This window comes from Arthrobacter dokdonellae (assembly GCF_003268655.1).
Taxonomy (GTDB): Bacteria; Actinomycetota; Actinomycetes; order Actinomycetales; family Micrococcaceae; genus Specibacter; species Specibacter dokdonellae.
The window spans coordinates 57,672-170,287 of sequence record NZ_CP029642.1 but is presented as its reverse complement, the minus strand read 5'-3'; the positions used below and the strand labels follow the sequence as shown (position 1 = coordinate 170,287).

Annotated in this window: 110 protein-coding genes and 2 pseudogenes (1 of these 112 only partly in view); 71 read left to right on the top strand and 41 right to left on the bottom strand. The window is 67.4% G+C overall.

The genetic code is table 11. The features are described from left to right. The 5 genes from DMB86_RS00820 to DMB86_RS00800 form a co-directional block, all read right to left on the bottom strand. Positions 1-927, bottom strand: partial view of a family 20 glycosylhydrolase gene (locus tag DMB86_RS00820; RefSeq protein ID WP_171814323.1) — the 5' portion only. Its footprint begins 915 nt before the window's first position; 927 of the gene's 1,842 nt are visible here — the first part of the coding sequence; it begins with the start codon at positions 925-927; its stop codon lies beyond the left edge, outside the window. A 59-nt stretch (positions 928-986) separates the two neighbouring features. Further along, a complete protein-coding gene (locus DMB86_RS00815; protein ID WP_113716137.1) occupies positions 987-1,856 on the bottom strand; it encodes a carbohydrate ABC transporter permease in 870 nt (289 codons plus the stop codon). Then, positions 1,853-2,833 (bottom strand): carbohydrate ABC transporter permease, encoded by a 981-nt coding sequence (locus DMB86_RS00810; RefSeq protein ID WP_113716136.1) that lies wholly within the window; start codon positions 2,831-2,833, stop codon positions 1,853-1,855. The genes DMB86_RS00815 and DMB86_RS00810 overlap by 4 nt, the downstream gene beginning before the upstream one ends. A gap of 69 nt (positions 2,834-2,902) precedes the next feature. After that, entirely contained in the window at positions 2,903-4,189 is a 1,287-nt protein-coding gene (locus tag DMB86_RS00805) for an extracellular solute-binding protein (protein ID WP_113716135.1), read from the bottom strand. 56 nt (positions 4,190-4,245) lie between these two features. Further along, the gene (locus DMB86_RS00800; RefSeq protein WP_227878524.1) at positions 4,246-5,613 is read right to left on the bottom strand and encodes an ROK family transcriptional regulator; all 1,368 of its coding nucleotides are present in this window, start codon (positions 5,611-5,613) and stop codon (positions 4,246-4,248) included. Positions 5,614-5,663: 50 nt separating this feature from the next. Between DMB86_RS00800 and DMB86_RS00795 the strand changes: the two genes are divergently transcribed. Beyond that, positions 5,664-9,215, top strand: a complete 3,552-nt coding sequence (locus DMB86_RS00795) for a discoidin domain-containing protein (protein WP_129545435.1) — start codon at positions 5,664-5,666, stop codon at positions 9,213-9,215. A gap of 42 nt (positions 9,216-9,257) precedes the next feature. Continuing rightward, positions 9,258-9,446: a transposase gene (locus DMB86_RS21575; protein WP_113716132.1), complete on the top strand. Its 189-nt coding sequence runs from the start codon at positions 9,258-9,260 to the stop codon at positions 9,444-9,446. 3 nt (positions 9,447-9,449) lie between these two features. On the opposite strand, the gene DMB86_RS21305 is transcribed toward DMB86_RS21575, so the two are convergent. Next, positions 9,450-9,662 carry a hypothetical protein gene (locus tag DMB86_RS21305; RefSeq protein WP_236783349.1) on the bottom strand — a complete coding sequence of 71 codons (213 nt, stop codon included), beginning with the start codon at positions 9,660-9,662 and terminating at the stop codon, positions 9,450-9,452. Between DMB86_RS21305 and DMB86_RS21570 the strand changes: the two genes are divergently transcribed. Continuing rightward, positions 9,573-9,839 carry a hypothetical protein gene (locus tag DMB86_RS21570; protein WP_418202335.1) on the top strand — a complete coding sequence of 89 codons (267 nt, stop codon included), beginning with the start codon at positions 9,573-9,575 and terminating at the stop codon, positions 9,837-9,839. The two genes, DMB86_RS21305 and DMB86_RS21570, sit on opposite strands and share 90 nt — an antisense overlap. Here DMB86_RS21570 and DMB86_RS20460 read toward each other — a convergent pair. Next, the gene (locus DMB86_RS20460) at positions 9,782-10,093 is read right to left on the bottom strand and encodes a hypothetical protein (protein ID WP_171814309.1); all 312 of its coding nucleotides are present in this window, start codon (positions 10,091-10,093) and stop codon (positions 9,782-9,784) included. The genes DMB86_RS21570 and DMB86_RS20460 overlap by 58 nt on opposite strands. A 989-nt stretch (positions 10,094-11,082) precedes the next feature. On the opposite strand from DMB86_RS20460, the gene proC reads away from it, so the two are divergent. Next, a complete protein-coding gene (gene proC / locus DMB86_RS00780; protein WP_113716130.1) occupies positions 11,083-11,919 on the top strand; it encodes a pyrroline-5-carboxylate reductase in 837 nt (278 codons plus the stop codon). A 121-nt stretch (positions 11,920-12,040) separates the two neighbouring features. Here proC and DMB86_RS00775 read toward each other — a convergent pair whose 3' ends face one another. The 5 genes from DMB86_RS00775 to DMB86_RS00755 are packed head-to-tail and all read right to left on the bottom strand — an operon-like array spanning position 12,041 to position 15,914. After that, on the bottom strand, positions 12,041-12,661 hold the full coding sequence (locus DMB86_RS00775) for a methylated-DNA--[protein]-cysteine S-methyltransferase (RefSeq protein WP_113716129.1): 621 nt from the start codon (positions 12,659-12,661) through the stop codon (positions 12,041-12,043). Continuing rightward, the gene (locus DMB86_RS00770; protein WP_113716128.1) at positions 12,658-13,269 is read right to left on the bottom strand and encodes an RNA polymerase sigma factor; all 612 of its coding nucleotides are present in this window, start codon (positions 13,267-13,269) and stop codon (positions 12,658-12,660) included. Before DMB86_RS00770 ends, DMB86_RS00775 begins: the two co-directional genes overlap by 4 nt. Positions 13,270-13,283: 14 nt before the next feature. Next, positions 13,284-13,793, bottom strand: a complete 510-nt coding sequence (locus tag DMB86_RS00765; RefSeq protein WP_113716127.1) for a methylated-DNA--[protein]-cysteine S-methyltransferase — start codon at positions 13,791-13,793, stop codon at positions 13,284-13,286. Positions 13,794-13,843: 50 nt separating this feature from the next. After that, positions 13,844-14,530: a potassium channel family protein gene (locus DMB86_RS00760; RefSeq protein ID WP_113716126.1), complete on the bottom strand. Its 687-nt coding sequence runs from the start codon at positions 14,528-14,530 to the stop codon at positions 13,844-13,846. After that, the gene (locus DMB86_RS00755; RefSeq protein ID WP_227878792.1) at positions 14,523-15,914 is read right to left on the bottom strand and encodes a TrkH family potassium uptake protein; all 1,392 of its coding nucleotides are present in this window, start codon (positions 15,912-15,914) and stop codon (positions 14,523-14,525) included. The genes DMB86_RS00760 and DMB86_RS00755 overlap by 8 nt, the downstream gene beginning before the upstream one ends. 174 nt (positions 15,915-16,088) lie before the next feature. Between DMB86_RS00755 and DMB86_RS00750 the strand changes: the two genes are divergently transcribed. From DMB86_RS00750 to DMB86_RS00715, 8 genes and pseudogenes are all read left to right on the top strand, one after another. Next, positions 16,089-17,237, top strand: coding sequence for an acetoin utilization protein AcuC (locus DMB86_RS00750; RefSeq protein WP_113719236.1), 1,149 nt, complete (start codon positions 16,089-16,091; stop codon positions 17,235-17,237). Positions 17,238-17,301: 64 nt separating this feature from the next. Then, the gene (locus tag DMB86_RS00745) at positions 17,302-17,925 is read left to right on the top strand and encodes an ArsR/SmtB family transcription factor (protein WP_113716125.1); all 624 of its coding nucleotides are present in this window, start codon (positions 17,302-17,304) and stop codon (positions 17,923-17,925) included. 163 nt (positions 17,926-18,088) lie between these two features. Then, the gene (gdhA, locus tag DMB86_RS00740) at positions 18,089-19,429 is read left to right on the top strand and encodes an NADP-specific glutamate dehydrogenase (protein WP_113716124.1); all 1,341 of its coding nucleotides are present in this window, start codon (positions 18,089-18,091) and stop codon (positions 19,427-19,429) included. A 211-nt stretch (positions 19,430-19,640) separates the two neighbouring features. Next, positions 19,641-20,060, top strand: a pseudogene (locus DMB86_RS00735) (hypothetical protein); the annotation flags it as partial. A 133-nt stretch (positions 20,061-20,193) separates the two neighbouring features. Beyond that, complete coding sequence (locus DMB86_RS00730; RefSeq protein ID WP_113716123.1) at positions 20,194-21,453, top strand: NAD(P)/FAD-dependent oxidoreductase; 1,260 nt, start codon at positions 20,194-20,196, stop codon at positions 21,451-21,453. A gap of 342 nt (positions 21,454-21,795) precedes the next feature. Further along, positions 21,796-22,914 (top strand): 3-deoxy-7-phosphoheptulonate synthase, encoded by a 1,119-nt coding sequence (locus tag DMB86_RS00725; protein WP_113716122.1) that lies wholly within the window; start codon positions 21,796-21,798, stop codon positions 22,912-22,914. Between the two features lie 143 nt (positions 22,915-23,057). After that, positions 23,058-23,294 (top strand): helix-turn-helix domain-containing protein, encoded by a 237-nt coding sequence (locus DMB86_RS00720; protein ID WP_113716121.1) that lies wholly within the window; start codon positions 23,058-23,060, stop codon positions 23,292-23,294. Between the two features lie 111 nt (positions 23,295-23,405). Further along, positions 23,406-23,504 carry a 30S ribosomal protein bS22 gene (locus tag DMB86_RS00715; protein WP_003792170.1) on the top strand — a complete coding sequence of 33 codons (99 nt, stop codon included), beginning with the start codon at positions 23,406-23,408 and terminating at the stop codon, positions 23,502-23,504. Between the two features lie 94 nt (positions 23,505-23,598). Here the strand turns inward: DMB86_RS00715 and DMB86_RS00710 are convergent, their stop codons facing one another. Next, a complete protein-coding gene (locus tag DMB86_RS00710) occupies positions 23,599-24,411 on the bottom strand; it encodes an HAD family hydrolase (RefSeq protein WP_113716120.1) in 813 nt (270 codons plus the stop codon). A 96-nt stretch (positions 24,412-24,507) separates the two neighbouring features. On the opposite strand from DMB86_RS00710, the gene DMB86_RS00705 reads away from it, so the two are divergent. Next, a complete protein-coding gene (locus DMB86_RS00705; protein WP_113716119.1) occupies positions 24,508-24,798 on the top strand; it encodes a glutaredoxin family protein in 291 nt (96 codons plus the stop codon). Positions 24,799-24,929: 131 nt separating this feature from the next. Then, on the top strand, positions 24,930-25,628 hold the full coding sequence (locus DMB86_RS00700; RefSeq protein ID WP_227878523.1) for a redox-sensing transcriptional repressor Rex: 699 nt from the start codon (positions 24,930-24,932) through the stop codon (positions 25,626-25,628). Between the two features lie 84 nt (positions 25,629-25,712). On the opposite strand, the gene DMB86_RS20455 is transcribed toward DMB86_RS00700, so the two are convergent. Together DMB86_RS20455 and DMB86_RS00690 are read right to left on the bottom strand one after the other, a co-directional pair. Beyond that, positions 25,713-26,456: a hypothetical protein gene (locus DMB86_RS20455; protein ID WP_171814322.1), complete on the bottom strand. Its 744-nt coding sequence runs from the start codon at positions 26,454-26,456 to the stop codon at positions 25,713-25,715. 221 nt (positions 26,457-26,677) lie between these two features. After that, the gene (locus DMB86_RS00690) at positions 26,678-27,235 is read right to left on the bottom strand and encodes a YceI family protein (RefSeq protein WP_113716117.1); all 558 of its coding nucleotides are present in this window, start codon (positions 27,233-27,235) and stop codon (positions 26,678-26,680) included. A gap of 210 nt (positions 27,236-27,445) precedes the next feature. Between DMB86_RS00690 and DMB86_RS00685 the strand changes: the two genes are divergently transcribed. From DMB86_RS00685 to ccsB, 5 genes are all read left to right on the top strand, one after another. Further along, positions 27,446-28,108 (top strand): histidine phosphatase family protein, encoded by a 663-nt coding sequence (locus tag DMB86_RS00685; protein WP_113716116.1) that lies wholly within the window; start codon positions 27,446-27,448, stop codon positions 28,106-28,108. 114 nt (positions 28,109-28,222) lie between these two features. After that, entirely contained in the window at positions 28,223-28,828 is a 606-nt protein-coding gene (locus DMB86_RS00680) for a TlpA family protein disulfide reductase (RefSeq protein WP_227878522.1), read from the top strand. Positions 28,829-28,875: 47 nt separating this feature from the next. Next, complete coding sequence (locus DMB86_RS00675; protein WP_113719233.1) at positions 28,876-29,592, top strand: cytochrome c biogenesis CcdA family protein; 717 nt, start codon at positions 28,876-28,878, stop codon at positions 29,590-29,592. Then, the gene (gene resB, locus DMB86_RS00670) at positions 29,592-31,295 is read left to right on the top strand and encodes a cytochrome c biogenesis protein ResB (RefSeq protein ID WP_113716114.1); all 1,704 of its coding nucleotides are present in this window, start codon (positions 29,592-29,594) and stop codon (positions 31,293-31,295) included. Before DMB86_RS00675 ends, resB begins: the two co-directional genes overlap by 1 nt. Beyond that, a complete protein-coding gene (ccsB, locus tag DMB86_RS00665; protein ID WP_113716113.1) occupies positions 31,295-32,395 on the top strand; it encodes a c-type cytochrome biogenesis protein CcsB in 1,101 nt (366 codons plus the stop codon). The genes resB and ccsB overlap by 1 nt, the downstream gene beginning before the upstream one ends. Before the next feature lie 157 nt (positions 32,396-32,552). Here the strand turns inward: ccsB and DMB86_RS20705 are convergent, their stop codons facing one another. Further along, positions 32,553-33,545 (bottom strand): PDDEXK family nuclease, encoded by a 993-nt coding sequence (locus tag DMB86_RS20705; protein ID WP_193926261.1) that lies wholly within the window; start codon positions 33,543-33,545, stop codon positions 32,553-32,555. A 190-nt stretch (positions 33,546-33,735) separates the two neighbouring features. Continuing rightward, positions 33,736-34,143 carry a PLDc N-terminal domain-containing protein gene (locus tag DMB86_RS00655; protein WP_113716112.1) on the bottom strand — a complete coding sequence of 136 codons (408 nt, stop codon included), beginning with the start codon at positions 34,141-34,143 and terminating at the stop codon, positions 33,736-33,738. 72 nt (positions 34,144-34,215) lie between these two features. Between DMB86_RS00655 and DMB86_RS00650 the strand changes: the two genes are divergently transcribed. Continuing rightward, a complete protein-coding gene (locus DMB86_RS00650) occupies positions 34,216-34,545 on the top strand; it encodes a DUF4229 domain-containing protein (protein ID WP_113716111.1) in 330 nt (109 codons plus the stop codon). An 82-nt stretch (positions 34,546-34,627) separates the two neighbouring features. Further along, the gene (locus DMB86_RS00645; RefSeq protein ID WP_171814321.1) at positions 34,628-35,293 is read left to right on the top strand and encodes a TIGR03085 family metal-binding protein; all 666 of its coding nucleotides are present in this window, start codon (positions 34,628-34,630) and stop codon (positions 35,291-35,293) included. A gap of 54 nt (positions 35,294-35,347) precedes the next feature. Here DMB86_RS00645 and DMB86_RS00640 read toward each other — a convergent pair whose 3' ends face one another. The 4 genes from DMB86_RS00640 to DMB86_RS00625 all read right to left on the bottom strand — a co-directional run bounded on the left by DMB86_RS00640 (position 35,348) and on the right by DMB86_RS00625 (position 39,010). Further along, the gene (locus tag DMB86_RS00640; protein WP_113716109.1) at positions 35,348-36,226 is read right to left on the bottom strand and encodes a 1,4-dihydroxy-2-naphthoate polyprenyltransferase; all 879 of its coding nucleotides are present in this window, start codon (positions 36,224-36,226) and stop codon (positions 35,348-35,350) included. A gap of 59 nt (positions 36,227-36,285) precedes the next feature. After that, the gene (locus DMB86_RS00635) at positions 36,286-37,443 is read right to left on the bottom strand and encodes an AMP-binding protein (RefSeq protein WP_113716108.1); all 1,158 of its coding nucleotides are present in this window, start codon (positions 37,441-37,443) and stop codon (positions 36,286-36,288) included. 6 nt (positions 37,444-37,449) lie between these two features. Beyond that, positions 37,450-38,403, bottom strand: coding sequence for a 1,4-dihydroxy-2-naphthoyl-CoA synthase (locus tag DMB86_RS00630; RefSeq protein WP_113716107.1), 954 nt, complete (start codon positions 38,401-38,403; stop codon positions 37,450-37,452). 172 nt (positions 38,404-38,575) lie between these two features. Then, the gene (locus DMB86_RS00625) at positions 38,576-39,010 is read right to left on the bottom strand and encodes a VOC family protein (RefSeq protein ID WP_113716106.1); all 435 of its coding nucleotides are present in this window, start codon (positions 39,008-39,010) and stop codon (positions 38,576-38,578) included. Positions 39,011-39,155: 145 nt separating this feature from the next. Between DMB86_RS00625 and DMB86_RS00620 the strand changes: the two genes are divergently transcribed. The 4 genes from DMB86_RS00620 (at position 39,156) to DMB86_RS00605 (ending at position 43,600) form a co-directional block, all read left to right on the top strand. Then, the gene (locus tag DMB86_RS00620) at positions 39,156-39,758 is read left to right on the top strand and encodes a GNAT family N-acetyltransferase (RefSeq protein WP_113716105.1); all 603 of its coding nucleotides are present in this window, start codon (positions 39,156-39,158) and stop codon (positions 39,756-39,758) included. Beyond that, positions 39,759-40,451 carry a tyrosine-protein phosphatase gene (locus DMB86_RS00615; protein WP_113716104.1) on the top strand — a complete coding sequence of 231 codons (693 nt, stop codon included), beginning with the start codon at positions 39,759-39,761 and terminating at the stop codon, positions 40,449-40,451. It abuts the gene before it with no gap. Between the two features lie 181 nt (positions 40,452-40,632). Beyond that, positions 40,633-42,960 (top strand): accessory Sec system translocase SecA2, encoded by a 2,328-nt coding sequence (secA2, locus tag DMB86_RS00610; RefSeq protein ID WP_227878521.1) that lies wholly within the window; start codon positions 40,633-40,635, stop codon positions 42,958-42,960. 82 nt (positions 42,961-43,042) lie between these two features. Then, complete coding sequence (locus tag DMB86_RS00605; protein ID WP_113716103.1) at positions 43,043-43,600, top strand: dihydrofolate reductase family protein; 558 nt, start codon at positions 43,043-43,045, stop codon at positions 43,598-43,600. Here DMB86_RS00605 and DMB86_RS00600 read toward each other — a convergent pair. Next, positions 43,585-44,355 carry a M50 family metallopeptidase gene (locus DMB86_RS00600; RefSeq protein WP_113716102.1) on the bottom strand — a complete coding sequence of 257 codons (771 nt, stop codon included), beginning with the start codon at positions 44,353-44,355 and terminating at the stop codon, positions 43,585-43,587. The genes DMB86_RS00605 and DMB86_RS00600 overlap by 16 nt on opposite strands. A gap of 178 nt (positions 44,356-44,533) precedes the next feature. Here DMB86_RS00600 and DMB86_RS00595 point away from each other — a divergent pair, with 178 nt between their 5' ends. The 5 genes from DMB86_RS00595 to DMB86_RS00575 all read left to right on the top strand — a co-directional run bounded on the left by DMB86_RS00595 (position 44,534) and on the right by DMB86_RS00575 (position 49,513). Then, entirely contained in the window at positions 44,534-45,505 is a 972-nt protein-coding gene (locus tag DMB86_RS00595; RefSeq protein WP_113716101.1) for an ABC transporter ATP-binding protein, read from the top strand. Continuing rightward, positions 45,502-46,302, top strand: a complete 801-nt coding sequence (locus DMB86_RS00590) for an ABC transporter permease (RefSeq protein ID WP_113716100.1) — start codon at positions 45,502-45,504, stop codon at positions 46,300-46,302. Before DMB86_RS00595 ends, DMB86_RS00590 begins: the two co-directional genes overlap by 4 nt. A gap of 19 nt (positions 46,303-46,321) precedes the next feature. Then, entirely contained in the window at positions 46,322-47,488 is a 1,167-nt protein-coding gene (locus tag DMB86_RS00585; protein WP_113716099.1) for a sensor histidine kinase, read from the top strand. Then, complete coding sequence (locus DMB86_RS00580) at positions 47,485-48,153, top strand: response regulator transcription factor (RefSeq protein ID WP_113716098.1); 669 nt, start codon at positions 47,485-47,487, stop codon at positions 48,151-48,153. The genes DMB86_RS00585 and DMB86_RS00580 overlap by 4 nt, the downstream gene beginning before the upstream one ends. A 97-nt stretch (positions 48,154-48,250) precedes the next feature. After that, the gene (locus tag DMB86_RS00575; RefSeq protein WP_113716097.1) at positions 48,251-49,513 is read left to right on the top strand and encodes an NAD-dependent epimerase/dehydratase family protein; all 1,263 of its coding nucleotides are present in this window, start codon (positions 48,251-48,253) and stop codon (positions 49,511-49,513) included. Positions 49,514-49,517: 4 nt separating this feature from the next. Here DMB86_RS00575 and DMB86_RS00570 read toward each other — a convergent pair whose 3' ends face one another. Both DMB86_RS00570 and DMB86_RS00565 read right to left on the bottom strand, forming a co-directional pair. Beyond that, positions 49,518-50,429: a serine protein kinase RIO gene (locus tag DMB86_RS00570; protein WP_113716096.1), complete on the bottom strand. Its 912-nt coding sequence runs from the start codon at positions 50,427-50,429 to the stop codon at positions 49,518-49,520. Positions 50,430-50,613: 184 nt separating this feature from the next. Next, positions 50,614-51,327 (bottom strand): hypothetical protein, encoded by a 714-nt coding sequence (locus DMB86_RS00565; RefSeq protein WP_113716095.1) that lies wholly within the window; start codon positions 51,325-51,327, stop codon positions 50,614-50,616. Between the two features lie 112 nt (positions 51,328-51,439). Between DMB86_RS00565 and pta the strand changes: the two genes are divergently transcribed. The 5 genes from pta to DMB86_RS20450 all read left to right on the top strand — a co-directional run bounded on the left by pta (position 51,440) and on the right by DMB86_RS20450 (position 56,225). Then, the gene (gene pta, locus DMB86_RS00560) at positions 51,440-53,557 is read left to right on the top strand and encodes a phosphate acetyltransferase (protein WP_113716094.1); all 2,118 of its coding nucleotides are present in this window, start codon (positions 51,440-51,442) and stop codon (positions 53,555-53,557) included. Next, positions 53,557-54,690 carry an acetate/propionate family kinase gene (locus DMB86_RS00555; protein ID WP_113716093.1) on the top strand — a complete coding sequence of 378 codons (1,134 nt, stop codon included), beginning with the start codon at positions 53,557-53,559 and terminating at the stop codon, positions 54,688-54,690. Before pta ends, DMB86_RS00555 begins: the two co-directional genes overlap by 1 nt. 48 nt (positions 54,691-54,738) lie before the next feature. Beyond that, on the top strand, positions 54,739-55,008 hold the full coding sequence (locus DMB86_RS00550; RefSeq protein ID WP_193926260.1) for an ABC transporter permease family protein: 270 nt from the start codon (positions 54,739-54,741) through the stop codon (positions 55,006-55,008). An 80-nt stretch (positions 55,009-55,088) separates the two neighbouring features. Further along, positions 55,089-55,652: a GNAT family N-acetyltransferase gene (locus DMB86_RS00545; RefSeq protein ID WP_113716092.1), complete on the top strand. Its 564-nt coding sequence runs from the start codon at positions 55,089-55,091 to the stop codon at positions 55,650-55,652. Positions 55,653-56,048: 396 nt separating this feature from the next. Next, positions 56,049-56,225, top strand: a complete 177-nt coding sequence (locus tag DMB86_RS20450; RefSeq protein ID WP_171814320.1) for a hypothetical protein — start codon at positions 56,049-56,051, stop codon at positions 56,223-56,225. A 69-nt stretch (positions 56,226-56,294) separates the two neighbouring features. Here DMB86_RS20450 and DMB86_RS00540 read toward each other — a convergent pair whose 3' ends face one another. Further along, on the bottom strand, positions 56,295-58,502 hold the full coding sequence (locus DMB86_RS00540) for a S9 family peptidase (protein WP_113716091.1): 2,208 nt from the start codon (positions 58,500-58,502) through the stop codon (positions 56,295-56,297). Between the two features lie 229 nt (positions 58,503-58,731). Between DMB86_RS00540 and DMB86_RS00535 the strand changes: the two genes are divergently transcribed. Genes DMB86_RS00535 through paaZ form a run of 4 tightly spaced genes read left to right on the top strand, consistent with a single transcriptional unit; the run spans position 58,732 to position 63,865 of the window. Further along, on the top strand, positions 58,732-59,967 hold the full coding sequence (locus DMB86_RS00535) for a thiolase family protein (protein WP_113716090.1): 1,236 nt from the start codon (positions 58,732-58,734) through the stop codon (positions 59,965-59,967). After that, complete coding sequence (locus DMB86_RS00530; RefSeq protein WP_418202291.1) at positions 59,967-60,791, top strand: enoyl-CoA hydratase/isomerase family protein; 825 nt, start codon at positions 59,967-59,969, stop codon at positions 60,789-60,791. The genes DMB86_RS00535 and DMB86_RS00530 overlap by 1 nt, the downstream gene beginning before the upstream one ends. Then, positions 60,788-61,678, top strand: a complete 891-nt coding sequence (locus tag DMB86_RS00525) for a 3-hydroxyacyl-CoA dehydrogenase family protein (RefSeq protein ID WP_113716089.1) — start codon at positions 60,788-60,790, stop codon at positions 61,676-61,678. The genes DMB86_RS00530 and DMB86_RS00525 overlap by 4 nt, the downstream gene beginning before the upstream one ends. A gap of 54 nt (positions 61,679-61,732) precedes the next feature. Continuing rightward, positions 61,733-63,865, top strand: coding sequence for a phenylacetic acid degradation bifunctional protein PaaZ (paaZ, locus tag DMB86_RS00520; RefSeq protein WP_113719230.1), 2,133 nt, complete (start codon positions 61,733-61,735; stop codon positions 63,863-63,865). Positions 63,866-64,006: 141 nt separating this feature from the next. Here the strand turns inward: paaZ and DMB86_RS00515 are convergent, their stop codons facing one another. The 4 genes from DMB86_RS00515 to paaI are packed head-to-tail and all read right to left on the bottom strand — an operon-like array spanning position 64,007 to position 67,254. Beyond that, on the bottom strand, positions 64,007-64,771 hold the full coding sequence (locus DMB86_RS00515; RefSeq protein ID WP_113716088.1) for a DUF427 domain-containing protein: 765 nt from the start codon (positions 64,769-64,771) through the stop codon (positions 64,007-64,009). Between the two features lie 45 nt (positions 64,772-64,816). Beyond that, entirely contained in the window at positions 64,817-65,437 is a 621-nt protein-coding gene (locus DMB86_RS00510) for a TetR/AcrR family transcriptional regulator (RefSeq protein ID WP_113716087.1), read from the bottom strand. A 48-nt stretch (positions 65,438-65,485) separates the two neighbouring features. Next, on the bottom strand, positions 65,486-66,802 hold the full coding sequence (paaK, locus tag DMB86_RS00505) for a phenylacetate--CoA ligase PaaK (RefSeq protein WP_113716086.1): 1,317 nt from the start codon (positions 66,800-66,802) through the stop codon (positions 65,486-65,488). A gap of 14 nt (positions 66,803-66,816) precedes the next feature. Then, positions 66,817-67,254: a hydroxyphenylacetyl-CoA thioesterase PaaI gene (gene paaI / locus DMB86_RS00500; RefSeq protein WP_113716085.1), complete on the bottom strand. Its 438-nt coding sequence runs from the start codon at positions 67,252-67,254 to the stop codon at positions 66,817-66,819. A 214-nt stretch (positions 67,255-67,468) separates the two neighbouring features. On the opposite strand from paaI, the gene paaA reads away from it, so the two are divergent. The 6 genes from paaA to DMB86_RS00470 all read left to right on the top strand — a co-directional run bounded on the left by paaA (position 67,469) and on the right by DMB86_RS00470 (position 72,251). Then, the gene (paaA, locus tag DMB86_RS00495; protein WP_227878790.1) at positions 67,469-68,437 is read left to right on the top strand and encodes a 1,2-phenylacetyl-CoA epoxidase subunit PaaA; all 969 of its coding nucleotides are present in this window, start codon (positions 67,469-67,471) and stop codon (positions 68,435-68,437) included. Positions 68,438-68,439: 2 nt separating this feature from the next. Further along, positions 68,440-68,808, top strand: coding sequence for a 1,2-phenylacetyl-CoA epoxidase subunit PaaB (paaB, locus tag DMB86_RS00490; RefSeq protein WP_113716083.1), 369 nt, complete (start codon positions 68,440-68,442; stop codon positions 68,806-68,808). Beyond that, positions 68,805-69,662 (top strand): 1,2-phenylacetyl-CoA epoxidase subunit PaaC, encoded by an 858-nt coding sequence (paaC, locus tag DMB86_RS00485; protein WP_113716082.1) that lies wholly within the window; start codon positions 68,805-68,807, stop codon positions 69,660-69,662. Before paaB ends, paaC begins: the two co-directional genes overlap by 4 nt. A 5-nt stretch (positions 69,663-69,667) precedes the next feature. Then, entirely contained in the window at positions 69,668-70,186 is a 519-nt protein-coding gene (paaD, locus tag DMB86_RS00480) for a 1,2-phenylacetyl-CoA epoxidase subunit PaaD (protein ID WP_113719229.1), read from the top strand. Further along, positions 70,186-71,385 carry a 1,2-phenylacetyl-CoA epoxidase subunit PaaE gene (gene paaE / locus DMB86_RS00475; protein ID WP_113716081.1) on the top strand — a complete coding sequence of 400 codons (1,200 nt, stop codon included), beginning with the start codon at positions 70,186-70,188 and terminating at the stop codon, positions 71,383-71,385. Before paaD ends, paaE begins: the two co-directional genes overlap by 1 nt. An 83-nt stretch (positions 71,386-71,468) precedes the next feature. After that, a complete protein-coding gene (locus tag DMB86_RS00470; protein WP_113716080.1) occupies positions 71,469-72,251 on the top strand; it encodes an enoyl-CoA hydratase/isomerase family protein in 783 nt (260 codons plus the stop codon). A gap of 62 nt (positions 72,252-72,313) precedes the next feature. On the opposite strand, the gene DMB86_RS00465 is transcribed toward DMB86_RS00470, so the two are convergent. From DMB86_RS00465 to DMB86_RS00455, 3 genes are all read right to left on the bottom strand, one after another. Continuing rightward, positions 72,314-73,087, bottom strand: a complete 774-nt coding sequence (locus DMB86_RS00465; protein ID WP_113716079.1) for an isocitrate lyase/PEP mutase family protein — start codon at positions 73,085-73,087, stop codon at positions 72,314-72,316. Positions 73,088-73,135: 48 nt separating this feature from the next. Beyond that, the gene (locus tag DMB86_RS00460; protein WP_113716078.1) at positions 73,136-74,812 is read right to left on the bottom strand and encodes an APC family permease; all 1,677 of its coding nucleotides are present in this window, start codon (positions 74,810-74,812) and stop codon (positions 73,136-73,138) included. A 110-nt stretch (positions 74,813-74,922) separates the two neighbouring features. Next, positions 74,923-75,375, bottom strand: a complete 453-nt coding sequence (locus DMB86_RS00455; RefSeq protein WP_113716077.1) for an Lrp/AsnC family transcriptional regulator — start codon at positions 75,373-75,375, stop codon at positions 74,923-74,925. A 236-nt stretch (positions 75,376-75,611) separates the two neighbouring features. Here DMB86_RS00455 and DMB86_RS00450 point away from each other — a divergent pair, with 236 nt between their 5' ends. The 7 genes from DMB86_RS00450 to DMB86_RS00420 all read left to right on the top strand — a co-directional run bounded on the left by DMB86_RS00450 (position 75,612) and on the right by DMB86_RS00420 (position 82,934). Continuing rightward, positions 75,612-76,763, top strand: coding sequence for a thiamine pyrophosphate-dependent dehydrogenase E1 component subunit alpha (locus DMB86_RS00450; protein WP_113716076.1), 1,152 nt, complete (start codon positions 75,612-75,614; stop codon positions 76,761-76,763). A 5-nt stretch (positions 76,764-76,768) separates the two neighbouring features. Next, a complete protein-coding gene (locus DMB86_RS00445; protein ID WP_113719228.1) occupies positions 76,769-77,845 on the top strand; it encodes an alpha-ketoacid dehydrogenase subunit beta in 1,077 nt (358 codons plus the stop codon). Next, entirely contained in the window at positions 77,842-79,224 is a 1,383-nt protein-coding gene (locus tag DMB86_RS00440; RefSeq protein WP_113716075.1) for a dihydrolipoamide acetyltransferase family protein, read from the top strand. The genes DMB86_RS00445 and DMB86_RS00440 overlap by 4 nt, the downstream gene beginning before the upstream one ends. 60 nt (positions 79,225-79,284) lie before the next feature. Beyond that, positions 79,285-79,989: an MBL fold metallo-hydrolase gene (locus tag DMB86_RS00435; RefSeq protein WP_113716074.1), complete on the top strand. Its 705-nt coding sequence runs from the start codon at positions 79,285-79,287 to the stop codon at positions 79,987-79,989. A gap of 35 nt (positions 79,990-80,024) precedes the next feature. Further along, positions 80,025-81,221, top strand: coding sequence for an MFS transporter (locus tag DMB86_RS00430; protein ID WP_113716073.1), 1,197 nt, complete (start codon positions 80,025-80,027; stop codon positions 81,219-81,221). A gap of 90 nt (positions 81,222-81,311) precedes the next feature. After that, positions 81,312-81,746, top strand: coding sequence for a nucleoside deaminase (locus DMB86_RS00425; protein WP_113716072.1), 435 nt, complete (start codon positions 81,312-81,314; stop codon positions 81,744-81,746). A 63-nt stretch (positions 81,747-81,809) separates the two neighbouring features. Next, positions 81,810-82,934, top strand: coding sequence for a serine hydrolase domain-containing protein (locus DMB86_RS00420; RefSeq protein WP_113716071.1), 1,125 nt, complete (start codon positions 81,810-81,812; stop codon positions 82,932-82,934). Between the two features lie 41 nt (positions 82,935-82,975). Here the strand turns inward: DMB86_RS00420 and DMB86_RS00415 are convergent, their stop codons facing one another. Then, complete coding sequence (locus DMB86_RS00415) at positions 82,976-83,878, bottom strand: phosphatase PAP2 family protein (RefSeq protein ID WP_113716070.1); 903 nt, start codon at positions 83,876-83,878, stop codon at positions 82,976-82,978. 80 nt (positions 83,879-83,958) lie between these two features. Between DMB86_RS00415 and DMB86_RS00410 the strand changes: the two genes are divergently transcribed. Both DMB86_RS00410 and menD read left to right on the top strand, forming a co-directional pair. Next, complete coding sequence (locus DMB86_RS00410) at positions 83,959-84,930, top strand: o-succinylbenzoate synthase (protein WP_171814571.1); 972 nt, start codon at positions 83,959-83,961, stop codon at positions 84,928-84,930. A 163-nt stretch (positions 84,931-85,093) separates the two neighbouring features. Further along, complete coding sequence (gene menD, locus DMB86_RS00405) at positions 85,094-86,908, top strand: 2-succinyl-5-enolpyruvyl-6-hydroxy-3-cyclohexene-1-carboxylic-acid synthase (protein ID WP_113716068.1); 1,815 nt, start codon at positions 85,094-85,096, stop codon at positions 86,906-86,908. Between the two features lie 71 nt (positions 86,909-86,979). Here the strand turns inward: menD and DMB86_RS00400 are convergent, their stop codons facing one another. From DMB86_RS00400 to DMB86_RS00385, 4 genes are all read right to left on the bottom strand, one after another. After that, entirely contained in the window at positions 86,980-87,783 is an 804-nt protein-coding gene (locus DMB86_RS00400; protein WP_113716067.1) for an amino acid ABC transporter ATP-binding protein, read from the bottom strand. Then, positions 87,780-88,754, bottom strand: coding sequence for an amino acid ABC transporter permease (locus DMB86_RS00395; RefSeq protein ID WP_227878519.1), 975 nt, complete (start codon positions 88,752-88,754; stop codon positions 87,780-87,782). Before DMB86_RS00395 ends, DMB86_RS00400 begins: the two co-directional genes overlap by 4 nt. Positions 88,755-88,757: 3 nt before the next feature. Further along, positions 88,758-89,693: an ABC transporter substrate-binding protein gene (locus DMB86_RS00390; RefSeq protein WP_113716066.1), complete on the bottom strand. Its 936-nt coding sequence runs from the start codon at positions 89,691-89,693 to the stop codon at positions 88,758-88,760. Positions 89,694-89,849: 156 nt separating this feature from the next. Then, the gene (locus DMB86_RS00385) at positions 89,850-91,181 is read right to left on the bottom strand and encodes an isochorismate synthase (RefSeq protein ID WP_113716065.1); all 1,332 of its coding nucleotides are present in this window, start codon (positions 91,179-91,181) and stop codon (positions 89,850-89,852) included. A 55-nt stretch (positions 91,182-91,236) separates the two neighbouring features. Here DMB86_RS00385 and DMB86_RS00380 point away from each other — a divergent pair, with 55 nt between their 5' ends. Genes DMB86_RS00380 through DMB86_RS00370 form a run of 3 tightly spaced genes read left to right on the top strand, consistent with a single transcriptional unit; the run spans position 91,237 to position 94,374 of the window. Then, entirely contained in the window at positions 91,237-91,932 is a 696-nt protein-coding gene (locus DMB86_RS00380; RefSeq protein WP_113716064.1) for a demethylmenaquinone methyltransferase, read from the top strand. 7 nt (positions 91,933-91,939) lie between these two features. Continuing rightward, the gene (locus DMB86_RS00375) at positions 91,940-93,274 is read left to right on the top strand and encodes a geranylgeranyl reductase family protein (protein ID WP_113716063.1); all 1,335 of its coding nucleotides are present in this window, start codon (positions 91,940-91,942) and stop codon (positions 93,272-93,274) included. Beyond that, complete coding sequence (locus tag DMB86_RS00370) at positions 93,271-94,374, top strand: polyprenyl synthetase family protein (protein ID WP_113716062.1); 1,104 nt, start codon at positions 93,271-93,273, stop codon at positions 94,372-94,374. The genes DMB86_RS00375 and DMB86_RS00370 overlap by 4 nt, the downstream gene beginning before the upstream one ends. 96 nt (positions 94,375-94,470) lie before the next feature. Here DMB86_RS00370 and DMB86_RS00365 read toward each other — a convergent pair whose 3' ends face one another. Both DMB86_RS00365 and DMB86_RS00360 read right to left on the bottom strand, forming a co-directional pair. Beyond that, positions 94,471-94,896, bottom strand: a complete 426-nt coding sequence (locus tag DMB86_RS00365; protein WP_113716061.1) for a hypothetical protein — start codon at positions 94,894-94,896, stop codon at positions 94,471-94,473. 39 nt (positions 94,897-94,935) lie between these two features. Continuing rightward, a complete protein-coding gene (locus DMB86_RS00360) occupies positions 94,936-95,580 on the bottom strand; it encodes a trimeric intracellular cation channel family protein (protein ID WP_113716060.1) in 645 nt (214 codons plus the stop codon). Positions 95,581-95,796: 216 nt separating this feature from the next. Here DMB86_RS00360 and DMB86_RS00355 point away from each other — a divergent pair, with 216 nt between their 5' ends. The 13 genes from DMB86_RS00355 to DMB86_RS00295 all read left to right on the top strand — a co-directional run bounded on the left by DMB86_RS00355 (position 95,797) and on the right by DMB86_RS00295 (position 108,268). After that, positions 95,797-96,681 (top strand): ABC transporter ATP-binding protein, encoded by an 885-nt coding sequence (locus tag DMB86_RS00355; protein WP_113719225.1) that lies wholly within the window; start codon positions 95,797-95,799, stop codon positions 96,679-96,681. A gap of 1 nt (position 96,682) precedes the next feature. Further along, a complete protein-coding gene (locus DMB86_RS00350; RefSeq protein WP_113716059.1) occupies positions 96,683-97,903 on the top strand; it encodes an ABC transporter permease in 1,221 nt (406 codons plus the stop codon). Positions 97,904-97,906: 3 nt separating this feature from the next. Then, entirely contained in the window at positions 97,907-99,316 is a 1,410-nt protein-coding gene (locus tag DMB86_RS00345) for an MFS transporter (RefSeq protein ID WP_227878518.1), read from the top strand. Positions 99,317-99,350: 34 nt separating this feature from the next. After that, on the top strand, positions 99,351-100,070 hold the full coding sequence (locus DMB86_RS00340) for a sirohydrochlorin chelatase (protein WP_227878517.1): 720 nt from the start codon (positions 99,351-99,353) through the stop codon (positions 100,068-100,070). 193 nt (positions 100,071-100,263) lie between these two features. Further along, positions 100,264-102,027, top strand: coding sequence for a nitrite/sulfite reductase (locus tag DMB86_RS00335; RefSeq protein ID WP_113716058.1), 1,764 nt, complete (start codon positions 100,264-100,266; stop codon positions 102,025-102,027). Then, positions 102,024-102,767, top strand: a complete 744-nt coding sequence (locus tag DMB86_RS00330; RefSeq protein WP_113716057.1) for a phosphoadenylyl-sulfate reductase — start codon at positions 102,024-102,026, stop codon at positions 102,765-102,767. Before DMB86_RS00335 ends, DMB86_RS00330 begins: the two co-directional genes overlap by 4 nt. Further along, a complete protein-coding gene (cysD, locus tag DMB86_RS00325; RefSeq protein ID WP_113716056.1) occupies positions 102,764-103,711 on the top strand; it encodes a sulfate adenylyltransferase subunit CysD in 948 nt (315 codons plus the stop codon). The genes DMB86_RS00330 and cysD overlap by 4 nt, the downstream gene beginning before the upstream one ends. Beyond that, complete coding sequence (locus DMB86_RS00320) at positions 103,711-105,099, top strand: sulfate adenylyltransferase subunit 1 (RefSeq protein WP_113716055.1); 1,389 nt, start codon at positions 103,711-103,713, stop codon at positions 105,097-105,099. The genes cysD and DMB86_RS00320 overlap by 1 nt, the downstream gene beginning before the upstream one ends. 393 nt (positions 105,100-105,492) lie before the next feature. Beyond that, complete coding sequence (locus DMB86_RS21565) at positions 105,493-105,963, top strand: urea transporter (RefSeq protein WP_171814319.1); 471 nt, start codon at positions 105,493-105,495, stop codon at positions 105,961-105,963. Positions 105,964-105,991: 28 nt separating this feature from the next. Beyond that, entirely contained in the window at positions 105,992-106,321 is a 330-nt protein-coding gene (locus tag DMB86_RS00310; protein ID WP_113716053.1) for a PadR family transcriptional regulator, read from the top strand. Positions 106,322-106,323: 2 nt separating this feature from the next. Beyond that, the gene (locus tag DMB86_RS00305) at positions 106,324-106,689 is read left to right on the top strand and encodes a DUF1048 domain-containing protein (protein ID WP_113716052.1); all 366 of its coding nucleotides are present in this window, start codon (positions 106,324-106,326) and stop codon (positions 106,687-106,689) included. Positions 106,690-106,712: 23 nt separating this feature from the next. Beyond that, entirely contained in the window at positions 106,713-107,510 is a 798-nt protein-coding gene (locus tag DMB86_RS00300) for an ABC transporter ATP-binding protein (RefSeq protein WP_113716051.1), read from the top strand. After that, positions 107,507-108,268, top strand: coding sequence for an ABC transporter permease (locus DMB86_RS00295; RefSeq protein ID WP_113716050.1), 762 nt, complete (start codon positions 107,507-107,509; stop codon positions 108,266-108,268). Before DMB86_RS00300 ends, DMB86_RS00295 begins: the two co-directional genes overlap by 4 nt. A gap of 186 nt (positions 108,269-108,454) precedes the next feature. On the opposite strand, the gene DMB86_RS00290 is transcribed toward DMB86_RS00295, so the two are convergent. Continuing rightward, positions 108,455-110,944, bottom strand: coding sequence for a DUF222 domain-containing protein (locus DMB86_RS00290; RefSeq protein ID WP_113716049.1), 2,490 nt, complete (start codon positions 110,942-110,944; stop codon positions 108,455-108,457). Between the two features lie 227 nt (positions 110,945-111,171). On the opposite strand from DMB86_RS00290, the gene DMB86_RS00285 reads away from it, so the two are divergent. Beyond that, entirely contained in the window at positions 111,172-112,185 is a 1,014-nt protein-coding gene (locus tag DMB86_RS00285; protein ID WP_113716048.1) for a GTP pyrophosphokinase, read from the top strand. Between the two features lie 84 nt (positions 112,186-112,269). On the opposite strand, the pseudogene DMB86_RS00280 reads toward DMB86_RS00285, so the two are convergent. Beyond that, positions 112,270-112,512: pseudogene (locus DMB86_RS00280) on the bottom strand (VOC family protein); the annotation flags it as partial. Positions 112,513-112,616 lie beyond the last annotated feature (104 nt).

Genomic DNA, 112,616 nt, shown 5'->3' with positions numbered 1-112,616 from the left:
CGAGTTGTACATCCACACGACCGGGATGGCTCCGGGGGGAAGCTTCTCAATCGCTTCGGGGTAATGCCCGACGATATCTGCCCAGTATTCCACCTGGTACCCCTGGGCAATCCAGGGGTCCATGACGGCGGAGACATAATCCGCGTATACGCTCCCGAGGCCCTCTGCGGCGGCGCGCTCCTTGCTGACCCCCATGCCCAGTTCCCAGGGCTCATCGGCGCCGATGTTGAGGCGTTTGTGTCGAAAGAGGGGAACCAGCTCGTCGAGGAGGGCGGAGGTGAACTCGACGTTGTCGTCTGTCGGGGCGAGTGTCGTCGGCGGAAGGACCTCGCTGAGCAGGTTCATCCCGTTCGGGCTCTCCGCACGCTGTGCATACTTTGCGTGGGAGAGCCACCGCTCCATGTGGCCGAGGCAGTTCTGGTTGGCCACTAACGCGATCCCCGCACTCGCACACACGCCGTCCAGCCAACGAACGTCCGCTTCGGTCAGCGGCGAGGAGGCATCCCAAACTTGGGGGTGCTCCCGGTAGGCGAAGGTGTGTTCCGTATAAAGCTCAAGCTGGTTGTAACGTGCGGTGGAAAGCGCGGCCACGAGGCGGCGAAGGGCTGCCCGCGTCGGAACACGGTCGCGGCTGACGTCGAGCATGTAGCCGCGTACCGGAAAATCCGGCCAGTCTTCTATTTCGAAAGCCTCCTCACACAGCATCGCCCCGCTTCGCAGCTGTTCGAGCGTCGAGAGGCCGTAACGCAGGCCCGCCTCGTCGGCATGGGTGAGGTCGATCCTGCCGTCCTTGGCGGAGAGGATGTAGCTTTGCGCCCGCATGCTTTGATCGCACTGGGTGAAGACCTGGGCCAGCAAACCGGCCGGTTCGCCTCCGGTGCCCTTGATGAGTCGGGGCGCCGGAAAGATCCCACGGGTGGACATCATAGTTTTCTCTCTCTCGGACTGGTTTGATGGCAGTGTCGCCGGTGTGGGTGTCACGGTGCTCATCCCTTGACCGCCCCGGCGACCATGCCCTTGGTCATCTGGTTTTGAACGCAGAGGAAAATGATGATCACGGGAATGGCCACCACGGTGGAGCCAGCCATGACACCGCCCCAGTCCGTACCTCTGTTCGCCGTCTGGAATGTTTGCAGCCAGAGCGGAAGGGTTGTCTTGTCGCTGTTGGTGAGCATCACCAAGGCGAGGGTGAACTCGTTCCATGCGGCGAGGAATCCGAACACTCCGGTTGCCACCAGGCCCGGGCCGAGCAGCGGGAGTGTGACGCGGAAGAATGCACCCAATCGCGTGCACCCCGAGACCATGGCGGATTCTTCCAATTCAACTGGGACCCCGTCGACGAAGCCCTTGAGCATCCAGGTGATGAACGGCAGGACCGTTCCGGCGTACAGGATGGCCAGCCCTGCCGCGGAGTTCAACAGATGCCATGCGTCCAGCATTTTGTATTGGGAGATAAAAATGGCCTCGGTCGGGATCATCTGGATGACCAGGACGAAAACGATGATCCATCGCCTGGCGCGGAACCTGAACCTGCTCAGCGTCACGGCCGCCAGGCACGCCGAGACGATTGCGAGCGCGACTGCCGCGCAAGTGACGATCAAGCTCATCCTCAGGGACGACCAGAATTGTGCCGTGCCCAGAACGCTCTGGTAGGCGGAGAAATCGGGGGTGAAAGGAAAGAACGTGGGGGTGTTGTTGAGTAGTTGGTTGGCTGGCAGCATTGAGCTGTTGATCATCCAGTAGACAGGGAACACCCACGCCAGTCCGGCAACGATGGCAGCGATATTCCATAATGGCCGAGCCGGTCTGCCCGCCACCTTGCGCGAGCCTGGCCGCTTCCTCGTCAGTAGGCTCATACTATGTCTCCTTGCTTCAGAAGCGTGCGCATGTACTGCCATGTCAGCAGAAGTGCGATCGCCAACATGATCAGGGCCAACGCCGATGCCAGCCCGTAGTTGCCTTGGCCGATGCCGATCCGGTAGACGTAGGTGCCCAGCACATCGGTAGCGGTGGAAGATCCGCCGTCTTGTTGGAGGACGTAGACCTGTGTAAAGACGCGGAAGTCCCAGATCACCTGCAGCGTCCCGATCAAAAAGAGCATGGGACGGATGATGGGAAGGACGATGTATCGAAGCGTGCCCCAGAACCCGGCGCCGTCGATTCCAGCAGCTTCGAGGATTTCATCCCCAACCTGGGTCAGCGCAGCATAGATGGTGATTGCCACAAGGGGGATGCTGCTCCACAGGACGATGACGCCGACGATGGCAAGAAAGACGACGGGATTCGAGGAGAGCCAGGAATAGCCCTTGAACTGGGGCAGGCCGACATGGGTCAGGACATAGTTGAGCACGCCCAACCGGGCATCGAGGATCCACTGCCATACTGTCAAGCTGGCTATCGACGGCATCGCCCAGACCAGCATGAGGCAGACGCTCAAGAAGATCCGCGCATAGTTGCTCGCCCGCTGCATCACCACTGCCATCCCGATCCCCACCGCCATCGTCAGCGCGGCCACGATCAGGCAGAACCCAAGTGACCTAACGAGGACTTCCCAGAATTCGGGATCGGTGAGTACGGTGACATAGTTGGCGAAACCGATAAAGGCCGGCGCCTGTCCAAACTGTTGGGCCAGTCCGTACTGTTCGAAGGACATGACGATCTGCCTGTACAGCGGATAGGCGAACGTCACCCCAACCACCGCCAAGGGCAGCAGCAGCAAGACAAAGGGTGTGTAGCGGGGCTTGAGCCTAAGTCCCGGACGCCGGCCCGTCGTCTGGGGTGTTCCAGACGCCTTGGCCAGTTGGCGTCCGCGTCTTTCGCGGGTCACGCTCATGGTGTTCTTCCTATTCAATGTGGCGGCGTGGTTGCAGGCCCCGGGTGGGTAGCCACGACTGCTTGGTGGTTAGTTGCTCGCGTTGAGTGCCGTTTCAATTTGGGTGTCCGCGGCCTTGGCTGCCGTCAACGTGTTCTCGCCCTTCGCGATGCTGATGTAGAAGTTTTTTAAGAGGTTGTTCGCGGTGGCCACACCCCACTGCGGCGTATTCGGTGTGAGCTTCGAATTCTGAACCGCTTCCCGGGCCACTGCGGCGAATGGGCCGGTCAATGCGTCTGCGTAGCTCATATTGCCGGGTACCCAGCCACCGTCCTTGGCCAGCAGCGACTGGAATTGCTTCCCCATGATGATTTTCAGTGCCGACTGGTCGAGTGCCGGGTGGGCGGACGCTGCGGAGATGCTGACATTGGAGCCGCCGGCAAAAGTTTTCCCAGGGGTTCCCACAGTCGTGCTCGGGAATGCGAACATTCCGACGTTTCCTGAGTCCATAAGTTGTTTGGAGATCTGGGTTGAGACGTTGAGCGTGCCGACCATCATGCCTACTTGGCCGGAGTTGAACAGGTTGTACATACCGTTTGCGGCCGCCGTACTGTCCAGTCCATAAGTCGTGTCATTTTTCCAGATTGCCTGGAGTTCTTGCAATGCACGCTGGGAGTCGGCACTGGTGAGGTCGCCAACCCATTTGCCGTTTTCACTGTTTGCGTAGCCTCCACCATTGGCGAAGAGCCACGATTCCGGGGCGTGGACGTCATTTGCGGACAGATAGATGGAGGAAAAGCCAGGTGTCTTGTCCGGGTTTGCGGCCTGCAGTTTTTGGATGGCGGCCTGCAACTGGTCGATCGTCTGCGGCACGGCGATGCCGGCCTTGGCGAAGAGGTCCTTGCGGTAGTAGACGCTCCGGGATCCTGCGTAAAGGGGGACGCCGTACAGTTTGTTGTCCCATGTCGCAGAATTGACAAAACTCTGCACTAGTGAATTTCCGCCGAGCTGGCCCTTCAGGGCCGTGATGTCGCTGAACGCCCCGACGGAGGAGAACGTCGTCGTTTGAGTGCTGCCGGTCTCGACAAGGTCGGGGGTTTGGCCCTTGCTCGGAAGGCTTGTCTGAAGCTTTTGTGCAATGCCATTCCATTGCTGGACCTGGACGGTGAGAGTTGAGCCCTTGTTCTCCTTCGCGAACTCCGTCTGTAGATAGGCTTGGGCGCTTGAAGGAACTGAATCCTGCATGAACCACACCCGCAAGTTTGCCGGTCCTTGGTCCGCCGCCGCTGGGCTGGTGGCGCCGGAAGAACAGGCGCTGATGCCGGCGATCAGGGTGAGTGCGGTTCCAACCGCGATCATTGTCTTGGCGATCTTCATTGACTTGCCACTTTCTATTATGGGTTATGCGGTGAGGAGGGAATCTCCCACCGCGTTTATGAAACTTCTCTTCTTGCGGGCACAGATGGATTGCGTGTTGAGGGCTTGGGATAGCTGGCGAGCAGCGGCGACTGGTGGAACATGGCCACGATGGCACCCAGGGAACCTGCCTCATCGCCGAGTCGGGCGGTGCGGATTCGTGGCGCGGTTTCGAGCATCGGCAACAGCTCGTAATTAATAATTCCGGCAGCCTGTTCCAGCACCACGGGTGCGGCATCAACGAGTTCCCCTCCAACGACGATTTCGGACGGATTCAGGGCCACAGCCGCCGGTCCGAGTACGCGGCCGACGGCTCTGCCCGCATTCCGGAGGACATTGTCCACGATGGGATCACCCTGGCCAACGGCGGTTCGCAACTTTTCGAGTGTTGTCACTGCGGCACCGTCTGCCTGGCACCGGGCCAGTATCGCCGGCACCGACGCAACGGTCTCCAAACACCCCCGTTTGCCACAGTGGCAAGGGAGGCCGCCCACATCGACGGAGACATGGCCTAGCTCGCCTGCAAAGCCCGACGAGCCAGACAGCAGACGGCCACCGACCACCAGGCCGCCACCGATTCCGTCGGAGAGCCGAAGGTATAGCAGGTGCTCAGTGTCCAGGCTGCTGTCCCAGCTTGCTTCAGCCAGGGCGGCGAACCGCGAGTTGTTGTCGATGATGACAGGCGCATCAAACCGGTCGGCGAAGGCTGCGCAAACAAGTTCGCCGGCCGTCCGGTGCAAACCGGCTGCGGAATCCCCGCTGCCGCCTGCCATGCGCTGGGAGAGTGGGCCGGGAAAACCTATGCCAATGCCCTGCAGCGCCCCGAAATGCGCGCCTGTCTCTTCACCCAACCGGTCGATGAGCGCAAGGGCGAAATCGATCCGCTGGACCCAGGTGGAGGTGGCACTGTAGCGGATCCCGCCCGAGGCAATGACATTGTGCGAAGCGTCCACCACCGAGACGTGGACCCGGCCGTGGCCAAAGTCAACCCCCATCAGCTGGCCAGCCTCGGGATCGAGCGCAAGACGCTCCGCCGGACGGCCGCGGCCTATCCTTTGATCTGCATCGGTGTTCACGACAAAGACGGCCCCACATTCGATCAGCGCATTCGTGACCTCCGACAGGGTTGTCCTCGACAGGCCAATATGTTCGGCGAGTTCACTCCGGCTCAATGCCCCGTACTGCCCCAGCACACGCAAGATGCGCTGCATGTGCAGTGTGTCGCTGCTTGGAGTCAGAGGTTTCTTGCGGGCCATAAGTGCAGCGTACAGACGCCAATTTTTTCCGTCCACACTCCAACATAATAAATATGGCTTTTTGTTCAAGAACTTGATGAATTTGAAAAGCCAGTGCGATCCCGTGCCGTGGGAGGGGTGCTTTGACATGCTACGGTTCTCACCAGCCGATATACGACGACGGCAGAAGGCAGGCAACGGTGGACGATCCAGGCCGAAGTATCCGCAATTTCAACACCGACTGGAAATTTGTCCGGGGCGACATCTCGGACGGTCACCTCGCCAGCTTTGACGACGCGGCCTGGGACTGGGTCAACCTGCCGCACGGCATCAACTTCAATACTTCCGAAAACGTTGCGGAATATTTGGGCGTGGCCTGGTATCGCAAGAGCTTCGCCACGGAACCTTGCATGGGCGGCAAGAAGGTTTTCCTGGAATTCGGTGCCGCCATGCAAAAGGCCGAGGTCTGGCTCAACGGCACAAAGCTGGCCGTGCATGTTGGCGGCTACACCCCCTTCACTGTTGATGTCACCGGCCAGTTGGTTGCCCGCGGGGAGAACGTGGTGGCGGTCCGGATCGACACACGGCCAAATCCGGCCTGGGGGCCCGGGCGGACGGGCGTTGACTTCCGGTATTTTGGCGGAATCTACCGTGATGTGACCATGACGCTCACCGATCCGGTGCACATTACCGACGCAGTCCACAAAAATGACGTGGCCTCAGGGGGGCTGTTCATTACCACCCCGACCGTGGCACCGGCGAAGTCCGTGGTCCAAGTTCGCACCGACGTGCTGAACGATTCGTCGGCTGTCCGCGCAATCACTGTGCACTCCGACGTTTTGGACGCTTCGGGCGCAGTGGTTGCCACGGCAGCAGCGGATGCGGCCGTTTCGCTGGCAGCCGGCACAAGCGCTGTTGTGCAACTGCGGCTAACTGTGCACAATGCCAACTTGTGGCATCCCAACACCCCACACCTTTACCAGGCGCGGGTGCGCGTCCTTGCCGACGGTGTGCTGGTTGATGCACGTACGGAACGGTTCGGGATCCGGCACATTGACTGGCGGCACGAGGGACTGTTCATCAACGGGTCCAGATTCAAAGCCATTGGTACCAACAAGCACCAGGAGATATATGGCCTGGGCAATGCCGTGCCCTCCAGTGCCATCTTCCTGGACGTCAAAAGGGTCAAGGACTGCGGGTTTGATTTCATCAGGACCTCGCACTATCCCAATGCTCCGGCGTTCTATGCGGCCTGTGACGAGCTGGGTGTGCTGGTGCTCAATTCCATGACCGGCTGGCAGACCTTCAACAACACGGATTCGTTCAAGGGCAACACCTACCAGGAACTCCGGGACATCATACGCCGCGACCGCAACCACCCTTCGGTGGTGGCCTGGGAGACCAGTCTCAATGAGAGCAGCTACTCGGCCGAATGGGCCAATGAGGTGCACCGGATCGCACACGAAGAATACCCCGGAGATCAGATGTTCACCGCGGGTTGGCTGGACTATTTTGACATTTTTCTCGGCGCTTCCCAGCACGGGATCCGTGACACCAACCAGGCCAAGCCAATCCTGATCAGTGAATGGGGCGACTGGGACTACGGTGGAAACCGCTCCACCAGCAGGGTGGCCCGCGAATCCTACGATTGGGTCTCCATGGCCCACAACAACCTAAGCCAAGCAGACAATCACCAGGAAGGCTTGAACGCAAATCTCGGAGCAGCCTGGTTTAGCGCCGATGGGCTGTGGGCCTTCGCCGACATGAGCGGCTACAACCCAGGCGCATCCCTGATGGGCGTGGTGGACTACTGTCGGATCCGCAAATACAGCAGCTACCTCTTCCAGTCCCAACGCGACGCCGACATCGCAATTCCCGGCGTCGACTCCGGGGCCATGGTTTTCATCGCCAACACCTGGTCTGCCGATTCGCCTGTGGACGTGCGCGTCTACAGCAACGCCGAGCAAGTACGTCTATTTAAGAACGGGGGCCTCATCGGTGAGCAGTTCCCGGATTCCGGTGCCAACACGGCCAATCTGCCGCACCCGCCGTTTACGTTCAACGCGACGCCTTACAGTCCGGGGGAACTGCGGGCGGAGGCCCTGATCGGCGGCGAAGTCGTTGCAACCCATCGGATCAGAACGGCCGGAGCCGCGGTAAGGATTGCGCTCAATAGAGAGTCCGGGGAGGCCATAGCCGCCGACGGGTCGGATGCCCGGCTGGTCTTCATCGAGGTTCAGGACGCCGACGGGACCATGGTCCACGCCAATGCCAGCCAGGTATCCCTGTCTGTCACCGGCCCCGGCAGGATTGTCGGTCCCGCGACGGTGACCATGAAAGGTGGCCAACTGGCCGTTTGGGTCAGGGCCGGGCGCGCCGCGGGGCAGATCACCTTGACTGCATCCGCAGACGGGCTGCTTTCGGGGACCACCAGCATCACCGCCACAGAAGTGCCGGGACTGCCCGCGCCACGCTACGACGACCAGAACCTAACTGCGTCGAACATTGCCATCGGCGCTGTTGCCTCTGCATCGAGCTCGTTGCCTTGCCGCCCCCCGGCCAACGCGGTGGACCAGGATGCAGCCACATCGTGGGTGGCAGGCTCCGAGGCTGCGGAGGCTGGCGATGCGCCCGCGGAGAAAGCCGTCGGCGGGGGTTCGTGGCTCCAAGTGGACCTGATGAAGCGCCATGACCTGCAGGGCTCGGTGCTGACGTGGAACTGGCAACCCGGCTGGCCATACACCATCCAGGTCTCCGAAGACGGGATCGTGTGGGATGCGGTGGCGGAGAAGTCCGTGTCCGCTTTCGGGGCTGATGTGCGGCGGGCCACGGCTACGGCCTCGGACAGCTGGTTGGCGTCGGGGCGGTTCGTCCGGGTGGCTTTCCCCGACACCTTCCGCGCTGCTGTTCCGGAGGTGACGGATTTTGCCTTGCGTGGGACGCAGTGTTCGCCGCCACCGCCCGTGGACGTTGCGCAGGAGAAGACCGCCGTCCGGGCCTCCAGCTTCGCCCCGGAGCATGGTGCGGAAGTTGCCAATAACGGCAACCCAGCCGAATACTGGCAGGCTGGCAGCGGCGGACCGGCATGGTGGGCGGTTGACCTTGGCGCACGTTATCGGCTCAGCTCGGTACTGGTGACATGGGTTGATGGCAGCCGTGCCTACCAGTATTTGGTTGAGGTTTCCAAAGACGGGTCCAGCTATGTCACCGCCGTGGACCAAGGCGCGAATGCCACGCCCGGGACTGAGAGCCAGGATGCCTTCGAAGCCACGGCACGCTACGTGCGGCTGTCCGTCGTGGGAGGTTCCACCAGCGAATCGCCGGTGGGAGCCTACAACGTGAAGACCCTCGGCGTGCCTGCCCCCAATGTTGTGGTCCGCAAGACCAGCAAGGCCAGCTCGGCGCGTGCCGGGCATGGCCCGGCGATGGCCAACGACATGCTCCCGGACACCAGCTGGCAATCAGCGCCTGGCACCGGTGCCGACCAATGGTGGAGTGCCGATCTTGGTGCTGGGTTCACACTTGACGGCGTGGACGTTGACTTGGTGTCCGGATCCGTTACGGACTACCGACTGGAAACATCACTGGATGGCCAGGTTTGGACTTTGGCAGGCGGGAGCAGGGGGCCAGCCGGCATGATTCTCACCGAACCCGTCGCCACTCGGTATGTTCGCATCACCTTCCACTTGGCAGGGCCCGACGAATTTGCCGGGATTCGCAGCGTTGTCGGCTATGCCAGCGAATTGCCGTGACGGGCCGCCCCAGCCAGCCAGATCGGTGAGTAGTTTGGGGTGATGGCACGTCCGGACCTTCCGCGGTCGATTCCGGGGTTCCAGGCACGGTTCGGTGACGAGCCGTCCTGCGTGGCGTATTTGTCGGCCTGCCGATGGCCGGAGGGCTTTGTTTGCCCACGATGTCAGGGACGCCAGGCCTGGCCCCTTTCAACGCGGATTCTTTGGGAATGTGCTGCCTGCCATCACTAAACCTCACTCACGGCCGGGACGGTGCTGCACAAGCTGCTCCGGGCCATGGTCAATCTCGGGCGCACCATGTTGACCGGGGAGGTCGAGGTTGATGAGTGCGAGGTCCGCGGAGTGGAAAAGGGCCGGATCGGCGGCCGCAGCCGGACCGCCAAGGCAGCCCAGGCTGTTGTCACTGTTGAGGTTCGCGGCCAAGGCTCCGGACGCATTCGCCTGCACGTCATCCCGGATGCCTCAGGAGAAACGTTAAATAACTTCGTCCATGCGACCGTGGCACCGGTGCCGCCTCGCGGGTTACGCCGGGGGCGACGTGCGTGGACACGGCGAGGCGTGAATGGTCATCCCGGAGCTGGAAGACCACGCACTTGCGCCCGCCGGTTAGAACGTACTCCGTAGGCTCCAGTTGCCAGCAGGCATTCGAGGGCAGGATAGACGAACCTGCGGTACGCCGTCCGGGGCTTCTTCCGAAGCTCGGCCCTGGCCACATTCCTTTCCCGAAAGTTCCGCACCAGCGACACCACGGACGGCGCCTCCATCCCCAAGGCCACGATCTTGTCATGCAGGCGGATCGGCCCATGGACCAACCCGGCAGACTCCAGCGCGGCCCGCACCTTCAGCGCCACGTCGTTGACGTCTTCAGCGAGCTTCATGGGCGAGTTTTTCGGGCGGCGTGAGCATGGCTTCACGGCCGTGGCCCGGCCCTCATCAGGCGGCTTGGCCCGGACTACACAAAACGTCCTGCGGGTGATGGAGTGCTCACGGCAAAAGGTGCTGACAGCACCACTTGGCACATCATCGGGCCGCTTGGCCATCGCAGGGCCGATATGGGCATTGACAGGCTCATTACCATTCCCCGCCATTCTTGGCCCGCCCGCCGGCATGGTCAAAACGCCTGCAACCCCCTGGGAAGCGTCACCACCAAGGCCCTTGGAAATGTCAATGATGTATTGAGGCAGGACTGTCATCGAAGTCCTGCGACTTAACGCCCTCAAGCCTTTCCCTGACGTGGCGGGTCAGTCAGGTTGCAGCCTGAGGTAGGGGGCAGGGGCGTTAAATGCGAAATCGCCGGAGAGCAGGTTGCCAGTGGATGGGGGGAAACACTGGCGAGTTCTCCGGCGATTTGACTGGTCTTCAGGACAGGACCAGTCCGATCATCACTCGCACCCTTATGAGGTACTTAAAACAATAGAGTTCGTGATTGGGAATAGTCGGGGCGCAGGCTGTGCATTTGCCGTTAAGCCTTTGGCCCGCGCCGGCCATGGCCGAACTACTTCCTCAAAGCGAGAAACGCCGGAAGCATGCTAGATCTTGGGGGATACCTAGCTGCTTCCGGCGCTCCGGACCGACAGAAATAAAACACCTGCTGGTCCATCATCACTCGCACCTTTATGAGGCAGTTATGACACTAAAGGCGTTGTCTGAACGGAGACCCCCGTGGGGCTGGGAAAAGGCTGGCAGTTCCAGGGTCCGGCAGTTCCAGGGTCCGGCCGCAAAGCCAGCCGCGGCGCCCGCCAGGCTCCCTTTCAGACCCGGAACGCTCGGCAGGGAAGGTGCCGGATCCGCCGGAGCATGCGCGGTCCAATGTGACCTTCCGTCGTGCCTTGTTGCATGCCGGGGCTGGGACAAGAATGATGGGGGCATGAGCAAAAAGATTGTATTTCTAGGCTGCGGCTCCATGGGCGAGGCAATTTTGACTGGCTTGCTGGCCGCCGGAACGCCGCCGCAATCAGTGACAGTAACCGTCCGCAGGCCGGAACGGGCGGAGGAACTGGCTCAGGCCCACGGCGTCACGGCCCTGGCATCGAACGAGGAAGGCAACGCCAATGTCGAAGCCGTCGCCGGAGCCGACATCGTCATCCTCGCCGTCAAGCCCGTGGGCATCGCGGAGTTGTGCCGCGAGGTCGCCGACGCGCTGGCTCCGGGTGCGGTGGTCATCAGCGTCGCGGCTGCTGTCTCACTGGAGCAGCTCGAAGGCGCACTGCGGCCCGGGCAACCGGTGGTTCGATCCATGCCGAACACGCCGCTCAAGGTGGGACGCGGCGTCGTGGCGTTGTCCGCCGGGAAAGCGGCCGACGAACACCACCTGGCAGCGGCCCATGAAATCTTCGACGGTTCGGGAGTGGTGCTGGACGTCCCCGAGGACCAGCAAGACGCCGTGTCCGCAATTAGCGGGTCGGGCCCGGCCTACGCCTTTTATCTGGCTGAGGCCATGGCGGCGGCCGCGCAGGAGTTTGGGCTTTCCGCGGAGATCGCCCAGATCCTCGCCCGGGAGACCGTGGCCGGCGCCGGCCTCATGCTCGCCGAGCCCGGTGCCGACGCCACGGCCCTGCGTCGCGGCGTGACGAGCCCCCACGGCACCACGGAGCAGGCAATAGCCACCTTTGACGATCAGGGTCTGACCGGAATTGTGAGCGCCGGGGCCAAGGCCGCTGCAGCGCGTGCCGCCCAGATGACGGAAGAACTCGCCGGAAAGTAGGCGCCTCCCGCCTTGAATCCAAGATGCATGCCTCTCAAGGGAGGTGGTGATCTCGAACCTCAGCGGGGCGGGAGGTGGTGATCTCGAACCTCAGCGGGGCGGGAGGTGGTGATCTCGAACCTCAGCGGGGCGGGAGGGCTTCCAGGTCCAGCAGCAGCGCCTTGGCTTCCGGTCCACCCAGGTAGCCGCCCAGGCTGCCGTCAGAGCGGACCACGCGATGGCAGGGCAGCACCAGCGGCAGCGGGTTGCGGGCGCAGGCGGTTCCCACGGCCCTTACGGCGCGCGGACTGGAGGTCAGGGCGGCCACGGCGGCGTAACTGGCCGTATCCCCGTACCCAATCTCCGGCAGATGCACCAGCACTTCGCGCCGGAACCCTCCGGCCAGGCGCAGGTCCAGCGGGAGGTCAAACAGCCGGCGACGCCCGGCAAAGTATTCCTCGAGTTCCCGGGCCGCCGGGTCCAGCCGTGCGGGGATCCTGAAAATGCGCGGGCTGACAGTGGACGCCAGGGATTCCAGGACGGAATCGTGTCCTTCCCGCGCAAAGGCGACCCGCATGAGCCCCGCGTCCGTGCCCGCCAGCAGCAGCGCCCCCAAGGGGGAGTCCACCACCCGGTACGCGACGTCGATCAGGCCCTCCGCGCCGGCCGCCGCCAGGAGTGCGGCACGCAGCCGCGCAACCGCCCCCGGCTCGCCGGCCGTCACGGCGGCCAGTTCCGCCGGCAATCCACGATCCGTGCTCATTGCCCTCTCCCTTCCGAAATGCCTGAAGCGGCCAGCAGTACCCGCAGCGCCCTCATCCCGTCGGACGCCGCCCGCCGCGCCGCCGCCTCCGAATTCCCCAGCAGGGCCGCCACCTCGGCATGCCGGAGCCCTGCCAGGTGGTGGTACACCACCGCCTCGCGCTGCTTTTGCGGCAGCGCGCCGATTGCCGCCCACACCACTGCCGCGGCCTCACCCGCCTCGACGGCGAGGACGACGGCGTCCCGTCCTCCCGCGTCCGGCCCGCCCGTGCGGCGGGCGCCAAAGGGGCCGGCCAGCGCTCCTTCCAGCGCGCCACCCAGTGGCCCGCCGTGCGGGCTGCCACCCTGCGGCGTTCCACCGGGGCCCGCGGCACCGGCCGGGAGAGGCAGCCGGCCGGCCTTGCGGTGGTGGTCCATGGCCTTGTTCCGCGCGATCGTCACCAGCCACGCCTCGGCGTTGAGCACCACGGTGGAGGGACAGGCCCGCAGGGCGGCCAAAAAGGTTTCCTGCCAGACGTCGTCGGCGTCCTGGACGCCCACCAAGTCCCGGCACACCCGCAGGACCGCGGGACCGTGGGCTTCGACCAGGACGTCAAACGGAGGCCGCACTGGTCCAACGCGGCTCAAAACAGGGCTTCGGTGTGGGTCCGTGCCGGGTTTTCCAGTTCCAGCAGGAACTGCTTGCGTTCGAGGCCTCCGGCGTACCCCACGAGCGACCCGTCGGCGCCCACCACGCGGTGGCACGGGACGATGATGCTGATGGGGTTGCGGCCGTTGGCGGATCCCACTGCCTGCGCCAGGGAGCGGTCGTCGAGCATCGCGGCGACGTCCCCATACGTACGCACCTCCCCGTACGGAATCCGGCGCAGGGCATCCCAGACACGGTGCTGAAACGGGTTGCCCGCGGGCGCCAGCGGCACCGCAAATTCCGTGCGGACACCGGCAAAATACTCGCCCAGCTGCTCCACCGCCGCGGCGAGGATGGGCGAATCCGATGCCGGGACCCGCTCCCCGAACGTCTTCCAACCCGGCCGGCGCAGGTGTTCGGCCATGTACACGGCCCCCAGTCCGGCGTCGTTCGCCACGGCGGTCAGAGGACCGATGGGCGAGTCAAAAACGGTGTGGGTGTTCATGGTTTTTCCTCCATGCCCGGTAGACGCTGCGGCCGCCGAATGTGTGAGTCTCAGGGCCGTGCGGCGAAGCGTTCCAGCAGGTCGACGTAGCCGGAGACAATCAGCATGTCGCGCCCGGAAACGCGGGTGTGCGGCTGGGCGTAGGTGAAGTCCTCGCCCGGGGACTTCACACCAACAATGGTCACGCCGTACTTGGAGCGCACCTTGGATTCCTCCAGCGTGAAGCCCTGGGTCTCCTTTGGCGGGTACATCTTGACGATGGCGAAATCGTCGTCAAACTCGATGAAGTCCAGCATCCGCCCGCCGACCAGGTGCGCGGCGCGGACACCGGCGTCCGCCTCCGGGTAGATGACGTGGTTGGCGCCGATGCGGGTCAGGATCTTCCCGTGCGACTGCGTGATCGCCTTGACCCACAGGTGCGCGATGCCCAGGTCCACCAGGTTCACGGTGATCAGCACGCTCGATTCGATGGACGTGCCCACCCCGACGACGGCGGAGCTGAAGTCCTGCGCGCCGAGCTGGCGGAGCGCGTCGATGTTGGTGGCATCTGCCTCGACAACGTGCGTGAGGACGCCGGCCCACTTTTGCACGAGGGCGGGATCCCGCTCGATGGCGAGGACTTCCCGGCCCTGCTTGACCAGCTGGTGGGCCGTGGCCGCGCCAAAGCGCCCCAGCCCAACGACCAGGACCGGTGCGTTGTGCGGAGGGCGGTTGCTGGAATTTGCCTTGTCAGCCAATGATCGGCCTCTCTTCCGGGTAGTGGTACAGCTGGCGGCGCTGGCGCAGGGCCAGGGCGGCCGCCAGCGTGATGGAGCCGACGCGCCCAAAGAACATCATGGCGCAAAGAACGTAGACGCCCGCCGGCGGCAGCTCGGCGCTGAGCCCCGTGCTCAGTCCCACGGTGGCGAAGGCGGAGATGGTCTCGAACAGGACCCGGTCCAGGCTCTGGCCGGAGATGGCCAGCAGCAGCCCGCAGGCGATCATGACCAATGTGGCGCCCATCATGATCACGGAAATGGCCACGCGCATGGTGCCCTGGGGGATGGTGCGGCCGTATATTTTTACGTCGTTGTCGCCGCGGGCCTCGGCGACGATGGCCAGGAACATGACGGCCAGGGTGGTGACCTTGATGCCGCCTGCCGTGGACGCGGAGCCGCCGCCCACAAACATGAGGGCGTCGGTGAGGAGCATGGTGGAGGAGTGCATGGAGTTCATGTCCACCAGGTTGAAACCCAAGGAACGGGTCATCACCGAGGCAAAGATTGAGTGGGTGATCTTGTCGCCCAGGCTCATGTGGCCGATGGTGGCCGGGTTGGTCCACTCCATGGCTCCCCACAGCACGGCGCCGGCGGCCAGCAGGATCAGCGAAACCTGGATGGTCAACTTCGCGTGGAGCGTCCACTTCCTGAAGCGGAAGCCGCTGGCCAGCAGCACCATCAGGACGGGGAAGCCCAGGCTTCCGATGAACCCGCCAACCATGAGCGGGACCAGGATCCACAGGTCCGACTCGTAGGGGACCACGCCGTCGGAATGGGGCGTGAAGCCGGCGTTGTTAAAGGCCGAAATGGAGTAAAACGCGGCATGCCAGATGGCCTGCGGCAGCGTCTCGCCCAGGACCAGGAACCGGGGAGCCAGGACGAGCGCCAGCGCGGCCTCGATGGCCACGGAGGTGCTGATGACGATCCGCAGCAGCGTGCCGACCTCGCCCAACCGTCCGGCGTTCATGGCTTCCTGGGCGATCAGCTTGCCGCGCACGCCCAGCCGCTTGCTGACCATGAGCGACATCAGGGACGCCAGGGTCAGGATGCCCAAGCCGCCCACAAAGATGCCGATCAGGATGACCAGCTGGCCGAAGAAGGACCAATGCAGCGCGGTGGAGACGGTGGTCAGGCCGGTCACGCACACGGCGGAGACGGCGGTAAACAGGGCGTCGTGAAACGCCGTGGCGTGGCCGTCGCGGGAGGCCGCGGGCAGGGACAGCACGAGCGTGAAGACCATGATGACCAGCGCAAAGACGATGAGCGCGAGCCTCGCCGGTGAACTGTTGGCCACCCTGTCCACAAAGTCGCGCACGGTGACCACGACTGCCAATGGCCAGTTGCGGGCTGGGGCGGCTTGGATCGGTTTAGTGGCCAAGGTGTGTGCCGCGCCTCCTGCCCGTGATAATCCTGTTCATTTCTGCCGCGGCCACCGATACGGCAAAGCCATGGTGAGTTCGGTAGCCTGTGATGGATGTCATCCATTGCCAGCACCGGGCCCGCGGCCGTCCCGACAAGCATAGTCTGCGATGCGGCCATGTCTGCGTACAATTTTGGCCCCAACCACCCCATGTCGCCAAAGCGGCTGGCGCTGACGTCCCGGCTGGCCCGTGAGCTGGGAATCCTTGACCTTCCCAACGTCGTCGTGAAAGCCTCCCGCGTGGCGTCCGACGACGAGCTTGCCGCCGTCCACAGCCGCGCCTACATCGCCGCCGTCAGGCGGGTGGGTGGGGATCCTGCGCTCTCCGACCCGGACCGCGGGCTGGGCACCGAGGACGACCCGGCGTTTGCCGGCATGCATGAAGCCAGCGCGCGCCTGGCGGGAGCGTCACTCACGGCGGCCGAGACCCTGATCTCCGGGTCGGCCGTGCGCGCGGTGAACTTTGGCGGCGGGATGCACCATGCGAGCCGGGAGAGGGCCAGCGGCTTTTGCATCTACAACGACGCAGCCCTGGCCGTCGCGCGGCTGCTCGCCTCAGGCGTTTCGAAGGTTGCCTACATTGACATCGACGCCCACCATGGCGACGGGACCCAGAACATTTTCTGGGACGACCCGCGGGTCCTGACCATTTCCCTGCACGAATCCGGGCTGACCCTTTTCCCCGGCACGGGATTCTCCAATGAGATTGGCGGCGCGCAGGCGCAGGGCTCGGCCGTGAACGTCGCCCTGCCGGCCGGCACCTCCGACGGCGGCTGGCTGCGCGCCTTCCACGCGGTGGTGCCCCAGCTGGTGGCGGCCTTCGGCCCGGAGGTCATCGTCAGCCAGCACGGCTGCGACTCGCACCGGGATGATGAGTTGTCCCACTTGAACACCAGCGTGGACGCCCAGCGCGAGGCCGCCCTGTCCATTGCGGCCCTCGCGGACAAGGTGTGCGGGAGCCGCTGGCTGGCCACGGGCGGCGGGGGCTACAACATTGTCAGCGTGGTGCCGCGCGTGTGGTCCCACCTGATGGCCATCGCTGCCGGGCGGCCGGTCCCGTTGCGGACCCCCGTGCCCGAACCCTGGCGTGAGTACGTGCGGGAGCGCCACGGCCAGGTGGCGCCGCTGCTGATGGGCGAGGACGCCGACACCTGGTGGAGGTCGTGGGAAGTGGGCTACAACCCCTCCGACGCCGTGGACAGGGCCGTCATGGCGACGCGGAAGGCTGTGTTTCCCCTGTACGGGCTGGACCCGTGGTTCGACTGATCCCGTTCGCGGACGCGCCTCGGCTGAAGATGCCGTGGCGGGCATATGTCGTTAGGGTAGTGGAATGGTCGTAGAAGCAGTATTCGCAGTCATCGCCGAGGGCACGCGCAGGGACATCCTGGAGGCGCTGGCCACCGAGCACAAGGCAGTGGGCCAACTCGTGGAGGAACTGGGCGTTTCCCAGCCGACGGTGTCCAAGCACCTGCGGGTGCTGCGCGAGGCAGGCGTGGTGACCATGCGCGCCCAAGGCCAGAAGCGCTACTACAGCATCAACACCGAACCCCTCTCCATGGTCTCGGAGTGGCTGCACGGCCTGGGCGCCGGCGCGGCCCCGCTCCCGAGGCCCGCGGCGGCGTCCGAGACGCGGGAGCGTGCGGCTGCCACGCCGGCGCCAGCCGTTGCGCTGGACGCCAAGACGACGGCCGCAGCACCCTCCGCCGTAGCGCCGGCCGCAACACCGGTCAGGGCAGCCGCGACGCCGGCCGCCGCACCCTCCGCCGTAGCGCCGGCCGCAGCAGCGCCCGCGGTGCCCGCGGGGCCACGCCCCGAGGTGACGGCCGCCGTCGTCCTTGCCACGGAGGGCGATCCGTCCGTGCAGCAGCAGATCACCCGCAGCATGGGCCGGGCGGCCAACAAGGCCGCGGACCTGCTCGCGAACCTGCCGGCTTTCCGCCGCCGCAAGGATTGAGGCCTGGGGAGCCGACAAGGCCGCTGAAGCCGCTGTATCAGCATGATCGTGCATGTGGTCTCGAATCCCGGGAATAATTGGCGTTGGCCCGCCGATGACTGGAAAATTGCGATCAAGCATATTTATGCGCCCCAAAGGGCGACCGCCATTTTTTAGGAGACTCATGGATAACCGGCTAGAAGCCATTCGGGAGCAGGTACTGGCCCGCAATCCCGGGGAAAAGGAATTTCACCAGGCCGTCGTCGAGGTGTTCGAAAGTCTCGGCCCGGTACTGGATAAACATCCAGAATTCGTCGATGCGGCCGTGCTGCAGCGCCTGTGCGAGCCTGAGCGCCAGATCATCTTCCGTGTTCCGTGGGTGGACGACGCCGGACGGGTCCAGATCAACCGCGGCTTCCGCGTCGAATTCAATTCGGCCCTCGGCCCGTACAAGGGCGGACTGCGCTTCCACCCTTCGGTGTACCTGGGCATCGTGAAGTTCCTCGGCTTCGAGCAGATCTTCAAGAACGCCCTGACCGGCATGCCGATTGGCGGCGGCAAGGGCGGCTCCGACTTTGACCCCCGCGGCAAGTCCGACGGCGAGGTCATGCGCTTCTGCCAGTCCTTCATGACGGAGCTCTACCGCCACATTGGCGAGTACACCGATGTCCCCGCCGGCGACATCGGTGTGGGCGGCCGCGAGATCGGCTACCTGTTCGGCCAGTACAAGCGCATCACCAACCGCTACGAGTCCGGCGTCCTGACCGGCAAGGGGATCGGCTGGGGCGGCTCCCTGGTCCGGCCCGAGGCAACCGGCTTCGGCACCGTGCTGTTCGCCCAGGAAATGCTCAAGACCCGCGGCACATCCTTTGACGGCCAGCGCGTGGTGGTTTCCGGCTCCGGGAACGTGGCCACCTTCGCCATCGCCAAGGCCCAGCAGTTTGGCGCCAAGGTCGTGGCCTGCTCGGATTCCTCCGGCTACGTCGTGGACGAGAACGGCATCGACGTTCCCCTGCTGCGCCAGATCAAGGAAAAGGAGCGCGGCCGCCTCAAGGAGTACGCGGTGCGCCGCGGCGCCTCCGTCAGCTACGTCGAGGGCGGCTCCGTCTGGGACGTCGACACCGCCGTCGCCCTGCCGTGTGCCACACAGAACGAACTGAACACCGAGGCGGCGGCCCGCCTGGTGAAGAACGGCCTCATCGCCGTCGCGGAGGGCGCCAACATGCCCTCCACGTCCGGCGCCGTTGCCGTGTTCCAGGAGGCCGGCATCCTGTTCGGCCCGGGCAAGGCAGCCAACGCCGGCGGCGTCGCGACTTCGGCCCTGGAAATGCAGCAGAACGCCAGCCGCGACGCGTGGTCCTTTGAGCACACCGAGCAGCGCCTCACGCAGATCATGGTCGGCATCCATGACCGCTGCGCCGAGACGGCCGACACCTACGGCTCCCCGGGAAACTATGTGGTCGGCGCCAACATCGCCGGCTTCGTCAAGGTGGCCGACGCCATGCTGGCGCAGGGCCTGATCTAGGGGTTCAAGCCTTCAGCACCCGGCTGGCCATTTCGGCGCGTCCCCCGCTCAGGGGGACGCGCCGAAAGTGTGTTGGCGGCCAGAGCCGGCGGCCACTATTGTGCGGTCATCCATTTTTGGCAGGTCAATTCTGTGGCCATCCAGCAGGCGGGTCCCGGAATCTTCATCGCCTACGCGGCGGTCGGCGCCGCCATCCTCGGGCTCATGCCCGGAGTACCCGGTGGACGCGATGAAGAAGGCCGTCAAGTCCACCGTGGGGCGCATTCTGATCTTCTACATCGGGTCCAGCGCCGTGGTGGTCGCCCTGCTTCCCACGTTCTCCCGGCGCGGCGTGCCGGCAGCGGCCGTGCTCGCGTCCACGGTGGTCGAATTCATGACCGTTGGCCTGAACTACCTCGCGCCGGAGGTGGCCTTCCTGTTCCTGGTGAACACCTCCGGGGCCATCGCCCTCTTCGTGTGGGACACCCGCGAAGCCCTGCTGATCTCCGCCGGTCTGGCCGCTTTGGTGGTTGCCATTGGCGTTTACCGCTACCGCACGGGCGGCGCCGCACCCGCGCAGGCGCTTACGGAGACACCGGCGGACGGAACCTTGGACACGCCTTCCGCCGACGAGGTGGACTCCCGGGTCTGACCGCCACAAAGTCCGGACCGGGCACCGCAGGTGCGCCGGGGCCGGTGCCCGCTTCCGGCCCCGGCGGCGCTGCGGCTACGCTGGGGATGGTGCCGGCGCCATAGATGCCGGCCGCGTCCTAGGAGAGTGAATCGTGGTCAGTGCAAAGGCGCCTGGACATGTGGTTGTTGTTGGTGCGGGGATCGTCGGATTGTCCGCCGCCTGGTATCTGCAGGAGCAAGGGATCCGCGTCACCGTGTTGGACCGCGGCGGCGTCGCCAGCGGTTCCTCGTGGGGAAATGCGGGCTGGCTGACCCCGGCCCTGACCCTGCCGCTCAGCGAGCCGTCCGTCTTGAGGCACGGGCTCAAGGCCATGCTGGATCCGGCGTCGCCGCTCTACATCCCTTTCTCCGCGGATCCGTCACTGCTGAAGTTCTTGGCCGGCTTCGCCCGCAACTGCACGCCGGGCAAGTGGCGTGCCGCCATGGGCGTCTTTGCCGAGGTGGGCCACACCGGCCTGGACGCCTTTGACGAAATCGCCCAGGCCTCCGGCGCGGGGGCCGAGCCCACGCACCCGGCCGATCCCTTCCTGGCCGGCTTTGCCGCCGTCGCCGACCGTGACGCCCTGGTGAAGGAGTTCGACGTCATCCGCGAAACCGGCGGCAGCGTGGACTACGCGTTGATTTCCGGGGAGCAGCTGCGCGAACTGGAACCCACCCTTGGCGCCGGGGTGGTGGCCGGGATTGAAATCCGGGGCCAGCGGTACATCAATCCTCCTGCGTTCATGGACTCGCTGGCCGGATCCGTCACCGCACGGGGAGCCGCCATCACTGGTGCCTTCAACGTGGTGGACGTGCGCGACACCGGCACCGGAGTGGAAGTCATCGGCTCCGAAGGCCGGTCCCTGACGGCCGACGCCGTGGTCCTCGCCACGGGTGCCTGGCTGGGCGCCCTGGCCCGCAAATTCGGCGTCAAGCGTGTGGTCCAGGCGGGCCGCGGTTACAGCTTCACCGTGGTGCCCGAGGCCATGCCCAGCCACCCCATCTACTTTCCCGCCCAGCGCGTGGCCTGCACCCCGCTGGGGAACCGGCTGCGGGTGGCCGGGATGATGGAGTTCCGCGACGTCGACGCGCCGCTGGACCCGCGTCGCATCGAGGCCATCGTGGCGGCCGCCGCACCCATGTTCACGGGCATCAACTGGGAGGGCCGTGCCGAGGAGTGGGTGGGGGCGCGCCCATGCACCACGGACGGCTTCCCCCTCATCGGGGCCTCGAAATCCCCGCGCGTGCATGTGGCCGGCGGCCACGGCATGTGGGGCATTGCCCTGGGACCGCTGACCGGCAAGATGATTGCCGCCGGCCTCACCGGCACCACGCCGCCAGCCATCATGCGCCACTTCGACCCTCTGCGCTGACCCAAGGCGCTGACGCTCTGCGCTGACCCAAGGCGCTGACGCTCTGCGCTGACCCAAGGGTCTGACCCGCGACGGGCGGAGCCGCGCAACGCGGCCCCGTCCGCCGCCCGCGACACAGGCGGACACAAATTGTGACTGCGGCGGCGAGCGGTCTACAGTGGTGGCATGACAAACCGTTGGTATGCGTATTTTTCGTTGGCTCTGGAGGGGCCCGCGTCTCACTGACACGCATCCAACCTTCCTTCAGAGCCAACAGGACAGAGAAATCATTCTCTGTCCTTCGCCATTTCCAGGCGGGTTTCTGAACAGGGGCCCGCTGCCACCTGAAAAAGGACCAGCCCCGTGAGCACCACAGCAGCAGAATCCACCACCAGCACAGCGAACCTGCGCGTCAGCCGGTTCACGGCCCTTCCGACGCCCGCCGAACTCCAGGCGGAACTTCCGCTGGACGCGCGGGTCGGCGGCGTCGTCGAGCGCGGCCGCGACCAGGTCCGCGCGGTCATGGACGGCGTGGATGACAGGCTCCTGGTGATCGTGGGCCCGTGCTCCATCCACGACCCCGCAGCCGGCCTGGACTACGCCCGCCGGCTGGCAGGGGCCGCGAAGGAGCACGAGGAAGACCTGCTGGTGGTGCTGCGCGCCTACTTTGAAAAGCCGCGCACCACCGTGGGGTGGAAGGGCCTGATCAACGACCCCCTCCTGGACGGCAGCCACGACGTCGCCACGGGCCTGCGGATGGCCCGCGAATTCCTCCGCGACGTGGCCCGGCTTGGCCTGCCCTGCGCCACCGAATTCCTGGAACCCATCAGCCCCCAGTACACGGCCGACCTGATCTCCTGGGGTGCGATCGGGGCACGCACCACCGAGAGCCAGATCCACCGCCAGCTCGCATCCGGTCTGTCCATGCCCGTGGGCTTCAAGAACGGCACGGACGGCGACCTCCAGGTGGCCTTGGACGCCTGCAGCGCGGCCAGTGCGGAGCAGTCGTTCCTGGGAATCGACGGGGACGGCCGCGCCTCCCTGGTCAGCACCGCCGGCAACCCGGATACCCACGTGATCCTGCGCGGCGGCCGCAGGGGACCCAACTACTCCGCGTTCGACGTCGGGGCTGCCGCGGCCAGGGCGGCAGGCGCCGGGATCAACCCGCGCATGATCGTGGACGCCAGCCATGCCAACTCCGGCAAGAGCCACCACCGGCAGGCCGAGGTCGCGTTGGAAATCGGCGCGCAGCTCGAAGAAGGCGCCTCCGCGGCGGCCATCGCCGGCATCATGCTGGAAAGCTTCCTGGTGGCCGGCGCGCAGAAGCTGGACGTGGATGAGGTGGCCGCCGGCACCGCGGATTTGAGGTACGGACAGAGCGTGACGGACGCCTGCATGGAATGGGACGTGACAGTGGACGTGCTGGCGAGGCTGGCCGAGGCGTCGCACGCCCGCCGGACCTGGCCTGGGGCAGCGGCGTAGGCTCCGCCGGGGCCGCAGGCAGGACGGGTTATTACGGACAACAGCTTTCACTTTGGTCCCGCCAGCATCTAGAGTAAGGTGTACAGGTCGCACGGCAGCATCTGCCCGCAACCGATTCACTCGACAATAGGGAAGCTAGGGCCATGGCGCAGGAGCAAAACTTCTCCAATGTGAACTTCCTGACGGTCCAGGAGGTCGCGGAGCTCATGCGCGTGTCGAAGATGACCGTTTACCGCATGGTCCATGCCGGGGAACTGCCGGCCGTCCGCTTTGGCCGCTCCTACCGCGTCCCCCAGAATGCGGTGGAGGCCATCCTGAAGTCGTCCGTGGTGGAGGACAGGGACCAGGGCGGGGCCGCCGGTTCGGCGCATACCGGCTAGAGGCGGTACCCTAGGAAAGATCCATTTTCGGCTTTGACCGATTCCTGCGATCGGTCGACCTAATCGTTTACGGCTCCGTTTGGGGCCAACTATGTAGTTTGTGAGGAATCCATGGGTTCAGTTATCAAGAAGCGCCGCAAGCGGATGGCCAAGAAGAAGCACCGCAAGCTGCTTCGCAAGACCCGCCACCAGCGCCGCAACAAGAAGTAAGACTGCTTGTTCGCAAGCCGCCCGTCCACTCAGGTGGGCGGGCGCACTTGTTTAAAGAAACGGGCGCACATGCCGCCGGCCGGGTCCGTGAAGCCTATTTCCTGCGCATGGACGCGAGGCCCTTCCACAGTCCGTACACCACGCCTGCGCCCGTGGCGGCCTGCAGGCCCAGGGTCGCCGCGCGGCGCCCGGAACGGTAGTCATAGATGGGCCAGTTGTGTTCGCGGGCGTGGCGCCGCAGCTTGGCGTCGGGATTGATGGCCACCGGGTTGCCCACCGTGGTCAGCAGCGGGATGTCGTTGTAGGAGTCGCTGTAGGCCCAGCACCGGGACAGGTCCAGCCCCTGCTGCGCCGCCAGTTCGCGCACCGCGCGGCCCTTGGCCGCCCCGTGCAGGATTTCGCCCACAATGCGCCCCGTGTACAGGCCGCCGTCGACCTCGGCCACCGTGCCCAGGGCGCCGGTCAGGCTCAGCCGCTGGGCAATGACGCCGGCCACTTCGACGGGCGTGGCAGTCACCAGCCACACCTGCCGGCCGGACTTGAGGTGTTCCTGGGTCAGGGCGCGGGTGCCGGGCCAGATCTTGGAGACGATCATCTCGTCATAGACTTCCTCGCCAAGCTGGCGGACAAAGTCGGAGCTGATGCCGGCGGCCAGTTTTTTGGCCGAGTCCTGGATGGAGTGGACGTCGGACATGTTTTCCCCGCGCAGGATGAACTTGGCCTGCTTCCACGCGAAGCCGGCGGCGTCCCGCAGCGTGAAGGCCTTCTTCTGGTACATCTTGCGCGCCACGTGGAACAGGCTGGCGCCCTTCATGAGCGTGTTGTCCACGTCAAAGAATGCGGCCTCGCCGTGGAGTTTCGCAGCGGTCGAGGCGGCCTCGGCACTGTCGGTAGTCACGTCGGGCATGGAACGAGTCTAGTCAATCCGCACAGGTCGTGCCCGCCGGAGCGGATTTGGCGCCGTGCGACGGCGGCAAGGTTTAAACATGCGTACGGTTAAGGGATGGAACCAGCAGCCGGTGCAGCGCCGTCGCTTGAATTGATCACCAAGGCCGAATGCCACCTGTGCGTCGACGCGCGTGCCGTGGTGTCGCGCGTGGCGGAGGACCTGGGCCTGGCCTGGAGCGAACGGCGGATTGACGGCGACGCCGCCCTGACCGCCCGCTATGGCGAAGAAATCCCCGTGGTCCTGGTGGATGGGGTGCCGCGGGACTTTTGGCACATCGACCCCGTCCGGCTGCGCAGCGTTCTGAAGCGGGCGATGGCGGGCCCGGAGGCCCCGGCCCGGCACTGAACCCGCCGGCGGGCCCCGCTTTGGCTAACCCGTGGGCCACGTCCTACAGTGGATCATGGCCGACGGCGGACCGTGGCGACATTTGTTCCCCGCCCGGGTGCGGCCTTTGCCAGAGAATTTGGAGCGTCACCTTGTCCCCAGCCCAGACCCCGGACGAACCGGCCGCGGAAGCGTCCCGGCAACTGCCGGCTGCCACGGTGTCGCGGCTGACCCTGTACCTGCGGACCCTCAACGCGTTGCTCGCCGAGGGCACCGAACGGGTGTCCTCGGAAGCCCTGGCCGAGCAGGCCGGGGTCGGCTCGGCCAATGTCCGCAAGGACCTTTCCTACTTGGGCTCCTACGGAACCCGCGGCGTGGGATACGAGGTGGCCCACCTAAGCCGCAAGATCGCCCAGGCGCTGGGCCTGACCCACGAGTGGCGGGTGGCGATTGTCGGCGCCGGCAACCTGGGCCGCGCGCTGGCCCGTTACGCCGGGTTCGAGTCGCGCGGCTTCGACGTGGTGGCCCTGTTTGACGCCGACCAGATGCTGGTGGGCACGGAGATCGGCTGGCTGCGCGTGACGGACGTGGCGGATCTGGAAAACACCTTGGAGAAGACGCGGGCCAACATGGTGGTCCTGGCGCTTCCGGCCGCCGTGGCCCAGAACGTGTGCGACCGCGTGGTGGGCGCCGGCGTCCACAGCATCCTCAGCTTTGCGCCCGTGGCCCTGTCCGTGCCCGCATTCGTGAACCTCCGGAAGGTGGACATGGCCACCGAACTGCAGATCCTTGCCTACCACGCCCAGCGGCTGCAACACCCCGGGCTTGAAGAGGACCGGCCCGGCGCCTGACATGCCGGCGCCTGACATGCCGGCGCCTGGCATGCCGGCGCCTGGCATGCCAGGGCCGGCGGCCCCGCCCTCAGCAGGTACCCCTCAGTACCCGTGCGGGCCGTGGCCGGGAATGCGCCGGGCGAAATATTCCTTGGCGGGGGAGCGGTACAGGATGATGACCGCCACGATCCCCAGCCCCACCTGGACGATGGTGAAGATGTTCGGCTGCGTCAGCGCCAGCAGCGACACGATGGCCAGCACCAGGGCGGTGGTCCTGGCCCAGCCGGCGCCCCTGCGGATTTTGACGGCCAGCCAAAAGTAGACGACGGCGGCAATCAGGCTCAGGACCGTGGCGGCGACAAGGAGCCCGGTGATCGCGGCCTGGTCCGCCAGCACGGAGTCATAGGACGGGTCGCTGGGCAGGGCCGACTTCAGCGCGTCGATCAGTGTGGTCCGCGCAGCCGGCAGGAACAGCACCAACAGCAGCAGCACGCCGGAAAGTGCCTGCAGCGTGCCGGCGGCCATGACCAGCCTGCTGGCGACGGCGACCGGCCGGGGTGCGGCCAGGTGCTGCCCCGGCGGGACGGGTCCGGCGCCGCGGTGGGGCAGGCCGGTTCCGTTGTAGCCGGGCCCGCCATAGCCGGGATATGCGGCGGCGGGTGGAAGGCCTTGGGAGGTCCCGTCGTCGTGCCCAGGCTTGTTTGGGGCGTCCGCGGACGACGGCGGCACCCAACCTTCCGGTGCGTACTGGCCGTAGCGCGGCACGCCTGGGGCGACCTCCCCGTAGTGGCCGGGCCGGAGACCAGGAGTGGGCCGCTCTTGAGGTGTTTCGTCAGGAGTGGTCATGGGAGTGGTCCCTTTCATGGAGGCCGGCAGCAGGTGAAAAAAGCCGCACGGGTGTGTATTTAACACTACGCGACCTGCCGGCCTGCAACTACCCGGCCGGCGCCCCGGAAGGATGCCGGGTTGGGGGCCGTGGACGTGGCGGCCGGCCGGGCGGGGCGGAAAACCGGAAGCGCCGGCCCGCCACGGGGCGGACCGGCGCTTCCGGGGGTTTCAGCGGCTGCTTACGCAGCCTTCACGAAGGCGACGTCAAGGGTGATGGTGACCTTGTCGGAGACCAGCACGCCGCCGGCTTCCAGCGCCGCGTTCCAGGTCAGGCCGAATTCCTTGCGGCTGATGACGGTCTTGGCTTCGAAGCCCGCGCGGGTGGCGCCGAACGGGTCCACGGCCACGCCGTTGAACTCGCCCTTGAAGGTGACGGCCTTGGAGATGCCGCGGATGGTCAGCTCGCCGGTCAGTTCGAAGTCGCCCTCGTCGCCGGAGACGCTGGTGGTGGCGAAGGACAGGGTCGGGTAGGTCTCGACGTCGAAGAAGTCGGCACCCTTGACGTGGCCGTCGCGGTTGGCGTCTCCGGAGTCGAAGCTGGCGGCCTGGATCGTGGCCGTGACCGCGGAGTCGGCCAGGGTTGCCCCGAGCGTCAGGCTGGCCTCGACGTCGGTGAACTTGCCGCGCACCTTGGAGATGCCGGCGTGGCGGACACTGAAGCCGACTTCACTGTGTGCGGCGTCAAAGTTCCAGGTGCCCTGGCTCAGGCCTACGGTTTCAACGGTGGTTGCAGTCATGGTTTGCTCCTTGTAAGAAAACTGGTTGTCTACGGGTGTCAGGACCCGCTGAGCGGATCCTTCACGGGGTATAAGTATGCGTTTGCATCTAATATTCCCGGCGTTGGAAAATTCCCAAGTTTTTTGGACCGGACTCCTGCCACGGTGTCGGCTGAGTCTGGGAATTCCCTGATTAACCTCAATCCTTGTAACTTTGAGAAACTTGGACACATGCCCCGAGTCATTGTTCATCTTCTGCGCCATGGCGAGGTATTTAACCCCGACGGCGTCCTGTACGGCCGGCTTCCCGAATTTCACCTCTCCGAACGCGGACGTGCCATGGCGGAGATGGTTGCGGCGCATTTCAAGGCCCTGGCGGACGGAGGTGCCGCCCCCGTGCATCTGGTGGCTTCGCCCCTGACCCGCGCCCAGGAGACCGCCCAGCCCACCGGCTCCGCACTGGGCCTGGAGATTGTCACGGACCCGCGCATCATCGAGGCGGAGAACCACTTTGAGGGCATGAAGGTCACCAAGGCCGAGCTGCTCAAGCCGGCGCACTGGCGCTACTTCTTCAACCCCCTGCGGCCGTCCTGGGGCGAGCCCTACGCGGCCCAGGCGGAACGCATGCTGGCAGCGGCACGGGATGCCCGGCGTCGTGCCTGGGAATTGGGCGGGGAAGGGGCGCAGGCCATCATGGTCAGCCACCAGCTGCCCATCTGGGCCACGCGGCGCAGCGCCGAGGGACGGCACCTGTGGCACGACCCCCGCAACCGCGAATGCACCTTGGCCTCGCTCACCTCCCTCACCTTTGACGGCGACGACGTGGTGGGCGTGTCCTACAGCGAACCCGCTGCCGCCCTTTTGCCCGGCGCCGCAACCACCCCGGGAGCCTGACTGTGCTGCCCGGGCTAGGCCAAAGGGACCATTTCGACGTAATGTAGAAATTCCGATGGATAAAACCAGCCGTGCCACGACATGGGACATCATGCAAGATGAAAGAAAACTAGAGTGACTTCCTCGATGAGCCGCCGTTCATTGTTCGCCGCCACCGGCGCCCTGCTGGCCGTTGGCCTCGCCGCGTGCACGGCCAAGGACCCCCTCGCGAGCCAGGCCGCGGCGGGGGACAACAAGGGCTACATCGCGGGCGACGGCTCCGTCACCGAGTATGCGCTGGCAAAACGCTCCGATCCCGTGGAATTTTCCGGCAAGCTCTTCGACGGCAGCACCGTCAGCGCCGCCAAGCTGCGCGGCAAGGTCACGGTGCTGAACTTTTGGTACGCGGCCTGCTCGCCGTGCCGGCTGGAAGCACCTGACCTGCAGTCGCTCCACACCGAGTTTGAGCCCCAGGGCGTGGACTTTCTGGGCGTGAACATCCGCGACGAGGTGGCGACCGCCGAGGCGTTCGAGCGCACGTTCAAGCTGACCTATCCGAGCATCATGGACAAGGACGGCGGCGTGCTGCTTTCCCTGTCCCAGCGCAAGTTCGTGCCGCCGGACTCGGTCCCCACCACGCTCGTGCTGGATAAGCAGGGGCGCGTGTCCGCGCGTATTTTGGGCACCGCGGACAAGAGCACGCTCAAGGCACTCATCACCTCAGCACTGGCCGAGAAGTAGGGGCGTTGACCAACAACCCGTTTGCGGAGATCATCAACAGCGGCTCCATGCTGCTGGCGATACCCGTTGCCCTGCTGGCCGGGCTGGTCTCCTTCCTTTCCCCGTGCGTGCTGCCCCTGGTGCCCGGCTACCTGGGCTACGTCAGCGGCCTGACCGGCGTCGACCTGGAAAAGCAGCGGCGCGGGCGCATGCTGCTGGGCATCGGCTTGTTTGTCCTTGGGTTTTCCGCGGTCTTTGTCCTGATCGGGGCCGTGTTCGGCCAGCTGGGGGCCTGGCTGCGGACCCCCGGCGCCGGGTGGGTGACCCAGGTCCTGGGAGTGGTGGTCATCCTGCTCGGCGTGGTGTTCCTCGGCGGCATGAACTGGTTCCAGCGTGAGGCCAAGATCCACGCGAAACCGCCTGCGGGGCTGTGGGGCGCCCCCGTGCTGGGGGTCACGTTCGGGCTGGGGTGGGCGCCGTGCATCGGGCCCACGCTCAGCGCGGTGCTGGCCCTGTCATACTTTGACGGAACCACCGCGGCCAAGGGTGCGTTCCTGACGTTTGTCTACTGCCTGGGCCTCGGGGTCCCGTTCCTGTTGATCGCCCTGGGCGTGCGGCGGGGACTGGGTGCCCTGGCGTTTTTCCGCTCCCACCGCCGGGGCCTGCAACGGTTTGGCGGCGGCATGCTGATTGTCCTGGGGCTGTTGATGGTCACCGGGCTCTGGGGCGCGTGGATCAACCAACTGCAGAACTGGTTCGCCGGTGAAGTGAGATTGCCAATTTGATGAGGGAAAATTCGGTGCGAGAAGTGCAAAGCAAGAAGCCTGCCAAGGACAACGTTGAGCTTCCCCGGCTGGGCTTTCTGGGCATGCTCCGGTGGGCCTGGCGGCAGCTGACCAGCATGCGGACGGCCCTGTTCCTGCTGCTGCTGCTTGCCGTGGCGGCCGTTCCCGGTTCCCTGTTTCCGCAGCGGGGCTCCAACCCCTCCACCGTCACGCAGTACCTGTCGGACCACCCGACCTCCGGGCCAATCCTGGACTGGTTCAAACTGTTTGACGTCTACTCCTCGCCCTGGTTTGCGGCCATTTACCTGCTGCTCTTCACCTCACTGGTGGGATGTGTGCTGCCCCGCGCCAAAATCCACTGGAAGGCGATGCGGTCGGCACCGCCGCGCACGCCCGTACGGCTGTCCCGGCTGGCCGAATACGGCACCGTGGAAATCCCTGCCGGCAGCGGCATTGGCGCCGAACAGGCCGTCAAGGACGCCGCCGCGGTCCTCAAGGGCCGCCGCTACCGCGTGGACGTGCGGGACCTCGGCACGGAGCGGCCATCGGTGGGGGCCGAAATCGGATTCCTGAAGGAAGTGGGAAACCTGGTCTTCCACGTCTCCGTCCTGGGCGTCCTCGCCGCCGTCGCCTACAGCGGCCTGGCCGGGTACAGCGGCCAGCGCGTGGTGGTGGAAGGCGAAACGTTCGTGAACACCTTGGTGGGTTATGACACGTTCACCCCTGGCGCGTACTTCAACAGCGACCGTCTCAGCCCGTACTCGGTGAAGCTGGACAAGCTGGCGGTCACCTACGACAGGGAATCCCCGGGCCACTACGGCCAGCCGATCGATTTCAAGGCCACCATGACCACCAAGGACGGCGCCGATGCGCCCGCCAAGCAGCAGGTCCTGAAGGTCAATGACCCCCTGTCCATCGGCGGCACGAACGTCTACCTGGTCGGAAACGGCTACGCGCCCGTGGTGACCGTCAAGGACGGCAAGGGCAACGTCGCCTTCCAGGGACCTGTCGTCACCATCCCCACCGACGGCGCCTACACCTCCCTCATGGTCATCAAGGTCCCTGACGCCAAGCCCCACCAGCTCGGGTTTGTCGGCTTCTTCCTGCCCACCGCCCTCGTGGACAACAAGGGGGTGGCCTTCGGTTCCGACCCCGACCCCTTCAACCCGCAGCTGAACCTCAACGCCTACACCGGGGACCTGGGCCTGGACAACGGCATCCCCCGCAATGTCTACACCCTGGACACCTCCAAGATGAAGCAGATCAACGGCCGCGACCTCAAGGCCGGCGGCATTGTTCTTGCCCCCGGCCAGACGTACAAGCTGCCGCAGGGCAACGGCACCATCAGCTTTGACGGAATCAAGCGCTTTGCGGCCTTGGACATCCGTCATGATCCGGGCCAGGTGTACGTCCTGGTGTTTGCCGTCCTGGCGCTGTCCGGGCTCATGGCATCGCTGTTCCTGAACCGCCGCCGCGTCTGGGTCCGCACCGGCAACCACCCCGACGGGCGGACCATGGTCGAGTTTGGCCTGCTGGCCCGTGGCGAGGACCACCGCCTGGCCGGGGAAGCGGCGGCGATCAACAAGGCGCTCCACGCCAAATGGCTGGTGCCGACCGGCCCGCAGGGGCAAGATGGTAACCGGACACCCGCCAACCAAAACGACACCGAAACCGGCGTCACCGTGTCGAGTAAGGACCAGTAATGCCAACTATCAATGAAGGCTTCGCGCTGCTCAGCGAGCAGTTCATGCTCATGGCCGGCCTGGCCTACGCCGTTGCGTTTTGCGCCTACGCCTGGGACCTGGTGACGTACAGCAAGACTGTCCGCCGGGGCCTGGCCGTCGAGTCCGCCGGCGCCACGGCGTCAGCAGGCGTCGCAGCCGCCGAAACCAACCGGCTCGTGGGCGTCGGCGCTTCCGGAGCCATCGGCCAGGACCTTGGCGCCGGGCCGCTGGACCGCGGGGTCCGCCCGAGCAGCAAGACCCACGACGGCTCTGACGGCATCACCGCCGGCGACTCGATGCGTTACGGCAAGGTCAAGCGCCGCGCGGCCAGGGTCGCCGTGGCAATCACCGTCGTGGCCGCCGTCGTGCACGGCCTGGCGGTGCTGTTCCGCGGGCTGGCGGCAGGGCGGGTGCCGTGGGGCAACATGTACGAGTTCTGCACCACGGGCGGCTTCACGGTGGCACTGATCTTCCTGCTGGTGCTGACCCGCCGCGACCTGCGCTTCCTGGGCACGTTCGTCATTGGCCTGGTTCTGCTGATGATCACGGCGGCGTCGGTGTCGTTCTGGACGCCGGCGGGGCACCTGGTGCCGGCGCTGCAGAGCTACTGGCTCGTCATCCACGTTTCCATCGCCGTGATGTCTTCCTCGCTGTTCACGCTGACGTTTGCGATGTCCGTGCTGCAACTGCTGCAATCGCGCCGCGAGTCATCGATAGCCTCCGGGAAGCCGGACAGGGCCCTGGTCATGCGCCTGGTCCCGAACTCGCTGAGCCTGGAGAACATGGCCTACCGCATCAACGCCATCGCGTTTGTGGGCTGGACCCTGACGCTGATGTTCGGCTCCATCTGGGCAGAAAAGGCCTGGGGCCGCTTCTGGGGCTGGGACACAAAGGAAGTTTGGACGTTCGTGATCTGGGTGGTCTACGCCGGCTACCTGCATGCCCGCGCCACGCGTGGCTGGACGGGAACGCGCGCTGCGTGGCTGTCCATTGTGGGCTACCTGTGCGTGGTCTTCAACTTCACCATCGTCAACGTGTACTTCTCCGGCCTGCACTCGTACGCGGGCGTGAGCAGCTAACCTTCCGGTCCCGCCGAGAGTACAGCTTTGGCGGCTGGGCAGCCGCCCAGACCGCCACAGCTGTACGCTCGGCGGTTCAGCGCTTTGTGGAAGCCGCCAAAGCTGCACGGTGGTGGTTTTTGCACGCCGACGGAGCCGTCATGGCCGCCCCCGAAGCTCAAGCAACGTCCTTGCGGCTGCCCAGGCGGCCTTGCAGCGATGCGCCGGCCAGATTGAGCGGGTCCGCCCAGCCGCCCTGCACCAACATCCGGGCGACCTTGGTCACGGCCACCCGCCCTCCGTCGCGCATGTCTTCCTTGTTGATCAGCACCTGGTTCCAGCCCAGCGATTTCGTGACGAAGTCCCGGTCGTGGTCCTTGCCCTGCTGTTCGGGCGTGAAATGATGGTCGCCGTCATACTCAACGCACGTCCTGTACTCGTCACAGGTGAGGTCGGGGGAGACCAACGGGTTCCCGGCGGCGTCGCGGAGTTCGCAGTTGGGCTCGAATACGGGCAGGCCGGCCCGCACCATGAGCAGTCGCAGCCTGGTTTCCGGCGGCGAGTCGGCACCCACCCTGACCAGGTCCATTGCACAGCGGACCCGGCGGATGCAGCGAACGCCGGAATGCCCGTCGATGTACGCGTTCAGTCCGTCAAGTCCCAACATGGCGATTTTTGGCGGACCGTAGCTGCGCGTGTGTTCGCATACGAGCTGGTCGCCAATGATCACCAACTCGTCAAGGGATAACAGGGACGCAAGGTCGAGGAAGGTGCGCCGTACGGAGGTGACGGGCACACCGCCCGCTGCTTCGACGTCGTCGTCCGCGAGATCCAGCCGATGGAATTTGACCCGACGACGGCGCGGCACACCGGCTCCCGCTGGCCGGGCCAGGTGCAGGAAGTGGTCATCCACGCATCGTTGCGGCAGGTACAGGCCGTGGATTTTGGCGGCGGTGAGGTGGCTGACCACGCTGGAATCCGTGGCTTCCGTGTAGGGACGGCAGGCATTCAGTAAGTCAAAATCCGCACCCTTGGGTACTCGGATGCCGCGGCTGGGCGTCCACAGGTCGGAGGCCCGCGTCCGCGAGCGGAAGATTCCTGACGAGCGGGCCTGCTCCAGGGTGAAGGGACGCGTGGCGAGATGCAAAGGCAGCGGCGTGGGCTCGGTCATGTTGGGGCGGCGAGCCGGGCGGCCCGGAGCGGCGAGAGTACATTTCTGGCGGCCCGCCCAGTGGTTCAGATCGGCCACCGTACGGATACGGTGGGTTCGGCGCTCGCGGGGTCGCCCTATGCGTACTCTCGGCGATTTTTTCTGCACCGACGTCGCCGGAGCTGTAATCTCGGCGGCGCAGAATGAACGGCTAGTGTTGGGTTTCATCCTTCGGGTGCTGCTCGCGCAGCTTGGCCTCGCGGGCGTCAAGTTCAGCCTTGAGCCTGCGCAGGCGTTCCGCTTCCGCCTTGTGGGCACGGGACACCTCGAGGTTCCGCAGAAAGTCGGGGTCGTCGTCCGGGGCCCTGAACTGGCTGGCGCGGCCGGAGAAGGATGGGCCGCGCGGGGCGGAAGCGGGCCCGGCCTGGTTGCCGGCCTCGGCGTACCGGGGACGGCCCAGGAAAAACCAGAGCAGGACGCCCACGAGGGGCAGCAGCAGGATCACTATGATCCAGGCGGGCTTGGGCAGGCTCCGGACATCGGCGGACTCGCTGCGTATGCAGTCTATGAGCCCGTAGATGAAAAGAACCACACCGAAGATCACTGGGATATAGCGCATGCCTTATTCTATCGTTGACGGACAAATTGGTCTCCGGGGCATCGTTCAGGATCAGCGGCTAAACTGGGGCGCGTGGCATTCTTCAAATACTCCTTGATCCGCGGTCTGCTTTTTCTGGCATTCTTCCTGCTCGCCTACCTGGCCCTGCAATTGAGCCCGCTGGCTTCAGCCCTGGCCGCGGCGTTGTGCGCATTCGTGGTCAGTTTTTTCCTCCTGCGCAAGCAGCGCGACGGCGCCACGGCCGTCATTGCTGACAGGTTCGCCCCGAACGCCGACACCACGCAGTCCGTCAGCGCGGTCGCCGACGCCGATGCCGAGGACGCCCTCATCGACGCCAACCCTGACGTCTGGGTCGATGCGGACCGTGTCACCAGAAAGCCGCACACGCAGCCCGGGACCTGAGCGACCGCGCGGCGGGCCTCCGCGTCACTGGCGGGGCTTCCCACCACACGCTTCCCACCACGTTGCAGGAAAGGACACTCCCATGCGCTGGATGGACCAAGAACGGTTCGCACTTGTGGAAACGTTCCGGGCCGCGGACCCGGGTGCCGCGACCCTGTGCGAAGGATGGAATGTCCGCCGCCTGCTGGCTCACCTGGTGATGCGTGAACACGCGCCATGGAAGCAGATGCTCGACGCCGTGGCACGGCCGGAGCCTGGCCAGGAAAAGCGGCTTGGCCACGTCGTGGCGGCAGCCGAAACCGATGCAGGCTACGACCAGCTGCTGGCCCGGTTCGCCGCCGGCACGGGCGCGGCCAACCCGATGACATGGCTGGGTGACTCCGCCCAGCTCGTGGAATACGTGATCCACCACGAGGACGTCCGCCGGGGCGGCGGCAACAACGTGCCCAGGTCCCTGCCGGCGGGACAGCTCGAAGCGCTGTGGGCAAAGCTGCCCCTGATGGCGAGGATGACGTACCGGCGATGCCCCGTCGCAGTCACGATCGCCACCAAAAACCATCCCGCCGTCCCCATGCACAAGGGAGCCGTGCGCAGGGGGGCCACTGGGCCGGGCATGGTGCTGGTGGCCGGGGACCCGGTGGAAGTGGCGCTGTACATTTCCGGTCGGCAGCGCGCTGCAAACGTCGACGTGACAGGCAGTGAAGTGGCCCTGGCCGCATTCCACGAATGGTCCGCGCGGGCCAAGTAGCCGCCACAGGCCGCGCCTCCGGAAGCCGCGCGCGGCACGCAGCGTCAGGGCAGGCTACAGGGCCGTCAGCGCCATGGCGGCGGCAAACAGCACGCTGAACCCCAGGTTGAGCAGGCCCGTCTGCTTCAACACCGGAATCAGGCTCTTGCGCTTCTTGCCCTTGAGCATCAGCCAGCTGGGCATGAGCATGAATGGTGCCAGCAGCAGCACCAGCAGCAGCCATGGCTTGGCAGGCGCCAGGACCATCATGACGGCCAGCGACAGCCCCAGCATGACCACATAGCTGAGCCGCGCGTTCCTGTCCCCGAGCCGGACGGCGAGCGTGCGCTTGCCCACCTGCCGGTCCGTGGGGATGTCGCGGACATTGTTCGCCATGAGAAGTGCGACGGCGATCAGTCCCGTGGCGATGGACCCCAGGACCGCCGCCGTGCTCACGGCCCCTGCCTGCGTGAACGTGGTGCCCAGGGTGGCCACGGGCCCGAAGAAGAAGAACACGAACACGTCGCCCAGGCCCATGTATCCATAGGGGTTCTTGCCGCCGGTGTATCCCCACGCGGCAATCACGGCCCCGGCCCCGACCAGCAGCAGCCACCACGCCTGGGATAAAATCACCAGGACAAGCCCGGCAACCATTGCCAGGGCCAGGGCGCCGAACGCGGCCGCCTTGACCTGGCGCGGCGCGGCGGCCCCGGACCCCACAAGCCGCAGCGGGCCCACCCGGACCTCGTCCGTGCCGCGGATTCCGTCGGAATAGTCATTGGCGTAATTGACGCCCACCTGCAGCAACAAGGACACCAGCGCGGCCAGCACGGCCCGGCCCCAGTGGAGCCCTCCGAGGTCGAACGCGGCGGCAGTTCCGATGATCACCGGGGCAACAGCCATCGGCAGCGTCCGCAGGCGCGCGCCTTCAATCCATTGACCTGCAGTGGCCACAGCTACTCCTTATCGGCGGGGCGGCAAAACGTGTCAGCTTCCATTGTGCCGGGTAAGCGCTACGCCCCGGCCGCCGCCGCGTCCGACAGGAGCGCCAAAATGGCCGTCCTGTCCGGCTTTCCGGTGGCCAGCGCGGGAAGCTCGGAGACGAACACCACAGTCTTGGGGACCTGGTGCGGCTCCAGCAGGGAGGCCGCCCCGGTCCGCAGCTCCTCGGGGGAGCAGGATCCCACCACCATGGCGGCCAGCTGCTGGCCCCACTCCTCCGACGCCACCGGGCCCACAAAGGCCTCGCGGACGCCCGGCACGCGGTGCAGACCGTCGGCCACGGCCGCCGCGGAAATCTTCAGCCCGCCGGAGATGATGACGTCGTCCACCCGCCCCAGCACCCGCAGGCGTCCCTCACTGTCCAGCTCGCCCAGGTCGCCGGTTTCATACCAACGCGTCCCCCCGCCGTCGGCCGCGGAGAACGCGGAGGCCGTCAGCGCGGGATCGCCCAGGTAGCCCGAGGCCACCACGGGGCCGCCGAGCCGGACCCGGCCGTCGCGGATGGCGACCTGCACGCCCTCGAGCGGGACGCCGTCGTACACGCAGCCGCCGCAGGTCTCACTCATGCCATAGGTGGTGACCACGTTGACGCCGGCCCCGCGCGCGGCCTCCAGCAGCACGGGGCTGGCCGGGGCGCCGCCGAGCAGGATCGCGTTGAAACGGCGCAGCACCGTCAGCGTCTCGGCGCTCGGATCGGTCAACAGGCGCGTGAGCTGGGTGGGAACCAGGGAGGTGTAACGGACCTTGTCGGTCAGTTCCGCCGCGGCCGCCGTGAACGCCCCGGGAGTGAAGCCGCCGGAGAGGTCCATGAGCCACGGACGCGTGCCGGCAAAGAGGCTGCGGACCAGCACCTGCAGGCCCGCCACATAGTGCATGGGCAGGGCCAGCAGCCACTGCCCCTCGCCGCGCAGCGCCAGGGCGGTCCCCACCGACGACGCCGCCAGTGAATCCACGCTGAGCAGGGTCCGCTTGGGCTGGCCGGTGCTCCCCGAAGTGCGCACGACGGCGGCAATCTCCGTTTCGCTGCCAGCCGGCAGTCCCAGCTCTGCCTGGGGGATGAGCATGAACGCAGGGGCGTCGCCGGGGGCTGCCGGGGGCTGGATTTCGACGGCCGGCCCCTCGCCGGACAATGCGTCGGCGAGCGCCTTGAGCAGGGGTTCGATGTTCATGGGCACCTAGAAGTAGTAGGGGAAGGCGGACCAGTCGGGGTCGCGCTTCTCCAGGAAGGCTTCCTTGCCCTCCACGGCCTCGTCCGTCATGTAGGCCAGCCGAGTGGCCTCGCCCGCGAAGACCTGCTGACCGGCCAGGCCGTCGTCGGCCAGGTTGAAGGCGAACTTGAGCATGCGGATGGCCTGCGGGGACTGGCGGGCGATGTCCGCGGCGTATTCCAGGGCCGTTTTTTCCAGCTCGGTGTGCTCCACGGCCTCGTTGACGGCGCCCATGCGCACCATGTCCTCGGCGGAGTACTCGCGGGCCAGGAAAAAGATCTCCCGGGCCGCCTTCTGGCCGATCTGGCGGGCCAGCAGCGCCGAGCCGTAGCCGGCGTCGAAGGAGCCCACGGTGGCGTCGGTCTGCTTGAACTTCCCATGCTGGCGGGAGGCGATGGTCAGGTCTGAGACCACGTGCAGTGAGTGCCCGCCGCCCGCTGCCCAGCCGTTGACGACGGCGATGACCACCTTGGGCATGGTGCGCATTAGCCGCTGGACTTCCAGGATGTGCAGGCGGCCGGCGCGGGCGGGGTCGATGGTTTCGGTGGTTTCCCCATCGGCATACTTGTAGCCGTCGCGGCCGCGGATGCGCTGGTCGCCGCCGGAACAGAAGGAGTGGCCGCCGTCCTTGGGGGAGGGGCCGTTGCCGGTGAGCAGCACGGTGGCCACGTCAGGGGTCATGCGGGCGTGGTCCATGGCGCGGTAGAGCTCGTCCACGGTGCCGGGGCGGAACGCGTTGCGCACTTCGGGGCGGTTGAAGGCGATGCGGACCGTGGGCAGGTCCCTGAGCACGGCGCCGTCCGCATCCCGTTCCACCTGGCGGTGGTAGGTCATGTCGGTGAAGTCGAAGCCCTCCACCACGCGCCAGCGGGTGGGGTCAAAGATGTCGGAAACCTGCTCGGGGAGATTGTCTGCGCTCACCCTCACGATCTTAGCGGGCTGGCAGGGCGGACAGGCGGGGCAGCGTCAGAGCCGACGCGAAGGCTTCGCCGTCCTGCGCGGTGACATTGTCCATCCTGCCATCCCAGACGGCTTATGAATTTGTGTGAATTTTATGAATTCATAAGATTCACAGAGGTTCACACAGGTGCCGTCAGCTGATGCAGAACTCGTTGCCTTCGGGATCGGCCATGGTGAACCAGGCGTGCGGGCCCTGGCTGGCCTCCCACAGAAACGTGGCGCCGCGGGCCTCCAGGCGGGCCCGTGCATCGGCCTTGTCCTCGCCGCCAAGCCGCACATCCCAGTGGACGCGGTTCTTGCCGGCCTTTTCTTGGGCCCCGGATTGGAACAGGATCCGCGGCTGGCCGCTGCCGGCGTCCGGGCCCGCCGTAATGGCCTGGCCGTCCTTCCAGACCAGCACGCCGTTGTGGTGCATGGTCTGCTCCTGGCCGGCGTGGCCCTGGTGCACCATGGTGCGGATGAACGCCTCGTCGGAGGGCTCCACCCGCCAGCCCATGGTCTCGGCCCACCAGTCCGCAAGGTCGTGGGGTTTGAGCGCGTCGACGACAATCTGCAGTGAATAGGCCATGTCGAAAGTCTGCCCCGGTCCGGCCCGGCGGTCCAGCAGTGGAGCCCGGTTGGATCCCGACCATGCTCCACTTGGCAAGTGGAGCATGGTTGGGATCCAATGGCGCGCCACTTCAGCGTTGAGCGGCATCCGCTAGTGTTTTTTCATGACAGCATTTGCACCGGTTACCCTGCGCGGAAAGTACGTCACCCTCGAGCCGCTGAGCCGGGACCACCACGACGGCCTGGTGGAAGCCGCCTCCGACGGCGAACTGTGGAACCTCTGGTACACCTCCGTCCCGCGCCCGGAGGATATGGAGGCGGAAATCGAGCGCCGCCTGGCCCTGCAGGACTCCGGCACGATGCTGCCGTTCACCACGCGCCTGAACGATCCCGCCGGGCAGGGCAAGGTCATCGGCATGACCACGTACTGCAACATCGTCCCCGAGGTGCCCCGCCTGGAAATCGGCTATACGTGGAATGCGGCCGGTGTCCAGGGCACGGGGACCAACCCCGACAGCAAGCGCCTGCTGCTGGGGCACGCCTTTGAAAGCCTCGGCTGCGTGGCGGTGGAATTCAACACGCACTGGATGAACATGCAGTCGCGCGCAGCCATCGCCCGGCTCGGCGCCAAGCAGGACGGCGTCCTGCGATCGCACCGGCGCATGCCCGACGGCTCCCTGCGCGACACCGTGGTCTTCTCGATCCTGGCCAACGAATGGCCGCAGGTCCGCAGCGGGCTTGACCTGCGGATAGCCAAGAAGCGCTAAATGTCCGCACCGGAAGTCCCGCACTGGGAAGGGGCCGTCAACGCCCGCCTGCTCATGGGCGACATCTACCGGATGGGCCGCAGCGAGTGGCTCACCGAGCGCGGCTGGCGGCAGGTGTACGACGACGGCGTCCGCACCGTCATCGACCTGCGGAATCCCGGCGAGCGCAGGCGCAGGCCAACCGACCCGGTGGTGGGGGAGGACGCCATGGCCGGGTTCGACGTCGTCAATTACCCCACGGAGGACCCGGAGAACGCCGAATACCAGGCGCTGGTGCAGCCCTACATGAACCATCCCAGGCTGTACAAGGACATCCTGCGGCTGTTTCCCGGGCGGGTGGCCGAGGTGTTCAAGGAACTGGCCGTGGCGCGTGGGGCGGTGGTGATCCATTGTTCCGCGGGGCGGGACAGGACCGGGCTGGTCGCCTCGCTGCTGCTGGCGCTGACCGGGCAGGCGGGCCGCGCCGCCCGGGAGGATGAGCTGGCCTCGCGCGGCATCAACAGCTGGCACCTGGTGGCGCCGGTCAAGCACCCGTATGAGAGCTATCTGGCCGAGGAGGAGATCGCCGGCGTCGTGGCGGACAGGGAGCGCGCCTTGACTGATTTTGTGAACGGCCTCGACGTGCGCGCGCTCCTGCTGGCCAACGGGGTCACCGCGAAAGAGATCGACGCCGTCATTGCGCGGTGCCGCTGAGCGGAACGTCAGCGGCGGAGCCTGCGGGGCGACGGCGAGACCAGGGTGGGCGTGGTCACGCCCGGCAGCCTCTGCGCCGGGAACACCTGGCTCCGTAACGCGCCCGCGTTGCCGCCCACCCCGCGCCCCGCGTACCGTGGAAGGACCACAGGCCGGCCAGGCCCCAACGACTCGAGGCACCGTGCGTTTCCCCCAGCAATTCAAGAACTGGCTGTTCAACACCCCCGGCGTCGCGGACACGGCCACCTTCGGCGGGGCTGTCGACCGGGCCGTGCATCGGGCGGGCGCAGCCACCGAACGTGAGGGCCTGGCCCAGGCCCGGAAAATCGTCAGGCAGCTCGCGGAGAACCACGGTCCGTGGACAGGACAGCGCCTGGAAGACTACCTGTTCGGCGCCCGCATCCTGGCCGGACAGGCCCTGGACATGGTGCCCTTTGACACGCAATTGCTGGCGGCCGCCACCATGCTGCAGGGCACCGTCGTGGAGATGGACACTGGGGAAGGCAAGACCCTGGTGGGCGCACTGGTGGCCGGTGCACATGCCCTGAACGGCCGCCGCGTCCACGTCCTCACGGTCAACGATTACCTGGCCCGGCGCGACGCCGCCTGGATGGGCCCGTACTACCAGGCGCTGGGAGTCACGGCGGCGTCCGTGGCCGCAACAAGCACCCCGGAGGAAAAGCGGCAGGCGTACCAGGCCGGCGTCGTCTATGTCTCCGTCAACGAGCTCGGCTTCGATGTCCTGCGGGACCGCAGCCGCACCGAGCCGGACCAGGCGGTCCTCCAGCCCTTTGACGCGTGCATCGTGGACGAGATCGACTCGGTGCTGGTGGACGAGGCGGTGGTGCCGCTGGTCCTGGCCGGCCGGGCCCGCAGCGAGCTGCGGGGCGTGGACGTGGCGGAGTTTGTCCGCGGCCTGGACCCGGAGGCGGACTACACCGTGGAGCCGGACCGGCGGAACGTCTCGCTGACGGACGCCGGCATCGACAAGGCGGCCGTGAGGTGGCCCGGCGTCGAACTTTACTCGGCGGAGGGAACACCCCTGTTTTCCTCCATCAACACCGCCCTGCATGCCCAGGTCCTGCTGCAGCGGGACGTCGACTACATCGTGCGCGACGGCCGGGCCCAAATTGTCTCGGACTCCCGCGGCCGGGTGGCCCAGACACAGCGCTGGCCGGACGGCCTGCAGGCCGCCGTGGAGACCAAGGAAGGCCTGCTCAAAACCGAGCAGGGAGAGGTCCTGGACCAGCTGCTGGTGCGTGACCTCATTAAATCCTTCACCACCCTCACCGGCATGAGCGGCACCGCCCAGGCCGTCGCGGAGTACCTGCGCACCCATTACACGCTCGACGCCGGCCGGATCCCGCCGCACAAGCCGTGCATCCGCAAGGACCTGCCCGAGCGGATCTACGCCACCGCCGCCCAGCGCGACGACGCCGTGGTCGAGGCCGTGGCGGCCGCGCACGCCACGGGCCAGCCGGTGCTCCTTGGCACGCACAGCGTCGCCGCGTCGGAGCGCTTCGCCGCGGCCCTGTGCGCCAGAAACGTCCCCTGCCAGGTCCTCAACGCGCGCAACGACGCGCTGGAGGCGGGCATCATCGCGGAGGCGGGCCGGAAGAACGCCGTCACGGTCTCCACCCAGATGGCCGGCCGCGGCACGGACATTCTGCTCGGGGGCAAGGGCGCCAGCGCGGCCGCCCACGGCGGGGTGGCGGCGCTGGGCGGGCTGCTGGTGGTCATCGCCGGGCGTTTTTGGTCGCCGCGCCTCGACGCGCAGCTCCGGGGACGGGCCGGCCGGCAGGGCGATCCCGGCGCCAGCGTGATCTTCTCCAGCATCGAGGACCCGGCCGCCAACGGCCAGGAAGTCCACGGGCTGGAGTTGAGCAGTTCCCTCGCCGGGGACGCGGACGACGCCGGACTCGTCGCCCGGGCGGGCGTGTCCGGCCTGCTGGACCGCACCCAGCGCCTGGCGGAGCAGGAACGCTTCACCATGCAGGAAAACTCCTGGAAGTACAACGAGCTCGTTGCCTACCAGCGCCGGGTGGTGCTGGCCGAACGGGACCGGGTCCTGACGGACGACGCCGCGGCCCTGAAACCGTACGAAGGAGCGGGCCGCCTGGGGGAATTCCATCGGGCACTCGGCGCGGCGGAACTGCTCCGGATCTGCCGCCAGGTCATGCTGTTCGAGCTGGACGCGCAGTGGAGCGACCACCTGGCCCTGCTGTCCGAGCAGCGCGCCGCGATCCACCTGCGGGCACTGGGCCGGCAAAACCCGCTGGATGAATTCCGCCGGGAAACCATTTTCGCCTTCGAAGGGTTCCTTGACCGGGCCGCGGCCAGCGCCCGGGCCGCGTTGGACGGGCTGGAACCGGCCGGCGGGGCCGTGGACCTGGAAGCGGCGGGCATCCGCCGGGCGTCCTCCACGTGGACGTACATGGTGAACGAGGATCCCTTTGGCAGCCAATCCGACCAGGCTGTGAAATGGCTGCTGAAGAAATTGGGCAAATAGGCTGCCGTAGTGCGGCGGAAAAGCCAATACTGGAGGGACGGACAAGGACAGCGGTAGGTCAAGCGTCAGGGGATGATCGCTCGTGGCACAACTCGTTTACACCGCAATGACGTCGCTGGACGGCTACGTCAACGACGCCGGCGGCAACTTCGACTGGTGTGCGCCGGATGAGGAGCAACACGCCTTCATCAACGACCTCGAAGGCCCCATCGGCACCTACCTGTACGGCCGCCGCCTGTACGAGACCATGAAGGTCTGGGAAAACCTGTACGGGCAGACGGACCAGCCCCGCGTGATGCGGGACTACGCCGACCTGTGGCACATGGCGGACAAGGTGGTCTACTCCCGGACCCTGGAGTCCGCCGACACGGCCCGGACACGGATTGAGCCAGGCTTTGACCCGGACACCGTCCGCCGCCTGAAGGCCGAGGCCGGCAGCGACCTTTCCGTGGGCGGCGCCGGACTGGCCGGCCAGGCGCTCGCGGCCGGGCTGGTGGACCAGATCCACCTGTTCGTCCACCCCGTCATCGTCGGCGGCGGCACCAGGGCCCTGCCCGACGCAGTCCCGGCGGCACTGGAACTGCTGGATGAGCGCACGTTCCGCAACGGCGCCGTCCATCTCCACTACAGGGTGGCCTGACGGTCCAGCATCCCCAACAGCAGCCAGGCCGACGACACGGCGCAGGCAGCGATGACCAGCGCAAATCCCGCCAGCCACAGGACCGCCGGGAGGCCGGTGGAGCGGGAGAGGATCCACGCGTCGGAGCTGGCCAGCTGGCTGCGGCGGCTGGTGTGGACGGCGGCCACCTTGAGGAAGTCACGCACGGAGCCCACTCCCAGGGCGATGCCCAGGGCCAGCACCGCATAGCTGACCGTCACCGGACCGGCCAGCATCACCAGCGCCTGGGCCACGGCCGCGCTGGCCAGGGCCACCAGGATCCCGGTGAAGTTGCGCAGGAACACCAGGGCCACGAGCAGCACCAGCGCACCGAGGGACATGGCGGCACCGGCCCACCCCGCGGACACCGACCACACCAATGCCGCGCCCACCACCGCCGGCGCCGGATACCCCCAAAAGCCGGACCAGGTGGCGCTGAAACCGCGGCGGCCCGTGCTGGCCAGCTGCCCGGAATGGTCCAGCCCGATGGTCAGGCCGTGGATGTACCGGCCGGTCATGAGCGCGGCAAAGGCGTGGCCCAGCTCGTGCACAAACGTCACGTACAGGCCGAACCAGCGCCACGTCCCGCGCGGGATGCTCAGGGCAATGGCCACGGCCACGATCCCGCCAAGCACCGCGGGCGGCACGGCAGGGGCTCCGTTGTGCACGAACCCGGCCAGCACGGCGTGCCACCAGTCGGCGGCCGCATTTCCCAGTTGTCCGGCGGCATTCGTCATGGTTGCAGACTAAACGATCCAACTGGCGGGAGCGCAACGGGGCGCACCGGGGAACCCATCACGGCGCCGGGTACTCCAGCCAGCGTAGTTGCGGCGGGTCCGGGCCGGTCCCAATGGCGTAGCCGGATTGTCCACGGGACCGACGCGCCGGCGGCCCGGCCCGGCGCATACTGGGGCCATGAACGCACCACCAACCAGACTGACCACGCGGCCGGCACCCAGCCCGGGCCGCCACACTGCACCCGCACCTGACGAAGCACCCGCCGTTTCCCTCCGCGGCGTGTCCAAAAACTTCGGGCCCGTCGCGGCGGTCAAGGACCTGAACGTTGACATTGCCCGCGGCGAAACCGTGGCGCTGCTCGGCCCCAACGGCGCCGGAAAGTCCACCACACTCTCCGTCATGCTTGGCCTGGCCGTGCCAAGCTCCGGCGCCGTAGCCATCTGCGGGCGGGCGCCCCGTGCGGCTGTGCTGCAGGGCCGCATCGCCGCCATGCTTCAGGACGCCGGCTTCATGCCCGGCGTCACAGTGGCGGAACTGCTCACCCTGGGCAGCCGGCTCTACCCGAACCCCCTCGCCGTCGGGGAGGCGCTGGAGCTGGCCCAGCTGGCCATGGTCGCCGGGCGGCGCGTCAGCCGCCTCTCCGGCGGGCAGGCCCAGCGGCTCCGCTTCGCGCTGGCCGTCGTGGCCAACCCCGACGTGCTGGTCCTGGACGAGCCCACCACCGCCCTTGACGTCACCGGCCGGGCCGAGTTCTGGCAGGCCATGCGCGCCTACGCCGGGACCGGCCGGACGCTGCTTTTTGCCACGCACTACCTGGAGGAAGTCAGCGAAAACGCGGCCCGCGCCATCGTCATGAGGGCCGGCACCGTCATCGCCGACGGCGAACCGGAGGCCATCCGCCGCCTCGCCGGCACCAGCACCCTGCGCTTTTCGCTCGACGGTCCGGAGGGAGCGGCACGTCACCTGGTGGTCTCACTGCCCGGCGCCGTCGACGTCGCCCTCCGCGGCCATCGGGCCAGCCTGCGCACGGCGGACCCCGACCTCACGGTCCGGGCGCTTGCCGCCGGCACCATTCCGTGGCGCGACCTGGAAGTCACCGCGCCCACCCTCGACGATTCGTTCCGCCTCCTGACCCGGGAGCAGTCATGAACCCCCGTTTCCCCGGCCTCTATTTCCTGCGTCTTGAGATTGTCCGCATGCTCCGCGACCCCAAATACCTGGCCCTCGCCGTCCTGGCCCCCATCGGCTTTTACCTTCTGTTCGCCACGCTGTTCGGCGGCGGCCCCGCCCGGCCGGGGGAGCTGAAGGGCACGGTGGAGATCATGGTGGCCATGGCCGCCTACGGCGCCATCTGGGCGGTTCTGTCCACGACGGCCCCGCGCATCGCCGAGGAACGCCAGGCCGGCTGGCTCCGGCAGCTCCGCGCCATGCCGCTCCCCACCTGGCAGGTCCTCGCCGCCAAGGTGCTCGCGAGCGTTGCCACGGCCCTGCCGGCCATTGTCCTGGTATGCACGACGGCGGCGCTCGCCAAGGGCGTCTCCCTCACCGCGGGCCAGTGGCTGGCCCTGGTCGGGGCACTGTGGGCCGGCAGCGCCGTGTTCGCCGCACTGGGAATTGCCATTGGCTACGCCCTCGGCGCCGACAGCGCCTACCCCGTGAGCTACGGGCTCTACATGGCCATGTCCGCCATGGGCGGCCTCTGGGTGCCGCCGGCCATCCTTCCTGGCGCCATGGCCGATTTTGCCCACGCCCTGCCCACCTACCAGCTGGCAGACTTGGGCTGGAGGATCGCCGGAGGACAGCTGCCCACCCTGTCCGGGACCGCCATCCTGGCCGCCTGGGGTGCCGGGCTGGGCCTGGTGGCCGTGGCCGCATACCGCCGGCCGAACATCCCCGGGCGGGGCCGCCGTCGTACGGTCCCGGCTGTTGCGGCCCCGGCGGCCTGAGCGCGGCTAAGCTGGCGCTATGGAAGGCGGCGACGCGGCATTGAAGGTCCGGGAGGACGTGAGGACCGACCTTGTGCTGGCCGCCGGCACGGCCGCCCTCGCCGCGTTCGGCACCTGGGTGGAACTGACGTACAGCCAGGTTGCCGTACCACCCGGCGCCGGCGGCTACGCCCTTGCCGTTGCGGCCGGGGCCGTGCTGCTGTTCCGCCGCCGGGCGCCCGTGCGGGTGGCGCTCGCCGCGCTGGTGCTCGTGTACGCCTACCACCTGCTGGGATATCCGGGGGAGGCGCCGGGGGTGGTCCTCTTCGTGGCGTTCTATTCCGTCACGGCGCACGGGACCGGCCTGCGGGCCATCGCCGCCGGCCTGGGATTGACGGTGGCGGCCGAGTTCATCAGCGTCGTCCCGCCCCATGCCGCCCCCTGGTATTCGCCGGCCGTGCTGGCGCCGTCGGTGTCGATGGGGGCCGGCGTCCTCATCGGGGCCGTGGTCCGGCAGCGGAGGATGGCGCTGGAGTCCCGCACGGCGCAGGAGTCCCTGGCGGCCGAAGGCAGGCTGCGCGAGCGAATGGCCGCGGAACGGCTGCTGATTGCCCGCGACCTGCACGACGTCCTCGCCCATACGCTGTCCGTCATAGCCGTCCAGGCAGGCGTTGCCCTTGACGCACTGGACGACGACCCGGCCCAGGCCCGGAAATCCATCCTGGCGGTCCGTGCTGCCGCACGCGACGTGCTGCCGGGGCTGCACGAAACCCTGCGCACGCTGCGGGGCGGGAACGGCGGCGGTGCCGCGGCCCCCGCGCCACAGCCCGGACTCGCCCAGCTTCCCGCGGTCGCCCAGAAGGCGAGGGCCAGCGGGCTGGCGGTGGAGCTGGGGCTGCCGCAGCGGCCGTACGGGGTCTCGCCGTTCTTGGAGTTGACGGCCTACTGGATCGTCACGGAAGCCTTGTCCAACGTCATGAGGCATTCCGACGCGTCCCACGTCTCCGCCGCCGTCACCGTCCAAGGGGAGTTTTTGCACGTCCGGGTGGAGGACAACGGCCGCGCCGCCGGCGGGCCGCAGCCTGGGGGCTTTGGCCTGCTCGGCATGCGCGAACGCGTCCAGCTCGCCGGTGGAACCCTGGAGGCCGGTCCGACGCCGGCCGGGGGCTTCCTGGTCAGTGCGCGCCTGCCGCTGGGCGAACCGTGAGCATCCGTGTGGTCCTGGCCGACGACCAGTCACTCATCCGCGAAGGCTTCCGCGCCATCCTGGAACGCAGCGGAGGTTTCGAGGTGGTCGGCGAGGCCGCCGACGGAGCGGGCGCCGTGGCCGCCGTGCGGAGGACCCGCCCGGACGTGGTCCTCATGGACATCAGGATGCCCGGGCTGGACGGCATCGCCGCCACGGCCCAGATTTGCGGCGATTCCGAGCTGGCCGGCAGCCGCGTCATCATCGTCACCACCTATGAAGTGGACCTCTACGTCTTTGCCGCCCTGCGCGCCGGGGCCAGCGGGTTCCTGCTCAAGGACCTGGAACCCGAGGAACTGCGCCGGGCAGTGGCCACCGTTGCCGGCGGGGAGGCCCTGCTGGCGCCGAGCGTCACGCGCCGGCTGATCGCCCAGTTCGCTGCGACGCCGGGACGCGACCCCCGCGTTCAGGGGAAGCTGGACGCCCTCACCGAGCGGGAACGGGAGGTCACCGCGCTGGCGGCGACCGGCTTGGGCAACGCGGAGATCGCCACACGGCTGGGCATCAGCCCCATGACGGCGAAGACCCACGTTTCGCGGGCCATGTTCAAGGTGGACGCCCGCGACCGGGCCCAGCTGGTGGTGTTCGCCTACGAATCCGGACTGGCCGCGGCCCCCGGCCCCTGACCGCCCTCCCGGCGCCCGGGAACGTGTCGGCCTACGCGCATCCGCTGCGCGTGAAATTCCTTGCCCGTCCGGACGGGGTCAGGGTTGTGTGGAAGCCATGGCGAACATCCTGATTCTTGACGGCACCGCATGGCTGGGCCGGAGCATCGCGGAGCGGGCCCTGGCCGCCGGGCACCGCGTCGCCTGCCTGGCCGGCGGGGAAGCCGGCGGGTTTCCGGACGGCGCGGCCGCCGTCGTGGTTGACCGCGACAAGCCCGGTGCCTATGCCGGGGCCGCCGCGGAGAATTGGGATCTGGTGATCGAGCTGACCCGTCGTCCCGCCCACGCCCGGGGCGCCGTGGAGGGGCTCTCGCCCCGGGCCCGGCGGTGGGTGTTTGTGTCCTCGTGTTCCGTCTACGCGGACCATTCCGTCCCGAACGCCGACGAGGAGACGGGGCTGCTCACCCCGCTGGGGTCCACGGAGGTCTATGGCCCGGAGCTGTACGGGGAGGCCAAGTCGGGCTGCGAATGGCTGACCATGGCGACCCGCGGCACTGACGCACTGGTGGTGCGGCCCGGGCTGGTCGGCGGCCCCGGGGACCCCACCGCCCGCAGCACATACTGGCCGCTGCGCGTGGCGGACCCGCGGGAACCCGTGCTGGCGCCCTGCGAGGACGGCGGCCAACGGCAGCACGTCCAGCTCATCGATGTCCGCGACCTGGCGGCCTTCATCCTGGACGCCGGGCTGGCGGGCCGGACGGGCGCCGTCAACGCCGTCGGGGAGGCCGTGCCGCTGTCCGCCGCGCTCATGGCGGCGCGCGATGCGGCGGGCACCGACCCGAAGGTTATCCCCTACCCCCTCTCAGCCATGGACGACGACGGCGTCTCGCCCTGGAGCGGGCCGCGGTCCCTGCCGCTCGTGGGGCCGCCGGGCGACGACCATGCGGGGTTTGCGCGGCGCTCCGACGCCAGGGCGTTGGAGTGGGGCCTGGCACGGCGTCCGCTCGTGGAGACGTTCCGGGACATCATCGCCGCCGAGGAGCTTTGGACCGGGCCCGGATCAATCCCGACTAGGCTCAAGCGTGTGATCGAGCCAACCAGCACCACCCGTCGTTTTGAGCTCACCCTGCGCAGGCCGTGGCTGGGCTGGTTCCCCAAGCCGACCGTCGTCCTCGACGGGGTGGGCCAGCCCGGCCAGTGGGGGACCCGGTACTGGAAGGTGACTGGCGGTGACGCCGTGGCGGTGGACATTTTCCTGTTCAACCGGCTGTGGAAGTATGGCGAAGCCACCGTCACGGTCGAGCCCGGGGACGAGACGGCGCTGATCTACTCGGCGCCGTGGCTTCCCTTCCTGCCGGGCAAGGTCCGGCCCCTGAGCTGACGCTTCACCACGCGGCGGCGAGGAGCCCGCCCAGGAGCGCGCCGTCGTCGACCTCCAGGCCGCGCGACGTGAACCATGCGCACATGGTGCGGCAGTCACGGGCCAACAGGTCGGCGGCCTGCAGGTTGCCGGCCAGATCCACCAGCTGGGGCAGGTCGATGACCATCAGCCGGTCGCCGGCCGCCAGCACGTTGTACGGGGACAGGTCGCCGTGGGCGAATCCCATCCGCGCGAATCCCGCCATGGCGTCCACCACCTGGTCCCAATAGCGGCGCAGCTGTGCCGGCCCGGGATGCGAGGCCTGCAGGCGTGGGGCGGCGGCTCCGGGATTCTCTGGGTCCTCGATGAACTCCATCATGATTTCCGTTCCGAAGATCTGGACCGGATACGGCACGGGTATGCCAAATTCGTAGGCCATGCGCAGGGACGCCCATTCGGCGTCGGCCCAGCGCGCGGCCTCCACGGCGCGCCCGTAGGTGCTGCCGCCCTTGATGGCGCGGGCATCGCGGGAGCGGCGCACGGACCTGCCCTCCGTGTAGACGGAGGACCGGTGGAACAGGCGCTGCTCAGCCGACCGGTACCGCTTGGCGGCGAGCAGTGCGCTGCGGGATTCGGTGGCGCGCTCCACGAGGAACACGTCCGCCTCCTTGCCGGTCTTCAGCACGCCGAGGTCGGTGTCAACCGCCGCGGCGTCCTCAATGACAAAGTCCGGATAGGGTGCGGGCCCGCGCATGAGCTTTTCCAGCTCGGGCCAGGTGGACCACCGCTGGTTGTCCGCGAGGGAATCGTCGAGCACGTTCCAGTCGGGGGAGCGCGGGTCGGATCCGAAGATGTCGCGCGCGGGAGTGCTGCGGCGGTTCTTGATGGGTGAAAAAGACGGTGCTTCGAAGTGCTGTGGGTCAGCAGAAAACTTCATGGGTGAATCGGCTCCTGTGGAAGGACAAGCTGATGTTTTGGGCGCGAACGGCTGCGTGAACATTCATGGGGTCCTCCTTAGGGTCGAATACCGGCATATCCATCGAACACTGCAAGTTGACCACGAGCTGCCGCGGGGTGTCAACGAAAAACCCGGGGACCCGGGCGGCCGGGCCCCCGGCGGTTCAGGAACCCAGCGGGACCTGCGCGTCGCGCCGCAGCCGCCCCCATCCCACCAACCCAACGACGGCAAGCGCTGCCTGGGCCATGAACAGAAAGATCAGCACCGAGCCCTGGGCGGCCAGGGCCACCCCGCCAAGCGACACCACGGAGGACGCCGCAACGAACAGCCATGCCCACCGCGACCGGGCGGCCAGCCCGACCATTCCGCCGGGCAGCAGACCGATGAGGAACCCCGTGACCAGCACAGGCACGATCGGGAAACGGGACAATCCATCCGAGCCCGCCAGGCCCAGTGACAGCGTCAGCGGCGGCAACAGGTAGGCCAAGGCAGAGACCATGGCCACCAGCAGCGGGGCGGCAACATCCACCGGCCGAAACCGCCGCAGGGCGATGTCCCTGGCCAGCGGGCCGGCCGCAGGCGCCTTGCGGAACCATGCCAGTCCGTAAAGAGCAGCGCCAACGCCCACCAGCGGCGCGATCCAGGACGCTGCCAGATAGGGCAGCAGGCTGCCGGAAGACACCGGAATGCTCGCGGAAACCTGCAAGAACGACGCCGGGATTTCCAGGGCGAACGAACCAACGGCCAGCCACCACCCCACTTCATTGCGACGGCCCAGCAGCGCCAGTCCGGCACACATGATCAGGACTCCCAGGATCCGGAATGCCAGCGAAAAGGCGTGCGACGCGTCAATGACCGGGCCAAACAAGATGTCCATGCCCCAACCCTATGTGGCAGGACAAAGGCGCACGGGTGATTCCTGCCGCTTTCCGTGCCGCAGCCGCGCACGCCGTGCTTGGATTGGGGGAGACGCTTGAAAGGCGGTCCCCATGACCCGTGGAATATACGTCAGTGCCACCACGCCCGGCTCAGGCAAGACGCTCGTGTCGCTGGGCCTCGCCGACGCCCTCCACCGGCATGCCGACCGGATCGGCTTCTTCCGGCCCATCACCGCCGGCTCCGAACCCGATCCCACGGTGGCCATGCTTCGACGCCTCTACAAGCTCGACGCCGAGGTGTGCCGCAGCGGCATGAGCGGCGCCGAGGCGCGGGCCCTGCTGGCAGCCGGCAACCGGGCCGAAATCGATGCGCGCTGCGTGGAAATCTACAGCGAGATCGCCAAGAAGTGCGACGTCGTGATCGTGGAGGGGACAGACCTCACCGGCCAAGACGCGGCGGTGGAGTTTGACCTCAACGCGCGCCTGGCCAACAACCTGGGACTGCCCATGCTCGCCGTGGTTGGCGCCCGCGGCCTCACCGCGGAGGAGACGGCGGACGCCGTCGACGTGGCACGCAAGGAACTCGTGGCAGAGAAATGCTCGCTGCTGGCCATGATGGTGAATCGCGCGGATCCGGGTGAAGTGGCCGCGATCAAGGCCTCCATTCGCCCCGGCACCAGCAGCAGGCCGGTCTATGTGATCCCGGAAATTCCGGAGATTTCCCGGCCCACGGTGGGTGAGGTGGCCAGGGCCCTCAAGCTCCAGCAAATCGCCGGCAGCCCGGAGATGGACCGCGACGTCCACGCCATCAAGGTCGCAGCCATGACGGTGGGCAACTTCCTCCACCTGCTCGACGCCAACGACCTGGTGATAGTCCCGGGCGACCGGGCCGACGTCATGGTCGCCTCGCTCGCCTCCGCGTTCTCGCCGGAGTTCCCCGTCCCCGGCGGCATGATCCTCACCGGCGGACTGGCCCCGGACCCGAACGTGCTGCCCATCCTGGCGCACGCCCCTTTTCCCATTTTCACGTACGACGACGACACGTACAGTTCCGCGCGCGCCGTCAGCGAGGTGCGCAGCGAGATCCATTCGGGACAGCGCCGCAAGGTGGCCGCCGCCATGGGCGCCTGGTCGCGCAGCGTGGACGAGGCCGAACTGCTGGAGCGGGTGTCGCTGCCGCGCCCTGCCACCATGACGCCGCTGCGCTTCCTGCACGAGCTGGTGGAGCGGGCCCGCAGCGACCGCAAGCGGATTGTGCTGCCGGAAGGAAACGACATCCGGGTGCTGAAGGCGGCCGAGATCCTCCACCGCCGCGACGTCTGTGGGCTGGTGCTGCTGGGCAACCCGCAGGCTGTCCGGGAGCTGGCCGCCGCGCACGGCGTGGATCTGGAGGGCGTGGAGATCGTTGACCCCGAGGCGTCCGGGCTGCGCGAAACCTTCGCGGTGGAGTACCAGCGGCTGCGCGCCCACAAGGGCGTGGACCTGGCGCGGGCGCGCGAGGTCATGGCGGACGGTTCCTACTTTGGCACGATGATGGTCCAGCTGGGCCATGTGGACGGCATGGTCTCCGGGGCAGCGCACACCACGGCCAACACCATCCGCCCGGCCCTGGAATTCGTGAAAACGCGCGACGGCGTCCGGATCGTCTCCTCGGTGTTCCTGATGCTCCTCGCGGACAGGGTCCTCGTGTACGGCGACTGCGCCGTCAACCCGGACCCCAACGAGGAACAGCTGGCGGACATCGCGGTCGCCTCCGCCGAGACGGCCGCGCAGTTTGGGGTGGAGCCGCGGATTGCCATGCTTTCCTACTCCACAGGGGGCTCGGGCACGGGATCGGCCGTGGACGCGGTGCGCCGTGCCACGGCGCTGGCACGTGCCGCCCGCCCGGACCTGGCCATCGAGGGGCCCATCCAGTACGACGCCGCCGTGGACGCCTCGATTGCGGCCTCCAAGCTGCCCGCCTCCGCCGTGGCCGGGCAGGCCACGGTGTTCATCTTCCCGGACCTCAACACCGGCAACAACACCTACAAGGCCGTGCAGCAGTCCTCCGGCGCCGTGGCCGTGGGCCCGGTCCTGCAGGGCCTGCGCAAACCCATCAACGACCTCTCCCGCGGCTGCACCGTGGAGGACATCGTCAACACCGTCGCCATCACCGCCATCCAGGCCCAGGGGGTTTCGACAAGCTCAACCACCGAAACCACCGAAACCACCGGCAGGAAGGAATCCTAATGCGCGTGCTCGTCATCAATTCGGGCTCCTCCTCGCTGAAGTACCAGGTGCGCGAAACGGCCAGCAACGAGGTCCAGGCGAGCGGGGTGATTGAGCGGATCGGCGAGGGCGCCGGCGGGCCGGCCGACCACGGCGCCGCCATGGACCAGGTGGCGGCCGAGCTGGAAGGCGTGCTGGAAGGGAGGCCGCTGGACGCCGTCGGACATCGGGTGGTGCATGGCGGGGAACGGTTTGGCGAGCCGGTGCTGATCAACAACGAGATCACCCGGGCCATTGAGCGCCTGAACCCGCTGGCGCCGCTGCACAACCCCGCCAATGTGCTGGGCATCCGGGCCATCACCGCCAAGTGGCCGGACCTGCCGCAGGTGGCGGTCTTTGACACCGCCTTCCACCGCACGCTGCCCGAGCACGCCTGGCGGTACGCGGTGCCAGATTCGCTCTACCGCAGGTACGGGATCCGCCGGTACGGCTTCCACGGGACGTCGCACGAGTTTGTCACGGGCCGGGCCGCGGAACTGCTGGGCATTCCGCTGGAGAAGTTCAATGCCGTGGTGGCGCATCTGGGGAACGGCGTGTCCCTCACCGCCATCCAGTGCGGGGCCAGCGTGGACACGTCCATGGGGTTCACGCCGCTGGAGGGGCTGGTCATGGGCACCCGCAGCGGCGACCTGGACCCTTCGATCCTCATCTACCTCCAGCGCCAGGGACTGTCCGCCGACGACATCGACACCATGCTCAACCGCGAGTCCGGCCTCAAGGCGCTGGCCGGCAACAACGACATGCGCGCCATCGTGGACGCCGCGGAAGCCGGCGACCGGCAGGCGCGGACCGCCCTGGACATCACCGCCCACCGCCTGGCGAAGTACATCGGCGGCTACCACGTCGCCGTCAACGGCGCCCACGCGCTGGTGTTCACCGCCGGGATCGGGGAGAACTCCTCGGCGTTCCGGGCCATGGTCGTGGAGCGGCTTGGTGCGCTGGGCCTGAAGCTCGACGCCGGAGCGAACCGTGTGCGCTCCGGCTCGCCCCGGGTGATCAGCACCCCGGACTCGGCCTTCCCGGTGCTCGTGGTGCCCACGGATGAGGAGCGGGCCATCGCGGAGGCGACGGCCGCCGTCGTACGTGGCGGGTAGGGACACTCCCCTTGACAGGGAGGTGGCCGACATCTGACCACGCGGTTTGTGGCCATCATCGTCCTGGCCGGCCTGGTCATGCTGCCCGGGGACGTTTACGAGGCGCTACATCCTCAACTCATGGCGCTGTCCATCAACAGCTCCAACGATTTCCGCACCATCCCCGTCGGCATCGCCCTGTTCGGTTCGCCCCACATCACGCCGTACGGGACGCTCTTTGCCGCGAGCACGGTGGTCGTGCTGCCGATCGCCATCCTGGTGCTGGTGTTCCGCAAGTCCGTGCTCTCCGCGCTGACATCCGGGGCGGTCAAGGGGTAGGCTCCGGTGCGAAGCTGAGCCGGCTTCGGCCAGGGCGGCGGGGAGTGTCCGTCAGGTGGCCACGGTATTAGGGTTTAGCCATGGTTGAAATTCCCTACCCACTGACCACCGAGCGGCTCGTGCTCCGCCGGTTCACCGCGGATGACTTGGCCCCCTACTACGCCTACCAGCGGCTGCCTGAGACCACCCGGTACCTGCTGAGCGGGCCTCGCAGCTACGTGCAGTGCATGGCGAGGATTGCCAAGTACGTTGACGATCCCTTTGCCGGCCCCGGCGACTGGGCCACGTTCGCGGTGGAGCGGGCTGGGCGCCCCGGGCTGGTCGGGGAACTGGCGCTGAAGTGGAGCCCGGGCGGCCAGTCGGAGAACGGAAACGGTTCGGAGCGTGTCGGCGAAATCGGCTGGACCCTGGCTCCAGAGGCGCAGGGATACGGCTATGCCACCGAGGCGGCGCAGGCTGTCCTTCACCTTGCCATCGACGAACTGGGTTTTCACCGCGTGGAGGCGCGGCTGGATGCGCGCAACAGCGCCTCGGCGGCCATTTGCGAACGCCTCGGCATGCGCCGCGAAGGCGTGCTGCGGGACAACATGTACCTCAAGGGCGAGTGGACGTCGGAGGCCATCTACGCCGTGCTGCGTGAGTGAATTAGCTGGTAACGGGACGCGCTAGGATTGGCGCCACGACAGTTCAGCCCATGTCGCGGAACTAGAAGCCATCATGACGCGGATACTTTCCTATCGAGCCGGGTGGTCCGACACGCGGCATTACACGATTTGATACGACCAGCGTTGATCGGGCCACCTTCTGGCCAACGCTATGCCGCGGCGGGGCAGAGCGCGGCAAGGACCGCGGGGATGCCGGTGCGAGGGAGGCCGCCAGAACCACCCACTGCAAGCGCTGTGAGCAGACTCACGCGCAATCCGCCGACATCAGCTTGAGACGCCGCCGCCGGGCCGGGCATGATGAAAAGAACGGGTTGACCCGTTCCCGCTCTCGCAACGACGCGACGGCGATGGTTGAAATGATGAATGAGGCACCGAATGACGACGTTCGAATCCACTGACTCCGTAACGCTGAAAATCTGGGACCGGTCCGCCATGGACCACACTCTGGACGCAGCTGTCCACGACCTTTCCACCCGGGCCAACGCCCCCAAGCACAGCATTGCGGTCACCTGCAGCGGGCCCAACACGTTTACGGTCAGCCTGAACCGCTAAGCCGCCGGGCGGGCTCGACCACCGGTGGTCGAGCCCGCCGCGGTCCGGTATCTGCGACCGGCCGCCCTCCTACCGCAGGGTGGTCGCGCCAATCGCGTCGGCCAGGAATGCGTAGTCCCAGGCGCGGGTCTTCCAGCCCTCGTACCGGCCCGAGGCGCCGCCATGGCCGCCGTCCATCTCAATCTTGAGCACCACCGGCTCGGTGCCGGTGGACACTGCCCGCAGCTCCTGCACCCACTTGGCCGGTTCCACGTACAGCACCCGGGTGTCGTTGAAGCTCGTGACGGCGGCGATCTTTGGGTAGGCCACGGCCCGCACGTTTTCATACGGTGTGTAGTCCTTCATATACCTGTAAACCTCGGGGTCGGTGATGGGGTTGCCCCATTCCTCCCACTCCAGTGCGGACAGTGGCAGCTCCGGGTCCAGGATGGTGGTCAGCGCGTCCACGAACGGCACCTGCGCCACAATGGCCGCGTACTTTTCCGGCGCCAGGTTGGCCACGGCTCCCATCAGCAGCCCGCCGGCCGAACCGCCCATCGCGCCGATCCGCGCCGGGTCCACCCAGCCGGACTGCGCCAGCCAGTCCGTGGCCGCCACAAAGTCGCTGAACGTGTTCTTCTTGTGCAGCTTCTTGCCGTCCTCGTACCAGTGGCGGCCCATTTCGCCGCCGCCGCGCACGTGGGCAATGACAAACACCACGCCGCGGTCCAAGAGCGAGAGCCGCGGCACGCCAAAGCCGGGGTCCATGCTGACCTCGTACGAGCCGTAGCCGTACACCACGCCCGCGTTGGACCCGTCCCGGACCAGGTCCGCGCGGCGCAGCACGGACAGCGGCACCCGGGTGCCGTCGTCGGCCGTGGCCCATTCGCGCGTCGCCACGTAGTCCTCGGATCGGTAGCCGCCCAGCACCGGCGTCTCCTTGCGCAGCAGCAGTTCGCCGCCGGCGTCCCCCTCTGGAAGCACGTAGTCGTAGACGCGCGGCGGCGTGAAGTCCGAGGTATAGACCAGGCGGATCACGGGTGAGTCAAACTCGCTCCCACCCATCGAGGCCGTGTACAGCTCCTCGTCAAAGGCCGGTTCGACGCCGGATGCCTGACCCGCGGTGCCCAGGCCTGCCAGCGGGGTCGCCTGGATGCGCTCGATGGTGTCCTTGCGCAGCGAAACGACCATGTGGGTGGCGGTGACGGTGGCGCCGTTGATGCGCACGGTGTCGTCGTGGGCGATCACGGTGGACCAGTGCTGTTCGGCCAGCGGCTTGGTGAACTCCGCTGCATCGACCAGCGAAACCATGGAGTTGGCGGCGTCGCGGTCATGGGTCAAGAGGATCTTTTCGACGCCTTCCCACAGGAACGGTTCGGCGTCGTACAGGATGTGCGCGCCGCGCGGGATGAGCGTCTGCAGGCCTATTTCGGGGGCGTCGAAGTCCAGCAGGCGGGTCTCGCTGAACTCCGAGCAGCCGATGCTGACCACCAGGTGCCGGCGGTCGGCGGAGAGCCCGAACCCCGTCCACATGGCGACGTCGTCCTCCTGATACAGGACCTGGTCTTCGGCGACCGGCGTGCCCAGGACGTGCGTCTTCACCTGGTGGGGGCGCCAGGAGTCGTCGGCCACCATGTAGTACAGGGTGCCGCCGTCGGGGGAAAAGGCCAGGCCGTAAAACGCCTTCTCGATGGTGTCCGGCAGCAGTTCGCCCGTGCGCAGGTCCTTGATCCGGACGGTGAACAGCTCGTCGCCGGCGAAGTCCGCGGCGTACGCGTAGAGGTTGCCGTCGCGGGTGACGGCGGCGCCGCCCAGGGAGAAGAATGGCTTGCCGTCGGCCTCGGCGTTGCCGTCCAGCAGGATTTGTTCACCGGGCACGTCCACGCCCGGCTCCACCACGGGGGGAGTCCAGTCTTCAACGTTGCTGCCGTCGCCTTCCGCGCGGACCCGGCACTGGATGGAGTAGGCGCTGCCCTCCACCATGCGGGCGTAGTACCACCAGCCGTCCTTGCGGCTGGGCACGGACAGGTCGGTCTCCTGCGTGCGGTTCTTGATCTCGTTGAAGATGTCCGTGCGGAGCTGTTCCTGGCCGGCGGTCACGGCGTCCGTGTACGCCTGCTCCTTGTTGAGGTGCGCCACGACGTCCGGATTTTCCTTCTCGCGCAGCCATTCGTAGTTGTCCGTGAAGGTGTCTCCGTGGTGCGTGCGCGCCACGGGGACCCTTTTGGCCACGGGCGGCACGGCCGGGGCGGCGGTTTCGGGTGCGGACGGGGCGGCTGCGGCGTGGGGGGCGGTCATGGATCCACTGTAGCCACCCCGGACTGTGTTGCAGATATTGGACGGATTTCGGCGAATATGACCCGTTTTCGTCCCGTTTTCGTCCAAGAGCTGCAACACAGTCGAGGGACGCGGTTGACCGTGCGCCCCATCACATGGAATATTTATAGAACGAACGGTCGGTAAATTGCGGCCGGGTCCCTGGCGTAAGCACTTGCCACGCCGCACAGTACGTTCGAAGGATACTTTCATGGCCACAGCAGCACCGCAGGCTTTTCTGGTGGGCGGCGTCCGGACCCCGGTGGGGCGCTACGGCGGGGCGCTGTCCAGTGTCCGGCCCGACGACCTCGCCGCGCTGACCATCAAGGAACTGGTCGCCAGGACCGGGATCGACCCGGCGGACGTGGATGAGGTCATCTTCGGCAACGCCAATGGCGCCGGCGAGGAAAACCGCAACGTGGCGCGCATGGCGTGGCTGCTGGCCGGCTTCCCCGACACCGTCCCCGGCATCACCGTCAACCGGCTGTGCGCCTCCGGCATGAGCGCCATCACCATGGCCGGCCACATGGTCATGGCAGGAGCCGCGGACATCGTGGTGGCCGGCGGCGTGGAATCCATGTCCCGCGCGCCGTGGGTCATGGCCAAGCCGGAGAAGGCGTTCGCCAAGCCCGGCGCCACCTTCGACACCTCCATCGGCTGGCGCTTCACGAACCCCAATTTCCTCTCCGGCGAACTCTCCCGCGACGGCAAGATGACGTTCTCCATGCCGGAGACCGCGGAGGAAGTGGCCCGCGTGTACGGCACCTCCCGCGAGGACTGCGACGCGTTCGCCGTCCGTTCCCACGAGCGGGCGCTTAAAGCCATCGCCGGCGGCCGCTTCACGGAGGAAATCGTCCCGGTCACCGTCCACGGCCGCAAGGGCAGCACCGTCGTCGACACCGACGAGGGCCCCCGGCCCGGCACCACCGCCGAGGTGCTGGCCGGCCTGCGCCCCGTCGTAAAGGGCGGGTCCGTGGTCACCGCGGGCAACGCGTCGAGCCTGAACGACGGTGCGTCCGCCATCATCGTCGCCTCCGAACGCGCCATCCAAAAGTACGGACTGACCCCGCGCGGGCGCATTCTGGACGGCGCCTCCGCCGGCGTGGCCCCGGAAATCATGGGCATGGGCCCGGTCGCCGCCAGCCGGAAGGTCCTGGAACGGCAGGGCATCGGCGTCGGCCAGCTCGGCGCCGTCGAACTTAACGAGGCGTTCGCCTCGCAGTCCCTGGCCTGCATGCGCGAGCTTGGCCTGGACGCCGGCACCGTGAACAACGACGGCGGCGCGATCGCCCTGGGCCACCCGCTGGGCTCCTCCGGCTCACGCATCGTGATCACACTGCTGGGACGCCTGGAACGCGAGTCCGGAACCGGCAGCGGCCGGCTGGGCCTGGCCACCATGTGTGTCGGCGTGGGCCAGGGCGCGGCACTGCTGGTGGAGGGCCTGTGATGGCTGATCCGCTGATGTCCGGGTCCCTGGCGGACGACGCCGGACACCGCCTGGATCCCGCGTCCTTCGCCACGCTGCTGGTCACCGAGGCGGAGGACCGCGTGGCCGTCCAGCTCAACCGGCCCGCCGTGCGCAACGCCATCGACGCGCAGATGGTGGACGAGCTGCATGCCGTCTGCACTTACTTGGAGCAGGTGCCCAAGGTGCTCATCCTCTCCGGAATTCCGGGCGACGAGGCCGCCGGGGCCAAGGGGATCTTCGCCTCCGGCGCCGACATCGCCCAGCTGCGCGAACGCCGCCGCGGCGACGCCCTCGCCGGCATCAACTCCGGCTTGTTTGACCGCATTGCCAGGCTGCCCATGCCCGTGATCGCGGCCCTGGACGGGTACGCGCTCGGCGGCGGGGCCGAGCTGGCCTACGCCGCGGACTTCCGCATCGGCACCCGCGCACTGCGCATGGGCCAGCCGGAAACGTCGCTGGGGATCATGGCGGCCGCCGGCGCCACGTGGCGGCTGAAGGAGCTGGTGGGCGAGCCCGTGGCAAAGCAGATGCTGCTGGCCGGGCGCATCCTCACCGGCGAGGGGTGCCTGGCCGTGGGACTCATCACCGAACTGGTCGAGTCCGCGGAACTGATGGCGGCGGCCCATGCCCTGGCGGAGCGGATCGGCCTGCAGGACCCGCTTGCGGTGCAGGCCACCAAGCGCGTGTTCCACGCACCGCGGGAATCCCATCCGGAGGTCGACAACCGGGAACAGGCGGAACTGTTTGAATCGCCCGCCAAGTTTGAACGCATGCAGGCATTCTTGGACAGGAGGAAAAAATGACAACCACCCCCGACGCTCCCGCAGATGCGGGTGCCTTTTCGCCAACCCTCCCGCAGTTCGTGGGCGTCCTGGGCGGCGGCCGCATGGGCGCAGGCATCGCGCACGCCTTCCTCATGGCCGGTTGCGAGGTGCTGGTGGTGGAGCGCGACGACGAGGCTGCCGCCGGTGCCCGTGCCCGGGTGGAAAGCGCGGTCGCCAAGTCCGTCGAACGCGGGCTGGCCGGCAGCCCGGACGGCTTCCTGGCGCGGCTGGACGTGTCCACCGACTACGCCGGTTTTGCCCGGTGCGGACTCGTGGTGGAGGCCGTGCCGGAAATCTGGGACCTGAAGGTTGCCTCGCTGCAGGGCGTGGAAAGGCACCTAGGACCCGGCGCATTTCTGGCGTCCAACACGTCCTCGCTGTCCATGACGGGGCTGGCCGCGGAACTGGCCCGGCCACAGAACTTCATCGGCCTGCACTTTTTCAACCCCGTCCCGGCGTCCACGCTGATCGAGGTGGTCATAGCCAAACAGACCGGCCCGGAACTGGCGGCCACGGCGCAGGCCTGGGTGGCGGCGCTGGGCAAGACCGCCGTCGTCGTCAACGACGCACCCGGCTTCGCCTCCTCCAGGCTGGGCGTGATGCTGGCGCTGGAGGCCATGCGCATGGTCGAGGAGGGCGTGGCCAGTGCCGAGGACATCGATGCGGCCATGGTGCTCGGCTACAAGCACCCCACCGGGCCGCTGCGCACCACGGACATCGTGGGCCTGGACGTTCGCCTCGGCATTGCCGAATACCTCGCGGAGACACTGGGGGAGCGCTTCGCCCCGCCGCAGATCCTGCGTGACAAAGTGGCCCGCGGCGAGCTGGGACGCAAGTCCGGGCACGGATTTTTTGACTGGAACTAATGCTTTCCCGGGCTGACAGGCCCGCCGAGACAACACTGAAAGGACGTGCCGGCCATGGCCACAGCAACGTCAATTGAAACGGTTCCGAGCTACGTCCGGGACGCCTGGTGGACCCCCGCCAGCGACGCCCGGGCCACCGACGCGCGCGATGCCAGCACGGGGGAGGTCCTCGCCCGGGTCTCCGCCGACGGACTCGACCTGGCGGCCGCCGTCGACCACGGCAGGACGGTCGGGCAGGCCGAATTGGGCCGGCTGACCATCCACGAGCGTGCCCTTAAACTGCGCGAACTGGCGCAGTACCTTAACGGGCGCCGCGAGGAGCTGTACGCGGTTTCCGCCCAAACGGGTGCCACGAAAATCGACTCCATGGTGGACATCGACGGCGGAATCGGCGTGCTGTTCACGTTTTCCTCCAAGGGCCGGCGTGAACTTCCCAACGCCAACGTCATTGTGGACGGGCCGGTGGAGGTGCTTTCCAAGGACGGGTCGTTCATCGGCGAGCACATCTATACCCGCATCCCGGGTGTGGCCGTGCAGATCAATGCGTTCAACTTCCCCGTGTGGGGCATGCTGGAAAAGTTCGCCCCCGCCTTCATCGCCGGCGTACCCACCATCGTCAAGCCCGCCACCCCCGGCGGCTATTTGGCCGCGGCCGCCGTGCGGGCCATCGTCGAGTCCGGGATCCTGCCCGCCGGTTCGCTGCAGCTGATTTCCGGCTCCGCGCGGGACCTGGTGGACCAGCTTGACTACCGCGACATGGTCTCCTTCACCGGCTCCGCCAGCACGGCGAACCTGCTGAGGAACCACCCGAACGTGGCCCACGGCGGCGTCCGCTTCACCTCCGAAACCGACTCGCTCAACGCCGCCATCCTCGGGCCGGACGCCGGCCCCGGCACGCCGGAATTCGACGCGTTCATCAAGTCGGTGGTCACCGAAATGACGGTCAAGGCGGGCCAAAAATGCACATCCATCCGCCGGGCCATCGTCCCCAACGCTGTGCGCCAGGCCGTCATTGACGCCATCGGCGCCCGCATCACGGAGCGCGTGGTGGTCGGGGACCCCCGCGCGGAGGGTGTCACGATGGGAGCCCTGGCCTCGCTGGAGCAGCTGGCCGACGTCCGTTCCGCCGTCGAAACCATGCTCGCGGCCGGCGGCGAGCTCGCCTTCGGCTCCCTGGACGCACCCCGGGTGACCCGCGCGGACGGGGCCGTTGACTCGGCCGCCGACGGCGCGTTCATGTCCCCGGTGCTGCTGAGCTGGGACGACGCCGAGGCTCCCGCCGTGCACGCCTTGGAGGCCTTTGGCCCCGTCGCCAGCGTGCTTGGCTATGACACGCACGACGGCGGCGACGTCTCCGAGGCCGTCAGGCTCGCCGCGTTGGGGGCGGGGTCCCTCGTCGCCACCGTCTGCACCAACGATCCCGACGTCGCCCGGCAGCTGGTGACCGGCATTGCCGCCCACCACGGCCGCGTGCTGATCCTCAACCGCGAGGATGCCCGCACCTCCACCGGCCACGGCTCGCCCGTGCCGCACCTGGTGCACGGCGGACCCGGGCGTGCCGGCGGCGGCGAGGAACTGGGCGGCATCCGCTCGGTCAAGCACCACATGCAGCGCACCGCCATCCAGGGTTCTCCGAACATGCTCACGGCGGTCACCGGCGTGTGGCATTCGGGCGCGGACCGGGTGGCCGCCGGGGACCCCGAGTTTGGCGGCATGGCAGGCGCCGTGCACCCGTTCCGGAAGTCGCTGGCCGAGCTGCGCATCGGCGACGCGTTTGCCTCCGGGCTGCGTCAGGTCACGCTGGAGGACATCACGGCGTTTGCCAACTCCACCGGAGACACCTTCTACGCCCACACCGACGCCGCGGCCGCCGAAAAGAACCCGTTCTTCCCCGGCATCGTGGCCCACGGCTACCTTCTGGTCTCGTGGGCGGCCGGGCTGTTCGTGGAGGCCGCCCCGGGCCCCGTCCTGGCCAACTACGGACTGGAATCCCTGCGCTTCATCACGCCTGTCGCGGCCGGGGACTCCATCCGTGTGACACTGACGGCCAAAAAGATCACACCGCGCGTCACCGACGAATACGGCGAGGTCTGCTGGGACGCGATCCTGCACAACCAAAACGGCGACATCGTGGCCACCTACGACGTCCTCACCCTCGTGGAGAAAGAGGACACGCTGTACCGGTAGGGACGCGGACGGCGCGCAGCGACGGTGGGGGCTGGCGGCGTGGTGGGCGCCACCGCGGACACACCGACGGAGTCGTGTGTGGCGCGGTGCGGGCACCAGCCCCCACCTCGCGAGGGCGCCCGTCCGGGACCATCCGGCCGGCTACAGCTCCTTGACGTCCACCAGGTTGTCGTAGAAGCAGACGTAGCGGGCGATTTCCGCAGCGGGCGCCAGCGGCTCCTGGTAGCTCCAGGCCACGTCCTCCCCGGAACCGCCGGCCAGCCGCCAATAACTGGCGGCACCCTTGTAGGGGCACAACGTCATGGAATCAGTGGGAATCAGCTGGTCCCAGTTGACGTCCGATTCGGGCAGGTACGTCCGCTCGGCCATGCCCGTTTCAAACACCATCAGCGGGGCCGTGGATTCGGCCAGGACCATGCCGCCGCTGGACGCCAGGACGTGCCGGGCGCTGTGACGGATGTCCACCCGGTGGAAGGGGTCGCGCGGATGAGACTGGACGGGGTCGGACTCCTCCAGCCAGCTGAAAGCGCCCGGATCGAACGCGACATAGCCGGCCAGGTCCGGGTCGCCAAGCTCAAACGCTGCTCCGGCCGCGCTTTGCCCGCCGGCCGAAACGTCCAGCGGCTTGCCTTCGGAGCTGTGCCGGCGGAACGGGATGCCGGGGTGCAGCAACGCGGGCGAATCTTGGCCGGGCGTCACGGGGGTGGCCGGACTCAGGACGCCAACGACGTCGTTCGCCGGCACCGCGTAGCACGGCACCACCCGCCGGGGTTCCCACAGGACCACGGCGCTGCGGGAATCAAGGACGGGCTGGTCCCCGAGCAGGGCGCGGATGCGCTTGGTGGTGGGTTCGTAGCGGAGGTCGCGTGAGAGGGCCCGCAGGGTTTCGGAAATTTTGGTGGCCATGCCTAAATCGTGCGCCTGACGCGGGCCGCAGTCAACGGCGCCGGACTACTTGTGCAGGCCCTGGAAAGAGATGGCCAGGACGTCGTCGGCCAGCTTTTCGGCGGACAGCGCGCCGCCGGGCCGGTACCATTCCACGATCGAGTTGATGGTGCCAAAGAGGAGCCGCGTGACGGTGCCCGGTGCGATGTCGGTCCGCAGCGATCCGTCGCGCTGGGCATCGGACACCAGACCCGTGATGGTGCGGTCAAACACGCGGCGGCGGGCCAGGGCGTCGCGTTCCATCTCCGTGTTGCCGCGCAGGCGCAGCAGCAGCGTGACGAAAGGCAGCCGGGACACCAGCACCTCGATCGTGCCGCGGAGCACAAACTCAAGGCGGGCATCCGGGGCGCCGGTGGTGGCGCCGTCGAGCTGCAGGACGCCCTCCAGGCCGCCCAAGGCCTCCTCCAGTGCCAGCCGCAGCAGGTCCTCCTTTGAGGGGACATGGTGGTAGATGGCGGACTTGGAAATGCCCAGGTGCTCGGCCAGGAGTCCCATGGACGTGGCGTCGTAGCCGTGCTTGTTGAACACGTCCACGGCGATCCGCAGCACGGACTGCTGGTCGTAGCCGGGCCGGCCCCGCTTGGACGAGGCGGGGGCCGTGACGCTGGCGGCGGCGGTGTTGGGCATGGTTCCTAGTTTCTCACGGAGATTTCGACAGGGGCCACGGCCGCCCGGTCAGCGCCGGGGGCGGTTGTCGTAGATCCGGCGCAGCTTGCCGTTGGAGCGTTCCAGTGAGCCCGGCTCCACGACGTCGATGGTGCATGAGGATCCGACATGGATCTTGATCTGGGATTTCAACGCCAGGGCTGCGGCACTGCGTTCCTCCGCTGTGGTGTTTTCGCGGGGCTCGATGTGGATGGTCATCTCATCCATGCGGCCGCTGCGGGTCAGTTCCAGCTGGAAGTGCGGGCTGAGCGCCGGGATGCGCAGCGCTATTTCCTCGATCTGGGAAGGGAACATGTTCACGCCGCGCAGGATGATCATGTCGTCGCTGCGGCCGCTGATCCGTGCCATCCGGCGCATCGACGGGCGGGCGGTTCCCGGCAGCAGGCTGGACAGGTCCTTGGTGCGGTACCGGATGATCGGCAGGGCCTCCTTGGTGAGCGTCGTGAACACCAGCTCGCCCTTGTGGCCGTCGGGCAGCACCGTGGTGTGGTCAAACGGGTCGATGATCTCCGGACGGAAGTGGTCCTCCCAGATGTGGTTGCCGTCCTTGGTTTCCACGGATTCGCCGGCGACGCCGGGACCCATGACTTCCGAGAGCCCGTAAATGTCGCACGCCTGCAGGTCCATGCCCTCCTCCAGCTCGTGGCGCATTTCCTCCGTCCACGGCTCGGCGCCGCAGACGGCAAACTTCAGGGAGGTGGCGCGCGGGTCGATGCCGCGGTGGAGCATGGCGTCCATGATGGTCAGCAGGTACGTGGGCGTGCACATGATCGCGTCCGGCTTGAAGTCCTGGATCAGCTGGATCTGCTTTTCGGTCTGGCCGCCGGACATGGGTATCACGGTGGTCCCCAGCGCCTCGGCGCCGTAGTGGGCGCCGAGGCCGCCGGTGAACAGGCCGTAGCCGTAGGCGACGTGCACTTTCATGCCCGGCCGGACGCCGGAGGCGCGCATGGAGCGGGCCACCAGGGACGCCCAGACGTCGAGGTCGTTTTGCGTGTAGCCGACCACGGTGGGCCGGCCGGTGGTGCCGGAGCTGGCATGGATGCGCACCACTTCGTTCTGCGGCACGGCGAACATGCCGAACGGGTACTCCTGGCGCAGGTCTTCCTTGGTGGTGTACGGGAACTTGGCAAGGTCGGAAAGTTCCTGCAGGTCCCGCGGATGCACGCCGGCTTCGTCAAACTTGCGCTTGTACAGCGGCACGCGGTCATAGGCGTACGCCACTGTGGCCTGAAGCCGGGAGAGCTGCAGGGCTTCCAGCTCGTCGCGGCTCATGAGCTCCGCCGAGTCCAGCGCGGAAGGGTCCGTCTTGGTGGTTCCGGTCATCGTGGAAGGACCTTTCAGTTCGTGTGTCTGTTGGGGATGGTTCGGCTGCGGCCGCGGAACTCGGCCACGACGGTGGCGGTGCCGCCGTCGTCGGCCATGACCTGGACGTCGTACAGTCCGCTGCGGCCCTGCTGCTGGCGGCGGTTGGCGACGGCCGTGATCCGCTGACCCGCGCGGGTGGGTGACAGGAAGTTGACGTCGACGCCGGACGCCACCGTTACGAAGTCAGTGTCACCCTGCACGGGATTGCAGGCCAAGGCGAAGGCGGAATCGGCGAAGGCGAAGATCATGCCGCCGTGCGTGATGCCGAAGCCGTTCATCATCTCCGGTCGCAGCGTCATCGCGATGGTTGCATGGCCGTCCTCCAGCCCGAGCACTTCAATGCCCAGCCATTCGGACGCGTAGTCGTTGGACAGCATGGGGTGCTGTGGCCCGGCCCCGCTGGACGCCATGTGTTGCCCCTCACTTTTTCTTACCGAATGTTCATTAGGTAATACCCTTCCGACCCCTTCTGTCAATCCGGCGCACGCGGATTGACGAGGCGCCCGTCACATTATATTCTGAACGAACGGTCGGTAAATAATGTCGGCACCACAGCGAGGAGTTGTCATGGCACGGAACGTGCAGCCGGCGGGCCAGCCCGCCCCCCAGAACCCAGCGGACGCCATGTCCCCGGAAGATGCCGCGGGCCAGGAAAACTTTGACCGCGTCATCGCCAAGGACTCCCGCGTGGAGCCCAAGGACTGGATGCCGGAGGCCTACCGCCGTTCCCTGGTGCGCCAGATTTCCCAGCACGCGCATTCGGAGATCATCGGCATGCAGCCGGAGGCCAACTGGATCACCCGCGCGCCCAGCCTCAAACGCAAATCCATCCTCATGGCAAAGGTCCAGGACGAGGCCGGCCACGGCCTCTACCTGTACTCGGCCGCCGAGACGCTGGGCACCACGCGCGACGACATGATGGATGCGCTGGTGGCCGGCAAGGCCCGCTATTCCTCCATCTTCAACTACCCCACGGTCACCTGGGCGGACATGGGAGCCATCGGCTGGATGGTGGACGGCGCCGCCATCTGCAACCAGGTGCCGCTGTGCCGCGCCTCCTACGGCCCCTACGGACGGGCGATGGTGCGCGTCTGCAAGGAAGAGTCGTTCCACCAGCGCCAAGGGTTCGAGATCCTGCTGGAGCTGGCCAACGGCACGCCCGGGCAGCGCGCGATGGCGCAGGACGCCGTCAACCGCTGGTACGCACCGTCCCTGATGATGTTCGGGCCGCCGGATGACGATTCGCCCAACTCCAAGCAGTCAATGGCCTGGAACATCAAGCGTTTCAGCAATGACGAGCTCCGGTCCCGCTTCGTCGGCATGCTGGCCGAGCAGGTCAAGGTGCTGGGGCTGACCCTGCCGGACGACGAGATCCGCTTCAACGAGGACACCAAAAAGTGGGAACACGGCTCGCTGGACTGGGATGAATTCAAGGAAGTTTTGGCCGGCCGCGGCCCCTGCAATGCCCAGCGCCTGGAGCGCCGCCGCTCCGCCCACGACGACGGAGCCTGGGTCCGCGAGGCGGCCGCCGCCTATGCGGCAAAGCAAGCAGGCCAGCAGGCCGCCACGAACGAACAGAAAGCAGCAGCCTAGACATGAGTGACGCCAGTTCACCCGAAAGCACGGCAGCCCCTGAGGGCGCCGCAGAACCCACAAGCACGACGCCGGCCCCCGCCGGAGGTGCCCACCGCTGGCCCCTGTGGGAGGTCTTTGTCCGCTCCAGCCGCGGCCTCAGCCACGTCCACGCCGGATCCCTGCACGCGCCGGACGCCTCCATGGCGCTGCGCAATGCCCGCGATCTGTACACGCGCCGGAACGAGGGCGTGTCCATCTGGGTGGTCCCCTCCGACGCCATTGCCGCCTCGGACCCCGACTCCAAGGGTGCCTTCTTCGAGTCGCCCCAGGGCAAGGACTACCGCCACGCCACGTACTACACGAAGAGCGAAGGGGTGAAACACCTGTGAACGACCACTCCGGCAACCTGGGCGATTCCGCCGCGTCCGCCACCCGCATCACCCCCGGTTTTGCGCTGCGGCCCGAGGACATTGCGCTGGCCGCCGAACAAGGCACGGCCAAGCCCAGCGGGGACGTGGCCGAATACGCGCTGCGCCTCGGCGACGACGCCCTGATCCTGGCCCAGCGTCTGGGGCACTGGATCTCACGCGCACCCGAGCTCGAGGAGGACGTGGCCCTGGGCAACATCGCCCTGGACCAGCTGGGCCACGCCCGCTCCTTCCTCACGTACGCCGGCGCCGCCTGGGGCAAGACCGAGGACGACCTCGCCTACTTTCGCCGTGAACCGGAGTTCCGCTCCGCCCACCTCTTTGAGCAGCCGAACGGCGACTTTGCCGCCACCATTGCCCGGCAGTTCATCGTGGCCAACTACCAGTTCCCGCTGTACCGCGAACTGACAAAATCCTCCGACCCGATGCTGGCAGCCATCGCCGCCAAGGCCGTCAAGGAAGTGGACTACCACCTGGACCACAGCACCCAGTGGGTCCTGCGCCTGGCCGGCGGCACCGAGGAATCCCGGCGCCGCCTGGAAGCAGGCATGAAGCTCATGTGGCCGTTTGTCGGCGAGCTCTTTGAGGACGATGCGCTCACCGCACGGCTGGGCACGGCCGGCGTTGTGCCGTCCAGCCTGAAGGATGAATTTGACCGCTCCACCGGCGCCGTCCTTGCCGAGGCGGAACTGGACGTGTCCGGGCACCCGATGGCCACGGGCGGGGGCCGGCAGGGCCGCCACTCCGAACACCTGGGGCTTGTTCTGGCGGAGATGCAGGTGCTGGCGCGCGAATTCCCCGGGGCGAGCTGGTGACCGCCATGGACGTTCGCGAAAGGACGGCGCAGCAGCAGGCGTGGGACATCGCCGCGCGCGTGTGCGATCCCGAAATCCCCGTGCTCACCATCGCGGACCTGGGCATCCTGCGCAGGGTCGAGGTGTACGGTGCCCGGTCCCCGGCGCCCGCCGTCCGGGTCACCATCACGCCCACCTACTCCGGCTGCCCCGCCATGGACGCCATCCGGGACGACGTCCTGGCCGAGTTCGCCAAGGAAGGGTACGCGGCGGAGGTGGCCATGGTGCTGTCGCCGGCCTGGACCACGGACTGGATGAGCGCGGAAGGCCGCGCCAAGCTGGAGGAGTACGGGATCGCCCCGCCCAGCGGGCACTCGGACGCCGGGGGCCACAGCGGACCGATCCGGCTTGCCCTGCAGGTGAAATGCCCGCAATGCAGCTCGCTCCATACCAAGGAACTCACCCGCTTCGGCTCCACATCCTGCAAGGCGCTCTACGTCTGCCAGGACTGCAAGGAACCGTTCGACTACTTCAAGGTGCTCTAATGACAGTTCCCGCAGACGCCGCCGCACGGCGCCGGGCCTCGTTCCACCCGCTCACCGTCAAGGCGGTCCGCCGGCTCACGGAGGATGCCATCGAGGTCACCTTCGAGGTGCCGCCCGAACTCGCCGGCCACTACGACTACCTGCCCGGCCAATACGTGGCGCTGCGCATGCAGCTGCCCGGAGCCGACGGCGTGGCCCGCGAGGTCCGCCGCAGCTACTCCATCTGCGCCGTGCCGGTGCAGTTCGAGGACGGCAGCTCCGAGATCCGGGTCGCCATCAAGCAGGACATCGGCGGGGAATTCTCGACCTGGGCCAACAAGGAACTGGCCGCCGGCGCCGTCATGGATGTCATGAGCCCCATGGGCGCCTTCATCTCCAAGCACGCCGGCGGCGCCGGCGTGTCCAACGTCCTCAACAGCATGAACCACCCCGAGGACATGGCGCGCGACGCCGGAACCTACGTGGCCATCGCCGCCGGCTCCGGCATTACGCCGGTCATGGCGCTGGCCAAGTCGCTGCTGGCCGGAAACCCCGGAACCCGCTTCGACCTGGTGTACGCCAACAAGGCCACCATGGATGTGATGTTCCTGGAGGAGCTGGCGGACCTGAAGGACAGGTACCCGCAACGCTTTGCCCTGCACCACGTGTTGTCCCGCGAACAACGCATCGCCCCCCTGATGAGCGGGCGCCTGGACGCGGACAAGCTCGAGTCCCTGCTCGGCACCGCCATCCACGCCGACGACGTCGACGAATGGTTCCTCTGCGGCCCCTTCGAACTGGTGCAGCTGTGCCGGGACGTGCTCGAGGCCCGCGGCGTTCCCCGCGACAGCGTCCGCTTTGAACTGTTCACCACCGGCCGCCCGGACCGCCCGGAGGGACAGGCGGGCCGGCCCGTCCTCGTGGACACATCCGCGGAAACATACAAGATCACGTTCACCCTTGACGGCCTGACCGCGGACATCCTCAGCCCCACCCACGCGCGCGAATCGATCCTCAACGCCGCCCTGCGCGTGCGCCCAGACGTGCCGTTCGCCTGCGCCGGCGGCGTCTGCGGCACCTGCCGGGCGAAGCTGGTGAGCGGCACGGTGGAGATGGAGGAAAACTACGCGCTCGAGCCCGACGAGATTGACAACGGCTACGTCCTCACCTGCCAGTCCCGCCCCACCACCGCCGAGGTCACGGTTGACTACGACGGCTGACCGGGTGCTCCCCGTGGCCGCGCAGTGAGCTCAGCGAACGCGTCGAGGCCCAGACCCCAATCCACGCACCTTGAGGAATCCCCATGATTGAGCTTTCCATTGCCGACGGCGTTGCCGAGATCGTTCTCAATGCCCCGGAGAAGTTGAACTCGCTCACCGAGGCGGGCTTGGGGGAGCTGGGGGCCGCGTACGACGACGCCGCTGCCGCCGTCTCGGCGGGCACCGTCCGCGCGCTGCTCCTCCGGGGTGAGGGACGGGCGTTTTGTGCAGGCCGTGACATCGCCGGGGTGGACGGCGCCACCGATGACGTCAGCGGCTACCTGGACGGACTGCTGGCCCCGCTCATGAAGACGATGAGCGACTTTCCGGCACCCACGTTCGCCGCCGCGCAGGGCGCGTGCCTGGGTGTGGGGCTGGGCCTGCTGGTTGCCACCGACGTGGTGTACGTTGCCGACAACGCCAAGATCGGCTCGCCGTTTGCCAACCTCGGCGCCACTTTGGATTCGGGCGGCCACTGGCTGTTCACCGAGCGCCTGGGCACGCACCGGACGCTGGACCTGATCTACACGGCGGAGTTGATCAGCGGCACCGAGGCCGTCGCCTCCGGACTGTTCAGCCGGGCCAGGCCGGCGGAGGAACTGCTCGACTTCACCCGCGCCGCGGCGGCCAAGGCGGCCAACGGGCCCACCCAGGCGTTCAACGCCAGCAAGACCCTTGTGGCACAGATCCGGGACCGCCGGCTGGGGCTCTGGGACGCCGTCGTGCTTGAAAACGCGGCGCAGGCCGGGCTGTCCGCCACGGCCGACTACGCGGAGGGCTTTGCCGCGTTCACCGCCAAGCGAAAGCCCGGCTTCACCGGCAGGTAGCCCCGGCGGCCCTGCAGGGGGCCCTGCGAACGGGTCGGGACCGGGCCCGACCACCGCGGCCGTCAGTTCAGCGGGCGGGTGCCTTCCGGCAGCGCGCCGTCGTTCATGAGGGCGGTGGCGGCGTCGGCGATGGCCGTCAGGGCCACGCGCTGGATCCACGGGCCGTAGGAAATCCGGGCCACGCCCAGCTCCTGCAGCTTGGACGGGCTGAGGGAACCGGGCACGTTGATGACGCTGACCTGGCCGCGGCCAATCCCGCCCACGAGGGCCTTGACAGTGGGCTCGTCGAGCTTGCCCGGCACAAAGATGCAGGTGGCGCCCACGTCCAGGTACGCGCGGCCGCGTTCGACGGCGGCCTCCAGCACTTCCCGCGGGTCGCGGTCGGCGCCGCGCAGGAACGCGTCGGTGCGGGCGTTGAGGACAAAGTCGATCCCCTCGGCTGCCCCCGCGTCCGCGGCCCGCTTCATCTGTGCGACGGCCTGCGGCAGGGGGCGCATCTGGTCCTCGATGTTGGCACCGACAATGCCGACGCCGACCGCCTTGCGGATGGTTTCGCCGGGGTTGCCGTAGCCGGCCTCTAGATCGGCGGTGACGGGCAGGTCCGTGGCCGCAGCGATGCGCCCGATGGCCTCGATCATGGTGGCGAGGGGAATGTGCTCGCCGTCCTCGTAGCCGTAGGACGCGGCAATGGAGTGGCTGGCGGTGGCCAGGGCCTTGGTGCCGGGCAGCGCGGAAATGACCTTCGTGCTGATAACATCCCACACGTTGGCCAGCTGGAGAATTTCCGGTGCCCGGTGGAGGCGGAGAAGCTCGGTTGCCTTACTTGCTGTGCTCATGGAACGAGCCTAGCCCTCATTGTCCAGGGCGTCAGGAGGGCTGGGGGATCAGGACGACTGTGGGATGATTTCCTCGGCCTCGACCACTGCAGAGTGGACCACCTGGTTGATCTCGTCGCTGGTCAGTGACACGTGCACGGCCCAGTAGTAGATGATGGCGCTGAACACAGCCGTGGCGACAATGTCCCAGTAGAGGGGGAACCAGGGGTGTGCCAGCGGGCCGAAGTCGCTGAGGTAGACGATCAGGCCCATGCCCACCAGATAGACCGGCAGCCATTGGGCGGCCTTCCAGTCCATCTGCGGCTTGAGTGGATTCAGCTTGAAAACCCGGTTGCCGACGAGGATGAGGTAGCCGATGAGGATGGCGATGCCGAGCTTCCAGTCGGTGCCCCAGCCCGTCCACATGATCAGCAGGTTCGCGACGACGAACGCCAGGGGCGACATGACGGTGGCGCCGGGGAGGCGGTAGGGGCGTTCTTCATCGGGCAGCTGGCGCCGGAAGACGCCCAGGGCCAGGGGTGCCCCCGCATACATCAGGACGCTGGCGCTGGTGATCAGGCCAACAATCGACTGCCAGGTCGGGAACGGCAGGAAGCAGATGCAGCCCATGACAAATGCGGCGATCAGGCCAACCCACGGGACACCCGCCTTGTTGGTCTTTTCAAAAACCACGGGCACATAGCCATTGCGGCTCAGCCCGTAGGAAACACGGGACGACGCCGTCACGTAGATCAGTGCGGTGCCCCCCGGGGAGATGAGGGCGTCAAGGTAGAGGATCGACGCCAGCCAGCCGAAGCCCACCAGTGTGGCGATGTCCGCGAACGGCCCGGTCATGGCCGTGTACAGGCCGTTCTTCCACGTGGTGCCAATCTGGGAGGCGGGCAGGGCCACCAGAAACGCAAACTGCACCAGCAGGTAGATAAAGACGCCAATGACGGTGGAACCGATGACTGCCCGTGGAATGTCCCGTTTCGGGTTCTTGCTTTCCCCGGCCAGCTGGTCCGCCTGCTCGAATCCCAGCAGGGCAAAGACAATGCCGCCGGTGGACACGGCGGACAGGATGCCCTTGACTCCGTCCGGGTCAAAGCCGCTGGCCGCGGTGAAGTTGCCGGGATGGAAGTTGAAGACAGCGAGCATGAAGATGGTCAGCAGCGGCACGCCCACCTTCCACCACGTGGCGGCGCTGTTGACGTTGGCGAGCTTCCGGATGCTCAGGAAGTTGATGGCCGTGACGAAGGCCATCAGCAGGATGGCGACTGTCAGGCCGCTGCCCGTCAGCGTGGGCTGCGGGCCTGCAGCCGTCTGCTTGATGACCAGCCAGGACTTGGCGAAAGAGTAATGGCCGGCGTAGTTGATGATCGCCTGGACCTCAATGGGCGCCACCGTGGCGGCCTGCAGCCACGAGAACCAGCCAAACGATGCGCCCACGGCGCCGCCGAAGGCGTAGTGCGGAAAGCGCGCCGTGCCGCCGGACACCGGGTACATGCCGCCCAGCTCGGCGTGGGGCAGCGCCAGAATCAAAATGCAAACGCCGCCGATCACCCAGGAAATGATGGCGGCCGGCCCCGCAATCTGCAGTGCGTCCTTGGCCCCGAAAAGCCATCCGGATCCAATGATGGAGCCGGTGGAGGCCCAAAGCAGTCCGATGAACCCGATCTCGCGTTTAAGGCCGGCACTGCCGGGACTGGAGCCAACAGGCGGAACAGGTGTCTTCGAAGTGGCCATGACGTGCTCCCGTCCTCAGTATCCCCGCACCAGAATGCGCCCGGCGGGGAAAAAGGTCAATGGACTTGAGGCAATTCACGGCACATTCATGGCTTAACGGCGGCCCCGGTTCACCGGTTGTTGAGGTCCTCAAAAATCAAGAATGTCTGGGTGTCCTGGACACCCGGCATGGACTGGAGCTGGTCAAAAATGACGCGCCGCAATCCGGCGTTGTCCGTCGCGCGGACCAGCAGGATCACGTCGAAGTCGCCGCCCACCAGGGCAATGTGCTCCACTTCCGGGATGGCCCGCAGTTCCTCCTTCAGCTCCCGCCACGCGTGCTGGCTGACCTTCAGTGTCACGTAGGCCGAGGATTTCAGGCCGGCCTTCACCGGGTCCACCAGGGCCGTGAACTTGGTCAGCACGCCCGTGGAGGTCAGCCGGGCGATGCGGGAATAGGCGTGTGCCCGGGAGATGTGCACATTCTCCGCGACGGTGGTGACCGACAGCCTGCCGTCGCGGACCAGCTCGGCAACGATCCGGCGGTCCACGTCGTCGAGGGGGACGGGTGCGTGCTCTGGCATGGGACTCCTGTGCTGCCGTGAGACATCCTGTTCCAGTAATGCACATCACATGGCTGTTTTGTCTTTTAGAATACGACAATCGATCGCAAATTTCCACAACTCGTCGATCGAATGGATACAAATCGACATCCAATCGCATACTTGAGGGACGGAACATCTTTACGCCTGCGGACCGTTGCGCCCACCCGGGATCGCCTGTGCCGCGCAAGCAACTCCCTGGGAGGAGTGGGACTTCAATGACGAACCACCCGGAATTTTTGGAACACAATGCCGGCCGTCCGGAAGGCTACCTCCTGCCGTCCGCCGCACCGGTCCAGCTGATCGCCCCGGACGGCTCGCTGGCCCCGGCCGCCGAGTACAAGGAAAGCTACAGCCTGCCGGAGGCGGCGACGCTGCTGGACGGCTACGAGCGCCTGGTGGTGGGCCGGCGCATCAACGATCAGGCCAACGCCCTCGTGCGGCAGGGGCGGATGGCGGTGTATCCGTCGTCGACCGGGCAGGAAGCCTGCCAGGTCGCGGCGGACATGGCGCTGCGTCCGGGCGACTGGCTGTTCCCCACCTACCGGGACACCGTGGCGATCCTGGGCCGCGGCGTGGCGCCCATGGAGGCCTTTGAATCCCTGCGCGGCGACTGGCACAGCGGCTTTGACCCGCACCAGTACAACACGGCACTGCCGGCCACCCCGCTCGCCACCCAGCTGCTGCACGCCGTCGGGGTGGCCTACGCCGCCAAGCTGCGAGGCGAGGATACGGTGGCGCTGGCCCTGTGCGGCGATGGCTCCACCAGCGAGGGCGACTTTCACGAGGCCCTGAACTTTGCCGCCGTCTTCCACGTCCCCGTGGTCTTCCTGGTCCAAAACAACCAGTACGCCATCTCCGTTCCGCTCATCCACCAGTCCGTGGCGCCGTCGCTGGCGCACAAGGCCGTGGGCTACGGCATGCCCGGGGAGCGCGTGGACGGCAACGACCTGGCCGCACTCCTCGCCGTGGTGTGCGGCGCGGTGGAGCGGGCGCGCGACGGCGGCGGCCCGGCCCTCGTCGAGGCGCACACCTACCGGATGGAATCGCACACGAATGCCGACGACGCCACCCGCTACCGCAGCGCCGCGGAGGTGGCCGAGTGGGTTCCGAAGGATCCGCTGCTGCGCCTGAAGAACTACCTGCACGACGCCGGACAGCTGGCCCCCGCGGACACCGCACGCATCGCCGCTTCCGCTGAATCCGTGGCCAAGACCCTGCGGGACGGGCTCAACACGGAGACCGCGCCGGACCCGGCGGACCTTTTCGCGTTTGTTTATTCCGAGCCGACCCCGCAGCTGCGCGAGCAGGCCCGCCAGCTGGCGGACGAGCTCGCCGCCGGCCAGTCCCTTGAAGGAGCACTCCAGTGACCACCATGGCCCACAAGCCCCAGTCCGGTCCCGGCACGGCCGGTCCGGCCGCCGAGCCCGAACTGTCCGGTGTCCAGACCATCACCTTTGCCAAGGCACTGACGCTGGCCATGTCCGATTCCATGGCGGAGGACGCCTCCGTGCTCGTGTTCGGCGAGGACGTGGGCACCCTGGGCGGCGTGTTCCGTGTGACGGACGGACTCACCCGGCGCTTCGGCGAGGACCGCTGCTTCGACACCCCGCTGGCCGAATCCGGCATCATCGGCATGGCCACGGGCATGGCGCTGAACGGCATGAAGCCGGTCGTGGAGATGCAGTTCGACGCCTTCGCCTACCCCGCGTTCGAGCAGATCACCAGCCACGTGGCGAAGATGGGCAACCGCACCAAGGGCCGCGTCCGCCTGCCTCTGGTCATCCGCATCCCCTACGCCGGCGGCATCGGCGGGGTGGAGCACCACTGCGACTCCTCCGAGGCCTACTATGTGCACACGCCCGGCCTGACGGTGTTGACGCCCTCGACAGTCACCGACGCCTACATCATGCTCCGCGACGCCATCGCCTCCCCGGACCCCGTGGTGTTCCTGGAGCCCAAGAAGCTGTACTTCTCCAAGGACACCGTGGACCTGGACGCCCTGCGTGCCCGCTACGCCGCCGGCAGCACCGTCCCGAGCACCATTGGCCGCGCCGCCGTGGCCCGCGAAGGCACCGACGCCACGCTGATCGCCTACGGCCCGTCGATGGCCGCCGCGCTCGCCGCCGCCGAGACCGCCGCCAGCGAAGGCCGTTCCCTCCAGGTCGTCGACGTCCGTTCCCTGGTCCCGTACGACGACGAGACCATCAGTGCCGCTGTCCGCTCCACCGGGCGTGCCGTGGTCATCGCGGAAGCGCCGGGCTTTGCCTCCATGGCCTCCGAGATTGCCGCCCGCATCCAGGAGCGCTGCTTCCACTCGCTCGCCGCCCCCGTGCTGCGCGTGACCGGCTTCGACATCCCGTTCCCGGCGCCCCGGCTGGAAAAGCACTACCTGCCCGGCGTGGACCGGATCCTGGACGCCGTCGACGCACTCCAGTGGGAGGAATCATGAGCCTGCAGGTCTTCATGTTGCCGGACCTGGGCGAAGGCCTGGTCGAAGCCGAGCTCGTCACCTGGCTGGTGGGCGTGGGCGACTCCGTCCACGTCGACCAGCCCATCGCCGAAGTGGAAACCGCCAAGTCGGTTGTCGAGGTGCCGTCGCCCTTTGAGGGAACCGTCGCCACGCTCCATGGCGCCGAGGGCGACACCCTGGAGGTCGGCAGGCCGCTGATCTCGGTGGCGCTGCCCGGCGGGGCGGTCCCGGCTGCCGAGGCGCAGGCGCCGTCTCCGGACGACGCGGCGGCCGCCGCCCCTGTTCCTGCGCGCGGCTCGGGCAACGTGCTCATCGGGTACGGTACGTCCGGGCATGGCGGGCCGGGGCGCACTCGGCCATCGCGGCGCAGCCACCTGCCCGGGGCAACGGCGGCCCCGGCCGCTGCGCCCGCGCCGGTGCGCCGGGCGCATCTGGTGGTGTCGCCGCTGGTCCGCAAGATGGCGCACGACTCCGGGCTGTCGCTCGCCGACATCCGCGGCTCCGGGGCGGACGGGCTGATCCTGCGCCGGGACGTCGAGGCCGCCCTGGCACCGGCTGCTGTTCCAGCGGCCGCCCCCGCGGCGTCACTGGCCGCCCCGGAGTCCGCCGCCACGGCGTTGGACGCGGCGGACACCGCCGTCGATGCCCGCACCGGGTTGCGCGTGCTTTCGCGGACGCCCCTCACGGGAGTAAAAAAGGCCGCAGCCATCGCCTTGGCGAGGAGCCGCAGGGAGATCCCCGAGGCGACAGTGTGGGTGGACGTGGACGCCACCGCCCTCGTGGAGCTCCGGGAATCCCTGAAGGCGAAGGACGGCTCGGCGCCCGGCATCCTGGCGTTTGTGGCGCGCTTCGTCACGGCCGGGCTGGCACGTTTCCCGCAGCTGAACACGCAACTCGTGAGCGCGGACGGCACCGAGACCGTCGTCGAATTTGACGGCATCAACCTCGGCTTCGCGGCGCAAACGGACCGCGGCCTGGTGGTGCCGGTGCTCCGCAACGCGCAGGGCCGCAGCGCCCGGGCGCTTGACCACGCCATCCGAGGCTTGGCGAAGACGGCCCGCGAGGGCAAGGCCGGTCCGGCCGAGCTGAGCGGAGGAACGTTCACCGTCAACAACTACGGCGTGTTCGGCGTGGACGGCTCGGCCGCGATCATCAACCATCCCGAGGCCGCCATGTTGGGGCTGGGGCGCATCGTGGACAAGCCTTGGGTGGTGGACGGTGAATTGTGCGTGCGGAAGATGACGGAGCTGACACTGGCGTTTGACCACCGCGTCTGCGATGGCGCCGTGGCCGCCGGATTCCTGCGGTTCGTGGCCGACGCCATGGAAAATCCCGCGGCGGCGCTCGCCGACCTCTAGGCTCGCCAGCCTCCAGGCTCGGCGGACCTGTAGGCTGGGCCGACCGACCCGGGAGGACGCATGCCCCAACACGACCAGTGGCAGCACCTTGGCGGCGGCAGCTACGTGATGCGCAGCAGTGCCGCCAGGGCCCTGGTCAACATCGGGCTCGTGGTCGGTTCCGAACGGGCAGTCGTGGTCGACACCGGCTGCGGTCCCCGGCACGCCTCGGAAATCCTGGCCGCCGTGCGAACGGTGACGGCACTGCCCCTGGTCGTGGCCAACACGCACGCCCATTGGGACCACTTCTTCGGCAACGCTGTCTTCAGGAACGACGGCGCCACCGACTTTTGGGCGCACGCCGCCGCCGCGCGCGGCATGGCGGCGACGGGGGACGCGCAGCGGGAGTCGGTGTCCGGCGTCGAACCTGAAATGGCGGCCGGGGAGGGTCCCGGCACTGACTTGGTGCTCCCCACGCGCGTGGTTCGGCAGGGCCCCGTGGTGCTGGACCTGGGAAATCTGTCGGTCACGCTGTTCACCCTTGGTCCGGCGCACACCGAAGGGGACCTCATGGTGGGTGCGCCCGGCGTGCTCTTCACCGGGGACGTCCTGGAGGAAGGCGCGGATCCCCAGTTTGAGGATGCGGACCGCGCCGGCTGGATCCGGACGCTGCGGAAGCTGGCCGGGATGGGTCCGGAGTATCCGGTCATGGTGCCCGGGCACGGAAACCCGGTGACGGCGGGGTTTGCGGCGCGGATGGCGGACGCCATGGAGGCGGCTGTGTAGCGGGCAGCGGTGCGGCCGGGTCTAAAGTGGGGCCGGTGAGCAAGACAGCAAATCCCGGTGACTTCAGCCTGTGGTCCATCGCCATTCCGGCGTTTGGGCCCTCCTTGTTGTTTGGGGTGGGTGAAGGCGCCATCCTGCCCATCATTCCGCTCAGCGCCCGCGGCATGGGCGCTTCCCTGGCCGGCGCGGCCCTGGTGGTTTCGTTGATTGGCATCGGCTCGCTGGTGAGCAACATTCCCGCCTCGATCATCACCGCCAGGTTCGGTGAACGGCTCGGCATGCTCGGAGCCGCCACGCTGAGCCTGCTGGCGATGCTGCTGTGCGTCTTTTCGGGCAATCTGTGGGTCTTTGGGCTGGGCGTCTTCCTGATTGGTGCCGCCGCCGCCGTGTTCAACCTGGCCCGGCAAAGCTACCTGACCGAAGCGGTGCCGCCGCTCCTGCGCGCCCGGGCCATGTCCACGCTCGGCGGGGTGGGCCGGATTGGCTTGTTTGCCGGTCCGTTCATTGGAGCGCTCGTCATCCACCTGGTGGGACTGAGCGGGGCGTACTGGGTGGCGGCCGTGTGCGTGGCCGGTGCCGGGGCGGTGGCCTTCGGCCTGCCGGACCTGGTCAGCGACCAGGGCCCGACGCCGGCCGGCCCGCGTCCGACGGTGCGCTCGCTCGTCGGCGCCCACCGGAAGGTGTTCCTGACCGTGGGCATTGGCGTGCTGCTGGTCAGCGCAGTGCGCTCCTCCCGGCAGGTGGTCGTGCCGCTGTGGGCGGACAACCTGGGCCTGAACCCGGCCGTGACCTCCATCATTTACGGACTCTCCGGCGCCATCGACATGCTGGTGTTCTACCCCGCCGGGAAGGTCATGGACCACAAGGGCCGCATCTGGGTGGCGGTGCCGTCCATGGTCCTCATGGGCATCTCCCTGCTGCTCATGCCGCTCACCACCGGCGCCGTTTCGCTGCTCCTGGTGGCACTGCTGATCGGCTTCGGCAACGGGATTGGCTCCGGGCTGATCATGACCATGGGCGCCGACTACTCGCCGCGGCGCGGGCGGGCCCAGTTCCTGGGAATCTGGCGCTTCCTCTCCGACGCCGGGGCCTCCAGCGGGCCCGTCATCCTCTCCGCGCTCACGGCGGCCGCGACCCTGTCCTTCGGGATCGCCGCGACAGGCCTGCTCGGGCTGGCGGCCGCAGCCGTCCTCGGCTACTGGGTCCCCCGCAACAAGCCGCTCACCCGCTGAATCAAATAGCCTGAATGAAACCACCTGAATGAGTGAGCCAGAGGTAAACCGCCCGCAGCCCGCCCCCACCACGATTGGAAGCACACCACGATGACCGATCCCGCCTTTGAGGCCGCCTACCAGGCCGCACGTGAGAGCCTGTCCCAAGGGGGCATCCCCATCGGGGCCGCCCTGGCCCGCGGCGGCGAGGTGGTCGCCGTCGGGCATAACGAACGGGTCCAGCATGGCGACCCCATTGCGCACGGGGAAATGTCGGCGCTGCGGGCCGCCGGGCGGCAGGACACCTACCGCGACACCGTCCTGTACACGACGCTGGCGCCGTGTGCCATGTGCACGGGAACCATCATCCAGTTCAAGATTCCGCGCGTGGTGGTGGGCGAGGCCCGGACGTTTGAGGGCGAATTCGACCTCCTGCGCTCGCGCGGGGTCATCGTGGACGTCCTGGACGACCAGCGCTGCGTGGCGATGATGCGCGCCTTCCAGCAGGAGCATCCCCAGCTGTGGGCCGAGGACATCGCCGAATAGACAGTTTTCCCGCGCCGAAAGCTGCTGTTGACGGCTCGGGCCGGCGGTGCCGATCATGGAACCATGAGCGCTCAATTCGAACCGGTGTGGCGGGCCCTGCAGAAAAAAGTGGATTCCGGCTGGGCGCCCGGGCTGGTGGCCGGCATCCGCCACGGCGGCACCACCGAATACTTCGCCACCGGCGTGCGGACCCTGGGACAACCAGGGAAGATGCGCACGGACACGCCGTTCCGGATCGCCTCACTCGGCAAGCCCGTGGCCGGCGCCCTCGCCGCCTCGATGATCGCCGACGGCACGCTGGCGCCCGACGACCCCGCTGACGTGTGGCTGCCCGAGCTGGCCTATCCCCGGGTCCTGACCAGCCCGGACGCGCCGTTGGAGCGCACCGTCCCGGCTGAACGCGACATCACCGTCCGACACCTGCTCACCCTCACCCACGGCATGGGCGCCATCTTCGACAGCACACCCCTCGCCCGGGCCATGGCTGAGGCAGGGATCGCACCGGACCCCATCCCGCCGGCCATGACGCCGGATGAATTCATGCACCGGCTGGCCGGGCTCCCGCTGGAACACCAGCCTGGAACGCGGTGGAGCTACCATACCGGCAGCGACCTCCTGTCGGTGCTGCTGGCCCGCGCCGGCGCAGGACCGCTGCGCCAGATCCTGGCCGAACGCGTCACGGGCCCGCTCGGCATGGACGGCACCGGCTTCTTCGCCGACCCGGCCGAACTGCCCACGGCCTACCGCCCCGGTCCGGACGGGCTGGAAGTCCTTGATGCGCCGGACGGCGTCTTCTCGCACGCGCCGGCCTTTGAATCGCTGGGCGGCGGCCTCGTGTCCACGGTCCCGGACTACATGGCCTTTCTGACGGCGCTTGAGGGCGATGCGCTGCTGCCAGCCGAGCAGCGCCGCCACATGACGTCGGACCAGCTCAACGACCTCCAGCGTGAAGGCCTGGCGGAAATGGTGGGACCGGGAGTCTCCTGGGGCTGGCAGGTGGCCGTGGACACCGAGGGCCGTGAGCCGTGGAGGGCGCCCGGCGGCTACGGCTGGACGGGCGGGACGGGCACCACCGCCTACGTCAACCCGTCGGCCGGCTTCATCGGGGTCCTGTTCACCCAGCGCCTCATGGCCGGCCCGCGGGAGAACTTCAACTACTTCTGGGAGCCCCTCGCCGCGGCCCTGTGAACCGTCTGTCCCCCCAACCACAGCGGAGCCGGGGCAGCCGCTTAACGGGAGGAACGGCGTCGTACCTGTTGGGTCAGGAGCAGCGTCCCAAGGACGGTCAGGCCATAGCCGGCCACCACAATCAGCCCCACCCCGGCCGCGAAAAAGCTGATGATGCTGTCGTGGGCGTGGGTGGACACTGCACGCAGGACCAGCGCCGTGGAGACGGCGGCGATGATGGCGACCAGCGCGGCCAGCCCCGTCCACCAGCGGCGCGACGCCCAGTGCCGCCCCGAGCCGAGCCACACATTCCACGAGCGTCCGGTGCGCATCACCGGCAGTGCGGCGGCGCACGTCCAAAAGGCCACCACGAAGAAGGCCGCAACGACGTCGGCCGGCCGGTGCCACTGGTTGATCAGCGTGGCGATCCCGGCGACGACGGCGTAGCTGCCGCCCACAAACGCCGCCGCGGGGCGCCAGCGCGGGGAAACAACCAGGAAAACCGCCGCCGCGGCGCTGGCCGCGAGCGTGCTGTGGCCGGACGGGAGAGAGTTCAGCGACAGCGTCTGCACGCCGACAAACGGCCTGTCCGGCAGGCCAAGCTTGATCAGCTGGGTGGTGACGTTCGCCGCGGCCATGGCGGCCAGGGCAATGCCGGCCGCCTTCCAGCGGCGCCGGGCCAGCGTGACAAACAGCACCACCAGTGCCGCAATGACCACTGAGGTGGCCGGAAGAAAGTCCAGGACCCCCGCGGCCGGCAGGCCGATGAAGCGCTGGGCCACCTTTGCCTGGACCAGGGCGGACTCGTCCATGAACTGCCCCGTGGTGCTTTCGACGAAAAACATGTAGGTCGCCACCAGCCCCGCCAGCGAAATGAGGGCGCCGGTGACGAACGGGACGGCGGAGATGGGCGCGGCTCGGCGCAGGCTGCTTCGGCGGCGGGAACCCGGTGCATGCGTACTCATCCTGACTAGGTTCCCATAGATTCATGAAAGGAAGCTGGCCGGGTTCCCGAAGCGCTGCCGCCCATCCGGGCGCTAAAGTGATGGCCATGGTTGCCCTCGACGAACTCCTCGCCTCCGCCCGCGTTGCCACCCTCCCGATGCGGGTGAAATTCCGGGGCGTGCTGGAGCGGGAGGTGGTGCTGCTGGAGGGGCCGGCAGGGTGGGCCGAGTTCTCGCCGTTTGTGGAGTACGACGACGCCGAGTCGGCCAGGTGGCTGGCCTCGGCCCTGGAAGCCGGCTGGGTTGGGTACCCGGCACCCGTGCGCGAGTGGATTCCGGTCAATGCCACGGTTCCCGCCGTTTCAGCCGCCGAGGTGCCCGCCGTCCTTGGCGCGTTCGACACCGTCCACACCGTCAAGGTCAAGGTCGCCGAGGCCGGCCAGACGCTGGGCGACGACGCCGCCCGGGTCGGCGCGGTGCGGCACCTGCTGCCCGACGCGAGGATCCGGGTGGACGCGAACGGCGGATGGGACGTCGAGCAGGCGGTCCGGGCGCTGACCATGCTCTCCGTGTTTGGGCTCGAATACGCCGAACAGCCCGCAGCCTCCGTGGCGGACCTGGCCGCTGTGCGGCGGGCCCTGTCCGGTTCCGTGCTGATCGCCGCGGACGAAAGCGTGCGCAAGGCCACCGACCCGCTGGCCGTGGCCCGCGCCGGTGCCGCGGACCTGCTCGTGGTCAAGGCGGCGCCCCTCGGCGGTGTGCGGCAGGCGCTGGAGATCGTCGCCGAGGCGGGACTGCCCGCCGTCGTCAGTTCGGCGCTGGACTCGTCCGTGGGGATCCGGACGGGCCTGGCGCTGGCGGCCGCCCTGCCCCAGCTGCCCTATGCCTGTGGGCTGGGGACGGTCTCGCTGATGGGCGGCGACGTTGTGCCGGACAGCCTGGTGGCCGTGGCCGGGGGCATCGCCGTGCGGGACGTGACCGCGGACCCGGAGCTGCTGGACCGCTTTGCCGCCACGGCGGAGCGCCGCGACTGGTGGCTGGAGCGCCTCCGCCGCTGCCACGCGCTGCTATAGCTCGGAAGGCCGGGCCGCCACGCGACCGGTGGTCGAGCTGGGCCCACGGGCGCGAGGGACCCGCCGCGAGCCCGCGAGCGGTGGGAGCGCATGGGGCGAGCCCTGCGGGCGCGTCGAGGCCGGTCCGGGGTGGTTAGATGGTGGCGTGAGTTTACTTAGTTCGATGGACGCCGCCCGGTACGTGGTGGACGCGCTGGAGCGGGCCGGGGTGCGGCATGTCGTGGTGGCGCCGGGCTCCCGCAGCGCGCCGCTCGTCTATGCGCTGGCCGAGGCCGAGGCCGACGGCAGGCTCACCACGTACGTCCGGATCGACGAACGCGTGGCCGGGTTCACCGCCCTGGGATTGGCGGAGGGTTCGCGCGGCCCGGCGGCGGTGCTGACCACGTCCGGCACGGCGGTGGGCAACCTGATGCCGGCCGTCATGGAGGCCAACCACACCGGGACACCGCTGCTGGTGCTCTCCGCTGACCGGCCCGAGGAACTGCGCGGCACCGGCGCCAACCAGACCACCTTCCAGCTGGACCTCTTCGGCGAGCACGTGCGGTTCGCCACCGATGTCGCCGCCGGGATCGACCCCACGAGCGCCATCGCCACGGCCCTCAGTGCGGCCCGGGGCCGCCTGGAAGGCATCCCGGCCGGGCCCGTGCAGGTGAACCTGGCCTTCCGCGACCCGCTGACGCCGGCGCTCGACGGTTCGGAGTGGGAGCGGCTCATGCCGCTGGTTGAGCCCGCCCCGCTGGTTGAGCCCGCCCCGCTGGGTGAGCTTGTCGAAACCCCTGGATCTCGCTCCCCAGGCGCCCCCACCACTCGCGAGCTCGGGTCGGGGCCCTCGCGTCCGGGGCCCCACGCTCCACCGCCGGAAGCCCGATCCCCGGAGTTCGCCCTGCCGTCCACGAGCCACCGCACCGTGGTCCTGGCCGGGCACGACGCCGGGCCGGCCGCCGAGCACTTTGCCCGCACCTTGGGCCTGCCCCTCCTGGCCGAGCCGTCGTCCAACGCCAGGTTCGGCCCCAATGCCGTGGGCCCGTACCGGCTGCTGCTGGGGAAGTTCGGGCCGGATTCGGCCCAACCGATTCAGCGCGTAGTGGTCTTTGGCCGTCCCACGCTGTCGCGGCCCGTGGCGCAACTGCTGGCGCGCGCGGACCTGGAACGGGCCCTCTACGTACCGCGGCCGGTCGCCTGGTTCGACGCCGGCCGCCGCCCCGAACTGGTGCTGACGCAATGGGACCAGCTGGTCGGCTATGCCGGATTCGGTCCGGACGGCTGGCTGGATGCCTGGCAGGACGCGGCCAGGGCGGCTGAACAACGCCTGGACGCAGTCCTGGCCGATTCCGCACATCCCGGAACCCTCAGCGGACCGGCAGTGGCCCGCCAGGTGTGGGACGGCATGCAGGACGACGCGGCGCAAGGGCCAGCCAACCTGGTGTTGGGCTCGTCCAATCCGGTGCGCGACGCCGACCTTGCCGGCCGCCCCGCGCCGGCCGGTCCCGACGGCGGCGCGGGACCGGTGCGGGTTTTTGCCAACCGCGGACTGTCCGGCATCGACGGCACCGTCGCCACTGCCACGGGCATTGGCCTCGCCACCGGCGCGCCTACCCGTGTGCTGCTGGGCGACGTCACCCTCCTGCACGATTCCGGCGCGCTCCTGCTCGGCACCGGGGAGCATGAAGCCGATGTCCAGCTCATCGTCCTCAATGACGCCGGCGGGGGCATCTTCTCGGTCCTGGAGCACGGCCGGCTGGCCGAGGCACCCAACTATGCGGCCGCCGTCGAACGCTTCTTTGGGACACCGCACGCCGTGGACCTGGGTTCGCTGGCCGCGGCCTACGGCTGGCGCCACACGCAGGTCCGTACGACGGCGGAACTCGCTGCCGCGCTTGCCCCGCCGGTGCATGGGCGCAGCATCGTGGAGGTCGCGGCCACGCGGGAGGGCCTGCGCGAGTTCCATGCCCGCATCGCCTCGGCCTTAAGCATCTGACCCGCAGTTGTTGTCGAAAAATCGCGAAAACGGCCGATTTTTCGACAGCAACTGCGGGTCAGATGGAGGGGCTAGAGCACGCGGCTGAGGAATTCCTGCGTCCGGCGGTGCTGCGGGTTGGCGATGATCTCGCGCGGGTTCCCGGTTTCCACCACCACGCCGCCGTCCATGAACGTCAGGGTGTCGCCCACCTCGCGGGCAAAGCCGATCTCGTGGGTGACCACGATCATGGTCATGCCGGACTTGGCCAGGTTCTTCATGACCTCCAGGACGTCGCCCACCAGCTCCGGGTCCAGGGCGGACGTGGGCTCGTCAAAGAGCATCAGTTCCGGTTCCATGGCCAGGGCCCGGGCAATCGCGACGCGCTGCTGCTGTCCGCCGGAAAGCTGGGACGGATAGAAATTGGCGCGGTCGCTCAGCCCCACCATGTCCAGCAGCTCGAACGCCTTCAGCTTCGCGGCGGCCTTGGACTGGCGCTTCACCTGGGTGGGCGCCTCAATCACGTTTTGCAGCGCGGTCTTGTGCGGGAACAGGTTGAAGCGCTGGAACACCATGCCGATTTCCCGGCGCTGTGCCGCTATCTGCTTCGTGTTCAGGTCGTGCAGCCTGCCGTTGACCTCGCGGTAGCCGATGAGGTCGTCATGGACGGAAATGCGGCCGGCGCTGATGGTTTCCAGCAGGTTGATGCAGCGCAGCAGCGTCGACTTTCCGGAGCCGGACGGGCCGATGATGACCGAGACCTCGCCCTGCCGCACCGTCATGTCGATGCCCTTGAGGACGTGGTGGTCCCCAAAGAGCTTGTGCACGCCCTGAATGTCGACGAGGGGCTTCACCCGGGTGGATTCCTGCTTGTTGATTGATGCGGTGTCCGTCATGGCTGGCCGCCTTCCGTGGTTCCGTCGGCGGGGTCAGCCGGTTTTGCATGGGCTGCAGCGGCGGCGGCCGTGGCCAGGACGGGCGCCTTGGTGACGTTGTCCACGCCCTTGCCGTAGTGCCGTTCAATGTAGTACTGGCCCACCATCAGCACCGAGGTGATGACGAGGTACCAGAACGCTGCCACCATGAGCAGCGGGATGGGAAGGAACGTGCGGCTGGCGAGGGCGTTCGTGACGAACGTCAGGTCCAGGGTGAACGGGACGGCCAGCACCAGGGAAGTGGTCTTGAGCATGCCGATGGTTTCATTGCCCGTCGGCGGGATGATCACGCGCATGGCCTGTGGCAGGATGATCCGCCACATGACCTTGGAGCGGCGCATGCCCAGTGCCTCGGCGGCTTCCATCTGGCCGTTGTCCACGGACTTGAGCCCGGCGCGGAAAATTTCCGCCAGATAGGCTGATTCATTCAGGCCCAGCCCGACAATGGCACCCACGGTGGCGTTGATGACCGTGGCCGTGTCCCACGAGAACAGTTCGGGCCCAAACGGCACGCCGACGATGATTTTCGGGTAAAGGGCGCCGACCGAACCCCAGAACAGCAGCTGGGTGTACACGGGCGTACCCCGGAAGAACCAGACCCATACCCAGGAGACGTAGCGGAACAGGGGATTGTCCGACTGCCGCATGAAGGCCAAAATGATGGCCAGCACAATGGCGATGATCATCGAGGTGACCGTCAGGATGAGTGTCCAGCCCACGCCCTGGATGACCAGGACGTCAAACAGGTAGGTCCTGAACGTTCCCCAATAGAACTTGGGGTTGGTGGTCATGGACTGGATGACCAGGACCACGATGAGGAGGACGACGACGGCCCCCACCCACCGCCACGGGTGCCGGACGGGAACTGAGTCAATCAGTTCCACGTCGGGCCCGGCGCTGTGGGTGCTCCGGCGCGAGAGTAGGCGGCTCAAGGGCTAGCCCGCCGTCGGGTTCAGGACTGCCTTCGGCAGGGCGCCCTCGGTGTTGTTCCACTTGGTCAGGATCTTGGTGTAGGTGCCATCGGTGATGAGCTTGTTCATGACCTTTTCAATGACGCCGGCAAAGACGGTGTCCGACTTGGCAATGGCGATGCCCTGCTGCGCGGAGTCATAGACCTTTCCGAGGGTCTGCAGCTGCCCATTGGTCTTGGCCAGGGCGTTCTTGATGATGGGGGAGTCGGCGCTCATGGCGTCGATGGTGCCGCCCACCAGGCGGGTGGTGACGTCGGTCTGGTTCTTGAGCGAAACGACGGTGATGGCGGGCTTGCCGGCCTTGACGCAGGCTGCGGAGCGGTCCTTGACGTCCGGATCCTCCTCAACGGTGCCCGTCTGGACGCCCACCTTCTTGCCGCACAGGTTGTCCATGGTGATGCCCTTGGGGTTGCCCTTCTGCACGGCCCACAAGACACCGGCATTGAAGTAGCTGACAAAGTTCACGGCCTTGGAGCGTTCCGGATTGATCGTGAAGGAGGAGATGCCCAGGTCGTAGACGGTGCCCAGCTTGGGCAGGATGGAGGAGAAGTCCGCGGTGTGGACATCGGCCTTCTTGCCCAGCGTTGCGGCGATGGCCTTGGCGAGGTCCACGTCGTAGCCGATGGGGGTCTGGCCGTCCTTGTCCAGGAACTCGGCCGGCTCGTAGGAGGTGTCGGAGCCAACGTCAATGGTCGTCTTGCTCTTCAAGGCGGCGGGCAGCATGGCGATGAGGGCGTCATCCTTGGCAACCGTGGCCGGGTCGAAGGACGCGTCGGCCCCCGTGTTGGCGGGGGCACCGCTCGGGGTGTCCTGCGAAGCCGTGGTGCAGCCTGTCAGCGCCAATGCTGCAACGGCCGCGACGGTAGCCAGGCGAACGGTCAGCCTAGATGAAATTTGCATATTTTACCCTTTGTTTCTGAACTGGAGCACAGCGATCAAATCTAGTGTAGCGTCCTGTGACTTGCATCACGGTAAACGATGTTTCACTATTGAACAACTTTATCCAACAGTTGGCAAGCGTTCCGCGGGTGATGCCATCTGGTATCCCGGACCCGGTCAGGCGTGCAGGCCGAGGGCCTGGAGCATGGGCCGGAACTTGGCCCACGTCTCGGCCAGTTCGGCCTCCGGATCCGAGGCCTCGACGATTCCGGCCCCGGCGTACAGGCGCACCGAGAGCGGGTCTTCAAGCACGGCTCCGCGCAGGGCGATGCCCCACTCGCCGTTGCCCGCCCCGTCCAGCCAGCCGACCGGCCCGGCATACGGCCCGCGGTCCATTTTTTCCAGTTCCAGGATGAGCTTTCCGGCGTCCTCCCGCGGCGTGCCGCACACGGCGGCCGTGGGATGCAGTGCCTCCACCAGGGCCAGCGATGTGGGCAGGTGGCCTTCAAAGGCCGCGAGCTCTGCCGTGACGTCCGAGGCCAGGTGCCAGACATTGGGCAGCTCCAAAATGAACGGCTCGGCGGGGAAGGCGAGATCCGTGGCGAAGGGTGCCAGCTGCCGGGTCAAGGAGCGGACGGCGAAGTCGTGTTCCTGGCGCTGCTTGGCGGAGCCGCCCAAGACTGCGGCGGCAAAACCCACCGCGCCGGCAGGCTCATCCTCACGGTCAAGCGTGCCGGCGAGCACCCTGGCCTGCGCCGTGGTGCCGTCCACCTTGATCAACATTTCCGGTGTGGCGCCCACCAGGCCGCGCACGCCGTAAGTCCAGCATTCCCCGTAAAGACGCACCAATCGTTGCAGGATTGAGACCCGTTGCACCGGCTCGTCGAAACGTGCCACCACGTCGCGGGCCAAAACCACCTTGTCCAGGCCGCCGCGCCCAATGGCGCGGACGCCGTCGGCCACGGTTGCCTTCCACTGTTCCTCGGTGAGCGCCCCGGCGCTGACGGTCCCCGCGGCGGGGGTGTCCGGCGTCGAGCTTGCCAAGCCTTCGGAGGACGCGGACAGGTGCCGGCGCAGCAGGGCGTGGGCGGACTCGGCGGTGGGCGCTGAGCCGTCCACGGTGAGGTGCGTGAGCCAGGCGGTGCCGTCCCGGAAGCCGACCACCAGTTCCGGAATGACAAGCACGGACGGGTGCGCGCTGAACTTGGAGAACGCGAAGGAGCCGAATGCGAGGGCGCCGGTGCCGGGGACATGTACCGTGTCGCGGACCAAGGCGCCGGCCAGCACGTCCTTCCACCACTGTTCGGCGTCGGCGAAGCGCTCGGGGCCCGTGCCGGTGAACTGCGCGATCTCGCCGTAGCCCAGCATGCCCTCGCCGCGCCGGAGCCAGCAGAAGGAGTCGGTCGCCAGGAGGTCGGCTGGGGTGGCGGCGGAATGCGCGCCCAATGCCGCGGCATCCAAGGCCGTGGTCAGGGTGCGCAGCGGATGGGTGCCGAGGGTTGCAGTCATGATGAGTCAAGATTACTCGTCCGCACGCGCGCGCAAAGTTTGAGAGACTAGGGGGGTGAACCGTGCATCCCTTGAGAAGCGTCCGGAAGAAGTGGCAGCCATGTTCGACGACGTGGCCCCCAACTACGACATCGTCAACGACATCCTGTCCATGGGACAAACGCGCCGCTGGCGCCGGGTGGTTGTTGCCGCGGTGGGTGCCGTTCCCGGCCAGCGCGTCCTGGACCTGGCCGCGGGCACCGGAACGTCCAGCGAGCCGTATGCGGACGCGGGAATCCACGTGGTGGCGTGCGATTTCTCCGTGGGCATGCTCAAGGTGGGCAAGCGCCGCCGCCCGGACATCGACTTCGTTGCCGGGGACGCCACCAACCTGCCATTCGCGGACAATTCCTTCGACGCCGCCACCATCTCCTTCGGCCTGCGCAACGTCATCGACCCCAAGAAGGCGCTGCGTGAAATGCTGCGCGTGACCAAGCCCGGCGGCAGGCTGGTGGTGGCCGAATTTTCGCACCCCACCAATGCCGTGTTCCGCACCGTCTACACCGAATACCTGATGCGCGCGCTGCCTGCCGTGGCCCGGAAGACCGCCTCCAATCCCGACGCCTACGTCTACCTGGCCGAGTCGATCCGCGCCTGGCCCAACCAGGACGAGCTCTCCCGCTGGCTTGCCGAGAGCGGATGGGCCTCCGTTGCGTACCGGAACCTCAGCGGCGGCATTGTGGCCGTGCACCGCGCCGTGAAGCCGGACTAGGGGCCCCGTGAAGGTACTGGTTGTAGGGGCAGGCCCGGCCGGATCCACCGCGGCCTGGCACCTGGCCACCGCCGGGATCGAGGTCACCGTCCTGGAGAAGACCCGCTTCCCCCGGGAAAAGGTCTGCGGCGACGGACTGACGCCGCGCGCGGTGCGCGAAATGCAGCTCATGGGCCTGCCTCACCGGCCCGAAGACGGCTGGCGGCCGAACAAGGGCCTGCGGCTGATTGCCGGCGGCCGCACCATCGAGGTGCCCTGGCCGGAACTGTCAAACTTCCCCAGCTACGGCCTCATCCGCACCCGCCTGGGCTTCGATGAGGCCCTGGCCCGCCACGCCCAGGCCGCGGGAGCCGCCATTCTGGAGGGCCATTCCGTTACGGAAGCCCTGACGGACGACGCCGGAGCCGTGGTGGGTGCCCGCGCGTCGCTTCTCGACGGGGCCGGCCGGAAGACGGGCGAAACACGCGATTTTTTTGCCGACGTCGTGCTGGCAGCGGACGGCAACTCAACGCGCACCGCCGTCTCCCGGGGACTGGAGAAGCGCGGCGACCGCCCCATGGGCGTGGCGTACCGGACCTATTTCACCTCCCCGCGGCACGACGACGACTGGATGGAAGGCTGGCTGGAGCTGGCGGCGCCGTCCCAGGCGGGCCGGCCCGGAAAGCCGCTGCCCGGCTACGGCTGGGTGTTTGGCGTGGGCGACGGCACCTCCAACGTGGGGCTCGGCATCCTGAACTCGTCCAAGGAATTTGGCAGGCTGGACTACCGTGCCGTGCTGCGCGAATGGACGGCATCCATGCCGGAGGAATGGGGGTTCACGCCGGAAAACCAGGTCGGTCCCATCCGCGGCGCCGCGCTGCCCATGGGCTTCAACCGGACCCCCCACTACTCCGAAGGGCTGATGCTGCTCGGCGATGCCGGCGGCATGGTCAGCCCGTTCAACGGCGAGGGCATTTCCTACGCCATGGAGTCGGCGCGTTTTGCCGCGGATTTCATTGTCCGGGCGGCCGGCGCAAATTCGCGCGTGGCCGCGAACCACGCCCTCGCCGGCTACAGCGGCTTTGTCCGCGGACAGTGGGGGAGCCACTTCACGCTGGGCCGGGCCTTCGCCGGCCTGATCGGCAACCCGGCCGTCATGAAACTGGCCCTGCGCACGGGCATGCCCGTCCCCGTCCTCATGCGGTTTGTGGTGCGGATGATGGCGAACCTGACCGACGCCGGCGAACGCGGTTTTGAGGATAGAGTGATTCATCTACTGGAGAAGCTGGTGCCCGCCACCAGCAACCAGGGCACCACCCGTCCCAAGCAACCATCCCTTCCCATAGTTAGTGTTAAGCAGTGACTACTTCCGCAGACCACAGCTGGACCCACGCAGGGCACGGGCGTGCCGTCTCCGAGGATGCGAACCCCAGCACCATGGCGATTGCCACCGGATTGCAATTGCCGGCCGGGTTCACCGCCGTCGCCGACGACCCCGAGCTGGGTCCTTCGATTGCGCTGCGCATGGCCAAGGTGGAGAAAGTGCTGCGGGAAGCGATCGCGAACTCCGATCCGCTGGCCGACGCCACCAGCCGGCACCTGGTGGAAGCGGGCGGCAAGCGCATCCGCCCCCTACTGGTGCTCCTGGCCGCGCACCTCGGGGACGCCAGCCGCGCGGAAGTGGTGCAGGCCGCCGTCGTGGTTGAACTGACGCACCTGGCCACGCTCTACCACGACGACGTCATGGACTCCGCGCCGTACCGCCGGGGGGCGCCCACGGCCCACGAGGTCTGGGGCAACACGGTGGCGATTCTCACCGGCGACCTCATCTTTGCCCGCGCGTCCATCCTGGTCTCCGAGCTGGGCGCCCGTGCGCTGGGCATCCAGGCCCGCACCTTTGAACGGCTCTGCCTGGGCCAGCTGCACGAGACCGTGGGGCCGCGCGAGGACCAGGACCCCGTGGAACACTACCTGTCCGTCATTGCAGACAAGACCGGATCGCTTGTCGCGGCCTCCGGGCAGCTCGGCGCCATCTTCGCCGGCGTGCCCGAGGAGCTCCAGGACGTCATGCTGGAGTACGGGGAGAAGGTGGGCATCGCCTTCCAGCTGGCCGACGACGTCATTGACGTCACGGGCCTGAAGCAGGTCTCCGGGAAGTCACCTGGGACGGACCTGCGCGAAGGCGTGCCCACGTTGCCCGTGCTGCTGCTGCGCAAGGCCGCCGCCGCGGGGGATGCCTCCGCTGTGGCGGTCCTTGCGCTGGTTGACGGGGACCTGAGCAGCGACGAGGCGCTGGCCGACGCCGTGGCAGCGCTGCGCGAACACCCCGTCACGGCCGAGTCCTGGACTGTGGCCCGCGAGTGGTCTGCGCAGGCGATTGCCGCGCTGGCGCCGCTGCCCGACGGCATGGTCAAGACAGCCCTGGCCAGTTTCGCCGAAGCCGTGGTCTCCCGCGACGTCTAACCCGTTGAAGTTCGAGATTACGACCGCTCCGCGGCGTTCGGACAGGTCGTTATCTCCAATGTCAACGAAGGAACGACGTGGGGACCCGACTGCCGGTCAGTCGTCGTTGTCGTCGTTGAAGACCCAGTCGAGCATGTCGAAGACGAATTCGCTGAACGTGCCCTCCTCGTTGATCCATGCTCCCGTGCGGTTGTTGCGGCGCCACACGATGGGGTCGGGGACATCGGCCTGGTCGGCGCGCATGCCCCACGTGTAGGCCTCGTCCTCGTCCTCCAGGAACAGCAGGTAGCCGTCCTCGATTTCCAGTTCCTCCGGATCCCAGAAGTAGTAGTACGCCTCCATGAGCTCTTCGCAGTTTCCGAGGGCTGCCAGGAATTCCCGCAGCGCCTGTGGGACGGTGATGTCCAGTTCCGCAAAAATGCTGTCCAGGTCTTCCAGGTCGATCCCGTCAGCTTCCTGCCAGGGTTCCCCCAGATAGAGGGGCACCAGGCCGCGGAACTTCTCAACAAAAATGTCGGACATTCAATACTCCAGGATCGGCAACCGTTGTGTCCCTCAATCCTAGCCGCGGAGGAATCGCGGACGCGCCCAGCTGCGGGCGGCGAGCGGGGCGTGCCAGCCGAACTTCAGGCCGAGCAGGCGGAGCGTGAAGACCAGCACGGCGGCTGTGCTCCCCGTGGCCAGGTTCAGCCAGCCCAGGTACCACAGGCCCGTGGCCAGGGCGGAGCCGAGCAGCGCCGGGATGGCGTACATGGTCTTGGGGTCGAAGACGCTCGGCACCTGGTTGGCGGTCACGTCGCGCAGGATTCCTCCGCCCACGGCGGTGGTGACGCCCAGCAGGATGGCCGCGGCCGCGTTCATGCCCGCGTCCAGTGCCTTCAGCGCGCCGGTGATGCAAAACAGGGCCAGACCGCCGGCGTCGAACGTCAGCACCAGCCGGTTCGCGCGCTTCACGCCGCCCACGACGAAGTACACCACCACGGCGGCCAGCAGCGGCGCGGCCAGGTAGAGGGGATTGCTGAAGGCTGCAGGCGGCCCGGCATTGAGGATGAGGTCGCGGACCACCCCGCCGCCCAGCCCCACCCGCGAACCCAGCAGCACCGAGCCCACCAGATCAAAGCCGTTTCGGACCGCCAGGAGGGAGCCCGAGACGGCAAAGAAGAAGCAGCCCAGAAGGTCCAGGACCAGGGCAAGGTCAAAGGTCATCGGGCGTTTCCCTCGGTTGGCTTGGGCGGCTGAACAGCCGTGGGGATGGCACGGTCAAGCGTATGGCGGCCGGCGGCGGAGCGGCCAATCCGACAGGCCGTCGGGCGCGCCCATCCCGCGGGCCGCCGGGGGACGCCATCGGCCGTGAAATGTCGATACGCTGGACAAATGGACAACGCAGTTGCGAAACCACTCATTCACATCAGGGATTTTCGCATGCAGTTTGGCGAAACCACCGTCATCGACGGACTGTCCTTTGATGTGGCCCGCGGTGAGACGTTTGGCTTTCTCGGCAGCAACGGCAGTGGAAAGACGACGACGATCCGGGCCCTTCTGGGCATCTACCGTCCCACGTCCGGGACCCTGGAGATCAACGGCCGCGTGTTCAGCGACGACTATGGGGCGCGGCTGGGGTACCTGCCGGAGGAACGGGGACTGTACAAAAAGGAGTCCGTCCTGGACGTCATGACGTACTTCGGACGGCTCAAGGGCCTGACCAAGGCGGATGCCCAAAGATTTTCCCGCGACTACCTGGACCGGGTGGAGCTGGCGGACAAGGCTGATGTGCGCGTGGACAAGCTCTCCGGCGGCCAGCAGCAAAAGATCCAGCTGGGCGTGACCATCATGAACGAGCCGGAGCTGCTGATCCTGGACGAGCCCACCAAGGGCTTTGACCCGGTGAACCGCAGGCTGTTGATGGACCTCATTGAGGAGAGAAAAAAGGCTGGCGCCACCGTCATGATGGTCACGCACCAGATGGAGGAGGTGGAGCGGCTGTGCGACCGGATCATCCTGCTCAAGGACGGAAAGTCCGAGGCCTACGGCACGATTGACGAGGTGCAGAACCAGTTTGGCGGACGCACCGTGCGGCTGAAGTGCAGCGGCACGGTCCCGGAATCGCCGCGATACAGGGTGGTGCTGCAGGAAACCAACTATGCGGAGCTGGCGCTGGACGACACCGCGGATGAGGCGGACGTGCTGCGGGACCTGGTCAGTTCCGGCCTGCAGGTGCGCAGCTTCGTGGCGGCCAAACGGAGCCTGGACGACATCTTCATCCAGGTCTACGGCGAGAAGGCCGCGGCTGAAACGGCGGTGAAGTAACATGGCGCGGCACAACCTGGGCACCGTGGTGCAGTTTGAATTCACCCGGACCATCAAGAAGCGGCGCTTCTGGATTGCGACGCTGGCCATCCCGGTGCTGCTGGCCATCGTCTTTGGGCTGGTGTTCGCCAGCAGCTCCAACACCAAGACCCTGACCGAGGCGCAGAAGAACGACAAGCTCAGTTTCACCTACACGGACGCCTCCGGGCTGCTGGATCCCGGCATAGCCAAGGCCATGGGAGGTGCGGTGGAGACCTACCCGGGCTCCGCCGTCGAACGTGTGAAGGATGGCAGCCTCAACGCCTACTTCAGCTTTCCGGCCAACCTCAGCCAGGAGCCGGTCAAGGTCTACGGCGCGGACCAGGGCATTTTCAAGAACGGCAGCTATGAGGCCGTGGCCCGGCAGCTGCTGGTCCTCTCCGCCCAGGAAAAGGTGGGCTCGGCGGAGGTGGCGGCCGCAGTGCAGGGCAAGTTCAGCACGGAGACGGAGACGTTCAAGGGCGGGCAGGTGTCCGGCGGGCTGGAAACCGTGGTGCCGCCGCTGCTGTTCCTGGTGCTGTTCTACGTGGTGATCATCCTGCTGGCGAACCAGATGCTGGCCTCCACGCTGGAGGAAAAGGAAAACCGGGTCACGGAGATGATCCTCACCACGCTGAACCCGACCACGCTGGTGGTGGGCAAGGTGATCTCGCTGTTTCTGGTGGGTGCGGTGCAGGCCGTGGTGTTCGCCGCCCCCATGGTCATTGGCTACGTGTTTTTCCACGACCAGCTCTCCATGCCCAACTTTGACCTGACGCACCTGCAATTCCAGTTTTGGCCCATGCTGGTGGGCGCCCTGCTGTTCACGGGCGGCTTCATCCTGTTCACGGGAGTGCTGGTGGCGATTGGCGCGGTGATGCCCACGGCCAAGGACGCGAGCACGGTGTTTGCGCCGGTGATGATCCTGATGTTCATCCCGTTCTACATTGTGACCATGGTGGTCAGCGACCCCGGCAACATCATTGTGCAGATCTTCACGTTCTTCCCGTTCACGGCTCCCATCACCGCCATGCTGCGCAACGGCTTCGGCTCGCTGAGCGCGGTCTCCGCCGCAGTGGTGATTGCCGAACTGTTCGTCTTTGGCCTGCTGGCGCTGCGGTTGGCGGTGCACTTGTTCCGGTACGGTTCCATCGAATACTCGCGCAAGCTCTCCCTTCGGACCGCGTTCGCCAGAAAGGGCTGAGCCGTGCAGCGGCGCGTGCTGTGGGTGGCCATCCTGGCCTCCTTTGTGGCCTTCCTGGACGGGGCCATCGTCAACGTGGCGCTGCCGGCCATGGACCGCGAGCTGGGCGGCGGGATCACCACGCAGCAGTGGGTGGTGGATGCGTACCTGCTGGCGCTGGGCTCGCTGATCCTGATTGCCGGCTCCCTGTCCGACACCTTTGGCCGGGTGCGGATCCTTCGGGCAGGGCTGCTCATCTTTGGCGCCGCCTCGCTGGCCTGTGCCGTGGCGCCCACCGGGCTCCTGCTGATCCTGGCCCGCTGCGTGCAGGGGGCCGGGGCGGCGCTGCTGGTGCCGAGTTCGCTGGCGCTGATCACCTCCACCTTCAGCGGACCCGCCCAGGCCAAGGCGATTGGCTCGTGGACGGCCTGGACCGGCACCGCCTTCCTGGCCGGCCCGCTGCTCGGCGGCCTCCTCGTGGACTTTGCCAGCTGGCGCTACATCTTCGCCATCAACGTCCTGCCCATTGCCGCCACCCTGTTGCTGTTGCGGGGTCTGGCGCTGCCAGTTCCCACGTCCAAGGACGCCCCGCCCAAGAACGTCCTTCCCAAGGACGACGCCGGGGCTGCCGCCGGCTCCCGGGGGCGGGTGGACGTCCCGGGGGCGTTGCTGGCGTCTGTCGGACTGGCTGGCACCGTCTTTGCCTTGATTGAGCAGGACCGCCTCGGCTGGGGCAACCCCGCCGTGGTTGTGCCGCTCGTGGTGGGGCTGGCCGCGCTGGCGGTGTTCCTGTGGTGGGAGCACCGATCGAGCGCACCCATGATGCCGCTGGCCCTGTTCCGGATCCGCAACTTTGGCATTGGGAACATGGCCACCACGTTCATCTATGCAGGGGCATCGTTGGGAGGGCTGATGATGGTGCTGTTCCTGCAGGAGGTGGCAGGGCTGCCGGCGGCCCTGGCCGGGCTGGCGTCGATGCCCACGGCCGTGATCCTGCTGCTGCTGTCCGGCCCGTTTGGCACCCTGGCCGGAAAATACGGGCCGCGGCTGTTCATGGCCGTTGGGCCCATCGTGGCTGGCTCGGGGTACCTGTTGATGGCAACCACTTCGCGCCCGTTCAACTTTTGGCTGCAGATCCTGCCGGGCCTGTTCGTGTTCTCCGTGGGCATGTCCATGACCGTGGCGCCCCTGACGGCGGCCATCCTGGGGGCGGTGCCCACGCGACAGAGCGGAATTGGTTCGGCCATCAACAACGCCGTGTCCCGGGTCGCGGGCCTGATGGCGGTGGCGTTGGCGGGCGTCATGCTTGGTGGCATCCTGGACTTTGGTTCGTTCCGGCGCATCGTGGTGATCACCGCGTGCATGTTCATGGCCGGCGGCATCATTTCGGCGCTCGGGATATCGAACAAGTCAGCCGTCGGTGGCGTACATTGATTCCGGACAGCAAGGAACTTTGGGAGGAGCGCCCGTGGGCGAGGACAGCACTGGCGCACTTGAGGGAGCGGAATCGGTCCTGATCGCCTGCGCGCACGGCACCAACAATGCCGAGGGCCGGGCCCGGATCAACCAGCTCCGGGCCGACATTGCTGCGCTGCGGCCCGGGCTGGTGGTCCTGGAAGCCTACGTGGATGTCCAGGAGCCGTCGCTCCCCGCGGTCGTGGCGGGACTGCCCGCGGGGGTGCGCGCCGTCGTCGTTCCGCTCCTGCTGACGGTGGGCCACCATGTCCAGGTGGACATTGCCCGGGCCGTTGAAAGCAGGCCCGGATCGCTGGCCGCGGTGCCGCTCGGGCCGGACCCGCGCCTGGCCGGGCTGCTCCACGAACGGCTGGGCGAACTGCCGGAGCGCTGGGGTGTTGTGCTCGCGGCGGCGGGGTCATCCCGGCCCGAGGCCGCCGAACAGGTGGAGGTGCTGGCGGCGGACCTGGCCGTCCGCCGGCCCGAAACCATCCTGGCAGCCTACGGTGCGAGCGCCGAACCCTCCGTTCCCGATGCCGTGGCGCAGCTGCGCGCCAAGGGTGCGGCCGGCGTCGCGGTTGCCTCCTACCTGCTGGCGCCCGGCTACTTCCACGACCAGCTGGGCAAGGCGGGCGCGGACAGCGTCAGCGAACCGCTGCTGCCCTCGCCGCTGCTGGCGCAGCTGGCGCTGGAGCACTTTGACGCTGCAGTCCTGCGGAGCGTTGCGGCGTAACCCTGTGCCACGTCAGAAGTGGCGCACCGTGACGCCATAACCGTGCGCACGAGCAAAGTGCCCGGCGTCGTGGGTGGAAAGGCGGCCAAGCACAGCCGCCGGCGAAACGGGGCACGTGACGAAATATTGCCTAAGGTGAACCCGCGTTGCACCCGGTGACGGCCACCCGTGGGAGGCGACCTAGGCTCGTTTCATGACACAGACAGCTCTGGCCGGAGCAGCCGCCGAGGCCGCCACCGATTCCGCCGAGGCGCCTGCAAAGGGCCGACCCGCCCGCCCCCGTCCCGCCGCCAAGCCGCACGGGCAGTGGAATGTTGACGGCAAGGCGCCGCTGAACCCCGTGGAGGCCTGGAAGCAGGAGGACGACGGCCTGTCGGTGCGCCACCGCATCGAGACCATCTACTCCAAGCAGGGCTTTGACTCCATCAGCGACGACGACCTGCACGGCCGCTTCCGCTGGTGGGGGCTGTACACGCAGCGCAAGCAGGGGATCGACGGCGGCAAGACCGCCTCCCTGGAACCGCACGAACTTGAGGACAGCTACCTCATGATGCGCGTGAGGACCGACGGCGGCAAGCTCACCACTGAGCAGCTGCGCGTCATCGGCCAGATTTCCGTCGACTTTGCCCGCAACACGGCCGACCTGACCAACCGCCAGAACATCCAGTTCCACTGGATTGAGGTGGAAGACGTGCCGGAGATCTGGCGCCGTCTCGAGGCTGTGAGCCTGCAAACCACCGAGGCCTGCGGCGACGTGCCGCGCGGCATGCTCGGTTCCCCGGTGGCAGGCATAGCCAAGGCGGAGATCATCGACCCCACCGATTTCCTGCAGGAAATTCGCGACCGCTTCATCGGCAGCCCGCAGTTCTCCAACCTGCCGCGCAAGTACAAGACGTCCATCACCGGCTATCCGGACCACGACACCATCCACGAGATCAACGACATCTCCTTTGTCGGCGTGCGCCACCCCGAACTCGGCCCGGGCTACGACCTGTGGGTGGGCGGCGGGCTCTCCACCGCCCCCCGGCTGGCGCAGCGGGTCGGCGTGTTTGTGCCGCCGGAGGACGGGCCGGCCGTCTGGGAGGGAGTCACCAGCATTTTCCGCGACTACGGCTACCGGCGCATGCGCAATAAGGCACGGCTGAAGTTTCTGGTGGAGGACTGGGGTGCGGAAAAGTTCCGGCAGGTCCTCGAGGATGAATACCTGGGCCGCAAGCTGCCCGACGGCATCGCCCCGCCCAAGGCCACTGTCAATGGCGACCACGTCGGTGTCCACGAACAGAAGGACGGCAAGTTCTTCATCGGCGCCGCCCCGTATGTGGGCCGCTTCTCCGGCACGCAGATGCTCGCCCTGGCGGACCTCCTGGAAGCCCACGGCTCCCACCGCCTGCGCACCACCCCACTGCAAAAGATCATCTCCCTGGACATTTCCCAGGACAAGGTTGAGGCAGTGGTGGCCGGGCTGGAGGAGGTCGGGCTGTCCGCACGCCCTTCAGTCTTCCGCCGCAACACCATGGCCTGCACCGGCATCGAGTTCTGCAAGCTGGCCATCGTCAACACCAAGGACACCGCGATCGACGTCATCGGCGAGCTCGAGGTGCGCCTCGCGGACCTGGTCGACGCCGGCGTGCTGGGTGATCCCATCACGCTGTACCTCAACGGCTGCCCCAACTCCTGCGCCCGCATCCAGACGGCTGACATCGGCCTGAAGGGCATCGTCGTTCCCACGGACGACGGCGGCACAACAGGAGGCTTCCAGGTCCACCTGGGCGGCGGGCTGTCCTCGCACAACCGGGAAGAAGCCGGCCTGGGCCGCACCGTCCGCGGGCTGAAGGTAGCCATTGCCGACCTGGCCGACTACGTGGAGCGCGTCATCCGCAGCTACGCCGCCAACAAGCTCCCGGAAGAGACCTTCGCCGAATTCGCACACCGCGTGGACGAGGAGCTGCTGAAATGACGGAGACACAAGCCGCTGTCGCGGCCGATGCCGCCACGGGACTGCGCCCGCACGACGAGCTGAAGGCCCTGGCCGAGGCTGGCGCCGCGGAACTGGCCTGGGATGCGTCCGCCAAGGACGTCATCGCCTGGGTGGCGAAGAACTTCGCCACGGGGGCGGCCGCCGTCGCCTGTTCCATGGCCGACGCCGTGCTGCCGGCACTCGTGGCCGACCAGCTGCCCGGGGTGGACGTCCTGTTCCTCGACACCGGCTACCACTTTCCGGAGACCTACGCGACGCGCAACGCGGTGGCCGAGAACCTGCGTGTGAACGTCGTCGACGTGCTGCCGGAGCACACCGTGGCGCAGCAGGATTCGCTGCTGGGCAAGAACCTTTTCGCCCGCGACCCCGCCCAGTGCTGCGCACTGCGCAAGGTGGAACCGCTGCACCGCACCCTGCAGGGCTACGAACTGTGGTTCACGGGAGTGCGCCGGGACGAGGCGCCCACCCGCACCAACACTCCGTTGGTGGTGTGGGACGAGAAGAACGGCCTGGTCAAGGTCAACCCGGTCGCCACCTGGAGCTACGAGGAGCTGATCGGCTACTCAGAGGACAACCTCCTGCCCGTGAACCCCCTGCTCAGCCAGGGATACCCGTCCATCGGCTGCGCACCCTGCACCAACAAAGTGGCCCCCGGCGCCGACCCCAGGAGCGGCCGCTGGGCCGGAACCTCCAAGACAGAATGCGGACTACACGTATGAGCACCCAAGTGACTGAAAACCCGGTGATTGAGCCGGCCGGCATGACTGTCGGAACCCTGGACTCCCTGGACCTGCTCGAATCCGAGGCCATCCACATCATCCGAGAGGTCGTGGCCGAATTCGAGCGCCCCGCGCTGCTGTTCTCTGGCGGCAAGGACTCGGTGCTGATGCTGCACCTGGCCACGAAGGCGTTCTGGCCCGGCAAGGTTCCGTTCCCGGTGCTGCACGTGGACACGGGGCACAACTTCCCGGAGGTCATCGAGTTCCGCGACCGCACGGTGGAGCGCCTGGGCCTGCGCCTTGAAGTCGGGTCCGTGCAGGAGTTCATCGACCGCGGGGAACTGGCCGAACGGGCTGACGGCACCCGCAACCCGCTGCAGACGGTCCCGCTGCTGGACGCCATTGCGCGCCACCGGTTCGACGCCGTGTTTGGCGGCGGCCGCCGGGACGAGGACAAGGCCCGCGCCAAGGAGCGCATCCTGTCCCTGCGCGACGAGTTTGGCCAGTGGGACCCACGCAACCAGCGCCCGGAATTGTGGAACCTGTACAACGGCCGCCACACCGTGGGGCAGCACGTGCGCGCCTTCCCGATCAGCAACTGGACGGAGCTGGACGTATGGCGGTACATCGCCCGCGAAAACATCGAACTGCCCGGCCTGTACTACGCCCACGAACGCGAAGTGTTTGAGCGCGACGGCATGTGGCGTGCCGTGGGCGAGGTGTCGCGGCCGCGCCCCGACGAGGACGTCGTCATCAAGCAGGTGCGCTACCGCACCGTGGGGGACATGTCCTGCACCGGCGCCGTGGCCTCCAACGCCACCAGCGTCCACGACGTGGTGCGTGAAGTTGCCGCCTCCACCCTGACCGAACGTGGCGCCACCCGGGCCGATGACCGCATCTCCGAGGCAGCCATGGAAGACCGCAAGAAGGACGGCTATTTCTAATGAGCGCAACAAATACTTCGGTGGTCGAGACCCCGCTGGCCCACGGTACCTTGTTCCGCTTTGCGACGGCCGGTTCCGTCGACGACGGCAAGTCCACCCTGGTGGGCCGGCTGCTGCACGACTCCAAGGCCATCCTGGCCGACACGCTCGACGCCGTGACGCGCACCTCGGCGGACCGCGGCTTTGGCGGCGAAGGAGGGAGCGGGCAGAAGATCGACCTGGCGCTGCTGACCGACGGCCTGCGTGCCGAGCGTGAGCAGGGCATCACCATCGACGTCGCCTACCGCTACTTCGCCACTGACCGGCGCAGCTTCATCCTGGCGGACTGCCCCGGACACGTGCAGTACACCAGGAACACGGTGACGGGCGCGTCCACCGCGGATGCCGTCGTCGTCCTCATCGACGCCCGCAAGGGGGTGCTGGAGCAGACGCGCCGGCACCTGTCCGTGCTGCGGCTGCTGCGGGTGCCGAATGTGGTGGTCGCGGTGAACAAGATCGACCTGGTGGACTACAGTGAGGCGGCGTTCCGCGCGATTGAGGCGGACGTGCAGTCCGTGGCCGCGCAGATCGGCGTCGCCGACCTGTTGGTGGTGCCGGTGTCCGCGCTGGAGGGCGACAACGTGGTGACGCGCTCCGCCCACACGGGCTGGTACACGGGCCCGAGCCTGCTGGACATCCTGGAGACCCTGCCCACCACTGACGAGGTAGAGCGCGGGCTGGAGCCGTTCCGCTTCCCCGTCCAGCTGGTGGTCCGTCCGCAGGGGGCGCTGGCCCCGGAGCTTTCAAACGCGGACGACGCCGGTGCCTCCTTCCGCGACTACCGCGCCTATGCGGGGCAGGTGGCGTCCGGCTCAGTGGCAGTGGGTGATGAGATCACGGTCCTCCCGTCCGGCACGAAGGCCTCCGTGACGGGCATCGATTTCGCCGGCCGGCCCCTGGAGCGGGCCGTGGCGCCGCAGTCCGTTTCACTGCGCCTGAGTGAGGAGATTGACATTGCCCGTGGCGACGTCATCGCCGCCCGCGGCACCTTTGGCGAGGTCAGCCAGGACCTGTATGCGGAACTGTGCTGGCTCTCCGCCAAACCCTTGCGCGAAGGGGCCAAGGTGTTGATCAAGCACGGCAGCAAGACAGTGCAGGGCCTGGTCCGCGCCGTGACGGGAAAGCTGGATCTGGAGACGTTTGAGCTGGGTGCCGCGTCCGGGCTGGAGCTGAACGACATTGGCACGGCGCAGATCCGCCTGGCGTCCGCGCTGCCGATCGAGAGCTACGCGCTGCACCGCCGCACCGGCGCGTTCCTGGTGATCGACCCGCAGGACGGGAACACCCTCGCCGCCGGCCTGGTCAGGGACCACCCCGGCGACCACGAGGACGAACGCTACGTGATCTAGCCCTTCCGGCGATTGAGCTCGTCCTCTGAGGTTGAGCCTGTCGGCTTCCCGGCCGGATGCCAGGGTTTCACCGGCACCAACGAGACAGCGCCCTGGAGGAGTCGAACGCAGCTGTCAAGTCACCGCGCGGAAGCTGCGCATTTTTGGGGCGTAAGATTTTCGGATGCCACAAAAACAGCTGGCCCTCCGCCGCCCGGGGAATGACTGGCTGGGCCATGGCACGATCACCTTGTTATTTGGCGTCCCCCAATCTTCTTTCAGACCAAGGCCGTCCCGGGGGCTGCTGGTCCTGGCCGCATTCGTGGTCGCCAGCTGGCAGATGGCGCTCCTCGTCGTGATCGGAAGCGTCGGCTCATCGGTGGCTGGGCTGTTGTTGCGGTTCCGGCCAGCGAGGTGCGTAACGGCCATCAGGGTTTTTGTGGGGCGCTGGCCCGGGCCTTCCGTTCCCGCCACCGGGAGCTGATCGACAACGTGGCAGTTGGGGCCCTGATTCTGCTGGCCCTGTTCGCCGCCCACTGGAAAGTGGGGCTCGCGGCGATGCTGGGAAGCGTGCTGCAAAGCCTGCTTGTACTGCTGTTGCACGAGGACGCCGTCAGCCTGGGCCGGGGAATGCTCGGCTATCCGGGGGCCCTGTGCTTGCCTGCCCTTTTACGCTACTCGTCCAGGACCTGCATGGCGTGTCCACGTGGCCGTAGGTCATCAGCACTTGGGTTCTGCTGGTCGTGGCCCGCTTCATCCCCGGGCTCAAGCGCGCCTGACGCGTTGGTGACGTGCGCACCCGGCGGGAAACGCCGTCGTACTTTAATTTCTCCTTGGGGGGTGTTGCATCCTCACTACTTAACGCTACTATGTACCAGTAGCTAGTAACACTGGGTAGTGGAAGGAGCGTCAATTGGGCAAACAAATGACGGAGATGCTCAAGGGCACTCTCGAGGGGATCGTCCTGGCCATCCTGTCCGTGCAGCCCGCCTACGGATATGAGATCACGACGCGGCTGCGGGAACAGGGCTTTACGGACATCGCCGAGGGCACCGTCTACGCCCTGCTCGTGCGGATCGAACGGAACGGGCTGGTCGAGGTGGAGAAGGTTGCGTCCGAGAAGGGGCCGCCGCGCAAGGTGTACTCCCTCAACGCACCCGGGCGGCAATATCTCGAGGAATTTTGGACAACATGGGGCTTTCTGGCCGAGAGGCTGGGACAGCTCAAGGATGAAGGGCAGTAACAATGGCAAAGAATTGGATCGAGCTGGTCACCGGCTCGCTGGAGCAAAAGAAGCAATACCGGCAGTACAAGGCGCGCGTCAAGGTGCTTCCGGAGAACTACCGCACGGCCATCGAGGCGCTGGACCGGTACCTGATGTATTTCGGGTCGATTACCAAGGGGGACACCCTGGTGACGATGCTGGAGGATCTGCTCGATCTCTTCGAGCAGAGCGTCGCGGACGCCACCCCGGTCCGGGCGATCGTGGGGGAGGATCCCGTGGAATTCGTGGAGACATTCCTGGCGAACTACTCGGAGGGTCAGTGGATCAACAAGGAGCGGAAGCGGCTGGTCGACGCCATTGACCGCGCCGCCGGCGGCGAGCCGTAGGGCCAAGGGGAAAGGACACCCAGATGGAAACCACCAACGTCAAGGCGCCTGTGATCCGCGTGCGGGGTCTGGAGAAGTCGTACAAGGATTTGCAGGTGCTGCGCGGCGTCGACTTTGACGTGGCACAGGGGAGCGTATTTGCCCTGCTCGGCTCGAACGGTGCGGGCAAGACCACGGTTGTGAAGATCCTTGCCACGTTGCTCAAGGCCGACGCCGGCGCTGCCACGGTCAACGGCTTCGACGTCGCCACCCAGGCCGCGCACGTGCGTGAGTCGTTCAGCCTCACGGGGCAGTTCGCGGCGGTCGATGAAATCCTCACCGGCCGCGAGAACCTGGTGCTGGTCGCCAAGCTGCGGCACGTCAAGGACCCGGGCGCCGTTGCCGATGAATTGCTGGGACGGTTCTCGCTCGCCGACTCCGGCAGCAGGAAGGTATCAGAATACTCGGGCGGCATGCGCCGGCGGCTCGACATCTCGATGAGCCTGATCGGGAATCCGCCGGTGATCTTCCTCGACGAGCCGACCACCGGACTTGACCCCCAGGCGCGGCTCGAGGTGTGGCAAGCCGTGCGGGCACTCGCGGCGCACGGCACCACGGTCCTGCTCACCACGCAGACCCTGGACGAGGCCGAACAGCTGGCCGACAGGATCGCCATCCTGCACGGCGGCAGGATCATCGTCAACGGCACCCTTGCCGAGCTCAAGGCGTTGCTGCCGCCGGCCAAGGTTGAATATGTCGAGAAGCAGCCGACACTCGAGGACGTCTTCCTCGCCCTCGTCGGGGAAACCAGCAAGGCCGAGGCAACTAAGGACCAGCCATGAACACGCACTTCTTTGGCGACACCGCCGTCCTGCTGGGACGGTCCCTGCGCCACATCACGCGCAGCCTGGACACGATCATCACCACCACCATCATGCCGATCGCTTTCATGCTGTTGTTTGTGTACGTACTTGGCGGGGCCATCAAGACGGGCACCGGCAACTACGTCAACTACCTGCTGCCGGGCATCCTGCTGATCACGATTGCCTCGGGCATCTCCTACACGGCATTCCGGCTGTTCCTGGACATGAAGGGCGGAATCTTCGAGCGGTTCCAGTCCATGCCTGTCGCGCGATCGTCCGTGCTGTGGGCCCACGTGCTGACGTCGTTGGTTGCCAACCTGGTCTCGATCGTCGTTGTGGTGCTGGTTGCCCTGATCATGGGCTTCCGTTCGTCCGCCGGGCCGCTGGCCTGGATTGCCGTGGGCGGCATCCTGATGCTGTTCACGCTGGCGCTGACGTGGATCGCCGTCATCCCCGGTCTCTCCGCGACCTCGGCGGACGGCGCGAGCGCGTTCTCCTACCCGATCATCCTGTTGCCGTTCATCAGCTCCGCGTTCGTGCCCACCGCCACCATGCCCGGACCGATGCGCTGGTTCGCCGAAAACCAGCCGGTCACTTCCATCGTCAATACGGTAAGGGACCTGTTCGCGCAGCAGCCGGTGGGAAACAGCATCTGGATCGCCCTCACCTGGTGCGTCGGCATCCTTATTGTGGCCTATATCTTCGCCATGGCGGCGTATCGGAAGAAGATTGCCTAGGTGGAGCGTCGCGGACACGACTCGATGCGGTATAACTAAGGTGGTTGGGACTGTCGAATCCGGTGGCCGGTCTGCGATCTCTGCGGGGGCGTCGCGCCCAGGGTCCCGGTGGTTGGGTCTGTCGAAAGCCGGTGGTTGGGTCTGCCGGTAATCCGGGGGGTGGGTCTGTCAGTAACCCGGGGTCTGTCAGCTGTCGGGCGGGTTGTTGTTGTTGGGGTGTTTGAAGTTGTAGTCGAGGAGGCTTTCGAGGGGGCTTTGACTTAGGTCGATCCGGGGCGCCGGGCCGGTTGTGGGGCTGTTTTTGTGGTGGCTGGGGTTTTTGGCGAGGCGTTTTTTGAGCCATTTGGGGTAGGCCGGTGGCTGGGTGTCGCGGGGTGTGGGGGCGTGGTATTTGCCGGTGGGCGAGGTCCAGCCCACGCGCCCGTCGGCGGTGGTGCAGGGCTTCCAGCCGCGCAGCTTGATCCCGGCCCGGTCCGGGTCCCGGTCCTGGCGGTAGCGGCCGTGGCGGTCCTTGTCGTCACGGAAGTGACGCAGCGCGTGATGGAGGCGGCAGCCCGGGTGGGTGTTGGCCCTGGTGGTGGGCCCGCCCTGGCCGTAGGCGATGACATGGTCGATGTCGGCGGTGATGGCCGGGTTGGTGCAGTTCGGGAACGAACACGTCTCGTTCAACGCCCGCAGCAGGGTTTTCTCGGCTTCCCGCAGCCGGTACCGTTCCGGGGCCAGCTCCGCCAGGGGCACGTTGGTGACGGGATCGGTGAGCACGCGCAGGAACGCCCCGGCGTTCTCCAGGAGCCTGCGGGCGGTTTCCTCCGGGATCGGCCCGTGCCCGGCCAGCTGCGCCGGTTCGTTCGTGGCTCCGAGCAGGCCCAGGACCGGGACCGTGATGATCACCTGCGCGCCCGGCAGCGGAGGCCCGGTGATCGCCGCCCCGTTGCGGGCGGCCTCGAGCTGGTCCAGGTAGTCCTGCACGGGATCCTCCAGCAACCCGTCGACCACCCCGTCCACCAGGGCGCCGGCAAGCCCGGCGACCAGCTCCCCAATCATGCCACCGGTGACACCGGAGCCGCCGCCCGTGCCGCCGTTGGTGGCTCCATTCGTGCCGCCGCCCGGGACGGAACCGTCCCCTCGGGCATGACCGTCCCGCATCACGGAGCCTCCGACCGTGCTGCCGGTGCCGGATGCCGTGCCGGTGCTGCCGGTGCCGGGTGGGGTGTCGGGGCAGAGGGTTCCGGTCAGGGGGATGTTTTCCGGGTTGGTCTCCCAGGCCCTGGCGCGGGCGTCGGCGTCCCGGGTCAGGGGCCCGATCACTTCGTGCGAGGGCCCGTGGGCCCAGTCCGGGACCACGTCCACCAGCGTCAACCCGGTATACCGGCCCTCTTCCATCGGGGTGGGGCTGGTGATGGTGTACATGTCCAGGATCTGGCCCGAGAACGGGTCGCTGATGAACCGTGCACCCACGTACGGGCCGCCGACAGGCCCGCCATTGCGGCCGCCGGCCACAGTGTGGCTGCCGTCCGGAGCGCCAGCGGCGCCGCCGGCATTGTTTCCTCCGGGCCCGTCGTGGCGGGTGTTGCCGTTGCTTCCGCCGGTGCTGCTTGAGCCGCCGTTGCTCCTGTCGCTGTCTGCGCCGGTCGTGCGGTTGTCGCTGTTGCTGAGCCCGGCGGTGGTTCCGCGGGTGGTTCCGGCGTTACTGTCGCTGTCGCTGAGCCCGCCGGTGGTTCCGCCGTTGGTTCCGGCGTTGCTGCCGCCGGTGGTGTTGGTGGTGCCTTCGTTGGTGGTGGTGGGGAGGGGTTGGTTTAGGAGGAGGAGGGTGGCGGTGTCGGCTTGGAGTTGGCCGGGGGTGCGGTGTTCGTCGGGGCCTTGTTGGGTCCGGGCGAGGCGCGTGCATTGGACGTAGGCGCCCTGGGCTGCCGGGGCGGGGATGTGCAGGGTCAGCCAGGACATGCCGTCCTTGCCCGGTTCGAGGGTGAGGGAGCGTTTGGCGATGGCCTGGCGGGTGCGGGTGGTGAGGGTTTCCGGGTGCAGGCCCTCGCGCATCCGCCGGGCCCGGGAGGCGAACCCGCCGGCGGTGGTGCCCGGCGCGGCGGCGAGCAGGCGGGCTTCGAACGCGGTGATGTCGGCCGGGGCCAGGGACGGGGTTTGGGCCAGGGTGCCGGTTTCACCCAGGACCGTGCACGCGTGCCGCCAGGACAGGGTGCCGGTTTCCAGGGCGGTGAGGGTCTCGGGGTGGTGGGCGAGCAGTTCCACGGCCTGGCGGGCCAGGGCGGCCGCGCTGCCCTGGGCGATGCACAGGGTCGTGGCGATCTCGGCGGTCGCGGAGGCTTCGCCCAGCCCGGCCTGCCACGGGTCCAGGGCCACCGCGGCCGATTCGACGGCGGCGGCGGCCAGGTGGCGGGCGAGCAGGGCCGCCTTCAACGCCGCGGTCCTCCCCTCCAGGACCCGCACCGCGGCCAGGGCGGCGATGGTGGCGTCCTGCACGGTGCGCGCGACCTGGACCCGCGAGGCCGGTTCCGGCTCCGGGACCGGGTGCCGGGTGTACGCCGGCAGCCCGGCCAGCCCGGGCGTGTCGGGGCCGAAGGGTTCAATGGAGGGAAGGGACACGGCGGCGATGAGGGCCGCCACATCCGCTGTGGCGGGAACTCCCCCGCTGCCGGGGCCGCTCTCCGGCCTGTCCATGACACCAAGCCTACGCCCTATATACCACACTCTCAATAGTTTCTAGAACATTAGTTCCAAACATTTTCCGCCCCGCCCGTGCCACCAATCCCCGGACCCAGCGGCTCCGAGCGCCCGGTCTCACCGGCTTCGACCGCCGCACCAACTCAATGACCGCGGTCCGCCCACCAGAGCCTGCCAATGGGTAGAGTTGTAGCTAAGATCCGGCAGGAATTAAGGATGTGACCATGCGGCAGTCCGTTGGGGAGTTCAGTCCGGACGTTTTGGACTTTGCCGGGCGTATCTGTGACTATGAGGCCGCCGCGGAGGCCATCCGAAAATGCATCGTCGCCAGACTGCGGGACGACGGCCTGAACCATCACGACGTTCGCTGCCGCGTCAAGACGCCAAAGTCCGTGCAGGAAAAGCTGGACCGCCGCGATGAATTCGCCAGGCCGCGGTACCCCGGCGGTCCCGACAACCTTGACGACCTGATCGGCGTCCGCGTTATCCTCTTTGTGGAAACTGACATCAAGGCCGTGGCCATAGCGCTGACCAGCCAGTTCATCTGCCATGACGACGAGGACAAGACCGCCGTCATCCGTAAGAACGGCGGAATAGGTTACGCGGGCCGGCACCTGACACTGGAAGTGCCCGTGGACAGCCCGCCGGTGGGATGCGAGGCGTACCGAGGGCAGCGCTTCGAGGTGCAGTTGCGCACGGTCCTCCAGCACGCTTGGGCCGAATTCGAGCACGACATCCGCTTCAAGGGCACGCACGTGGACAACGCCGAAATCAGCCGGGCGTTCACCATGGCGTCAACGTTGATAGAGCTGGCGGACCAACAGTTCGTGAACATTTCCGACATCCTCAAAAGGCTGCAGTCGGAAACGGCCGCGAACGGCTCACAGGTCCTCGACGCGGATTCCCTGCAGCTGCTCCTGGACCGTACGTTCCCGGCCTTTCCCCACAGCAGGGCCAGCCAGTACCAGTGGCTGGTCGAAGTGCTCGCGGCCAGCGGCTACTGCACCGTGGCGGCGATCGAACAGTGGTTTGCGGACATCGACCAAGGCGCCGTGGTGGCGTCCATGGGTTACCGCTTCACGCCCGGCCAGGTCCGCGTAGTCGACGACCTCTTGCTCAAGACCCTCGGCGAACCGTATATCGACGCCACCAAAAACGTGGGCAACGACTTCAACCGCGAAGGCAAGCTGCGCTTCCGGCTGCGGCGGCTGCGCGGCGTCCATCCCCAAGACTCTTAAACCCAGGCACGACGCCGGACGCGGACGCCGCCGTTTCGCTCACCCCTGTTGGGCGGCCCAGTCGGCAACGCGCGCGGCACTTTCCGGGACCGGGTGGTTGTCGGGGGAGGGCTCACCGAGCTGCAGCCGTCCCTGGCCGAAGTCCAGCTCGGCGTGCACCACGACGCCGCCGAACTCGGTGACCGCCACGACCTTGGCTCCAAAAACGTCCCGGTAGAAGGCCAGCGCCTCGCCGGCCCGGGGGACGGCCAGGAACGGCGTCAGACTGGAAAATCCGTTGGGCCCGCCGTTACGGGTGAATTCGCCGTCGGCCGCAGTGGGTGGTTCTAGATCCTTGGAGTTTGTCTTGAGACCACGCTAAGCGCAGAGGTCCGGAAGGCTTGTGCGTTCGCAAAATCCTGCCCGCGCCCACGGAAGACGGACAGCCGGGG

Bases quoted from the DNA above. Each gene is read 5' to 3' on its own strand.
- DMB86_RS00815 (WP_113716137.1), bottom strand. From the start codon at position 1,856: ATGAGCCTACTGACGAGGAAGCGGCCAGGCTCGCGCAAGGTGGCGGGC.
- DMB86_RS00810 (WP_113716136.1), bottom strand. From the start codon at position 2,833: ATGAGCGTGACCCGCGAAAGACGCGGACGCCAACTGGCCAAGGCGTCT.
- DMB86_RS00805 (WP_113716135.1), bottom strand. From the start codon at position 4,189: ATGAAGATCGCCAAGACAATGATCGCGGTTGGAACCGCACTCACCCTG.
- DMB86_RS00800 (WP_227878524.1), bottom strand. From the start codon at position 5,613: ATGTCAAAGCACCCCTCCCACGGCACGGGATCGCACTGGCTTTTCAAA.
- DMB86_RS21575 (WP_113716132.1), top strand. From the start codon at position 9,258: ATGGCACGTCCGGACCTTCCGCGGTCGATTCCGGGGTTCCAGGCACGG.
- DMB86_RS20460 (WP_171814309.1), bottom strand. From the start codon at position 10,093: ATGAAGCTCGCTGAAGACGTCAACGACGTGGCGCTGAAGGTGCGGGCC.
- proC (WP_113716130.1), top strand. From the start codon at position 11,083: ATGAGCAAAAAGATTGTATTTCTAGGCTGCGGCTCCATGGGCGAGGCA.
- DMB86_RS00775 (WP_113716129.1), bottom strand. From the start codon at position 12,661: ATGAGCACGGATCGTGGATTGCCGGCGGAACTGGCCGCCGTGACGGCC.
- DMB86_RS00765 (WP_113716127.1), bottom strand. From the start codon at position 13,793: ATGAACACCCACACCGTTTTTGACTCGCCCATCGGTCCTCTGACCGCC.
- DMB86_RS00750 (WP_113719236.1), top strand. From the start codon at position 16,089: ATGTCTGCGTACAATTTTGGCCCCAACCACCCCATGTCGCCAAAGCGG.
- DMB86_RS00745 (WP_113716125.1), top strand. From the start codon at position 17,302: ATGGTCGTAGAAGCAGTATTCGCAGTCATCGCCGAGGGCACGCGCAGG.
- gdhA (WP_113716124.1), top strand. From the start codon at position 18,089: ATGGATAACCGGCTAGAAGCCATTCGGGAGCAGGTACTGGCCCGCAAT.
- DMB86_RS00720 (WP_113716121.1), top strand. From the start codon at position 23,058: ATGGCGCAGGAGCAAAACTTCTCCAATGTGAACTTCCTGACGGTCCAG.
- DMB86_RS00715 (WP_003792170.1), top strand. From the start codon at position 23,406: ATGGGTTCAGTTATCAAGAAGCGCCGCAAGCGGATGGCCAAGAAGAAG.
- DMB86_RS00710 (WP_113716120.1), bottom strand. From the start codon at position 24,411: ATGCCCGACGTGACTACCGACAGTGCCGAGGCCGCCTCGACCGCTGCG.
- DMB86_RS00705 (WP_113716119.1), top strand. From the start codon at position 24,508: ATGGAACCAGCAGCCGGTGCAGCGCCGTCGCTTGAATTGATCACCAAG.
- DMB86_RS20455 (WP_171814322.1), bottom strand. From the start codon at position 26,456: ATGACCACTCCTGACGAAACACCTCAAGAGCGGCCCACTCCTGGTCTC.
- DMB86_RS00690 (WP_113716117.1), bottom strand. From the start codon at position 27,235: ATGACTGCAACCACCGTTGAAACCGTAGGCCTGAGCCAGGGCACCTGG.
- DMB86_RS00685 (WP_113716116.1), top strand. From the start codon at position 27,446: ATGCCCCGAGTCATTGTTCATCTTCTGCGCCATGGCGAGGTATTTAAC.
- DMB86_RS00675 (WP_113719233.1), top strand. From the start codon at position 28,876: ATGCTGCTGGCGATACCCGTTGCCCTGCTGGCCGGGCTGGTCTCCTTC.
- resB (WP_113716114.1), top strand. From the start codon at position 29,592: ATGAGGGAAAATTCGGTGCGAGAAGTGCAAAGCAAGAAGCCTGCCAAG.
- ccsB (WP_113716113.1), top strand. From the start codon at position 31,295: ATGCCAACTATCAATGAAGGCTTCGCGCTGCTCAGCGAGCAGTTCATG.
- DMB86_RS20705 (WP_193926261.1), bottom strand. From the start codon at position 33,545: ATGACCGAGCCCACGCCGCTGCCTTTGCATCTCGCCACGCGTCCCTTC.
- DMB86_RS00655 (WP_113716112.1), bottom strand. From the start codon at position 34,143: ATGCGCTATATCCCAGTGATCTTCGGTGTGGTTCTTTTCATCTACGGG.
- DMB86_RS00645 (WP_171814321.1), top strand. From the start codon at position 34,628: ATGCGCTGGATGGACCAAGAACGGTTCGCACTTGTGGAAACGTTCCGG.
- DMB86_RS00635 (WP_113716108.1), bottom strand. From the start codon at position 37,443: ATGAACATCGAACCCCTGCTCAAGGCGCTCGCCGACGCATTGTCCGGC.
- DMB86_RS00625 (WP_113716106.1), bottom strand. From the start codon at position 39,010: ATGGCCTATTCACTGCAGATTGTCGTCGACGCGCTCAAACCCCACGAC.
- DMB86_RS00620 (WP_113716105.1), top strand. From the start codon at position 39,156: ATGACAGCATTTGCACCGGTTACCCTGCGCGGAAAGTACGTCACCCTC.
- DMB86_RS00615 (WP_113716104.1), top strand. From the start codon at position 39,759: ATGTCCGCACCGGAAGTCCCGCACTGGGAAGGGGCCGTCAACGCCCGC.
- DMB86_RS00600 (WP_113716102.1), bottom strand. From the start codon at position 44,355: ATGACGAATGCCGCCGGACAACTGGGAAATGCGGCCGCCGACTGGTGG.
- DMB86_RS00595 (WP_113716101.1), top strand. From the start codon at position 44,534: ATGAACGCACCACCAACCAGACTGACCACGCGGCCGGCACCCAGCCCG.
- DMB86_RS00590 (WP_113716100.1), top strand. From the start codon at position 45,502: ATGAACCCCCGTTTCCCCGGCCTCTATTTCCTGCGTCTTGAGATTGTC.
- DMB86_RS00585 (WP_113716099.1), top strand. From the start codon at position 46,322: ATGGAAGGCGGCGACGCGGCATTGAAGGTCCGGGAGGACGTGAGGACC.
- DMB86_RS00575 (WP_113716097.1), top strand. From the start codon at position 48,251: ATGGCGAACATCCTGATTCTTGACGGCACCGCATGGCTGGGCCGGAGC.
- DMB86_RS00570 (WP_113716096.1), bottom strand. From the start codon at position 50,429: ATGAAGTTTTCTGCTGACCCACAGCACTTCGAAGCACCGTCTTTTTCA.
- DMB86_RS00565 (WP_113716095.1), bottom strand. From the start codon at position 51,327: ATGGACATCTTGTTTGGCCCGGTCATTGACGCGTCGCACGCCTTTTCG.
- pta (WP_113716094.1), top strand. From the start codon at position 51,440: ATGACCCGTGGAATATACGTCAGTGCCACCACGCCCGGCTCAGGCAAG.
- DMB86_RS00555 (WP_113716093.1), top strand. From the start codon at position 53,557: ATGCGCGTGCTCGTCATCAATTCGGGCTCCTCCTCGCTGAAGTACCAG.
- DMB86_RS00545 (WP_113716092.1), top strand. From the start codon at position 55,089: ATGGTTGAAATTCCCTACCCACTGACCACCGAGCGGCTCGTGCTCCGC.
- DMB86_RS20450 (WP_171814320.1), top strand. From the start codon at position 56,049: ATGACGACGTTCGAATCCACTGACTCCGTAACGCTGAAAATCTGGGAC.
- DMB86_RS00540 (WP_113716091.1), bottom strand. From the start codon at position 58,502: ATGACCGCCCCCCACGCCGCAGCCGCCCCGTCCGCACCCGAAACCGCC.
- DMB86_RS00535 (WP_113716090.1), top strand. From the start codon at position 58,732: ATGGCCACAGCAGCACCGCAGGCTTTTCTGGTGGGCGGCGTCCGGACC.
- DMB86_RS00530 (WP_418202291.1), top strand. From the start codon at position 59,967: ATGGCTGATCCGCTGATGTCCGGGTCCCTGGCGGACGACGCCGGACAC.
- DMB86_RS00525 (WP_113716089.1), top strand. From the start codon at position 60,788: ATGACAACCACCCCCGACGCTCCCGCAGATGCGGGTGCCTTTTCGCCA.
- paaZ (WP_113719230.1), top strand. From the start codon at position 61,733: ATGGCCACAGCAACGTCAATTGAAACGGTTCCGAGCTACGTCCGGGAC.
- DMB86_RS00515 (WP_113716088.1), bottom strand. From the start codon at position 64,771: ATGGCCACCAAAATTTCCGAAACCCTGCGGGCCCTCTCACGCGACCTC.
- DMB86_RS00510 (WP_113716087.1), bottom strand. From the start codon at position 65,437: ATGCCCAACACCGCCGCCGCCAGCGTCACGGCCCCCGCCTCGTCCAAG.
- paaK (WP_113716086.1), bottom strand. From the start codon at position 66,802: ATGACCGGAACCACCAAGACGGACCCTTCCGCGCTGGACTCGGCGGAG.
- paaI (WP_113716085.1), bottom strand. From the start codon at position 67,254: ATGGCGTCCAGCGGGGCCGGGCCACAGCACCCCATGCTGTCCAACGAC.
- paaA (WP_227878790.1), top strand. From the start codon at position 67,469: ATGTCCCCGGAAGATGCCGCGGGCCAGGAAAACTTTGACCGCGTCATC.
- paaB (WP_113716083.1), top strand. From the start codon at position 68,440: ATGAGTGACGCCAGTTCACCCGAAAGCACGGCAGCCCCTGAGGGCGCC.
- paaD (WP_113719229.1), top strand. From the start codon at position 69,668: ATGGACGTTCGCGAAAGGACGGCGCAGCAGCAGGCGTGGGACATCGCC.
- paaE (WP_113716081.1), top strand. From the start codon at position 70,186: ATGACAGTTCCCGCAGACGCCGCCGCACGGCGCCGGGCCTCGTTCCAC.
- DMB86_RS00470 (WP_113716080.1), top strand. From the start codon at position 71,469: ATGATTGAGCTTTCCATTGCCGACGGCGTTGCCGAGATCGTTCTCAAT.
- DMB86_RS00465 (WP_113716079.1), bottom strand. From the start codon at position 73,087: ATGAGCACAGCAAGTAAGGCAACCGAGCTTCTCCGCCTCCACCGGGCA.
- DMB86_RS00460 (WP_113716078.1), bottom strand. From the start codon at position 74,812: ATGGCCACTTCGAAGACACCTGTTCCGCCTGTTGGCTCCAGTCCCGGC.
- DMB86_RS00455 (WP_113716077.1), bottom strand. From the start codon at position 75,375: ATGCCAGAGCACGCACCCGTCCCCCTCGACGACGTGGACCGCCGGATC.
- DMB86_RS00450 (WP_113716076.1), top strand. From the start codon at position 75,612: ATGACGAACCACCCGGAATTTTTGGAACACAATGCCGGCCGTCCGGAA.
- DMB86_RS00445 (WP_113719228.1), top strand. From the start codon at position 76,769: ATGGCCCACAAGCCCCAGTCCGGTCCCGGCACGGCCGGTCCGGCCGCC.
- DMB86_RS00440 (WP_113716075.1), top strand. From the start codon at position 77,842: ATGAGCCTGCAGGTCTTCATGTTGCCGGACCTGGGCGAAGGCCTGGTC.
- DMB86_RS00435 (WP_113716074.1), top strand. From the start codon at position 79,285: ATGCCCCAACACGACCAGTGGCAGCACCTTGGCGGCGGCAGCTACGTG.
- DMB86_RS00425 (WP_113716072.1), top strand. From the start codon at position 81,312: ATGACCGATCCCGCCTTTGAGGCCGCCTACCAGGCCGCACGTGAGAGC.
- DMB86_RS00420 (WP_113716071.1), top strand. From the start codon at position 81,810: ATGAGCGCTCAATTCGAACCGGTGTGGCGGGCCCTGCAGAAAAAAGTG.
- DMB86_RS00415 (WP_113716070.1), bottom strand. From the start codon at position 83,878: ATGAGTACGCATGCACCGGGTTCCCGCCGCCGAAGCAGCCTGCGCCGA.
- DMB86_RS00410 (WP_171814571.1), top strand. From the start codon at position 83,959: ATGGCCATGGTTGCCCTCGACGAACTCCTCGCCTCCGCCCGCGTTGCC.
- menD (WP_113716068.1), top strand. From the start codon at position 85,094: ATGGACGCCGCCCGGTACGTGGTGGACGCGCTGGAGCGGGCCGGGGTG.
- DMB86_RS00400 (WP_113716067.1), bottom strand. From the start codon at position 87,783: ATGACGGACACCGCATCAATCAACAAGCAGGAATCCACCCGGGTGAAG.
- DMB86_RS00390 (WP_113716066.1), bottom strand. From the start codon at position 89,693: ATGCAAATTTCATCTAGGCTGACCGTTCGCCTGGCTACCGTCGCGGCC.
- DMB86_RS00385 (WP_113716065.1), bottom strand. From the start codon at position 91,181: ATGACTGCAACCCTCGGCACCCATCCGCTGCGCACCCTGACCACGGCC.
- DMB86_RS00365 (WP_113716061.1), bottom strand. From the start codon at position 94,896: ATGTCCGACATTTTTGTTGAGAAGTTCCGCGGCCTGGTGCCCCTCTAT.
- DMB86_RS00360 (WP_113716060.1), bottom strand. From the start codon at position 95,580: ATGACCTTTGACCTTGCCCTGGTCCTGGACCTTCTGGGCTGCTTCTTC.
- DMB86_RS00355 (WP_113719225.1), top strand. From the start codon at position 95,797: ATGCAGTTTGGCGAAACCACCGTCATCGACGGACTGTCCTTTGATGTG.
- DMB86_RS00350 (WP_113716059.1), top strand. From the start codon at position 96,683: ATGGCGCGGCACAACCTGGGCACCGTGGTGCAGTTTGAATTCACCCGG.
- DMB86_RS00335 (WP_113716058.1), top strand. From the start codon at position 100,264: ATGACACAGACAGCTCTGGCCGGAGCAGCCGCCGAGGCCGCCACCGAT.
- DMB86_RS00330 (WP_113716057.1), top strand. From the start codon at position 102,024: ATGACGGAGACACAAGCCGCTGTCGCGGCCGATGCCGCCACGGGACTG.
- cysD (WP_113716056.1), top strand. From the start codon at position 102,764: ATGAGCACCCAAGTGACTGAAAACCCGGTGATTGAGCCGGCCGGCATG.
- DMB86_RS00320 (WP_113716055.1), top strand. From the start codon at position 103,711: ATGAGCGCAACAAATACTTCGGTGGTCGAGACCCCGCTGGCCCACGGT.
- DMB86_RS00305 (WP_113716052.1), top strand. From the start codon at position 106,324: ATGGCAAAGAATTGGATCGAGCTGGTCACCGGCTCGCTGGAGCAAAAG.
- DMB86_RS00300 (WP_113716051.1), top strand. From the start codon at position 106,713: ATGGAAACCACCAACGTCAAGGCGCCTGTGATCCGCGTGCGGGGTCTG.
- DMB86_RS00295 (WP_113716050.1), top strand. From the start codon at position 107,507: ATGAACACGCACTTCTTTGGCGACACCGCCGTCCTGCTGGGACGGTCC.
- DMB86_RS00290 (WP_113716049.1), bottom strand. From the start codon at position 110,944: ATGGACAGGCCGGAGAGCGGCCCCGGCAGCGGGGGAGTTCCCGCCACA.
- DMB86_RS00285 (WP_113716048.1), top strand. From the start codon at position 111,172: ATGCGGCAGTCCGTTGGGGAGTTCAGTCCGGACGTTTTGGACTTTGCC.